A 106,148-nucleotide genomic window follows, 5' to 3' on the forward strand; every position below is an offset into this window, starting at 1 on the left:
CCGGCGTGGTTGCCAAGATCGTCGAGTAATATGTGACGATGATGAAAAAGGCCTCTTCGGGGGCCTTTTTCTATTATTGATCATTTATTGACACCCTATGGACGCATCCGTACAATTGCGCCTCCTTTTACCGGGGGTATTGCGCCTGGTAGGGTGGCTACTTGGAGTCTGAGGTCAAAATGCAAAACCAACAAATCCGTATTCGGTTGAAGGCTTTTGACCATCGCCTGATCGATCAATCAACCCAGGAAATCGTGGAAACCGCGAAACGTACTGGTGCTCAGGTGCGTGGTCCGATTCCGCTGCCAACCCGCAAAGAGCGGTTCACTGTGCTGGTTTCTCCGCACGTCAACAAAGACGCGCGCGATCAGTATGAAATTCGAACCCACAAGCGCGTGCTGGACATTGTTCAGCCGACCGACAAGACCGTCGATGCGCTGATGAAGCTCGATCTTGCGGCTGGTGTGGAAGTGCAGATCAGCCTCGGCTAAAACCTGAGAGTTTTAGTCGTGTAACGCTCTGAAATGGGCGGCCATAGCGGGTGAAAGCCCCGTACACTCAAGAGGTTTCAAAATGACTATTGGTGTAGTCGGTCGTAAATGCGGCATGACCCGCGTTTTCACCGAGGATGGTGTCTCTATTCCGGTTACGGTCATCGAGATCGAGCCGAATCGCGTCACTCAGTTCAAGAATGAAGAGAGCGATGGCTATCGTGCAGTGCAGGTCACTGTCGGTGAGCGTCGCGCGTCCCGCGTCACCAAGGCTCAGGCCGGTCACTTCGCGAAGGCGAGCGTGGCGGCTGGGCGCACTGTTCTGGAATTCCGTCTCGAAGACGGCGAGTACCAGGCGGGTGACGAGATCAAGGCGGAAATTTTCCAGGCAGGTCAACTGGTGGATGTCACCGGTCAGTCCAAGGGTAAAGGCTTTGCCGGTACCATCAAACGCTGGAACTTCCGTGGTCAGGACAATACCCACGGTAACTCCGTATCCCACCGCGTTCCGGGCTCTATTGGTCAGTGCCAGACTCCAGGTCGTGTATTCAAGGGCAAGAAGATGTCCGGGCACATGGGCGCCGAGCGCGTAACCGTGCAGTCCCTGGAAATCGTGCGTGTCGACGCCGAGCGTAATCTGCTGTTGGTCAAGGGTGCAGTGCCCGGTGCCGCCGGCGGTGACGTGGTTGTGCGTCCGGCTGCCAAGGCTCGCGGTTAAGGGGGAGTTCACATGCAATTGAATGTAAATGGCGCACAGGCCATCGAAGTCTCCGATCGCACCTTTGGTGGTGAGTTCAACGAGACGCTGGTGCACCAGGCTGTCGTCGCCTACATGGCTGGCGGTCGTCAGGGTAGCAAGCAGCAGAAGACCCGCTCCGATGTGTCCGGTGGTGGCAAGCGTCCGTGGCGCCAGAAGGGCACCGGTCGCGCGCGCGCCGGTACCACTCGTGGTCCGATCTGGCGTGGCGGTGGTGTGACCTTCGCTGCTCGTCCGCAAAACCACGATCAGAAGCTGAACAAGAAGATGTACCGCGCGGCTCTGCGCTCCATTCTTGCTGAGCTCGTTCGTTCCGACCGTCTGGTCGTTGTCGAGGATTTCGCTGTCGACGCGCCGAAGACCAAAGTGCTTGCCAGCAAGCTCAATGGCATGGGTCTGAATGATGTGCTGATCGTTTCCGAAGCTGTCGATCAGAACCTGTACCTGGCTGCGCGCAACCTGCCGCACGTCGATGTGCGCGATGTTCAGGGTTCGGATCCGGTCAGCCTGATCGCCTATGACAAGGTGCTGATCACCGTGTCGGCCGTGAAGAAATTCGAGGAGCTGCTGGGATGAACCAGGAACGCGTATTCAAAGTCCTGCTTGGTCCGCACGTCTCCGAGAAGGCAACCGTGCTGGCTGACAGCAAGAGCCAATTCGTTTTCAAGGTTGCTACCGATGCAACCAAGCTGGAAATCAAGAAGGCCGTCGAAAGCCTGTTCAACGTGAAGGTCGCTACCGTCAATACCCTGAATGTGCAGGGCAAGACCAAGCGTACCGCTCGCGGTCTGGGCAAGCGCAACGACTGGAAGAAGGCGTACATCGCGCTTCAGCCGGGCCAGGATCTCGATTTCTCCGGCAGTGCTGAGTAAGGAAGGGGTGCATCATGGCAATCGTTAAATGCAAACCGACTTCCGCGGGCCGCCGCTTTGTGGTCAAGGTGGTGGGTCAGGAGCTCCACAAAGGCGCTCCCTATGCTCCGCTGCTCGAGAAGAAGTCGAAGTCCGGTGGCCGTAACAACAACGGCCGCATCACCACTCGCCACATAGGCGGTGGTCACAAGCAGCATTACCGTCTGGTCGATTTTCGTCGCAACAAGGATGGCATTCCTGCCATCGTCGAGCGCGTCGAATACGATCCGAACCGTACTGCGCATATCGCGCTGCTGAAGTACGCAGACGGCGAGCGTCGCTACATCATTGCGCCGAAGGGCGTGAGTGCTGGTGATCAGCTGCTGTCGGGTGTGAATGCGCCGATCAAGGCTGGTAACAGCCTGCCGCTGCGCAACATTCCGCTGGGTTCCACCGTTCACGGTGTTGAGCTGAAGCCGGGCAAGGGTGCCCAGATTGCACGTTCGGCTGGTGCTTCGGCTCAGCTGGTGGCGCGCGAGGGTGCTTATGTGACCCTGCGTCTTCGCTCCGGCGAGATGCGCAAAGTGCTGGCCGAGTGCCGTGCCACCCTGGGCGAGGTCTCGAACTCCGAGCACAGCCTGCGTTCGCTGGGCAAAGCTGGAGCCAAGCGCTGGAAGGGCATCCGTCCGACCGTGCGCGGCGTTGCTATGAACCCGGTCGATCACCCGCACGGTGGTGGTGAGGGTCGTACCTCCGGTGGTCGTCATCCGGTGTCGCCGTGGGGCTTCCCGACCAAGGGCGCGAAGACCCGCTCTAACAAGCGCACCGATAACATGATCGTCCGTCGTCGCAAGTAACTAGAGGGATACGACAGTGCCGCGTTCTCTGAAAAAAGGTCCTTTTATCGATCTTCACCTACTGAAGAAGGTCGAGGCGGCGGTGGAAAAGAACGATCGCAAGCCGGTGAAAACCTGGTCGCGTCGTTCGATGATCCTGCCGCAAATGGTCGGTTTGACCATCGCTGTGCATAACGGTCGCCAGCATGTCCCGGTCCTCGTGAACGAAGACATGGTCGGCCACAAACTGGGCGAATTTGCCGGCACCCGTACCTATCGTGGTCACGTTGCCGACAAAAAAGGCAAGCGTTAAGGGGTTTGGAAATGGAAGTAGCCGCTAAGTTGTCGGGCGCTCGCATCTCCGCCCAGAAAGCTCGCCTGGTCGCCGACCAGATCCGCGGGAAGAAGGTGGGCGAAGCGCTCAACCTGCTGGCTTTCAGCAGCAAGAAAGCCGCCGAGATCATGAAGAAGGTGCTGGAGTCGGCCGTTGCCAACGCCGAGCACAACGAAGGCGCTGACGTAGATGACCTGAAGGTCTCTACCGTCTTCGTCAACGAGGGGCGTTCGCTTAAGCGCATCATGCCGCGTGCCAAGGGCCGCGCTGATCGCATCGTCAAGCGGTCTTGCCATATCACTGTCAAGGTTGCGGACAAGTAACGGAGTCGATCAGATGGGTCAGAAAGTACATCCCACTGGCATTCGCCTGGGAATCGTCAAGGAGCACACCTCCGTCTGGTACGCAGACGGCCGTACGTATGCAGACTATCTGCTTGCAGATCTGAACGTGCGCGAGTACCTCCAGGACAAACTAAAAAGCGCGTCCGTAAGCCGTATCGATATTCATCGTCCGGCACAAACCGCACGCATCACCATCCACACCGCTCGTCCCGGCATCGTGATCGGCAAGAAGGGTGAGGATGTTGAGAAGCTGCGTCAGGACCTGACCAAGCAAATGGGTGTGCCCGTGCACATCAATATCGAAGAGATCCGCAAGCCGGAGCTCGACGCAATGCTGGTTGCACAGAGCGTAGCTCAGCAGCTGGAGCGTCGCGTGATGTTCCGTCGCGCCATGAAGCGCGCTGTACAGAACGCCATGCGCATTGGTGCCAAGGGCATCAAGATCCAGGTCAGTGGTCGTCTGGGTGGGGCTGAAATCGCCCGTACCGAGTGGTATCGCGAAGGTCGTGTGCCGCTGCACACCCTGCGTGCCGATATCGATTACAACACTTACGAAGCGCACACCACCTACGGTGTGATCGGCGTCAAGGTATGGATCTTCAAGGGTGAGGTCATCGGTGGCCGCCATGAAGAGCTCAAGCCGCAAGCGCCCGCGCCTCGTAAAAAAGCTGCTAAGTAAGGGGTACGCCAAATGTTGCAACCCAAGCGTACAAAATTCCGCAAGCAGATGACCGGCCACAACCGTGGTCTGGCTCAGCGCGGTAGCAAGGTCAGCTTCGGCGAGTTCGCACTGAAGTCTGTTTCCCGTGGTCGTCTGACCGCGCGCCAGATCGAAGCAGCGCGCCGCGCGCTGACTCGTCACGTGAAGCGTGGCGGCAAGATCTGGATCCGCGTGTTCCCCGATAAGCCGGTTACCAAGAAACCCCTCGAAGTTCGTATGGGTAAAGGTAAGGGCAGCGTCGAGTACTGGGTAGCCCAGATTCAGCCGGGCAAGGTGCTCTACGAGATCGAGGGTGTTTCCGAAGAGCTGGCGCGTGAGGCTTTCGCCTTGGCTGCTGCAAAGCTGCCTCTCGCCACCTCCTTTGTTAAGCGGACGGTGATGTGATGAAAGCGAATGAACTTCGTGAAAAATCCGCTCAGCAGCTGAACGAGCAACTGCTCGAGCTGCTGCGCGACCAGTTCAATCTGCGCATGCAGAAGGCAACTGGCCAGTTGGGGCAGTCTCACCTGCTCTCGCAAGTCAAGCGCGATATCGCTCGCGTCAAGACTGTGCTCAACCAGCAGGCAGGTAAGTGATCATGGCTGAAGTTGAAAAGACTGTCCGCACGCTGACTGGCCGCGTCGTCAGCGACAAGATGGACAAAACCATCACCGTTCTGATCGAGCGTCGCGTCAAGCACCCGATCTACGGCAAATACGTTAAGCGTTCGACCAAGCTGCACGCTCACGACGAAACTAACCAGTGTCGTATCGGCGACAAGGTCACCATCCGCGAGACTCGTCCGCTGGCCAAGACCAAGACCTGGACATTGGTTGACGTCGTTGAACGCGCCGTCGAAGTCTAAGGGCTAAGGGTCGGAGAAATTATATGATTCAGACTCAATCGATGCTCGATGTGGCGGATAACAGTGGCGCGCGTCGCGTCATGTGTATCAAGGTGCTCGGCGGTTCTCACCGCCGTTACGCCGGCATCGGCGACATTATCAAGGTCACCGTCAAGGAAGCGATTCCGCGTGGCAAGGTCAAGAAAGGCCAGGTGATGACTGCTGTTGTAGTCCGCACCCGTCACGGCGTTCGTCGTCCCGACGGTTCCATTATCCGTTTCGATGGCAATGCTGCTGTTCTGCTGAACAACAAGCAGGAGCCGATCGGCACCCGCATCTTTGGGCCAGTGACCCGTGAACTCCGTTCCGAGAAGTTCATGAAGATCGTCTCGCTTGCCCCAGAAGTGCTGTAAGGAGTAGCCGCATGCAAAAGATTCGTCGCGACGACGAGATCGTCGTCATTGCCGGCAAAGACAAGGGCAAGCGCGGTAAGGTGCTCAAGGTTCTCGCTGACGGCCGTGTGCTCGTTGGTGGGGTCAACCTGGTCAAGCGTCATACCAAGCCAAACCCGATGTCCGGCGTTCAGGGCGGTATCGTCGAGAAAGAGGCGCCTCTGCACGTCTCCAACGTCGCCATCTTCAATGGTGAAACCAACAAGGCAGACCGCGTTGGCTTCAAGATCGAAGACGGCAAAAAAATTCGTGTCTTCAAGTCCACCCAAAAGCCGGTTGGCGCTTGAGAATCATAGGTAAAACACCATGGCACGACTGAAAGAGATTTACCGGAAAGAAATCGCGCCGAAGCTGAAGGAAGAGCTTCAGCTGGCGAACGTGATGGAAGTTCCGCGCATTACCAAAATCACCCTCAACATGGGTATTGGCGAAGCGATCGGTGACAAGAAGATCATCGACAACGCGGTTGCCGATCTGGAGAAGATCACCGGCCAGAAGGTCGTCGTGACTCACGCTCGCAAGTCCATTGCTGGTTTCAAGGTCCGTGAGGGCTGGCCGATCGGCGTCAAGGTGACTCTGCGTCGCGAGCGCATGTACGAATTCCTGGATCGTCTGCTTTCCATCTCCCTGCCGCGCGTGCGTGACTTCCGCGGCCTGAATGCCAAGTCCTTCGACGGCCGCGGCAACTACAGCATGGGCGTGAAGGAACAGATCATCTTCCCGGAAATCGATTACGACAAGATCGATGCTCTGCGTGGCCTGGACATCACCCTGACCACCACTGCCCGGACGGATGATGAAGGTCGCGCACTGCTGCGTGCCTTCAACTTCCCGTTCCGCAACTGATTGGAGTAGGACATGGCTAAACAAAGCATGAAGAACCGCGAGCTGAAGCGTCAGCAGACGGTTGCTAAGTATGCGCAGAAGCGTGCGGCGCTGAAGGCTATCATCGTCAGCCCGAACTCCACTCCGGAGCAGCGTTGGGAAGCCCAGGTCGCCCTGCAGAAGCAGCCGCGTGATGCTAGCGCCTCGCGCCTGCGCAACCGTTGCCGTCTGACCGGTCGTCCGCATGGCGTCTACCGTAAGTTTGGTTTGGCGCGCAACATGCTGCGTCAGGCTGCAATGCGCGGTGATGTGCCGGGTCTGGTCAAGGCCAGCTGGTAAAGAAGCACTCAGGACCTTCGGGTCCTGTTTGTTTTCTGATCAAGCCCCGATTGGGGCTTGATTCGTTTCTGGCAACTCTCTAGAATGCCCGGCTCGCCTGAGCCTCGCATTTTTTGTAGGGCTTCGGCCGTTGGCGACACGAGCCGTTGAAGGCTTATTTTTTTGTATTAGGAGCTAAGAGCCCATGAGTATGCAGGACCCGTTAGCGGACATGCTAACTCGTATCCGTAATGCCCAGATGGCCGAAAAGTCCGTCGTAAGCATGCCGTCTTCCACGCTGAAGGTGGCTGTAGCCAATGTTCTTCAGGGCGAAGGCTATATCGCGGGATACCAGGTCAGCAGCGACGCCAAGCCGCAGCTGTCCATCGAGCTGAAGTACTTCGAAGGCCGTCCGGTCATCGAGGAACTCAAGCGCGTAAGTCGTCCTGGCCTGCGCCAGTACAAGTCCGTCGATCAGTTGCCGAAAGTGCGCGGCGGTCTGGGTGTGTCGATCGTCTCCACCAACAAGGGTGTGATGACTGATCGTGCTGCTCGCGCTGCCGGTGTTGGCGGCGAAGTGCTTTGCACTGTGTTCTAAGGGGGGATAAGCATGTCTCGCGTTGCTAAGAACCCCGTCAAGCTGCCCGCTGGCGTCGAGGTAAAGATGGCCGGTCAGCAGCTTTCGGTGAAGGGCGCTAAGGGCGCTCTCGATCTGAATGTGCACCCGTCCGTGGAAGTAATCCAGGAGGCTGGTGAGTTGCGTTTTGCTGCACGCAATGGCGATCAGCAGAATCGCGCCATGGCCGGTACCACTCGTGCGCTGGTCAACAACATGGTTATCGGCGTCAGCCAAGGCTTCGAGCGCAAGCTCCAGCTGGTCGGCGTTGGTTACAAGGCGCAAGCCAAAGGCCAAGTGCTGTCCCTGGCTCTCGGCTTCTCGCACCCGGTGGAGTATGAGCTGCCGCAAGGCGTCACCGCTGAAACCCCCAGCCAGACCGACATCCTGATCAAGGGCGTTGACAAGCAGCTGGTCGGTCAGGTGGCCGCTGAAATCCGTGATTTCCGTCGTCCTGAGCCTTACAAAGGCAAGGGCGTGCGTTATTCGGATGAAGTGGTCCGTCGCAAAGAAGCTAAGAAGAAGTAGGGCATAGCAAATGAGCGTAAAGAAAGAAACTCGTCTGCGTCGCGCTCGCAAGGCACGCCTGAAGATGCGCGAGCTGGAGGTCGTACGCCTGTGTGTGTACCGCTCTTCCCAGCACATCTACGCCCAGGTCCTTTCGGCCGACGGCGGCAAGGTCTTGGCCAGCGCCTCGACTCTGGACAAAGAACTGCGCGATGGGGCCACCGGCAACGTCGACGCTGCCAAGAAAGTCGGTCAGCTGGTCGCTGAGCGCGCGAAAGCCGCAGGCGTCACTCAGGTGGCGTTCGACCGTTCTGGCTTCAAGTACCACGGTCGTGTGAAGGCACTGGCTGATGCTGCTCGTGAAGGCGGGCTGGAGTTCTAAGTTATGGCAAATAACGAGCAAAAGCGCGACGAAGGCTACATCGAGAAGCTGGTTCAAGTTAACCGCGTCGCAAAAACCGTAAAGGGCGGCCGCATCTTTACCTTCACCGCGCTGACTGTGGTGGGTGACGGCAAGGGTCGTGTAGGCTTCGGTCGTGGCAAGTCCCGTGAAGTGCCGGCAGCCATCCAGAAGGCCATGGAAGCGGCTCGCCGCAACATGATCCAGGTGGATCTGAACGGCACCACGCTGCAGTACCCGACTAAGGCCGCCCACGGCGCTTCCAAGGTTTACATGCAGCCTGCGTCCGAAGGTACCGGTGTGATCGCCGGTGGTGCCATGCGCGCCATCCTGGAAGTCGCTGGCGTGCAAAACGTTCTGGCTAAGTGCTACGGCTCGACCAACCCAGTGAACGTGGTGCATGCCACCTTCAAGGGGCTGAAGGCCATGCAGTCGCCGGAATCGGTTGCTGCCAAGCGGGGCAAGAGCGTCGAGGAGATTCTCTAACCATGGCTAACGCTACTGTCAAAGTCACGCTGGTAAAAAGCGTGAATGGCCGTCTGGCTAATCACAAGGCTTGCGTCAAGGGTCTCGGCCTTCGTCGTATCGGTCACACCGTCGAAGTTCAGGATACTCCTGAGAATCGCGGCATGATCAACAAGGCCTATTACCTTCTCCGTGTGGAGGGTTGATTCATGCAACTGAACGATCTGCGTTCCGCGCCGGGTGCCCGTCGCGAGAAGCTTCGCCCGGGCCGTGGTATCGGCAGCGGTCTCGGCAAGACCGGTGGTCGTGGCCACAAGGGTCAGACTTCCCGCTCCGGCGGTACGATTGCTCCGGGCTTCGAGGGTGGCCAGCAGCCGCTGCATCGTCGCCTGCCGAAGTTCGGCTTCGTTTCCCTGAAGGCCATGGACCGCGCTGAAGTGCGTACGTCCGAGCTGGCCAAGGTGGAAGGGGATGTCGTCTCCGTACAGAGCCTTAAGGATGCCAACATCATCAACCAGAACGTACAGCGGGTGAAAGTCATGCTGTCCGGTGAGGTTGGTCGCGCGGTCACTCTCAAGGGCATCGCAGCCACCAAGGGTGCGCGTGCGGCTATCGAAGCAGCTGGCGGCAAGTTCGAGGAATAAATGGCTAAGCAAGGTGCTCTCTCCGCGCTGAGTAATGGTGGGCTGTCCGAACTCTGGGCTCGTCTGCGCTTTCTGTTCATGGCGATCGTCGTCTACCGGATTGGCGCACACATCCCGGTGCCTGGGATCAATCCCGACCGGCTGGCCGAGCTGTTTCGTCAGAACGAGGGGACCATCCTTAGTCTGTTCAACATGTTTTCCGGCGGCGCGCTGGAGCGTATGAGCATCTTTGCGCTGGGGATCATGCCGTACATTTCGGCGTCGATCATCATGCAGCTCATGACCGCGGTCAGTCCGCAGCTGGAGCAGTTGAAGAAAGAGGGCGAGGCCGGGCGCCGCAAGATCAGCCAGTACACGCGTTACGGTACGCTGGTGTTGGCTGTCGTGCAGGCTGTCGGCATGTCGGTGGGGTTGGCTGGCCAGGGCGTTGCGTTCAGCAGCGACTTCGGCTTTTACTTCGTGGCCGTTACCACCTTCGTGGCAGGTGCGATGTTCATGATGTGGCTTGGCGAGCAGATCACCGAGCGGGGTATTGGTAATGGGATCTCCATGCTGATCTTCGCCGGTATCGTCGCCGGGCTACCTGGTGCTCTCGGTCAATCCTTTGAGTCGGCGCGTCAGGGTGACATCAATATCATCGCGTTGCTGGCTGTCGGCTTGCTGGCTGTTGCAATCATCGGTTTCGTGGTGTTCATCGAGCGTGGTCAGCGGCGTATTGCCGTTCATTACGCCAAGCGTCAGCAGGGCCGCAAGGTGTTTGCTGCGCAGACCAGTCACCTGCCGTTGAAGGTAAACATGGCGGGGGTCATCCCGGCTATCTTTGCCAGCAGCATTCTGCTGTTCCCCGCTTCGCTGGGGCAGTGGTTCGGCCAGTCCGAGAGCATGAGCTGGCTGGCGGATTTGTCCCAGGCTATCGCTCCCGGTCAACCTCTGAATATCCTGCTGTTCAGTGCCGGTATCATCTTTTTCTGCTTCTTCTACACGGCCTTGATGTTCAATCCCAAGGACGTTGCCGAGAATCTGAAGAAGTCCGGTGCGTTTATCCCGGGGATTCGGCCTGGTGAGCAGTCGGCGCGCTATATCGATGGTGTGCTGACTCGTCTGACCATGTTCGGCGCTCTGTACATGACGGCGGTCTGCTTGCTTCCGCAGTTTCTTGTGGTTGCGGCAAATGTTCCGTTCTACCTTGGTGGGACTTCGTTGCTGATCGTGGTGGTGGTTGTCATGGACTTCATGTCCCAGGTGCAGTCCCACCTCATGTCGCACCAGTACGATTCCCTGATGAAGAAAGCCAACCTGAAGAGCTACGGAAGCGGCATGCTTCGCTGAAGTGGTTCGTAAGGTTCGAGGAGTTGGTGATGAAAGTTCGTGCATCGGTGAAAAGGCTGTGCCGCAACTGCAAGATTATCCGTCGCGACGGTGTCGTGCGCGTGATCTGCAGCGCGGAGCCGCGTCACAAGCAGCGCCAAGGCTGATTGTGTAGAAGCGTGATAACCCGGCAGCTAGTGCGCTGCCGGGTTGAATATTTGTTTTTACAGCGTTAATATCTCGCGCCCTTTTCTTGGCTTCCGGGGCGTAGGTAGCTGTCAATTGGAGTTTCACTGAATGGCCCGTATTGCAGGCGTCAACATTCCGGATAACAAGCACACTGTTATCTCGCTGACCTACATCTACGGTGTTGGTCGCACCCGTGCACAGGAAATCTGTGCCGCTACCGGCGTGAATCCGGCAGCAAAGATCAAGGATCTCTCCGACGAGCAGGTCGAACTGCTGCGCGGCGAAGTCGGCAAGTTCATCGTTGAGGGCGACCTGCGTCGCGAAGTCAACATGAAAATCAAGCGCTTGATGGACCTGGGTTGCTACCGCGGCCTGCGTCATCGTCGTGGTCTGCCGGTTCGCGGTCAGCGTACCAAGACCAACGCGCGTACCCGTAAGGGCCCGCGTAAGCCGATCCGCAAGTAATCGCGTAGGAATTTAGTCATGGCAAAACCTGCTGCTCGTCCTCGTAAGAAAGTCAAAAAGACAGTGGTTGATGGCATCGCCCACATCCACGCGTCTTTTAACAACACCATCGTGACCATCACCGACCGCCAGGGCAACGCTTTGTCTTGGGCTACTTCGGGTGGTTCCGGTTTCCGCGGCTCACGCAAGAGCACTCCGTTCGCTGCCCAGATCGCTGCCGAGCGTGCTGGTCAGGCTGCCCTGGAGTACGGTCTGAAGAACCTCGACGTCAACGTCAAGGGCCCAGGTCCGGGTCGCGAGTCCGCCGTGCGTGCTTTGAACGCATGTGGCTATAAAATCGCCAGCATCACCGACGTGACGCCGATCCCGCACAACGGGTGCCGTCCGCCGAAGAAGCGCCGCGTGTAATCAGGAGACAGTGAAGAATGGCTCGTTATATTGGTCCCAAGTGCAAACTGTCTCGTCGTGAAGGCACCGATCTCTTCCTGAAGAGTGGTGCGCGCGCGCTCGAATCCAAGTGCAACATCGAAACTCCGCCTGGCGTTCATGGTCAGCGTCGTGGTCGTCTTTCCGACTACGGTACTCAGCTGCGCGAGAAGCAGAAGGTTCGTCGTATCTACGGTGTGCTGGAGCGTCAGTTCAGCGGTTACTACAAGGAAGCAGCCAGCCGTAAGGGCGCTACCGGCGAGAATCTGCTGCAGCTGCTCGAGTGCCGCCTGGACAACGTCGTGTATCGCATGGGCTTCGGCTCTACTCGTGCCGAATCGCGTCAACTGGTTTCGCACAAGTCGATCAGCGTCAATGGTCAGACCGTGAACATTCCGTCCTATCAAGTGAAGGCCGGTGATGTAGTTGCCGTTCGCGAGAAGTGCCGTAACCAGCTGCGTATCGCCCAAGCCCTCGAACTGTGCGCTCAGCGCGGTCGCGTTGAATGGGTCGAGGTAGATGCCGACAAGAAATCCGGTATTTTCAAGAGTGTTCCGGCTCGCAGCGATCTGTCCGCCGACATCAACGAAAACCTGATTGTCGAGCTCTACTCCAAGTAAGGGCTAGAAAATAGGTGTATCCATGCAGAGTTCGGTAAATGAGTTCCTGACCCCCCGCCACATCGATGTGCAGGTGGTCAGTCCGACCCGTGCCAAGATTACGCTCGAGCCGCTCGAGCGTGGTTTTGGCCACACCCTGGGCAACGCGCTGCGTCGTATCCTGTTGTCCTCTATGCCCGGCTGCGCTGTGGTCGAGGCAGAGATCGACGGTGTGCTCCACGAGTACAGCGCCATCGAGGGCGTGCAGGAAGATGTCATCGAAATCCTGCTCAACCTCAAAGGTATCGCCATCAAGCTGCACGGCCGTGATGAAGTGACCTTGAGCCTGGTGAAGAAGGGCGCGGGCGCTGTGACCGCTGCCGATATCCAGCTGGATCACGATGTCGAAATCGTCAATGGCGATCACCTGATCGCCAATCTGGCGGCCAACGGCTCGATCAACATGAAGCTCAAGGTCGCTCGCGGCCGTGGTTACGAGCCGGCTGATGCGCGTCAGAGCGATGAAGACGAAAGCCGTAGCATCGGTCGTCTGCAGCTCGACGCCACCTTCAGCCCGGTACGTCGCGTGGCTTATGTGGTCGAGAACGCGCGCGTCGAGCAGCGCACCAACCTGGACAAGCTGGTCATTGACCTGGAAACCAACGGTACGCTGGATCCCGAAGAGGCGATCCGTCGTGCAGCGACCATCCTGCAGCAGCAGCTGGCTGCGTTCGTCGACCTGAAGGGCGACAGCGAGCCAGTGGTTGTCGAGCAGGAAGACGAGATCGATCCGATCCTGTTGCGTCCGGTTGATGACCTGGAACTGACTGTACGTTCGGCCAACTGCCTGAAGGCGGAGAACATCTACTACATCGGTGACCTGATTCAGCGCACCGAAGTAGAGCTGTTGAAAACGCCGAATCTGGGCAAGAAGTCCCTGACCGAGATCAAGGACGTTCTGGCTTCGCGTGGTTTGTCCCTCGGTATGCGCCTGGACAACTGGCCGCCGGCAAGTCTCAAGAAGGACGATAAGGCCACTGCCTGATCGTCCCCAGTAACCGAACTGAACGTTTGGTAAGGAATTTCAATCATGCGTCATCGTAAAAGTGGCCGTCACCTGAGCCGCACCAGCGCCCACCGCAAGGCCATGTTCCAGAACATGGCGGTGTCGCTGTTCGAGCACGAACTGATCAAGACCACCCTGCCGAAAGCCAAGGAACTGCGTCGCGTTGCTGAGCCGCTGATCACCCTGGCCAAGGAAGACAGCGTCGCCAACCGTCGCCTTGCTTTCGACCGCACTCGTTCGAAGGCTGCCGTAGGCAAGCTGTTCAACGATCTGGGCAAGCGCTACGCCACCCGTCAGGGCGGCTATCTGCGTATTCTCAAGTGCGGTTTCCGCGCTGGCGACAACGCCCCGATGGCTTACGTCGAACTGGTTGACCGTCCGGTTGCCGGTGAGGTTGAAGCCGCCGAGTAACGCTTCGGCGTTTCAGAAAACCGAGTCCTTGGACTCGGTTTTTTTATGCCTGAAAGATTTGCGCTATCGAGCGCGTTGACCTTCATCATTAGTCGAGGTTTCGCTGGCTCCCTATGATGGATTTCAACCAGCCGGTGCCATACCGCCTCTGGACGTTTGAAATCCGCCAAGGAGATGCAGCCATGACCGATAAACCCAAATTGACGACCGTTGCCGGTGCCCCGGTGTGGGATAACCAGAATTCGCTTACCGCCGGGCGCCGTGGGCCAATGCTCCTGCAGGACGTCTGGTTCCTGGAGAAGCTCGCTCACTTCGATCGCGAAGTGATTCCCGAGCGGCGAATGCACGCCAAGGGCTCGGGTGCCTTCGGCGAGTTCGTGGTCACGCATGACATCACCCGCTACACCAAGGCAGCCCTCTTCTCGGAGATCGGCAAACGCACGCCGCTGTTCGCCCGGTTCTCCACCGTGGCCGGCGAGCGGGGCGCCGCTGATGCCGAGCGGGACATCCGTGGTTACGCGCTGAAGTTCTACACGGAGCAGGGCAACTGGGACATGGTCGGCAACAACACCCCGGTGTTTTTCTTCCGTGATCCGCTGAAATTCCCCGACCTCAACCATGCGGTCAAGCGTGACCCGCGGACCAATATGCGCAGTGCGAACAATAACTGGGACTTCTGGACGGGTCTGCCCGAGGCGCTGCATCAGATCACCTACGTCATGGGTGACCGCGGTATTCCGGCGTCCTACCGGCACATGCACGGCTTCGGTTCGCACACCTACAGTTTCATCAGCGCCGACAATCAGCGCTACTGGGTAAAGTTCCACTTCAAGACCCAGCAGGGTATCAAGAATCTGACCGACGCCGAGGCTGCTGCGATCGTCGCCAAAGATCGCGAAAGCTCGCAGCGTGATTTGTTCGAAGCGATCGAGCGAGGCGAATACCCACGCTGGACCATGTACGTGCAGATCATGCCGGAAGCCGAGGCGGCGTCTTATCGGTTCCATCCGTTCGACCTGACTAAGGTCTGGTCGAAGAAGGACTATCCGTTGATCGAGGTGGGCTACTACGAGCTCAACCGCAATCCGGACAACTATTTCCAGGACGTCGAGCAGGCAGCATTCACGCCGGCCAACGTGGTGCCCGGCATCGGTTTCTCGCCGGATCGCATGCTGCAGGGCCGCCTGTTCTCCTACGGTGATGCGCAGCGTTACCGACTGGGCGTCAACCATCACCAGATCCCGGTCAATGCGCCGCGCTGCGCGGTGCATAGCTATCATCGCGATGGCGCGATGCGAGTGGATGGCAACCACGGTGGCCGGCTGCATTACGAGCCCAACACCTATGGCGAATGGCAGCAGCAACCGGACTTCAGCGAGCCGCCACTTATGCTCGACGGTGCTGCCGATCGCTACGACTACCGGGCGGACGACGCCGATTACTTTACGCAGCCGGGCGATCTGTTCCGGCTGATGAAGGCCGACGAGCAGCAGCGCCTGTTCGAGAACACCGCTCGGGCGATGCAGGGCGTGGAGCGGCACATCAAGCTGCGCCACATCAAGCATTGCTACCTGGCCGATCCGGCTTATGGTGCGGGTATCGCCAAGGCGGTCGACCTGCCGCTGGCGGAGGCGCTGGCCTGAGACGATGGTGAACAAAAAAAGCCCGCAGCGTGCTGCGGGCTTTTTTATGCGCGGAGCGGCGTTATCGGGTGCGTGCCCGATCGCGCTCCAGCAGCGGTTTGAGGAAGTGTCCGGTATGCGACTGCGCCGTCGCCGCGACATCCTCCGGTGTGCCGCTGGCGATGATCTGTCCGCCCTTGGAGCCGCCTTCGGGGCCGAGGTCGACCAGCCAGTCCGCAGTCTTGATCACGTCCAGGTTGTGCTCGATGACGACCACGGTATTGCCATGATCGCGCAGACGGTGCAGCACATCGAGCAGCTGCTGGATGTCGGCGAAATGCAGGCCGGTGGTCGGCTCGTCGAGAATATAGAGGGTCTTACCGGTATCGCGCTTGGACAGCTCGCGTGACAGCTTGACCCGCTGCGCCTCGCCGCCGGACAACGTGGTCGCGCTCTGGCCGAGCTTGATGTACGACAGACCGACATCGATCAGCGTCTGCAGCTTGCGCGCCACCGCTGGCACCGGATCGAAGAATTCCCGCGCCTCCTCGATGGTCATGTCGAGCACCTCGGTGATGCTCTTGCCCTTGTACTTCACTTCCAGAGTTTCGCGGTTGTAGCGCTTGCCCTTGCAGACGTCGCAGGGCACGTAGATGTCCGGCAGGAAGTGCATCTCCACCTTGATCACGCCGTCGCCCTGGCAGGCCTCGCAGCGCCCGCCCTTGACGTTGAACGAGAAACGCCCCGGACCGTAACCGCGCGAGCGGGCTTCCGGCACGCCGGCGAACAGCTCGCGGATCGGTGTGAACAATCCGGTGTAGGTCGCTGGGTTGGAGCGCGGTGTGCGGCCGATCGGGCTCTGGTCGATATCCACGACCTTGTCCAGATGCTGCAGGCCGTCGAAGCTGTCGTGGGGCGCCACTTCCAGCGTGGTGGCACCGTTGAGGGCGGTAGCGGTGATCGGGAACAGCGTGTTGTTGATCAGCGTCGACTTGCCCGAGCCGGATACCCCGGTGATGCAGGTCAGCAGACCGACCGGGATCTCCAGATCGACGTTGCGCAGATTGTTGCCGCGTGCGCCTTTGAGTTTGAGCAGCTTCTGCGGATCGCGCGGGGTGCGTTGCGCCGGGTACTCGATCTGTACGCGACCGGAAAGGTACTTGCCGGTCAGCGAATCGGGATGCGCCATGACCTCGTCCGGCGTGCCTTCGGCGACGATGCGCCCGCCATGCACGCCGGCGCCAGGGCCGATGTCCACCACATAGTCGGCGAGGCGGATGGCATCCTCGTCGTGCTCCACCACAATCACCGTGTTGCCGATATCGCGCAGGTGGCGGAGGGTGCCGAGCAGGCGTTCATTGTCGCGCTGGTGCAGGCCGATCGACGGTTCGTCGAGGATATACATCACCCCGACCAGGCCCGCGCCGATCTGGCTGGCCAGGCGGATACGCTGCGCCTCGCCGCCGGAAAGAGTGTCGGCGCTGCGGTCCAGGGTCAGGTAGTCGAGGCCGACGTTGACCAGGAACTGCAGGCGTTCGCGAATCTCCTTGAGGATCTTGTCGGCGATCTCGCCGCGCCGGCCGGGCAACGACAGGATACCGAAGTAGTCGGCGGCGTCGCCGATCGGCAGCCCGGTGACGGCCGGCAGGGTCTTGTCGCCGACCCACACATGGCGAGCCTCGCGCCGCAGGCGGGTGCCAAGGCACTCGGGGCAGTGCTGGGTGCTCAGGTACTTGGCCAGCTCCTCACGCACGGAGTTGGATTCGGTCTCGCGGTAGCGCCGCTCGAGGTTGGGGATGATGCCCTCGAATGGGTGCGAGCGCGTGACGATGTCGCCGCGGTCGTTGAGGTAGCGGAACTCCACGTTCTGCCTGCCGCTGCCGTACAGGATCACCTTCTGCTGGTCGGCCGGCAGGGCGGCGAAGGGCTCGTCGAGGCTGAAACCGTAGTGGGCGGCCAGCGAACCGAGCATCTGGAAGTAGTAGACGTTGCGGCGGTCCCAGCCGCGGATGGCGCCTTCGGCCAGGGTTAGCTCGCCGTTGACCAGCCGCTTGGCATCGAAGAACTGTTTAACACCCAGGCCGTCGCAGGTCGGGCAGGCGCCGGCCGGATTGTTGAAGGAGAACAGCTTGGGCTCGAGTTCGCTGATCGAGTGACCGCAGATCGGGCAGGCGAAGCGCGCGGAAAAGATCAGATCCTCGGCGCCGTCTTCTTCCATCGAGGCGATCAGCGCGATGCCGTCGGCCAGCTTCAGGGCCGTCTCGAAGGATTCGGCGAGGCGCTGTTGCAGATCGGCGCGTACCTTGAAGCGGTCGACTACCACCTCGATGGTGTGCTTCTTCTGCTTGTCCAGCTTCGGCAACTCATCCAGTTCGTACAGCCGCCCGTTGACCCGAGCGCGCACGAAGCCCTGAGCGCGCAGTTCGTCGAACACTGCCAGGTGCTCGCCCTTGCGCTCGCGGATCACCGGAGCCAGCAGCATCAGCTTGCGCCCTTCGGGCTGTGCCAGCACCTGATCGACCATCTGGCTGACGGTCTGCGCCTCCAGCGGGGTGTCATGATCGGGACACCGCGGCGTACCGACCCGTGCATACAGCAGGCGCAGGTAGTCGTAGATTTCGGTGATGGTGCCGACAGTCGAGCGTGGGTTGTGCGACGTGGACTTCTGCTCGATGGAGATCGCCGGCGACAGGCCTTCGATAGTGTCGACGTCGGGCTTCTCCATCATCGACAGGAACTGCCGGGCATAGGCCGAGAGCGACTCGACGTAGCGGCGCTGGCCTTCGGCATAAAGCGTATCGAAGGCCAATGAGGATTTGCCGGAGCCGGACAGGCCGGTGATCACGATCAGCTTGTCGCGCGGCAATGTGAGGTCGATGTTCTTCAGGTTGTGGGTGCGGGCCCCACGAATCAGAATCTTGTCCAAAGCAGCCTCGCGTGGCGGGCGGAAACACGGAAGTATAAGGCCGGCCGGATTGCGGCAACAGCGCGCGCCCGTGCCCGGCAAGAAGATGGCTGCTAGAATCGCCGCCCGGTTCATTCAAGCGAGACCCTTCATGCAGGATCCCTACAGCGAGCGCATGAGCGCCAGCGAAACCCGTGCTGCAACCGGACTGTCCCTGGTTTTCGCGTTTCGTATGCTCGGCATGTTCATGGTGCTGCCGGTGCTCGCGACCTACGGCATGGACCTGGAAGGCGCGACCCCGGCGCTGATCGGGCTGGCCATCGGTGCCTATGGTTTGACCCAGGCGGTGCTGCAAATTCCCTTCGGCATGCTGTCCGATCGCTTCGGCCGATTGCCGGTGATCTATGTCGGGCTGGTGCTGTTTGCAGCCGGCGCGGCACTGGCGGCGACCGCCGACTCCATCGGCGGCGTGATTGCCGGACGCATATTGCAGGGCGCCGGGGCGATCTCCGCCGCGGTGATGGCGCTGCTGTCGGACCTGACCCGCGAGCAGCACCGCACCAAGGCCATGGCGATGATCGGCATGAGCATCGGCTTGTCGTTCGCCGTGGCGATGGTGGTCGGCCCGCTGCTGACGCGGGCCTTCGGGCTTTCCGGGTTGTTCTGGGTCACCGCCGGCATGGCATTGCTCGGTGCGCTGATCATCGCCACCCTGCCGCGTGCGCAGGGGCATCTGCGGCACCGCGAATCCGGTGTGGCTCGCCAGGCGCTCGGCCTGACGCTGCGTCATGCCGAACTGCTGCGCCTGGACTTCGGCATTCTGGTCCTGCACGCGATCCTCATGGCCAGCTTCGTTGCCTTGCCGTTGGCGCTGGTGGAGCAGGGCGCGCTGCCCAAGGACGAGCACTGGTGGGTCTACCTCACCGCGTTGCTGGTCGGCTTCGTCGGCATGATTCCGTTCATCATCTATGGCGAAAAGAAGCGTCAGATGCGCCGCGTATTGCTCGGCGCGGTGAGCGCGTTGCTGGCCTGCGAGTTGTACTTCTGGCTGTTCGGCAGCGGGCTGTGGCTGCTGGTGATCGGCATGGTGGCGTTCTTCACCGCGTTCAACCTGCTGGAAGCGTCGCTGCCATCGCTGATCAGCAAGGTCGCACCGGCGGGTGGTAAGGGCACCGCGATGGGGGTGTACTCGACCAGTCAGTTCCTCGGTGCCGGCGTCGGCGGGATCGTTGGTGGCTGGCTGTATCAGCACGGCGGCCTGGCGATGGTGTTCATCGGCTGTGCCGTGCTCTGTGCGCTGTGGTTGTGGGTAGCCTTCGGCATGCGCGAGCCGCCTTATGTCACTAGCCTGCGTCTGCCGCTGTCGGCTCGCGCGCTGGCCGATAGCGAACTGGCCGCCCGTCTGCTCGGCGTACCGGGCGTGACCGATGCGCTGATCGTCGCCGACGAGGCTGCCGCGTACGTCAAGGTGGATACGCAGCTTCTGGATCGGGCGGCGCTCGACCGGCTGCTCGCATAGCCAGCCGACAGCCTGTGCGGTAGCCGTGCTTTTTACCGGCGCAGCGGCTCGAGCCGCTCGCGCCGGTTGGCCCCCTAGGGGCGGTAAGGTAAGATTCGCGGTCATTGGCCTGCTCCTCGCGGCAGGAGCGTTTACAGCGCGCCCATCAAATCAACGTTCCAGAAAGGAGTTACCCATGGCCAGAGGGGTGAATAAAGTCATCTTGATCGGCAATGTCGGCGGTGATCCGGAAACCCGCTACCTGCCCAACGGCAATGCGGTAACCAACATTACCCTGGCCACCACCGACAGCTGGAAGGACAAGCAGACCGGTCAGCTGCAGGAGCGTACCGAGTGGCATCGCGTCGTGCTGTTCGGCAAGGTCGCCGAGATTGCCGGCGAGTACCTGCGTAAGGGCTCGCAATGCTACATCGAGGGCCGCCTGCAGACCCGCGAGTGGGAAAAGGATGGCGTCAAGCGCTACACCACCGAGGTTGTGGTCGACATGAACGGCAGCATGCAGCTGCTTGGCGGTCGTGGCGGTAGCTCCGACGACGCGCCGCGTCAGCCGCGCCCGCAGCGTGAGCCGCAGCAGCAGGCGCCACGCGCCCAGGCTCAGCCGCAGCAACGTCCGGCGGCGCAACAGCCGGCACCGGACTACGACAGCTTCGACGACGATATCCCGTTCTAGAGGCTACTGAATGCGAATGCGCCTGATGCTGTTGGGCGGCGGCAATGCCCTGGGTCAGGCGCTCATCCGCCTGGGTGCCGAGGAAGACATCGGCTTCTTCGCACCCTGTCCACCCGCCCAGGGCTGGGACGCTGCCAGCCTCACCCAGTTGCTCGACGACAACCGCCCGGATGTTGTCATCAACCTGGCCTATTACTTCGACTGGTTCCAGAGCAGTCTGGTCGACGAGCAGGTGCTGATCCGTCAGGGCCGCGCCGTGGAGCGACTGGCCGAACTCTGCCAGCACCATGATTTCATCCTTCTGCAGCCTTCGAGCTATCGCGTATTCGATGGTGCGCGAACCACTGCCTACAGCGAAAAGGACGAACTGGCGCCGCTCGATTCGCGCAGCCGGGCGCTCAGCGAGTTCGAGCAAAGCGTGCGAGCGCTGTGCCCGCGCCACGTGCTGCTGCGGTTTGGCTGGTTGCTCGACGAGAGCGCCGACGGGATCCTCGGGCGTTTTCTGCGTCGGCTGGAGGAGGGCGTATCGATAGAGCTCGCCGACGATCGGCGCGGCAATCCCACGCCGGTGGATGACGCGGCGCGGGTGATGCTGGCGGTCATCAAGCAGCTCGACTGCCAGGCGCCGCTGTGGGGCGTCTATCACTACGGTGGCCACGAGGCCTCGACGCCATTGCTGGTCGGTCAGGCGATTCTCGCCGAGGCGGGAAGACACCGGTCGCTCGAAGGTGAAATCCTGGTGCCAACCGCACATGCCGACTGTTCCGATGCCGAGGACGAGCCTCAGCACGGCGTGCTGGCCTGCAAGAAGATATTCAATACCTTCGGAATCAAGCCGCGCGCGTGGCGTGCCGGCTTGGCGCCGCTGCTGGAGCGCTATTACCGTCATGGCTGAACGTCCTGTCCTGATTACCGGCGGGGCCGGTTTCATCGGTTCCAATCTGGTCGATGCCTTGCTCGCGCGCGGTTATGCGGTGCGGGTGCTGGATAATCTGTCGACTGGAAAGCGCAGCAATCTGCCGGATGACTCCCGGTTGGAGCTGATCGTCGGCGACGTGGCAGATGCCGCCTGCGTTCGCCAGGCGCTGCAGGGGTGTCGGGCGGTGGTGCATCTCGCTGCGGTAGCGTCGGTCCAGGCGTCGGTAGACGATCCGCTGGGCACGCACCAGAGCAACCTGATCGGCACGCTGAATGTCTGCGAAGCGATGCGCGCCGAGGGCGTACGCAGGGTGCTGTTCGCGTCCAGCGCAGCGGTATATGGCAACAACGGCGAGGGCGAAGCCATTGACGAGGACACGCCGAAGGCACCGCTGACGCCCTATGCCGCGGACAAGCTGGCCAGTGAGCACTATCTGGACTTCTACCGCCGCCAGCATGGCCTGGAACCGGTGGTTTTCCGCTTCTTCAATATCTTCGGGCCGCGCCAGGATCCGTCTTCGCCGTACTCCGGGGTCATCAGCATTTTTACCGAGCGTGCGCAGAAGGGCTTGCCGATTGTTGTATTCGGCGATGGCGAGCAGACCCGCGATTTCGTCTATGTCGGCGATCTGGTCGAGGTGCTGGTGCAGGCGCTGGAGTCACCCGAGGCAGTGGAAGGCGCGGTGAACGTCGGGCTGAGCCGTGCGACCTCGCTGAACCAATTGCTCGAAGCGATCGGTGAAGTGCTGGGCGGGTTGCCCGCGGTCACCTACCAGGCGTCGCGTCCGGGGGATATTCGCCACTCCCGGGCGAACAATACCCGGCTGCTGCAGCGCTATCGCCTGCCGGAGCCGCCAACGGGGATGCGCGAAGGGCTAGCCCGGTTGCTGGGACTGTAAGTTCAGGAAACGAAAAAGGCGCCGTTCGGCGCCTTTTTCTTGTCTACGATCCGGCGGATGCCGGTTTCCTCAGAACTTGTAGCCGAGGCCGACCATGTAGACGAAGGGGTCTACGTCTACGTCGACTTTTACCTTGCCCAGCGTTGCATGGTTAGACGTCGCTTCGGTATCGATATCGATATAGCGAACCTGAGCGTTAAGCATGACGTTTTCGGTCAGCATGTAGTCCATGCCTACCTGGGCAGCCAAGCCCCAAGAGTCCTTCAGATCCAAGCCATTAAATTGGTTTGCTTCGGCGCTGCTGCTCAGCTTGTCATCGAAGAACCAAGTGTAGTTAACGCCGGCGCCTACATAGGGCTGGAACGCCGAAGTCTTGTTAAGCGGGTAGTAGATGACGCTCAAAGTCGGCGGCAGATGCTTAATGCTGCCGAACTTGCCGTCAAGCGCTCCGAGTCCCTTTACGCCAACGTCATGGCTAAAGGGAGTCGCGGCCAGCAGTTCGATACCGACCTTATCGGTAAGCATGTAAGCGAAGTTCAGGCCGAGCTGAGTATCGCTGTCAAGCGTGGCTTTCCCGCCCAGCGGGCCGGTTACAGCGGTGGAAATAGCGCTGCTATCTTCGTGCGGATCAACCGTAATCGCACCAGCGCGAACGATGATGTCCCCGGCCTCGAAGGCCTGGGCGAAGGGGGCGGCCAGCGCCAGGGCCAGCGCGGAAGCGGTGAACAGGGTCTTGCGCATAGTGGTTGCTCCATCTTGTGTTAGCTGCGATGGGGCCATGGTATTGAGTAGCTTGCTGTCGAATTTGACTCAGCTCAATGAAACGCACGCCCCGGCCTGCGACGTATTGCCCGGGTTGCGCTGCGTCAATGGGAAGATGATAATGTTTCTCTTTTGAGTTAGTCCTCCTGCAAGGATCCCCCATGTCTTCGTTCATCCCCCGCCTGCTGGCGGTTGCCGTGTTGCCGTGCTGTCTGGGCTCGGCGCCGCTGATGGCTGCCTCCCTGGATGCCGCGCTGACCGAGAGCGAGCGGCTGTCAGCCGAGGCTGCGGCTTCGCAGCAACGCATCGAGCAGCTTGATGACGCCACCCGGCAGATGCTCAACGAGTACCGCAGCGCGCTGCAGCAGACCCAGGCACTGAAGGCCTACAACAAGCAGTTGGTCGAGCTCACCGCTGCGCAGCGCAAGGAACTGGAGGGATTCCAGCGCCAGCTGGACGGCATCGAGCGCACCCAGGAAGCGGTGACGCCGCAGATGGGGCGGATGGTCGAAGTGCTGGGCGAGTTCATCGCTGCCGACCTGCCGTTCCTGCCGGAAGAGCGCGCCGATCGTCTGGCCGGGCTGCAGGATCTGTTGCCTCGTGCCGATGTGAGTCTGGCGGAGAAGTACCGGCGCATTCTCGAGGCCTATCAGATCGAGAGCGATTACGGGCGCACGCTGGAAGCCTGGCGCGGCGAGCTGCCGGTCGAGGGCGGCGCGCGCAGCGTCGAGTTCCTGCGTCTGGGGCGGGTCATGCTCTATTACCAGACGCTGGATGCCCACGAGAGCGGCTGGTGGAATCCACAGACGCGCAGTTGGCAAGTGCTCGACGGCGACGCGCGCCGCCCGATCACCCAGGCCATCGCCGTGGCCCGGCAACAGCAGGCACCGGCCTATCTGGAACTGCCCGTCAAGACCCTGGCCGAGGAGGCCGCGCAATGAGCCGTCTGTCGTACCTTCTTGCCCTCGTGCTGCTGCCCGTGCTGTCGCATGCCGCCGAGCCGCTGAATCCCGATCAATTGCTGCAACGCATCCGCAGCGAGCGGGCGGCCGAAGTCAGCGCCATGCAGGCGCGCGAGCAGGCGTTCGTCAGCGATCGCAGCGAGCAGGCGCAGCTGCTGGCGCGCGCCAAGGCCGAGCTTGACCGCGAGAAGGCCGAGGCCGAGCGACTGAAGGCCGAGTTTGATCGTCAGGAAGCCGCGCTGGCCGAGCAGGAGAAATTGCTGGCGCAGCGCGTCGGCCACCTCGGCGAGCTGTTCGGCGTGGTGCGCCAGAGTGCAGGCGACATCGCCGCACAGTGGCAGGACAGCCTGCTCAACGTGCAGTACCCGGAGCGTCTGCAGCGCCTGCACAGCCTGGCCGAGAGCCGTGCGTTGCCATCCGCCGACGATCTCGACGGCTTCTGGATGGCGCTGCTGGAAGATCTCGCCGCCAGCGGTCGGGTCGAGCAACTGACGCTGCCGGTTGTCGCCGCTGATGGTCAGCGCAGCGAGCAGCCGGTGTTGCGCGTCGGCAGCTTCTCCGCGTACGGCCAGAATGCCTTCCTGCGCTACGACGCCGACTCGGGCCAGCTGCTGGCGCCGGCGCGGCAACCGTCCGGCATGGGACTGGTGAACGACTATCTGGACAGTGATGCGGCGCTGGCCGCGTTGCCGGTCGATCCGAGCCGCGGCACGCTGCTGGCGCAGCTGCAGCTCGAGCCGGACTTCTGGACACGTCTGCAGCAGGGCGGCCTGGTGGGCTGGGTGATCGTCGCCCTGGGGCTGTTCGGTCTGTGCCTGGCGGCCTGGCGGATGGTCTATCTCGCCGGCGTTAGTCGCAAGGTGAGCGGCCAGATGCGTGATCTGAACAATCCGCGTGCCGACAATCCGCTGGGTCGCATCATCGGCGTGCTTGGCCCCAAGCCGCAGCTCGCCGATCTGGAAACCCTCGAACTCAAGCTCGACGAAGCCATCCTGCAGGAAACCCCGCCGCTGGAGCGTGGCCAGCCGCTGCTCAAGCTGCTGACCGCCGTGGCACCGCTGCTCGGCCTGCTGGGCACGGTGACCGGGATGATCGTCACCTTCCAGGCCATCACTCAGACTGGCGGCGGCGACTCGCGGCTGATGGCCGACGGCATCTCGCAGGCGCTGGTGACCACTGTGCAGGGCCTGGTGGTGGCGATTCCGCTGCTGTTCCTGCATGCACTGCTGGCCAGCCGCAGCAAGGCGCTGATCCAGATTCTGGAGCAACAGAGCGCCGGGCTGATCGCCCTGCACCTGTCCGGAGCGCCGCGTCGTGACTGACATGCACGGCCTGTGGCTGCGCCTGGTCGACAGCGGGCATCTGCTGCTCGACTTCATGGGGGCCGGCGGCATGGTCATGTGGGCGCTGGCGCTGCTCTGCGTGCTGTACTGGACGCTGGTTTTCGAGCGTGTCTGGTACATGCGCCGGGTGTTTCCGCACTGGGCCGACGACCGCCGCCGGGCCTGGGAGTATCTGGTCGATCAGCCTGGCGTCTGGCAGCGCGCCGTGCGCACTGCCTGGCTGGCGCAGGCGCAGCAGCAGCTGGCCGGACCGCTACGCCTGAGCAAGGCATTGGTCGCGCTGTGCCCGCTGCTCGGCCTGCTCGGCACGGTCAGCGGCATGATTGCAGTATTCGACGTGCTGGCGCTCAACGGTACCGGCAACCCGCGCGGCATGGCCGCGGGCGTCTGGCAGGCGACCCTGCCGACCATGGCCGGCATGGTGCTGGCCATTACTGGATTGTTCAGCCTGGCGCGCCTCGAGCGCATCGCCCGGCTGTCGCTCGACCGGCTGGCCGACCAGCTGCGTCACGATTGAGGATTTCTGGATGCGCATGCGTCGCCATCATTACCAGCAGGACGAAGACACCGGCATTGACCTCACGCCGATGCTCGACGTGGTGTTCATCATGCTGATCTTCTTCATCGTCACCAGCTCTTTCATCAAGGAGTCCGGCGTCGAGGTGCAGCGTCCACAGGCGAGCACCGCCAGTGCGCAGGACAAGGGCAACATCTTCATCGCGGTGACCGCCGACGGTCAGGTCTGGATCGACAAGCAGGCCGTCGATGTACGCAGCGTGCGCGCGCATGTCGAGCGCATGCGCGTCGATCAGCCGGAAGGCGCTGTGGTGGTGCAGGCCGATCAGGATGCGCGCACCGGGCTGGTGGTCCAGGTGATGGACCAGGCGCGCCAGGCGGGCGTGCATGATGTGGCCCTGGCCGCCAGCACGGACGCGCAGTGATGGCAGCGCTGGTGCGCGTGGTGCTGTCCTTCATCGCCGCCTGCGTGGTGGCGCTGTTGCTGTTCGCGTTGATGCTGAGCATGGTCAGCCCGCCGCGCAGCAAGGTGGAGCGGGAGCCGGTGGCGATCGCCAACTTCGTGCGCATGGACGGGCGCGACGAGAGCAGCGCCAGCCGTTCGCGCCAGCAGGCGCCACAGCCGCCGCAGCCGAAAACACCGCAACCGCCCACACCGCCGACGCCGAACATGGCCAGTCCGGATGCCAGTCTGCCGAAGCTCGATCTCGATCTGCCGAATATCGACTCGGGCATCTCGGTGGCGGCCGCTCCGGCGCCGAGCCTGTCCGGGCTCAGCGCCGCGGCGGCCAGCGCAGTCGCGGCGACGGCGGGGCCGGCAGCCTCCAGCGCCGTGGCCGGTGGTCAGTCCGGCGGACCCGAACATGAGGTGATGCCGCTCAATGACGTGCGTCCCGAATATCCCTATCGTGCGCGCCAGCAGGGGATCGAAGGGCACATCAAACTGGCCTTCACCATCAACCCGCAGGGCCGGGTGGAGAACATCCGCGTGCTCGAGGCCTCGCCGCGCAACGTCTTCGACCGCGAGGCGCGTCGCGCGGCGGCGCGCTGGCGCTTCGCCCCGCGCACCGAAAACGGTGTGGCGGTATCGCGTGAAGCCGTGAAAACCCTGCACTTCCGCCTGCAAGGAGAACGCTGAGATGTCTCGCCTGCTGATCCTGCTGACGTTTTTCCTGAGCCTGGCTGCGCATGCCGCGCAGAGCATCGACCCGGCGATCTTCATGGCGCTCGAGCGCGCCCAGACGGCCCAGGCCAAGGGCGATTATGCGGCGGCGCGCAAGGCGTTGAACGGCGCCGAGGCGCAGGCCGGTAGCACCGAGCAGGCGTTACTCTGGCGTAGCCGCGGTTATCTGGCCTGGGCCGAGGGCAACAATCGGCAGGCGCTGGAGTGGCTGGACAAGGCCGTCGCCAGCGGCAAGCTGGACGAGCAGTTGCTGGCCGGCGAACGGCTCAACCTGGCGCGGCTCAACCTGGTCGAAGGGCGTTTCGCCAAGGTCGTCAGCCTGCTGGCGAAGGCCGACCAGGCCGACGAAGACGTACTGCAGATGCTGGTGCAGGCCTATCAGGGGCTCGGTCAGCATGCCAAGGCACTGCCGCTGGCCGAGCGCTACATGCAGGCCAATCCGCGCGCGGACGACATCTGGCTGCAGTTCCTGGTTGCCGGCAACGCCGAGCTCAAGCGCTATGCCGCGGCCGAGCGCTGGCAGCGCCAGTTGTTGCTGCGGCATCCCGAGCAGGTGAAGGTCTGGCGCCAGCTGGCGGGGCTGCAGCAGCTCGCCGGTGCCGAGGATAAGGCGCTGGCGACGCTGCGCACCGCGCACGCCAAGGGCTTGCGCTTCAGTGAGGCCGAGCTGGACAACCTAGTGTTGCTGGCCAGCGCCGCCAACCAGCCGTGGCAAGGCGCCAAGCTGTTGCAAGGCATGCTCGACGCCGGCCTGTTGGCCAGTAACGGCAGCCGTCGCGAGCGGCTGGGCATGCTGTGGTGGCAGGCGCGCGAGCGCGGTGCAGCGGCGAAAATCTATCGCGAGCTGGCCAACCAGTCGGGCGCCGCCAAGTTCTGGATGAATGTCGCCCAGCTCGAGCTGGAGCAGGCGCACTGGCAGGCCGGGCTGGACGCGCTGAAGCAGGCCGAGCGCGCTGGCGCCGAGCGCCGTAAGGTGCGTGCCTGGCGGCAATGGGCCGAGGACGAGCTGAGCTTCGAGCGCGAACGCCAGGTCGCCCGCGCCGGCTGAGCGTCCGTCCGGGCCTTCAGTCCAGTTCGTACAGCTCGATCGTCTGCGCGACCATCCGGTAACCCGCCTCGGCCAGTTCGCTGCTGGTCGGCTCCACCGTCAGCGGCCCCTCGATCCAGTACGGCTGATACAGCTGGTCGACCCTGACGCCCAGCTCGCTGGTGGCGTGCACGATCTGGTTCGACGGCGGTGGCGGCACATGGGTGCAGGCGCCGAAGTAGGGCACCAGCAGGAACTCGATCACCCGACCTTCGCCATCCATCTCCAGCGGCACGATGTAGCCGGGCAGCCGGGCGACGATACCGTCCAGCGCCTCGACCACCGGCGCGGCCGGCGACTGTTGGCGGGCGGCTGGGCCGGTCTCCGCCGCCAGCGCGTCGGCCAGCTGCGATAGATCGTGCAGCGGCGTCGGCGGTGGCGGTGGTGGCGCACCCTCGGGAATCAGTTCCGACCATTGCAGCAGGCGCGCCTCGCCAGCGAAGGCGGCAGGCAGGATCAGCAGCAGGGCGAGCAGCAGACGCGACATGGATGTACTCACACTCTGATCGACAGGCCGTCGGCCAGCGACTGGCGATAGGCGCGCCAGGCGGGTACTGCGCCCATCAGCACGGCTGCCAGCAGAATCGCACCGAGCAGGCGCCATTCATAGCCGCTCGGCCAGCCGAATGGCAGGTACAGGCCATAAAGCTGCTGCAGCGGCGCCTGCGCCACGGCGATGCCGACATACAACAGCGTCAGTCCGAGCGCCGCGCCGGCCAGCGCCAGGGCGAACGCCTCGATCACCAGCAGCCCGGCGATATGCCAGGGACGCGCGCCCACCGAGCGCAGAATCGCCATCTCCCGGCGGCGCTCGTTGAGGCTGGTGAGAATCGCGGTGAGCATGCCGATCAAGCCGGTCAGCACGACGAACAGCGAGACCACGAACAGCGCCTGTTCGGCGGTGCCCATCAGACTCCAGAGCTCTTGCAGTGCTACGCCGGGCAGCACCGCCAGCAGCGGCTCGCCCCGATACTGGTTGATCTCACGCTGCAGGGCGAAGGTGGCGATCCGGCTGTTCAGACCGAGCAACACGGCGGTGATCTGCTGTGGCTGCAGGTCGAGCGCGCGCGCCTGCTCGGCACTCACCCGCCCGGCGCCGCGGGCCGGTACACCGCCGCGCCAGTCGACATGCAGCGCCTCCATGCCGGCGAGGTTGATGTGCAGCGTGCGGTCTACCGGCGTACCGGTGCGGCGCAGAATGCCGACCACGCGGAACGGCTTGTCGTCGTGCTGCACCAGGCTGACCTTGGCCACGCCATGCGCCAGCACGATCCGCTCGTCCAGCCGGTAGCCCAGGCTCTGCGCGACTTCGGCACCGAGCACCACCTCGAACGGATCGTCGGCAAACGCGCGACCCTCGGCCAACTGCAGCGGCTGCTGGCGGCCGAAGCGGTAATGCTGGAAATACGCCGGGCTGGTGCCCAGTACGCGGTAGCCACGGTGCGAGTCGCCCAGCGAGAGCGGAATCGCCCATTTGACTTGCGGGTGGCCGGCCAGCTGCTGATAGCTGTCCCAGCGGATGTTGTTGGTCGCGTTGCCGATGCGGAACACCGAGTACAGCAGCAGATTCACCGAGCCGGAGCGGGCGCCGACGATCAGGTCGGTGCCGCTGATGGTGCTGGCGAAACTGGCGCGCGTCTCGGTGCGGATCCGCTCGACGGCGAGCAGCAGGCACACCGACAGCGCGATGGCGAATACCGTGAGCAGGGCGGTGAAGCGGCGGTTGTTCAGGCTCGCCAGCGCCAGGCGCAACAGGTACATCCTCAGACCTCCGCGCCGCGCGCGGCGCGGTTGAGTTCGGCCAGCGTCAGGCTGCGGTCGAAGCGCGGCGCCAGGCTCTGGTCGTGGCTGACGAACAGCAGGCTGGCCCCGGCGGCGCGGCATTCGCCGAACAGCAGGTCGAGGAAGGTTTCGCGGCTGTCGGCGTCCAGCGCCGAGGTCGGTTCGTCGGCGATCACCAGCTCGGGCTGGCCGATCAGAGCACGCGCGGCGGCGACTCGCTGCTGCTGGCCGATGGACAGCGTATCGGCGCGTCGTGCCAGCAGTGTCGCCGGCAGGCCCAGCTGCTCGAGCAGGGCTGCCGCCGCCTGGGGCAGTCCACCGTGGCGCTGGATCGCCCGGCCCGCACGTAACCGCGAGAAGCGGCAGGGCAAGCAGACGTTCTCGTGCACCGGCAGGAACGGCAGCAGGTTGAACTGCTGGAAGATGTAGCCGGTGTGATCGACACGAAAACGGTCACGCGCACCAGCGGACAGGCGGCCGAGGTCTTCACCGAGCAGGCGCACGCTGCCGCGGCCGGCGCGTTGCACACCGCCGATCAGCCCGAGCAGGGTGGTCTTGCCGCTACCGGACGGCCCCTTGAGAAACAGGCTTTCGCCGCGCGCCAGGCGAAAGCGCGGAATGTCCAACAGTTCGGCCTGACCGGGCCAGGCGAAGCCGAGGTCGTCGAGTTCGAGCAGGTCGGAGGCTGACATCAGAACGTCAGCCGCGCATGGTCCGGCGTCAGCTCGGCGCCCTGCTGGCCGCGCGGGCCGATCAGCTGGACCTGAATCCGCTCGGTAGCCGGAAAGCGCTCGAAGAGCGTGCGCAGATCGAGTGCCTGTATCGCCTCGGGATGGCGGCAGTCGAGCCGGTAGCGCGCTTCGATGTCGCTGTGTCCATCGGCGCGGGCGGCGGGCTCGGGCTCGCTGGGCGCGGCGTCACCATCGCGGCGCTGATAGCCGGCGTGCGCGCCACCCAGCAGGTCGCCCTGCAGTTCCTGTTCGCTGACGTCGCAAGCGGCGGCTGCCGGCAGGCCGAACAGCACCAGCGGCTGCTCCAGCTGCTGGCGGGTGCGCGCCACCTGCGCTTCGTCCGCCGCGCTGGCCGGGGCGTGCTCGAAGCCCAGCAGATTTGCCGCCGGGCTGTGCAGTGCCAGCTCCAGAGCGGTGCCGTCCAGCGCCACATCGAGGTGAGCGGTGCCGTGCTCGTGGGCGCCCAGACTGGCGGCGGCATCGTGTTCGTGGTGGTCGTGGCCGTCCTGTGCTTGGCTGTAATTGAGAGGCAGCAGAACGAATGGCAGAGCGAGCAGCAGCGGGCGCATGGTCGGTTCCGGGAACTGAAAAGGTGGTTACGTTATAACGCCTTTTTGCGTCGACTGGCCAGCCCGTCGCGGTCATGGGAGCATGCGCCGCGCTACCGAAGGAGAGCAGCATGATTCGTATCCGTGGGCATATCGGCGAGTGGCCGGTCGATCTGAATATCGAGCTGGACGAGCAGGACTGGGCGCAGCTGGCGCGCAATCTGCCGCTGGCACCCAGCGAGCGCGTCATCGACGCCGCGCCGTCTGCCGACGACAGCCTGTGGCACACCGCGCGCGAGCGCCTGCGCCGCGCGGGCCGGCTGGACGGCCCCGAACTGTTTGCCGAGCTGGAGGCGCTGACCGGCAGTGCTTCGATGGCCAAGCGCCTACTGGTGCGGCTGCGCCACTGCGATCAGGTGCGGGTCGAGAACGGCACGGATACCGCGAGCTACCACTGGATCGGCGAAGGCTGCCCGGCGTCCTGACGAGTCAGTAGATCGCCTGGTACAGCTTGCGGCGGTACAGCGTGACCAGCGGATGGTCGCCGCCGAGCAGATCGAAGACCTGCAGCAGCGTCTTGTGCGGCAAGCCTTCGGCATAGCCGCGGTTGCGCACGAACAGTTTGAGCAGGCCGTCGAGCGCCGCTTCGTATTGCTGACGGGCGAGCTGCTGGATGGCCAGCTGATAGGCGGCCTCGTCATCTTCGCCGTTCTGCGCCAGGCGGCTTTTCAGCGTGGCGACTTCCGGCAAGTCGTTGGCCTGGCGCAGGAAGGTCAGCTGGGCGCGTGCGCCGGCCAGCGCCTGCTTGTGCTCGTCGCCCTTGACGGCATTGAGCACGGTTTCCGCTTCGCCCAGCTCGCCGCGTTCGGCCAGGCAGCGGGCGTACAGGATCAGCCCCGCGGCGTTCTCGTTGTCCTCGCCGAGCAGTTGCTGCAGCTGCGCTTCGGCCTCGGCGAAACGACCTTCGGCAAACGCCGCCTGCGCACTTTCCAGCAGATTGCCCTGCGGCGTGGCCGGTGCCTGTACATGGGGTTCGAGCATGGTGCGAATGGCCGACTCCGGCTGCGCGCCGGCGAAGCCGTCCACCGGCTGGCCGTCCTTGAACAGCACCACGGTGGGCAGGCTGCGGATACCGAAGCGGGCAACGATGTCCTGCTCGATATCGCAGTTGACCTTGGCCAGCAGCAGCTCGCCCTGGTACTCCTCGGCGATCTTCGCCAGCAGCGGCATCAGCGCCTTGCAGGGCGCGCACCACTCGGCCCAGAAATCCACCAGCACCGGCTTGTGGAAGGAGTTTTCGAGCACCAGCTGTTCAAAGCTGGCGGTGGTGACATCGAAGATATAGGGCGTCTGGCTCATCGGGATTCTCGGGCGGCGAAAGACGTGAAAGCTCGGCATGTTAAGTGGGGACGCCGGGTGCGGGAAGCAAGGGCGGGCGATGCGACGCGACGAAACGCGTAGTGGCCCCTATACTTGCGTCCCCTTTTCTTGGTGCGGCGATTGCAGTCGCGCAAAAGGAGTCATCGATGTCCGTTCTGTCCGACTTCCGGGAGCGCTATCTCGTGCGCTTCTGGTCGCCTTTGCCCGCGCTCGTCGCGCTGGGTGTCGCGTCCGCCTACTATTTCGCCATCACCGGAACCTTCTGGGCCGTCACCGGCGAATTCACCCGCTGGGGTGGCCACGTCCTGTCCTGGTTCGGCTACACACCTGCCGAGTGGAGTTACTTCAAACTAATCGGCCTGGCCGGCACGCCGCTCGATCGCGTCGATGGCGTGATGATCATCGGCATGCTGCTCGGCGCGCTGTGCGCGGCGCTGTGGGCGAACAACGTCAGCCTGCGCTGGCCGACCAGCAAGCGGCGTCTGGCGCAGGGGCTGATCGGCGGCGTCATCGCCGGCTTCGGCGCGCGGCTGGCGATGGGCTGCAACCTGGCGGCGTTCTTCACCGGGATTCCGATGTTCTCGCTGCACGCCTGGGCGTTCATGCTGGCTACGGTCGGCGGCGCCTGGATCGGCGTGAAGATCTGCCTGCTGCCCTGGCTGCGCACGCCGCTGAAAGTGGGTAGTCAGGCCAGTTCGCTGTTCGGCGACGTCGAGGGCACCCGGCGCCGCGCCACGCTGCAGGCGCGTCTCGGCGTGGCCGTTGCCGTGCTCGCCATCGGCTTCGCCGCCTGGCGCTTCGATACTTCGCTGGTGCTCGGTATGGCAGTGCTGTTCGGCCTGCTGTTCGGTGGGCTGATCGAGCGCGCGCAGATCTGCTTCACCAGCGCCGCGCGTGACCTGTGGACCACCGGGCGCACCCGTGCTGCATACGGCATCCTGCTGGGCATGGCCGTGGCCTGCGTCGGCACCTTCGGTGCGATCGCCCTGGGCGCGAGCCCGAAGATTTTCTGGATGGGGCCGAACGCGATCATCGGCGGCCTGCTGTTCGGCATCGGCATCGTCGTTGCGGGCGGCTGCGAGACCGGCTGGATGTACCGCGCAATGGAAGGGCAGGTGCACTTCTGGGTGGTCGGCATCGGCAATGTCATCGGCGGCACCCTGGTGGCGGTGTACTGGGACGAGCTGGGCTCGACGCTGGCGCTGCCGTATCCGAAGGTCAACCTGCTGGAAAGCTTTGGCCCTACCAGCGGCCTGATGCTGACCTTCGCCGGCCTGGCCGTGGCCATGCTGCTGGTGCATCTGAACGCCAAACGTTTCCAAACCAAGAGGAGTCCTGCCCGTGAGCCAGGCCAAACCGAATCTCTCGCTTGATCTGCGCGGCGAGCACTGCCCGTACAACGCCATCGCCACGCTGGAAACCCTGGCGACCATGCAGCCGGGGCAGTTGCTGGAAGTGGTCACCGACTGCTCGCAGTCGGTCAACGGCATCCCGGAAGACACCCGCGCCAAAGGCTACAACTGCCTGAGCGTGGAACAGCACGGCTCGCTGTTCCGCTTCCTGATCGAAATCCCCGCCTGACCTCAGTCCGGGACGGCCGCCGCGGTCGTCCCGGATGCCCGCAGCGGCCAGCTGCCCAGCTCGCGATAGCGCGCGCCCTGCGCGGTAGTTTCCGAAACGAACAGCACGAAGCGATCCACCGTCCAGCCGAATGCCGGGCTGTGGCCGTGCACGCGCTCGTGGCCATGGCGTGTCAGCGTCAGGTGTGGCAGGAACGGCCGACTGTCGAGCACCAGCCCGAGTGCGGCCAGTTGCGCACGCAGTGCCGCGGCGAGGTAGTCCAGCGCCGGCGGTGGTGCGCTTGGCTGCAGGCAGATGAAACCCTTGCCGAGGGTGATCAGGCGATCCAGCGTCAGCTCGAATGCCGGGCAGTCGAGATCGGCCGCCAGCCGCTGCAGGCCGTCGAGGCAATCGGCCGGTTGCACGCCGAGAAACGCCAGGGTCAGGTGCAGGTTCTGCGGCGGCACCGGTCGGCCTTGCAGCGCCTGCTCGTCGCGCCAACGACAGATGGCTGTCGCCTGCTCGGGCGGGCAGGGCAGTGCGAAGAACAGACGCAGAGTTGACTCGCTCACGGCAATCTCCGGCAGCTATCGCGCCGCGTGATAGAGGCTGACCTGGCGGAATTCGGCCGGCTCGGCGAGATCCGGCCAGGTGCAGGCGTCCAGCACATCCAGGCGCCGATACAGCGGATGGGCGAAGTTGCGCACCCGCGAATCGGCCACCAGCGCTTCGCGACCTCGACTGAGGAAGTGATCCAGCAGCGGCAGGTTGGCGCGATCGTAGAGCACATCGGCGACGATGATCAGATCGTAGTGATCCGCCTCGGCGAAGAAGTCCTGCGAATAGCGTAGTTCCACGTCGTTCAGCGCGGCGTTTGCCCGGCAGGCGGCGAGCGCCAGCGGGTCGAGATCGCAGGCCACCACTTCCGCCGCGCCAGCCTTGGCCGCGGCGATGGCGGCGACACCCGAGCCAGCACCGAAATCCAGCACGCGCTTGTCCCGTACCCATTGCGGCCGCTCGGCCAGCCAGCGCGCCAGTACCAGGCCGCTGGCCCAGCAGAAGCACCAGTACGGTGGGTCTTCGAGAATCCGCCGGGTTTCCTCGGGGCTGAAGGCGCGATCCATGTTGGCCGCATCAATCAGCCACAGGCGCAGATCGGTCTCCGGCAGCGGCTCGGCAACCAGCCGGGCGTCGCCGAGCAGTGCGTTCAGTGCCGCCTGCAGTTGTGCCGGTGCCGTCACGGGGCGGGCACCAGCTGCAGCGGGCCGAGCGCCTGGCTGCTGGCATTGCGGATCTGCAGCGCCGGCAGACGCATGATCAGCTGCCCGGCGCGTGTCACCCGCCCGCGCAGCTCGACGCGCTGGCCCACGGGGAAGACATCAGGGTTGAACTGCAGCATGAACGGCAGCTCCGAGCCGCGCCCCTTGAGCTGCACGTTGCTCAGCAGACGATCCGGCTGGTCGCGGCGGTCGACCTCCAGCAGCGCCAGTTCGACCTCGCTGCCGGCCGGCGCGCCGATCAGGCTGCCGCTCAGTTCGTTGTGCAATTTCGAGTGCGGTGCGCTGCTCAGTTCGACCGGTGCGGGCGGCACGGGCGGCTGGCTGCTACAGCCGACCAGCAGGATCAGCAGCAGGGGCACGAAGGCGGTACGCAAGGGCACGGAAAGCTCCAGAACTACGGCGAATCGGGCTTGTATAGCAGCAAAGCCGCTGCCTTGTCTTGCCGGTCGGATGCGCTACCATGGCCGCCCCGACGTTCGACCGAATCCCGCCCATGCATTGTCCGTTCTGCAGTGCCCATGACACCAAGGTCATCGATTCCCGCCTGGTTGCCGAGGGCGATCAGGTACGCCGCCGCCGCGAGTGCCTGGCCTGCGGCGAGCGCTTCACCACCTTCGAAACCGCCGAGCTGGTGATGCCGCGACTGATCAAGTCCGATGGCAGCCGCCAGCCGTTCGACGAGCAGAAGCTGCGTGCCGGCATGCAGCGCGCGCTGGAGAAGCGCCCGGTCAGTGTCGAGCGGCTGGAAGCGGCCATCGCCCACATCAAGCACCAGCTGCGTGCCACCGGCGAACGCGAGATCAAGTCGCGCGTGCTCGGCGAACTGGTGATGGCCGAGCTGCAGAAGCTCGACGAGGTCGCCTATATCCGCTTCGCCTCGGTCTACCGCCGCTTCCAGGACCTCAACGAGTTCCGCGAGGAAATCGAACGGCTGTCCCGCGAGCCGGCGAAGTCCGAATGAGCGCCAGCGATCACGCCTGGATGGCCCGTGCGCTGCAGCTGGCGCGCAAGGGGCTGTATTCGACCCATCCGAACCCGCGCGTCGGCTGCGTCATCGTCGCCGCTGGTGAGCCGGTCGGTGAAGGCTGGCACGTGCGCGCCGGCGAGCCGCATGCCGAGGTTCACGCGCTGCGCCAGGCCGGCGAACAGGCCCGCGGCGCCACCGCCTACGTCACCCTCGAACCCTGCAGCCACCACGGGCGCACGCCGCCTTGCGCGGAAGCGCTGGTCAAGGCCGGCGTCGGCCGCGTGGTAGCGGCGATGCAGGACCCCAATCCGCAGGTCGCCGGGCGCGGGCTGCACTTGCTGCGCAGCGCTGGCATCGAAGTCGCCAGCGGCGTGCTGGAAGCCGAGGCGCGCGAGCTCAACTGCGGCTTCATCAAGCGCATGGAAAGCGGTCTGCCGTTCGTGCGCGCCAAGCTGGCGATGAGCCTGGACGGGCGCACGGCGATGGCCAGCGGCGAAAGTCAGTGGATCACCGGCCCGGCGGCCCGCGCCGAGGTGCAGCGCCTGCGTGCCCGCTCCAGCGTAGTGCTGACCGGCGCCGACACTGTGCTGATGGATGGCGCACGGCTGACCGTCCGTGGCCCCGAGCTGGGGCTGGACGCGGAAACGACCGCGCTGGCACTGCAGCGCCCGCCGTTGCGCGTGCTGGTCGATGGCCGGCGGCGCGTGCCGCTGGACGCGCCGTTCTTTCAGGCCGGTCCGGCGCTGGTGGCGACGGCCATGACCGGTAGTGCGGAGGCTTATCAGGTCGCCGGCCACGAGCTGCTGGTGCTCGGTCAGCAACAGGTCGATCTGACCGCTCTGCTGCGCGAACTGGCCGCCCGTGGTGCCAACGAGGTGCTGGTCGAGGCCGGGCCGCGGCTGGTCGGTGCCTTCGCCCGTCTCGGGCTGATCGACGAGTACCAGATCATCATGGCCGCCAAGTTCCTCGGTTCCTCGGCGCGTCCGTTGCTGGAGTTGCCGCTGGAGCGCATGAGCGAGGCGCGCGAGCTGAAGATCGTCGACATCCGCGCGGTGGGAGACGACTGGAAGATCGTCGCGACTCCCGCCAGCTGAACGCGACATCCGGCTCCTCAATCCACGGCTGCCGATAGCGCCAGGCTTTCGTCGCCATAACCGCTGCGAATGCACAAGCTGGCTGCCGTTAGCGCCTATTTGTGTTAAAAACGCTGCCGGGCCGCGAGTGGCCCAACGTTCTCAGGGCGGGGTGCGATTCCCCACCGGCGGTAATGCGCAGTTACAAGGATGAAAGCGTAGCGAGCGCTGAGCAGGCAAGGCGTGATTCGACGAGAAGGCGGAGTTTACTGCGGTAAATGAGCACTTCGAGAAGGACCACAACGCAGCATGCTCTGCGCGCAGTAGCTTTCAATCGCGTCTAGCCCGCGAGCGCTTGCTTCGGCAAGGTCAGCAGACCCGGTGTGATTCCGGGGCCGACGGTATAGTCCGGATGAGAGAGAGCGGGATATTCCGATGGGCGCCGTTCGCGCGCCCGTCATGCATCCCTATCGATCTGTAGCGCCCTGTTTTTCAAAACAGGAGTTCGTCGTATGCAGCGTTTCACCAGCCTTCCGCGGGAGGCCACATGTTCACCGGAATAATCGAAGCCATCGGCACCATTCGTGCGCTCACGCCCAAGGGCGGCGACGTCCGCGTGCTGGTCGATACCGGCAAGCTGGATCTGGGCGACGTCAAGCTGGGCGACAGCATCGCCGTCAACGGCGTCTGCCTGACCGCGGTCGAGCTGCCGGGCAACGGCTTCTGGGCCGACGTTAGCCGCGAAACCCTGGCGCGCACCGCCTTCATCGATCTCAAGGCCGGCAGCCGAGTCAACCTGGAAAAGGCGCTGACGCCCACCAGCCGGCTCGGCGGGCATCTGGTCAGCGGTCATGTCGACGGCGTCGGCGAGGTCGTGGCGCGCGAGGATAACGCCCGCGCCGTGCAGTTTCGCATCCGTGCGCCGCGCGAGCTGGCCAAGTACATCGCGCTCAAGGGCTCGATCACCGTCGATGGCACCAGCCTGACGGTCAATGCGGTCAACGGCGCCGAATTCGAGCTGACCATCGTGCCGCACACCCTCGGCGAAACCATCATGGCCGACTACCGCCCCGGGCGGCAGGTGAACCTGGAAGTCGATCTGCTGGCGCGTTACCTGGAGCGCCTGATGATGGGCGACAAGGCCGCCGAACCCAAGGCCTCGGGGCTCACCGAAGGTTTTCTCGCCGAGCACGGCTACCTGAAGAATTGAGGAGACGCCCCATGGCGCTCAACACCGCTGAAGAACTGATCGAAGACATCCGCGCCGGCAAGATGGTCATCCTGATGGATGACGAGGACCGCGAGAACGAGGGCGACATCATCATCGCCTCCGAATGCGTCACCGCCGAGCACATCAACTTCATGGCGCGCTTCGCCCGCGGGCTGATCTGCATGCCGATGACGCGCGAGCGCTGCGAGCTGCTCAAGCTGCCGCTGATGGCGCCGCGCAACGGTTCCGGTTTCGGCACCAAGTTCACCGTTTCCATCGAGGCCGCCGAGGGCGTGACCACCGGCATTTCCGCCGCCGACCGCGCGCGCACCGTGCAGGCAGCGGTAGCGAAGAACGCGGTGGCCGAAGACATCGTCAGTCCCGGCCATATCTTCCCGCTGATGGCGCAACCGGGCGGCGTGCTGGCGCGTGCCGGTCACACCGAGGCGGCCTGCGACCTGGCGCGCATGGCGGGCTTGGAGCCTTCCGGGGTGATCTGCGAAATCATGAACGATGACGGCACCATGGCGCGTCGTCCCGAGCTGGAAGTGTTCGCCGAGCAGCATGGGCTGAAGATCGGCACCATCGCCGACCTGATCCACTACCGCATGATCCACGAACGCACCGTCGAGCGGGTGTCCGAGCAACCGCTGGACACCGAGCTGGGCCAGTTCAATCTGGTGACCTACCGCGACGGCGTTGAGGACACCGTGCACATGGCGCTGACCCGCGGCGAAATCTCGCCCGAGGAGCCGACGCTGGTGCGCGTGCACAACATGGAGCCGCTGCGCGACCTGCTGCTGGTCACCGTCCCCGGGCGCTGGAGCCTGCGCGCGGCGATGACCGAAGTGGCCAAGGCCGGCAAGGGCGTGGTGCTGCTGCTCGGCAATCCGCTGACCGGTCCGCAGCTGCTCAGCCAGCTCAATCGTCAGCAACCGCCGATGCCGGCGACCTACAGCACGGTTGGCGCCGGTTCGCAGATCCTGCGTGATCTGGGCGTGCGCAAGATGCGCCTGATGAGCGCACCGATGAAGTTCAACGCGATATCCGGCTTTGATCTGGAAGTTGTAGAATACCTCCCGGCCGAATAATCAGAGGCGCCGCGCAGTCCGCGGCGCCTTCGTTCTTTAAAGAGATGAGAAAGCACCCATGCCCCTGAAGACCATCGAAGGAACCTTCATCGCCCCGCAGGGCAAGTACGCCCTGGTCGTAGGCCGCTTCAACAGCTTCGTCGTCGAGAGCCTGGTCAGCGGCGCGGTCGACGCGCTGGTTCGCCACGGCGTCAGCGAAAACGACATCACCATCATCCGTGCACCGGGTGCCTTCGAGATTCCGCTGGTCGCGCAGAAAGTCGCCCAGCAGGGCGAATACGACGCCATCGTCGCCCTCGGCGCTGTCATTCGTGGCGGCACGCCGCACTTCGAATACGTTGCCGGCGAATGCACCAAGGGGCTGGCTCAGGTCTCCATGGAGTTCGGCGTACCGGTCGCCTTCGGCGTGCTGACCGTCGACTCCATCGAACAGGCTATCGAGCGCTCCGGCACCAAGGCCGGCAACAAGGGCGCCGAAGCCGCACTTTCCGCACTGGAAATGGTGAGCCTGCTGTCGCAGTTGGAGGCGAAGTGAGCCTGAATCACGACGATAGCCAGGACGCTCCGCAGCCCAAGGCCAAGGGCAAGATCGCTACCCGCCGGGTGGCGCGCAGCCTGGCGATGCAGGCGCTGTATCAGTGGCACATGGCCGGTCAGAGCCTCAATGAGATCGAAGCGCAGTTCCGCGTCGACAACGATTTCAGCGGGGTCGACGGTGCCTACTTCCATGAGCTGCTCAATGGCGTGGCCCGCAAGAAGACCGAGGTCGATCAGGCCATCGAGCCGAACCTCGACCGTCCGCTGGACGAGCTGGATCCGGTCGAGCTGGCGATCCTGCGTCTGTCCACCTACGAGCTGATGCAGCGCGTCGACGTGCCGTATCGCGTGGTCATCAACGAAGGTATCGAGCTGGCCAAGGTCTACGGCGCCACCGACGGACACAAGTTCGTCAACGGCGTGCTGGACAAGCTGGCGCCTTCGCTGCGCAGCGCCGAAGTGCGCAACCACAAGCGCTGAGGGCCGCTCGCCTTGTTGGGTGAGTTCGAGCTGATCCGTCACTACTTCGCCGCCGCCGCTTGCGCCAGGGCTGGCGGCGAAGTCGTGCTGGGCATCGGCGACGATTGCGCCCTGCTGGACATTCCGACCGGCGAACAGCTGGCCGTTTCCACCGACACCCTGGTCGCCGGGGTGCATTTCCCCGATCCCTGCGATCCGTTCCTGCTCGGCCAGCGTGCACTGGCGGTTGCTGCCAGCGATCTTGCCGCCATGGGCGCGACGCCGATCGGCTTCACCCTGGCCCTGACGCTGCCGGCTGCCGACGCACTCTGGCTGGCCGAATTCGCGCGCGGCCTGGATGCGATGGCGCTCGACTGCAGCCTGCGTCTGATCGGCGGAGATACCACGCGCGGGCCGTTGTGCCTGACCGTCACCGTGTTCGGCCGGGTTCCGGCGGGGCAGGCACTGGTTCGGCATGGTGCGCAGGTCGGCGATCTGCTCTGCGTCGGCGGCGCGCTCGGAGAAGCCGCCGGCGCCTTGCCGCTGGTGCTGGGGCAGGCTGAGGCCGCTGCGGACGTTGCCGAGCATCTGCTGGCGCGCTACTGGTCGCCACAACCGCAGCTGGCGCTGGGCGAGGCGTTGCGCGGACGGGCCACGGCGGCGCTGGATATCTCCGACGGGCTGCTCGCCGACTGCGGACATATCGCCAAGGCCTCGGGCGTCGCGCTGCGGATCGAGCGCGAGCGGGTACCGCTGGCCGCGCCGCTGCGGCGTTTCGCCGGCGACGCCGAGGCGCTGCGCTGCGCACTCGCCGGTGGCGACGACTACGTGCTGGCCTTCACCCTGCCGCCCGCCGAGCTGGCGGCGCTGCAGGATGCCCAGTGGCCGGTGCATGTCATCGGCTGCGTCGCGGCCGGGCTGGGTGTGCAGCTGGTCGACGCGACGGGCAACGAACTGCCGGTGTCCGCGCGTGGCTACAACCATTTCCATGCATAGGCGTCGCTGCGCCAGCACGATCAGAAAAGGAACGCTGTCTTGACTGACTCCTCGCCGCTCGCGGCCAAGCCGCAAGTCCTGGTCTGGTCCAACCCCTGGCACAACCTGGCGTTCGGCTTCGGTTCCGGCCTGATGCCGAAGGCGCCTGGCACCTGGGGTTCGCTGGTGGCGCTGCCGTTCGTGCCGCTGTGGCAGCTGCTGCCGGGCTGGGGCTACGGCGTGCTGCTGGTGCTGAGCATGCTGTTCGGTATCTGGCTGTGCGGCAAGGTGGCGCGCGAGCTGGGCGTGCACGACCACGAGGGCATCGTCTGGGACGAGTTCGTCGGCATCTGGATGACCTTCTGGCTGGCGCCGCAAGGCTGGCACTGGCTGCTGCTCGGTTTCGTCGTGTTCCGCGTGATGGACATCGCCAAGCCCTGGCCGATCAGCTGGGTCGACCGTCATGTGCACGGCGGCATCGGCATCATGCTCGACGACATCCTCGCCGGTGCCGCTGCCTGGGCGGTGATGCAGGGGCTGGTGGCGCTGCTGGCGTGATCAAGTGTGCGGCGGCTCGCTGAATCCTCCGCTCGGCTGGCGGAAGATTGCCCGGCCCGTCCAACGTCTCCTTTCAAGGACTTCCATGCGTCGCTTTGAACTTCTTCTCGCTGGCCTGCTGCTGTTGCCGTCGCTGACGGTGTCCGCGCCGATGGTGCAGGTGGTCGGGCTGTTTCCCGGTGCCGCAGTGCTGAACGTCGATGGCCAGCGCAAGCTGGTCCGGGTCGGCCAGACCGGGCCCGGCGGCGTCGAAGTGGTGAGTGCCGATTCGCGCGGTGCGGTGCTGCGCGTCGGCGGCGTCGAGCGCAGCTACGGCCTGAGTCGCGAGTACAGCGGCGCCGGCTATGCCGCGCCGGAAAAGACCCAGCTCAGCGTGGCCAAAGGGGTGGGCGGGCATTACTGGATCGCCGGATCGATCAACAGCCAGCCGGTGCAGTTCCTTGTCGATACCGGAGCGACTTCGGTCGCCATCAACGAAAACCAGGCGCGGCGGCTGGGCATCGATTACCGGGCCGCCGGCCAGCCGCTGTTGGTCAACACCGCCAGCGGTACGGCCAAGGCCTGGCGCGTGCGCCTGAACAGCGTCAAGGTCGGTGCCATCGACGTGCTGGGCGTCGAAGCGGTCGTGCTCGAGGGCGAATCGCCCAGCGAAGCCCTGCTGGGCATGAGCTTCCTCGGCCGGGTCAGCTGGCGCGAGGACCAGGGTGTGCTCAGGCTGGAGTCGAAAATCTAGCGCTGGCAATCCTGCTTCGGCGGAGGAGCGCCGTGCCACCCGGCCGGGCGGCATCGGCGCATCGATTCGGATTGCATTTGGCCGATTACGCTCGCCCTTTGCGCCTGCCAGTTAGTGTTACAATATCCGCCTTTTTCCTCTCTGGGATTTCCGCCCGTGTCTGTCGTGTTCGTCGCCGCTTCCAAACTGCCGACGCCGTTCGGTGTGTTCACCATGCATGGTTTTCTCGACCAGGACACCGGCAAGGAACATGTCGCGCTGACCCTCGGCGACGTGGCCGATGGCAAGCCGGTGCTGGGACGGCTGCATTCCGAATGTCTGACCGGCGACGCGCTGTTCAGCCTGCGCTGCGATTGTGGCTTCCAGCTCGAGGCGGCTATGCGTGCTATTTCCGAAGAAGGGCGCGGCGTGCTGCTCTACCTGCGTCAGGAAGGTCGCGGCATCGGCCTGCTGAACAAGATTCGCGCCTATGAACTGCAGGACGGCGGCGCCGACACCGTCGAGGCCAACGAGCGTCTGGGATTCGCGCCGGACATGCGCGACTACGGCATCTGCCTGCCGATGCTCGAGCACCTGGGTATCGCCGAGGTCAAGCTGATGACCAACAACCCGCGCAAGGTCAAGGCGCTGCAGGGCTTCGGCATCCGTGTGGCGGAGCGCAAGCCGCTGCAGATCGCGCACAACCCGCACAACCGCAAATACCTCGCGACCAAGGCCGGCAAGCTCGGCCACATGCTCGGCGAGATTCATCAGGGCGAAGCCGAACAGTCGTGAATCGCGCCGCTGTCCGCCGCCAGCTCGCCCGCGAGGGCTGGCTGCATGCCGCGCTGATGGTGCTGCCGGCGCTGCTGCTCGGCCGCACCGGGCTGCAGCTGGGCAACGGGGGACTGCTGCTGTTCGCCGCGGGCCTCGCCTCGCTGTTCTTCAGTCTGCCGGCGTTCACCCGCTTCAAACATGCGCTGATCGCTACCGAACAAGCGCTCGGCTGCGAGACCGAATTCGATGCCTGGGCTCATCTGCGGCGTGTCCGGCGCCGTGCGCTGCTGATCGCCTCATTGCCGGCCTGGCTGGCCGCGGTCGGTGCGCTGTTCGGCATGGAGCCGGTGGCGCGGCTGCTGCTGGTGCTCGGCAGCCTTACCTTGCTCGTCCTCTATCGCATTCCGCGGCAGCTGCGCTGATGCGATTGTTGTGGGTCGTCGCGCTGCTGCTGGTGTCGCTTTCGGCGAGCGCCGCACAGCGGGTGGTAAGCCTGGCGCCCTCGCTCAGCGAAATCATGCTCGAACTGGATGCCGGCGACCGGCTGGTCGGAATGCTTGACGGCGGCGAGCGACCGCCGGCATTGGCGGGCGTGCAGTCGGTCGGGCGCTATGGTCAGGTGGAGATGGAAACCCTGCTCAGCCTGCGCCCCGATCTGGTGCTGCTCTGGCCGGACAGCATTCCGCGCGGCCAACGGCAGCAGTTGCAGCAGCTCGGCGTTCGGTTGCTGGTGGTCGAGCCGTCGCGTCTCGAACAGCTGGCCGAACAGTTCGCGCTGATCGGCCGCGCCGTCGACCGTGCCGAGCAGGGCGCTCAGCTGGCCGAGCGCTTCCGCCACGGCCTGGCGCAGCTACGCCAGCAGTACGCGCGCAAGCCACCGCTGCGGGTGTTCTATCAGGTCTGGCATCGCCCTCTGTATACGCTCGGCGGCCCGCAGATCATCAGCGAGGCGATCACGGTGTGCGGTGGGGTGAACGTGTTCGCCGACCTTCAGCTGCCGGCGCCACAGGTGAGCGTCGAAGCCGTGCTGGCGCGCGATCCCGAGGTGATCCTTGGCGGCAGCGGTGCCGAACTCGACAGCTGGAAAGCCTGGCCGCAGCTCAGTGCGGTACGCAGCGGTCGCCTGCTGGCCGTGCCGGACAAGGGACTGGAGCGGCCGAGCTTCCAGATGCTGGGGGCGATCGGGAAGCTCTGCGAAGTGATGGCGGCAGCGCCCTGAGCGGGCGCGCCGGTAGACGCGATTACAGTGACGGAGTCCAGGTGACGGCGAACAGTGCGGTGCGGCCTTCAGTGTTATATCCGTAACGGCCGTTGGCGGTGCTGTAGGTGGTTTCCGCATAGTCCTTGTCGAACAGGTTATCCAGCTTCAGGTCGAGCTTGAGCTCCTGATTGGCACGCCAGCTGCCACGTAACCCCACCAGGCCATATCCGCCCATTTCGATGTCGTTGTCGGCGTCGTCATAGCGACCGCTGACGGCTCTCCAGCTAGCGCCTACCGAAAACTCGCCCAGCTGCCGGTCCAGATCCAGGCTCAGCGTGCGCTTGGCGCGACGGGCGAGTGTATGACCGCTATCGCGATCGCGTGGGTCGATGAGGCCGGCAGCGAGGCTGGCCCGCCAACCGAACAGGTCCTGCCGAAGAGTCGCCTCCAGCCCGTTGATCCGCGCGGTCTGGACATTCTGAGGAATCCAGAAGGCGTCCGAGACAATGGCGTCCTCAATGTCAGTGCGGTACAGCGACAATTCCAGCGAGCCGCTTTCACTGTAGCGGTTGCGCCATTGGAGCTCGTAGCTCTTGGATTTTTCGGGCGTAAGGTCCGGGTTTCCGAACCAGGAGTCATAGAGTTCGTTAAATGTTGGGGCGCGGAAGCCCTCGCTGTACGACACGACCACGTCGTTGCGGGTATCCAGCGGTACGGTAAGCGCCGCGTTCCAAGTGTTTTCGCTGCCGTACTGTTCGTTCTTGTCGTGGCGTAGGCCAATCTCGGTAGAGAACGCGTCGCCGTTATAGCGGTGCTGGATGAAGGCTGCCTGGTTCCAGCGTGAATCCTTGGAAAAGTCGCTCGAACTGTGCAGTTGGTCCTCATGCCAATCGGCACCGAGCAACAACTGATGCGCCGGATCGAGCTGAAGCGTATTCACCCAGCTGGCCGAGTCACGGTATGTCGAGTAGCTGTAGAACATATAGGCAGGAGCCAGTGGGGTGTCGTTTCCGGTGTCTCGCTTGTCCTCGCTGTGCCCGACTTCGAGCCGGCTGTCCCAGACATTATTGAGCTCGGCGTCAACGAACCCAGAGATGCTGCTCAGCTGGAAATCCGTGGTTGGTTTGGATGTGCCGCCCAAGTCTTCGAATTCGTTCTCTCCCCGCTGATCAATTGCGCTCACGCCGACTTCAACCGAGTCATTGAAGCGGTGCGCAAGATTCAGGCTGAGCGAGCGATTGCGGTAAGCGTCGTCATCGCCATTGGCGCCGAAGCTATCGCGCGTCGCATCGATACCTTGGGTTTCGTCCAGCGCGGCCCCCAGGTTGAAGCGAGTCTGGCCATTGCCCCCGGAGAGGCCCAGGCTGCGTTCGAAGGTGCCGTTGCTTCCGACGCCGAAGCGGGCCGCAGGCGCAAGCCCCTGGCCGCTGCCTTGGCGGGTGAAGATCTGCACCACCCCACCGATTGCATCCGAGCCATACAGCGCAGACCGCGGGCCGCGCACGACTTCGATCCGTTCGATCTGATCGGGGCTGAGAAATTCGAGGCTGCTGGTGCCGCTGGAGGTCGCTGCGATGCGCTGACCGTCGACCAACACCAGGGTCTGGGTGCTGGAGGTGCCGCGAAGGAACAGGCCGGTTTGGCTGCCTGCTCCGCCTGTGCGGGTGATGCTTACGCCCGGCACACGTTCTAGCAGCTCGACGACGCTGCGAACCTGCAGCCGCTCGATATCGTCGCGGTTGAATACAGTGGTAGCCGCCGGGGTCTGGCTGCGTCGCTGTGGTTCGCGGTTTGCGCTGACCACCGTATCGGAGAGCTTAAGCGCTTCTTCTCGCGACAGATCGGCCGCATATGCATGAGCGCCAGGCAGCAGCGCCACGGCCAGGGCAAGTCGGGACAGTTTCATTCTTGGAATTCCTCAAAAGATCACAGCTTTCGAGGAGGGCAGGAACAAGCGGGGGCGAAAGGGCAGACGGCCGCGCTTGACGGTGCTGCCCTCCGCAACACCCGTCGAATCCACCAGGCCGGTCTCCGGGCTTTCGACGCTCATCGCGCTCGCCTTCCCATGTCGGAACACAGTGGCTGTCGAGCGGACGGCGATCCGGCTGGATCGCGGTCGATTACCGTTGCGGGGGCAGCGCCGGCCTTGCTCTCGCGAGCGCACCGGCTTCCCGTTTAATGCGGACCTTGCGGTCGTGCACACCTGGGCGGATAAGAAATCGCGCGAACCATACGGCCGCATGCGGCTAAACACAAGCTGATCGAAGGAGGTACGCGGCCGCAGATGCGCCACGGAGACAAGGCGCAGCCTGTTAGAATCCGCCCTTTTTCACCCCGCCGAATCGGCGCTGCGAGCCTGCCATGACCTTCGCCTCCCTGGGCCTGATCGATCCGCTGCTGCGAACCCTGGAAACCCTCGACTACCGCAAGCCGACGCCGGTGCAGGCCGAAGCCATTCCCGCCGTGCTCAAGGGCCGCGACCTGATGGCGGCGGCGCAGACCGGCACCGGCAAGACCGCCGGTTTCGCCCTGCCGTTGCTGCAGCGCCTGACCATGGAAGGCGCCAAAGTCGCGAGCAATTCGGTACGCGCGCTGGTGCTGGTGCCGACCCGCGAGCTGGCCGAGCAGGTGCACGAGAGCTTTCGTGTCTACGGGCAGAACCTGCCGCTGCGCACCTACGCGGTGTACGGCGGGGTCAGCATCAACCCGCAGATGATGGCGCTGCGCAAGGGCATCGATGTGCTGGTGGCAACCCCCGGCCGGCTGCTCGATCTGTACCGGCAGAACGCCGTGGGTTTCAGCCAGCTGCAGGCGCTGGTGCTCGACGAGGCCGACCGCATGCTCGACCTCGGTTTCGCCGACGAGCTGGACCAGCTGTTCGCCGCCCTGCCGAGGAAGCGCCAGACCCTGCTGTTCTCCGCGACCTTCTCCGAGGCGATCCGGCAGATGGCCCGCGAGCTGCTGCGCGACCCGCTGTCGGTCGAGGTCAGCCCGCGCAATGCTGCGGCGAAGACGGTCAAACAGTGGCTGGTGCCGGTGGACAAGAAGCGCAAGTCCGAGCTGTTCCTGTATCTGCTGGCGGAACGGCGCTGGGGCCAGGTGCTGGTGTTCGTCAAGACGCGCAAGGGCGTCGACCAGCTGGTGGATGAGCTGCAGGCGCAGGGCATCGCCAGCGATGCGATCCACGGCGACAAGCCGCAGGCCTCGCGGCTGCGCGCGCTGGAGCGCTTCAAGGCCGGCGAAGTACAGGTGCTGGTGGCGACCGATGTCGCCGCGCGCGGGCTGGATATCCACGACCTGCCGCAGGTGGTCAACTTCGACCTGCCGACCGTCGCCGAGGACTACGTGCACCGCATCGGCCGCACCGGCCGCGCCGGCGCCTCGGGCGAGGCGATCTCGCTGGTCAGCGCCGATGAAGTCGATCAGCTGGCGGCCATCGAAACGCTGATCAACCAGGTGCTGCCGCGCCACGACGAGCTGGGCTTCGTGCCGGATCATCGCGTGCCGACCACCACCCTCGGCGGGCAGATCATCAAGAAGCCGAAGAAACCGAAGAAGCCCAAGGACGCCGCCGGCAAGGGCAAGATCCACCTCGGCAACTGGTTCGACGAGAACGAAAAGCCCAACGCCAAACCCATCCGCAAGGTGCCGAGTCTGGGCGGCGGCAAGCCGGCGAAGAAGCGCTGATCGGCCTGGCGCGCGGAAACGGCGCAGCCTTGTCCACGGCACGGATCGCGCGCGGGCCGTGCAAGGGCGATTTGTTGAGCGTGCCTGCGACGGTTTGCGTCATCACGCGGTTGGCGATTGAGGTCTAGGCTTGGTCCGGCCTGCCGACGCAGGCCCGTACGTCCTGTCTCAAGGAGTCAACCGATGACCCAGACCATGAAAGCCGCGGTGGTACATGCCTTCGGCGAGCCGCTGCGCCTCGAGGAAGTCAAGGTGCCGCTGCCCGGCCCCGGCCAGATTCTGGTGAAGATCGCCGCCTCCGGCGTGTGTCACACCGACCTGCATGCGGCCGAAGGCGACTGGCCGGTGAAGCCGGCGCTGCCGTTCATTCCAGGCCACGAAGGCGTCGGCCATGTGGCCGCAGTCGGCGCCGGCGTGACGCGGGTGAAGGAGGGCGACCGGGTCGGCGTGCCCTGGCTGTACACCGCCTGCGGTTGCTGCGAGCACTGCCTGACCGGCTGGGAAACCCTCTGCGAGAGCCAGCAGAACACCGGCTACTCGGTCAACGGCGGCTATGCCGAATACGTGCTGGCGGACCCGAATTACGTGGGCATCCTGCCGAAGAACGTCGAGTTCGACGAGATCGCGCCGATCCTCTGCGCCGGCGTCACCGTCTACAAGGGCTTGAAGGTCACCGGCGCGCGGCCCGGGCAGTGGGTGGCGATTTCCGGTATCGGCGGCCTCGGCCATGTCGCGGTGCAGTATGCCAAGGCCATGGGCCTGCACGTGGTGGCGGTGGATGTCGACGACGCCAAGCTGGAACTGGCCAAGCGCCTGGGGGCCAACCTGACCATCAATGCACGCACGGAAAATCCGGTGGAAGTGGTGCAGCGCGACATCGGCGGGGCCCATGGCGTGCTGGTCACGGCGGTGTCCAACAGCGCCTTCGGTCAGGCCATCGGCATGGCGCGCCGGCGCGGCACCGTGGCGCTGGTCGGCCTGCCGCCGGGAGATTTCCCGACGCCGATCTTCGACGTCGTGCTCAAGGCGATCAGCATCACCGGGTCCATCGTCGGCACCCGCGCCGATCTGCAGGAGGCGCTGGACTTCGCCGGCGAAGGGCTGGTCAAGGCGACCATCCATACCGACAGCCTCGACAACATCAACCAGATCCTCGACGACATGCGCGCCGGTCGTATCGAAGGCCGCATCGTGATGAAGATGTAGGCACCGGACGGCGGCCTTCGGGCCGCCGCTGCGCCTCAGCCGCGCATGAACGACAGGTGGATGTCGCTGCCGTAGCGACGGATGATCTCGCCCTTGGCCGCATGGAACGCGGCGACGTCATCCGCCTGGCCCGACTTGCCGAGCTTCCAGCGCGCCAGCTCCTCGGCGATCACGTCCATGAACAGTTCGGCCAGCAGCAGGCGCGCGGAATCGCGGAAGTTGCCGTGGCCGTCAACGTACAGCTGCACGGTGGGCGCGGCGGTGTTGATCAGAATCTTGCGCTCCGCCGCGCTGTACACCGCCCGGTCCATATCCTCGCCCAGATAGCGGAACTCGTAGCCGGTGAACATGGCTTCGCCATGATCGCGCGCGGGGCGGTGTTTGCCGGTCGGCGGATGCGGCGCTTTGGGGTGATGAGCATGCGCCGCTGCCTGTTCGGCGATGACGATTTCGCACCAGGCCAGATAGCTGCCGGCACGCACGACGATCTCGCCACGCTCGGCGGTGGACTGACCGCTGACCGTCCATTGCAGATACGGCTCTTCGCCGAGGCTCCGCAGTTCGACCGCGGCGGGTAGCGGATCGATACGCAGGCCTTCGCTGAACGATGCGTCGACCTGCAGGATGGTGTCGTCGGGCAATTGCTGCCGATCGAACAGCAGGCGGACGTGGAACGGGTGCTCCGGCGGACGGTAGTAGAACGGCGTGCTGAAGCGCAGCGCCGCGACAGGCTCGCCAGCGCCGGCCGAAGCGGTCACCGCAGCAATTGCCGGCGGAACGACGCCGAAGTCATGGATCGCCGCCTGGTTCATGCGCTGCAGCAGGTGGTCGATCATGTGCGCGGTGCGCCCCGAGGTGGTGGCGCGTTCCAGATGGCGGAGCTTTTCCTGCTCGGCCATCACGAAGGGCGCGATCAGCTGGCTGACCGCCCGCGAGAAGGCCGCCACCAGCGGCGTCTTCGCGTTGAGGCCGGCGCGTTCGTCGCTGATCACCGCCACGCCCTGGCCGAGTTGCTCGATCAATGCCGGGCAGCGCACCGTGCCGAACAGGTATTCGGTGCCGACCTGGTTCTCATAGTCGAACAGCTGGCAGTCCAGCACCGCCGTACCCGACAGCACCAGCAGGCCGCTGGTGCGCTCGTCGCCGCGCGGCACCAGATGCGCGTCCAGCGCGCGCTTTAGCGTCAGGCTGAAGGCGAAGGTCTGCTCGTCGCACTGGAACTCGCCCGGCTGGTCGGGGCCGAGCAGCAGCAGCGCCGGCGGCTCGTCGAAACGGATCCGCCCGCTGCGCTCGATCTCCACGCCATCGCGCAGTTGTGCAAGCTCCACGTGCCGACGGTTCAGCACATCGCGCAGGTAGATGTTGTTGGCCAGCGAATCGACCAGGGCGTTGTACTGGGAAATGCTCACCTGGCTGCTTTCGATGACGATGGCTACGCGGGTGCCATTGCCGGCGATGCCGAGGCGTTCGCGGTCGCGCTCGGTCACGGCGCGGTCCTGGCCGCCGTCGTCGTAGAGGTAGCCGCCGTTTTCGGCGCGGAACAGCTCGATGCGCGACAGCCGCCCTTCATGGATGGTTTCCAGCCAACCGTAGCCGAGGCCGAAGATCGCCTGCTTCAGGCCGCGGCCGAAGTAGCCGCGACCGCCGCCGATGCCCTGGGCCAGCGGGCTGTGGGCGCCGCCGTAGCTGAGAATGAAACAGGCGGTGGCGAACGGCATGCCCTGTGCCTGGTCGGTGACCGCCAGCAGGGCGCCGCGGCGGTGGCGTTCGTACTGGATGAGCAACTGCCCGGACACCGCAACGCCGGCCGCCTCCAGCCGGGCATAGCTGTCGTCGCTGTTGGTGAGCAGCTCGACCAGCGCCTTCTCGATCGAGGCGAAGCGCCGGGAGTCGATGTCGATGACGCGTTGATCCACCGGAATTGCATTGACGGCCATCGGCTTGCCTCGCTTTGCATGGGGGCGGCGCGCCGGGACGGATGCAGTGGCGCGCTCGATGCCACTGAAGCTAGCAGCGCAACGCCGGCAAGGCGAGGTGGCTAGTGGTCGCGCAGCCAGCGCAGCATGCCTGCCGCCGCGGCCCGCCCGCTGGCGAAACAGGCGGTCAGCAGATAGCCGCCGGTGGGCGCTTCCCAGTCGAGCATTTCACCGGCGCAGAACACGCCGGGCAGCCGCTTGAGCATCAGCTGCGCATCCAGTTCCTCGAATGGCACGCCGCCGGCGCTGCTAATCGCCTCGTCCAGCGGCCGTGCGCGGACGAGACGGAGCGGCAGCGCCTTGATGGCGGCGGCCAGCGCCGCGGTGTCCTGAAAGGTCGCGGTGTCGGTCAGCTCGCGCAACAGCGCCGCTTTGACACCGTCGAGCTTGAGCTGGCGATGCAGGTGCTTGGCCATCGACTGCGAGCCACGCGGTTTGGCCAGCGCGCTGGCGATCTGCGTCTGGCTGCGATCCGGCAATAGGTCGAGCAGCACGGTGGCGTCTCCCTGCCGATTGATCCGTTCGCGAATTTCCGCGGAGAGCGCGTAGACCAGACTGCCCTCGATACCCGTTGCGGTGAGCACGAACTCGCCTTTGCGTGGGGCTTCGCCGGGCAGCGCGAGGCTGACGGTCTTCAGCGGCGCGCCGGCGAACTTCTGCTGCAGGTGATCGCTCCAGACGTGCACCTCGAAGCCGCAGTTGGCCGGCCGCAGCGGCGCAACGCTGACGCCGCGTGCCTGCAGCAGCGGCACCCAGGCGCCGTCGGAGCCCAGCCGCGCCCAGCTGCCGCCGCCGAGGGCGAGCAGGGTGGCGTCGGCGTCGAGCAGATGCTCGCCGTCCGGCCCGGCGATGCGCAGCTGCCCGCGCTCGTTCCAGCCCAGCCAGCGATGGCGCGTATGGATGTGCACGCCGCCGTCGCGCAGGCGTCTGAGCCAGGCGCGCAGCAGCGGCGCGGCCTTCATGTCGGTGGGGAATACCCGGCCGGAGCTGCCGACGAAGGTGTCGATGCCCAGACCGTGAATCCACTGGCGCAGCGCATCCGGACCGAAGGCTTCCAGCAGCGGGCGCAGTACATCGGCACGTTCGCGGTAGCGGCCGACGAACGTGGCGAAGTCCTCGGCGTGGGTGATGTTCATTCCGCCGACGCCGGCCAGCAGGAACTTGCGGCCGACCGAAGGCATCGCATCGTAAAGCTCGACCGCGACGCCGGCCTGGCTCAGCACCTCGGCCGCCATCAGACCGGCGGGGCCGCCGCCGATGATGGCGACGCGGGACGAGCGGGCGGAACGGGTCATGGCGCAAGCCTGGCGAAAAATGAAGGGCGGGCATTGTAGCGAGTCGTCGTGGCGCTGGCAGCGCGGCTGCGCCGGCAAACTTGACCGCAGCCGGTTCTGCGTCGATGCTTGCGCGCGTGATGCATATCCCGTCGGAGAGAACCCATGAAAGGCCAGGCACCGGTAGTCGAATATCTGAAGGAGCTGCTGCGCGGCGAGCTGGCGGCACGCGATCAGTACTTCCTGCATTCGCGCATGTATGCCGATTGGGGCTTCAGCCGGCTTTACGAGCGCATCGACCACGAGATGCAGGAAGAAACCGAGCACGCCGATGCGCTGCTCAAGCGCATCCTGTTCCTCGAAGGCACCCCGGACATGACGCCCGAAGCGATCAATCCCGGCCACACGGTGCCGGACATGCTGCGCAGCGATCTGGCGCTGGAGTACAAGGTCCGCGCCGCGCTGGCCAAGGGCATCGCCCTGGCCGAGCAGCACGGCGACTACGCGACCCGCGACATCCTGGCCGCGCAGCTGCAGGACACCGAGGAAGACCACGCCTACTGGCTCGAGCAGCAGCTCGGCCTGATCGACCGTATCGGTCTGCAGAACTACCTGCAATCGCAGGCCAGCTAAGCTGCGTTCATCGCGAGACTGCGCCCGGCGCGTCTCGCGGTCTTCCCGTAGTCCTCAGAGCCGGAAACGGCTCACCATCGTCTGCAACTGACCGCCCAACCGCGCCAGCTCGATACTCGAGGCGGCGGTTTCCTGGCTGGCCGCGGCGGTCTGCTCCGATACATCGCGCACATTCACCACGCTGCGGCTGATCTCTTCGGCCACCGCGCTCTGCTCCTCGGCGGCCGCGGCGATCTGCTGGTTCATCGCTTGGATGTTCGACACCGTGCGGGTGATGCTGCCCAGCGATGCACCGGCACGGCGCGCCAGCTCGACGCCGCTGTCGGTGAGGTCGCGGCTGGTGTGCATGATCGTCGCGACCTCTTGCGTGCCGTTCTGCAGCGCGGCCACCAGCCCTTCGATTTCCTCGGTGGATTTCTGCGTGCGTTGCGCCAGCCCGCGCACCTCGTCGGCGACCACGGCGAAGCCACGCCCGGCCTCGCCGGCGCGTGCCGCCTCGATGGCAGCGTTGAGTGCCAGCAGGTTGGTCTGCTCGGCAACCGCGCGGATCACCGTCATCACGCTGCCGATCTTGTCGCTCTCTTGCTGCAGTGCGGTCATTGCCTGGGTCGAACGCTCCACCGCCTCGGCCATGCGCTCGATTTGCGAGACCACCTCGGTCACCACGCGATCGCCCTCGCGGGCTTCGCTGTCCGCGTCGGTGGCGGCTTGGGCCGCCTGTTCGGCGTTGCGTGCGACTTCCTGCACGGTGGCCGACATCTCGTGCATGGCGGTGGCGACCTGATCGGTTTCTTCCTTCTGGCTGTTCACCCCGGCGCTGGTCTGCCGGGTGACGGCGGACAGCTCTTCGGCGGCGGCGCTGATCTGGCTGACGCCATCGCGAATGCCGCCGATCAGCTCGCGCAGGGTCGCGCCCATCTGCTGGATGCCGCGCTGCAGCACGCCGAGTTCGTCGCGCCGCTGAACCGGCGCGGTGGCGCTGAGGTCGCCGGAGGCGATGCGCTCGACGTCGGCCAGGGTGGCGCGCAGCGGCAGGATGATCTGCCGGGTGATCAACCACGCCGCGAGCACGCCGAGCAGCAGCGCGAGCAGGGTGCTGACCAGCAGCTGGCTGCGCGCCGCGGCGCTTTCGCTGTCGAGCTGATCGAGCTGGTACTGGTAGAGCGTGTCGCTGATGCGCACGATTTCCTTCTGCTGGTCGGTCATCTCCTGGCGCGACTTGGCGATGGCCTGGATGGCCGCTTCCAGCGACTCGATGGTGGTGCGGTATTGGTCGAGTGCCGCTGCGACGCCCTGGATCGCCTGGCGGTGCGCATCGAGCGCCAGGCTCTGCTCGGCAATGCTGGCCTGCGCCGCGTCGAGCTGCGTGTAGACCGCTTGGGCGGCGGCGTTGCCGGGTGCCGCCATGTAGACGCGCAGCAGGTACTGCGCGCGCTGTACGTCTTCTTTGATGCGGGTGATGGCGAGCAGCTGGGCGAAGCGTTGCGCGTCATCCTCCGGCAGCTGCAGCACGCCTTCGGTGACGCCGGCGGTCAGCTCGTGCAGGTGGTTGGCGGCGGCTTCGATCGAGGCTCGTGCGTCGTTCGCCTGCGCGTAGGCGCGGCGCATGTCGTTCAGCGAATTCTGGTACTGCGCGTTGTAACCGGCCTGCTCCTTGAGCAGTGCGGCGTCGGCGGGATGCTTGAAGCTATTGAGCAGTTCGGTCTGCTGCGCGATGTACACGGCGAGGTTGTTGTCCAGCCGCGCGGTCGATTCGCTGTCGCCGTTGGCCAGCATGAATTGCAGACGGGCGATGCGCAGGTCGGTCAGCGTCTTGTTGAGCAGCGAGATGTCGGTCATCCAGCCGCTGCGCTGGATGACGCCGCCCAGGCTGCCCCAGCCGCTCCACGCGAGGATGAGGGTGAGGGTGAGTACGGCGCCGAAGCCCAGCGCGAGCTTCCTGCTGACGCCCATGTTTGCAAACCAGTTGTGCATGACAGTTCAACCATGATGAGGAGTTCGTTCCGAACGAGCGGCCTTGTGAGCGGCCCGCCGGTGTCTTCGCTCCCGCTGTCGGCGGTCGACATGCAAACTTGAATGTAAGGCAAGAAATAGCCGGTGCCCGCGTGGCCGCGGGCTGGCCGGCGGCTTCGGATCAGCGCTCGGCAGGTGGCGCCGGTTCCGCGCCGGTACTGGCTGTACAACAGCCCGTCTCGATGCCGCGCAGGATCGGGCAGTCCGGACGGTCGTCGCCGGCGCAGTGGTCGACCAGCTCCTGCAACGTGTCGCGCAGGCCGACCAGTTCGGCGATTTTGCGGTTCAGTTCGACGATATGCCCGGCGGCCAGCGCCTTGACGTCGGCACTGGCGCGCTGGCGATCCTGCCAGAGCGTGAGCAGCCGGCCGACTTCCTCGAGCGAGAAGCCCAGGTCGCGGGCGCGCTTGATGAAGCCCAGGCGGTGCAGGTCGTCGCTACCGTAGCGACGGTAGCCGTTGGCGCCGCGCCCGGCCGGAGTGATCAGGCCGATGGATTCGTAGTAGCGGATCATCTTCGCCGACAGGCCGCTGCGCGCGGCTGCTTGACCGATATTCATGCTGCCTCCGTGTGCTCGTCGTTTCAGGGTTTCCAGCGCTTAAGCAGCAGCGCGTTGCTTACCACGCTGACGCTCGACAGCGCCATCGCCGCGCCGGCCACCACCGGGCTGAGAAAGCCCAGCGCCGCCAGCGGAATGCCCACCAGGTTGTAGATGAAGGCCCAGAACAGATTCTGCTGGATCTTGCGGTAGGTGCGTCGGCTGATTTCTAGCGCCGCCGGCACCAGCCGCGGATCGCCGCGCATCAGGGTGATGCCGGCGGCGTGCATGGCCACATCGGTACCGCCACCCATGGCGATGCCGACGTCCGCCGCGGCCAGGGCCGGGGCGTCGTTGATGCCGTCGCCGACCATCGCCACCACGGCGCCGCCTTTCTTCAGCTCCGCCACGGTAGCGGCCTTGTCCGCTGGCAGCACCTCGGCATGCACGTCATCGATGTGCAGCGCTTCGGCCACCACCCGCGCGCTGCCGCGGTTGTCGCCGGTGATCAGGTGGCTGCGGATATGCCGTGCCGCGAGCCCGGCAATCGCCGCGGCGGCACCGTCCTTGAGGCTGTCACCGAAAGCGAACAGGCCGAGGATGCGCGGCTCGGGCGTATGCTCCACCAGCCAGGAGAGGGTGCGGCCCTCGGCTTCCCAGCGCTGGGCGGTGTCCAGCAGCTCACCCGGCTGCAGGCCGTACTCCTCGAGCATGCGCCGGTTGCCCAGCGCCAGCTGCTGGCCGTCCAGCGATCCGGCGATGCCACGACCGCTCAGGGCCTGGCTCTTCTGCACATCCGGCACGGCGATGCCGTCGGCTTCGCAGCGTTCCAGCACGGCGCGCGCCAGCGGGTGTTCGCTGCCTCGCTGCAGGGCGCCGGCCAGGCGCAGTATTCGCGCTTCGTCGCCGTCCACGGCATGCAGGTGGATGATCTGCGGCTTGCCCGAGGTGAGCGTGCCCGTCTTGTCGAAGGCCACCGCCGTGACCGCATGGGCGACTTCCAGCGCCTCGGCGTCCTTGATCAGGATGCCGTGACGCGCCGCCACCCCGGTGCCGGCCATGATCGCCGCGGGGGTCGCCAGGCCGAGGGCGCAGGGGCAGGCGATGACCAGCACGGCGACGGCATTGATCAGCGCGGTTTCCAGCGCTGCGCCGGCGAGCAGCCAGCCGAGCAGGGTGAATACGGCGATCACCAGCACCGCCGGGACGAACACCTGGCTGACCTTGTCCACCAGCTTCTGGATCGGCGCCTTGGCTGCCTGGGCGTCCTCCACCAGGCGGATGATCCGCGCCAGCACGGTCTCGCCGCCGAGCGCGGTGGTGCGCACCAGCAGGCGGCCTTCGCCATTGATCGCGCCGCCGGTGATGCGGTCGCCGGGACGCTTGTCGACCGGCAGGCTCTCGCCGCTGATCAGTGCCTCGTCGGCCTGGCTTTCGCCTTCGAGCACCTCACCATCCACCGGGAAACGCTCGCCCGGCTTGACCAGCACCCGATCACCCAGGCGCAGCGCGGCGATTGCCACGTCTTCCTCGCGACCGTCGACGACGCGCGTGGCGCGTTCCGGGCGCAGCGCCTCCAGCGCGCGGATCGCCGCGCTGGTCTGGCGCTTGGCGCGGCTTTCCAGGTACTTGCCGAGCAGTACCAGGGCGATCACCACCGCCGAGGCCTCGAAGTACAGGTGTGGCATCTGTCCGGCCGGCGTCGCCCACCACTGGTACAGGCTCAGGCCGTAGCCGGCGCTGGTGCCGAGCGCGACCAGCAGGTCCATATTGCCGGCGCCGGCGCGTAGCGCCTTCCAGCCGGCGACATAGAAACGCGCACCGAGAATGAACTGCACCGGCGTGGCGAGCAGAAACTGCATCCACGCCGGCAGCATCCAGTGCAGCCCGAACAGGTCGCCGAACATGGGGATGACCAGCGGTGCGGCCAGCAGCAGGGCAATCAGTACGGCCAGGCGTTCGCGGCGCAGCCGCCGTTCGGCATTGTCGGCGCCGCGCGGTTGCGCCTGCTCGATCACCTGTGCGTGGTAACCGGCGCCTTCCACCGCCTGGATTAGGGCGTTTGACTCCAGCGTGCCGAGCAGCTCCACCCGCGCGCGTTCGCTGGCCAGGTTCACCGCCGCGCTGCGCACACCGGGGACCTTGAGCAGCGCGCGCTCGACGCGGCCGACGCAGCTGGCGCAGGTCATGCCTTCGATGGCCAGTTCCACCACCTGGGTCGGCACGCTGTAGCCAGCGCTTTCCACCGTCTGGATCAGCGTCGCGAGTTCGCTGCCGTCGGCGTCGACGCGCACCTGTTCGCTGGCCAGGTTGACCGCCGCCGCGGTGACACCCGGCACCTTGCGCAGCGCGCGCTCGACGCGGCCGGCACAGCTGGCGCAGGTCATGCCGCTGACGGGGAGGGTGAAGGTGGTCGTGGACATGGCGAGACTCCTCGATGACTACCGGCAGGATCAACCTTGACCCTGCTGGAAGGTCAAGCCCGAAGCGACGCGATGTGCGCCTCGCGGCTCAGGCTTGCTCCGGCCAGTCGCCGATCAGGCCGCGGAACAGCGGATCGATCAGCGCGGCTGCTTCGGTGGGCGGGTCGAACAGCTGGTTGTCGCGCGTGTAGTCGCTGAACAGGCCGACCACCAGCGCGTGCAGCGAGAGCGCCGCCAGCCGTGGGGTGACGCCGGGGCGCAGGCAGGTCGCGGCGCTGGTGAAGAGTTTCTCGCACAGTTCGATGAACTGGTTGATGAACGCCTGGTGGCGTTCCTCGGCGTCGCGCAATTCGTCGGTGAATTCGCAGCGGTGCAGCAGGATGGTGAAGATGCGCCGCTTTTGTTCGTGCCGGGCGAGCGCCGCCAGTGCCTCGACAGTGAGATCGCGCAGGATTTGCAGCGAGTCCAGCGGCGAGCGTGCATCGCAGCTGTACAGACGTTCGGTGATCTGCTCGGGCGGCAGACGCACCTGGTTGAGCATCTCGTGGAACAGGTGAGCCTTGTTCTGAAAGTGCCAGTACACCGCGCCACGCGTCACGCCGGCATCGCGGGCGATCTGGTCGAGGCTGGTGTGGGCCACGCCCTTGTCCAGAAACAGATGTTCGGCGGAGGCCAGAATGGCGATACGGGTCTTCTCCGCGTCTTCTTTGGTGCGGCGCATGGCTCGGGTTCCGGGCGGCCCGGGGCCGCGTCAGCGATCGATCGATGAAAGCAAGGCGCGGAGCGACGCTCCGAAGGCTTGCCGATGAATGTTTACAATCGAGCGTGTATGTAACAGCATCCGGCATTCCTGTAAACGTTCGCGGTCCTACGCCAGGCGACCCGTCGTCGCGCCCCCGCCTTTCCTGTGAGCCTGTATGCCTCTGCGGTTTCTCCTGATATTGGGTGCGCTCAGCGCCTTCGGTCCTCTGGCCATCGACATGTATCTGCCGGCCTTCCCGGCATTGGCGCGGGCCTTCGCCACCGATGTCGAGCAGGTCCAGCTGTCGCTGGCGGCCTATTTCGTCGGCTTGTCGATCGGGCAGCTGGTCTACGGTTCGCTGGCCGATCGCTACGGTCGGCGCAAGCCGCTACTGGCCGGCGTGACGCTGTTTACCCTGGCGTCGCTGGCGTGCTCCTTCGCGCCGTCGATGGAGTGGCTGATCGGGGCGCGCTTCGTCCAGGCGTTGGGCGGTTGCGCCGGCATGGTGATTTCGCGCGCGGTGGTGCGCGACCTGTGCGATCCGATGACCAGCGCCAAGGTGTTTTCGCAACTGATGCTGGTAATGGGGCTGGCGCCGATCCTCGCGCCGGCGGCCGGCGGCGCGCTGTTGCTGGCCTACGGCTGGTCGGCGATCTTCGTCGCGCTGATGCTGTTCGGCGCCGGCTGCCTGCTGGCTGTGGCGCTGTGGTTGCCGGAAACGCTGCCGGCCGGTCACGCCCCGGCGCCGATGCGCGGTGCGCTGGGCCAGTACCGGCGACTGTTCGGCGACCGCTTCTTCCTCGGCCACACGCTCACCGGCGCGCTGTGCATGGGCGGCATGTTCGCCTACATCGCCGGTTCGCCGTTCGTCTTCATCGAGCTGTACGGGGTGCCGAGCGAGCACTACGCCTGGTTGTTCGGCAGCAATGCGGCAGGGTTCATCCTGATGGCGCAGGTGAATGTGCGGCTGATGCGCTGGCGCGGCCCGGAGTACTGGGTGCGGCGTTGGGTCTGGTTCTATTTCGCCAGCGCACTGGTGTTGCTAGCAGTCGCGGCGGTGCAGCCCGATGCGCTCTGGCCGCTGATGCTGCCGCTGTTCTGCTCGGTGGCGTGCCTGGGCTGCCTGCTGCCCAACGCCACCGCATGCGCGATGGCCGATCAGCGTGCCAACGCCGGTAGCGCCTCGGCGCTGCTCGGCAGCCTGCAGTTCGCCATCGCCGCGGCGGCGGCCGCCGCCGTGGGGGCGCTGCATGACGGCTCGGCGGTGCCGATGGCCGCGGTCATCAGCCTGTGCGGGCTGCTGGCCGCCGTCACCGCTTGGGTGACGGCGCGGGCGCGAACCAACTAACTAAACGCTGGCGCGGACCGGCAAGCTGTGTGGCGCGGTTAGCCGGCGCTGCAGCGTGTTGACGAAGGCGCGAGCTTCGGCCTCGTTGCGGAAGGTGACCGGATGACGATCCAGCCGGACCTGCCAGGCACCATCGCGGCGAGGCGTGAGCGGGCGGACGAGAATGTTCATGGCGAACCCTCGAGGATTGGTGAGCGGGAAAGCCCACTCTAGACCTGCGAGCGCAGCGGCGCGCCGGGCGTGTTGTCGCACGGCGACGGCCACCTTGCAGGGCGCCGGTCGTCAGTAGGCCAGGCGTGCGTCCAGGCTGTTCTGCGCCAGGCGCCGGGCCTGTTCCTCGGTCATGCCCAGGCTCTCGTGCAGCGCCATGAAATTCTCGGTCACGTAGCCACCGAAGTAGGCCGGGTCGTCCGAGTTCACCGTGACCTTCACGCCCTGTTCCAGCAGGTCGAGGATGTTGTGCTGGCGCATGTCGCCGAACACCTTGAGCTTGGTGTTGGACAGTGGGCAGACCGTCAGCGGGATCTGTTCCTCGATCAGCCGGGCGATCAGCTTCGGGTCTTCTGCGGCGCGTACGCCATGGTCGATACGGCTGACCTTGAGCAGATCCAGCGCCTGCCAGATGTATTCCGGCGGGCCTTCCTCGCCGGCGTGCGCGACGGTAAGCAAACCTTCGGCCCGCGCCTTGTCGAACACGCGCTGAAACTTGCTCGGCGGATGGCCGACTTCCGAGCTGTCCAGGCCGACGGCGAAGAACGCATCGCGATAGGGCAGCGCCTGCTCCAGCGTTCTGAACGCCGCTTCTTCCGGCAGATGGCGCAGGAAGCTCAAGATCAGCCCGCTGCTGATGCCCAGCAGCTCACGACCGTCGGCCAGCGCCGCGCTGATGCCGTTGAGCACGGCCTCGAAAGGCACACCGCGATCGGTGTGGGTCTGCGGGTCGAAGAACGGTTCGGTGTGCACCACGTCCTGCTCCTCGCATTTCTGCAGGTAGGCCCAGGTCAGGTCGTAGAAGTCCTGCTCGGTGCGCAGCACATCGGCACCGCGGTAATAGAGATCGAGAAACTCCTGCAGGTTGTTGAAGGCGTAGGCCTGGCGCAGGGTCTCCACGTCCTTCCACGGCAGGGAAATCTTGTTGCGTTCGGCGAGGCGGAACAGCAGTTCGGGTTCCAGCGAGCCTTCCAGATGCAGATGCAGTTCTGCCTTGGGCAGGTTGTTGAGCCATTCGTACATAGCGCGGTTCTCGTCGTCCGGGTGTCGGGGCATTCTATCGGTGGCATGGCGCAACCGATATGCCCTAGCAGCAGCGTATGACAGTCATGCGACTGCTCCGGCTGACCTGGTGATTATTTGACCAGTGGTCTGAAGCCCAGCGCTGGCGGGCGCCGGCGCGTTTGTTCCCAATGTTATCAACAGAGTTCTCCACCTCATCCGGGCATAACTTGCAGGGTCGGAGTGCCAGTAGATGGCAAAACGTCATCTCTCGACTCATCAGTCAAAAAATGCGGCTATTCAAGGAGTTGGCGCGGTGTGCAGGGGCTATCGGAGGCTGTTGCTCAAAATCTGAGCAGTTTTGGCGAGGCCGCGTGGCAGCGGCCTCGCGGGTCATCATGCAAAGGTTATCCACAGCGGCGTCCACAGTAATTGTGGGCAACCGCGAGGCTCAGTCGTCGAGCGTTTGCAGCTGGCTGCGGCCGCGGCTGATATCGGCGAGCAGGCGTGCCAGCGGTTGCAGGCTGGCTGCCGGCAGGGCGATATCGAGGGTGGCGCCTTCGGCGTCGAAGCGTTCGTCCTCCAGCAGCGCCTCGAAATCCGCCAGGCGGGATTTGACCAGCGCCAGTTCGGCGAAGCGGCAATGACAGCGGCAGCGCGAGCGCGACACCAGTTCGCTGCGCTCGCCGGCCTGCAGGCACTTGGCCGTGGTGCCGCCGTAGGCGCGGGCCAGCCCGCCGGTGCCGAGCTTGATGCCGCCGAACCAGCGGATCACCACCACCACCACCCGGTCGAAGTCCTGTCCCTCGATGGCCGTCAGCATCGGTCGCCCGGCGGTACCACCGGGCTCGCCGTCGTCGCTGAAGCGGTACTGGTTGCCGATCTTCCAGGCCCAGCAGTTGTGCGTCGCGGTCGGATCGCTGACGGCCTGGATGAAGGCCTGCGCCTCATCGGCGGTCGAGATCGGTGCGGCCTTGGCGAGGAAGCGGCTCTTGCTGATGACTTCCAGCAATTCACAGGGCGCGCTGAGGGTGAAGGGCATGGCGGATACGGCGCTGGGCGGCGAATGACGGGCGGCCATTGTAACGGCAGCGGCACGGCTGTGCTGCGCGGGCCGGGGAGACCGCCGGGCGCGCGGGCTGAACTTCAAGCGGCCCGCGGGCGCCCTAGCAGATAGGTGCCGCCGCCGAGTTTGCGGCCGCGCCTTTCGCCGATGACCGAACGGAGGACATTGTCATGCTCAATCCCCAGTACCAGTCATGCATCCAGGCCTGTTCCAGCTGTGCCCTGACGTGCGAAACCTGCGCGGCGTCGTGCCTGCGCGAAGACGACGTGAAGATGATGGCGCGCTGCATCCAGCTCGACCGCGATTGCGCCGACCTCTGCGCCGTCGCCGCGCTGCTGATGACCCGCGACAGCCCCTATGCGCAGCTCGCCTGTCGGCTGTGTGCGCAAGCCTGCCGCGACTGCGCGGAGGAATGCGCCAAGCACGCCCACGCGCATTGCCAGGAGTGTGCGCAGGCCTGCCGGCGCTGCGCCGAAGAGTGCGAACGCATGGCCGCCTGACGGCCGCTCGTCAGGCCTCGGCGTCGCTGAGGGCGACGTCGTTGCGGCCGCTCTGCTTGACGCGGTACATCGCCTGGTCCGCCGCGCTCAGCAGGGCCTCGAACGTTTTGCCATGGGCGGGATACAGGGCGATGCCGATGCTGCAGGCGATCGTCTGCTCGCCCGCATCGGTGGCGATGGGCGCGCGGATCGCCTGCAGAAGCGACTGTCCGGCGCTCAGGGCGTGCTCCGGCTGCGTCACGTCGCGCAGCAGGACGACGAACTCGTCGCCGCCGTAGCGCGCCACCGTGTCGTAGGGACGGCTTGTGTGGAGCATGCGCTGGGCGACCGCCTGCAGCACCTGATCGCCGATCTCGTGACCAAGCTGGTCGTTGATCTCCTTGAAGTGGTCCAGGTCGATCACCATCAGCGCGAACGGCGTGCCGTGCCGCTGCTGGTAGGCACAGGCTTCGCTGAAGCGGGCGGCCAGCAGGTGGCGGTTGGGCAGGGCGGTAAGCGCGTCGTGGGTGGCGAGATAGGTAGAGCGCTCATGCTCGCGTGCACTGTGCTCGATACGCCGGAAATGGCTGACCAGCACCGTCGGCGTCAGCACCAGGGCGCCGGCGAGAATGGCCAGCAACGTCAGGGTTTCTCCGGTCAGCAGGTCGTCCAGATGCAGCTGGCGCTCGAATTGCAGCGTGGTGGGCTGCGACCTGCTGTCTAGCACGACCTGCTCGCGCAGGCGCGGCAGCAGGGCGTCAAGCGCCCCGTGGTGCACCGGACCGCTGGCGAACAGCTGGCTGATGCCGCCCGCAGCGGCGTTCAGCGAAGCCTCGATGCGCAAACGTCGATCGGTGCTGGCGACGCGCGCGATGTCGCGCAGCGACTCAGTCTTGATCAGCAGCATGGCCACCATGCTGTTGCCGAACAGGTTGGCACGGGTACTCGACGGGCTATCTACCGGCCGCTCGACCCGGCGCAGCAGGATGTAGGCGTCGCCGCCTTCGAACATCGAAAACACCGGCGAGGCGACCGAGCGCGGACGTTTGCGCGCCACCTGCAGCGCGTACGCCAGATGCCCCACGGTTTCCAGCCGGACGCCGTAGATGGATTGAGCCTGAGGGTGTGGCGGGTACATGAAGAGCACCGGCCAGGTCTCGTCCAGCGGCACGCGAACCGGTAGCGCATGCGCGGCCTGCAGGGGAAAGTCCTGCAACTGAAAGTCCTCGCGCCAGGTGCGGCGCAGCAGGTCGACGACGGCGTCCTGCTCGTCCAGCGCGACCCGGCTCGCCACTTCGAGCATGTAGATCTGCGGGTAGGCGGCGACCACGGCCGAGGCATAGCGGGCGGCGGCCTCGCTGTCGTTCTGTTCGACGGCCTGGAGGAAGGCGGAGAAGCCGGCGAGCACCGCCTCGTTGGTGTCCAGGTGGTTGTGCACGCTGCTGGCGACGTTGTTCACCTGCTGGGCGAAGCGGATTTCCAAGCGCTGAAGCTCGCTCTTGAGCAGCAGGTGGGCCGAGAAGCCGAGCAACACGAACGACAGCAGGATGAAACCGGTAAAGGACCGCCGGCGCTTGGTCAGCATAGGCTCTTCCACATACAAGGCGGGCGTCCCGTTACCGACTGCAGGCATGCGCAGTGACATGGCTTGCCCCGCGCCGGCGCGGCGATTACTCGACGGGATATTGTCTGGATGTCAAAAAGCTAGCAAAGCGCCAGCAAAACGTCTACCGGGACGAGCGAGCGCCGCCACTGGGCTGGCGCGGCGGGGAGCCGCGGGGTGCGTGGCCGCAGCGCAGCGGCCGCTACACAGGAGCTGTCTATTGCTGCGCCGGCGTATCGCTGCTTCGGCAGGTGATTTCGGCGTAGGGCTGATCGGGCGAGTACTCGCCCGGCACGCGCTCGGTGCGCTGGGTGTTGGGAGCGACATTGAACACGGGCGAGGCCGAGGTGCTCGAGCGCGCTTCGGCGGGCACATGGAATTCGCAGGTGATCTGCCCCTCGGTGCGATTCATTACCTTCACCGCGCGCACGCCGAGCAATTCGCCCTCGATACCCTCGGAGCGGGCCGGCACGCCCATCGGGTTGATCTCAACATCCAGACCGTTGAGATGGGCGACGATCTCCGGCTGGGGTGTCTGCGCGCTGGCCCAGGGCGCGAAGGCCTGCGCGGCGCAGGCCAGGGCGACGAGAAGTTGCTTGCTCATGGAAACCTCCTTTGTGCACCTCTAAAAACTGCCTGCGTTGCCATCGCCGCGTTGAAAACAGAGGTGCCTCTACGTTCGGGTCCCCTTTAGAAGGGCCTGAGCGCCGTCGGTTCGATGAGCGGTGATCGCGAGCAGGCGAGCACCCTGGTTCAGTGCTTGCCGTGCTTGCGCAGACGCACGTAGAGGTCCTTGCCGCCGGTGGCGCTGCTGCCGCGCGACTCCAGCTCGAAACGCGACGGCTGGCCGGCGACCAGGTCGCTGAGTTTGCGGCAGCCGTACAGGCGCGGATCGAATGCCGGACGCAGCTTGCTGATGTTCTGCCCGAGCGTGCCGAGCTGAATCCAGTCGTCCTCCTCGGAAAGGTCGTCGAGCACCTTGGCGATGAAGTCCACCGGCACCTGCTGGCACTTGAGTGCCTCGGTCTTGCTGGCGCCGCGTGGCGTGCGGCTTTGCGCCTGCTCGACCTGCGCTGCAGCGGCGGCCAGCCGTTCCGGTGCGGCGACCTCGGTGGCGGCCTTCGGCGCATCGTCGCGCAGCAGTTCGGTGTAGATGAACTTGTCGCAGGCGGAGACGAACGGCGAGGGCGTCTTCTGTTCGCCGAAGCCGTAGACGGTCAGACCCTCTTCGCGAATCCGCGCGGCCAGGCGGGTGAAGTCGCTGTCGCTGGAAACCAGGCAGAAGCCGTCGAAGCGTCGAGTGTAGAGCAGGTCCATTGCGTCGATGATCAGTGCGCTGTCGGTGGCGTTCTTGCCGGAGGTGTAGGCGAACTGCTGGATCGGCTGGATGGAGTGGTCGAGCAGCACCTTCTTCCAGCGGCCCAGGTTGGGTTTGGTCCAGTCGCCGTAGATGCGCCGGACGCTGGCGAGGCCGTATTTGGCGATCTCCTCGAACAGCGCCTCGACGATGGAAGCGGGCGCGTTGTCGGCATCGATCAGTACGGCCAGGTGTTTCTGCTTGTTCGAATTGCTGGGCTTGGCGGCCATGTTGCGTCCCTGTCAGGAGAATGCTCCGACCATAACGCCGGCGTGCGGCCGCTGGCCATAGCGCCGTTGCCGCGTCGGCTCGGTTAGCATGCGCGCTTTCGTCTGCACGGGAAGCTCGCATGGAACGCCGCGGTACGCTGAAAAGCTGGAATGATCTCAAGGGCTTCGGCTTCATTCGCCCGGAGCAGGGCGGCGAAGATGTGTTCGCGCACATCAGCGTGGTGCATGGCGAGCGCCGCCCGCTGGTGGGCGATCGGGTCCTCTATGTGCCGGGACGCGACACGCAGGGGCGGCTGCGTGCCGAGCATCTGCGACTGGATGCGCCGCTGGCGCTGGACCAGCCGAAGATCCGCCAGCGCCCAGCTGGTGATTCGCGCCCGGCCAGGCCGCGCGCGCCGGCTCGCACGCCGCGCCAGGCTGGCTCCGGCGCCATCCGGCATCTGCCGGCCAAGCTGCTGCTGTTCGCGCTGCTGTGCCTGCTGCCGCTGGTTGGCAGCCTGTACCGGCTCGGTTCGCCACTGCCCTTGCTGATCTATTTGTGCGCCAGCCTGCTGACCTTCCTGCTCTACTGGCGTGACAAGCACAGTGCGCTGAAGCAGCGCTGGCGCACGCCGGAAACCACCCTGCACCTGTTCGAACTGGCCGGCGGCTGGCCGGGCGCGCTGCTCGCGCAGCAGGCGTTTCGCCACAAGACCCGCAAACCGAGCTATCAGGCGGCGTTCTGGCTGATCGTGGTGTTGCATCAGGCGCTGTGGATCGACCTGCTGTTCGTTGGCAGCGGCTTCACCCGCGAACGGCTGGACTGGCTGCTGCGTCTGCTCTGAAACGCAAAAGCCCGGCGGGTGCCGGGCTTGGTTGTGGCGCGCGAGGGGGTCAGACCTTGCGGACGAACTCGGACTTGAGCTTCATCGCACCGATGCCGTCGATCTTGCAGTCGATGTCGTGATCGCCGTCGCACAGGCGGATGTTCTTCACCTTGGTACCGACCTTGACCACCAGCGACGAGCCCTTGACCTTGAGGTCCTTGATCACGGTGACGGTGTCGCCGTCCTGCAGGGTGTTGCCGACCGAATCCTTGATCACCTTGTCGCCGTCGCCGCTATCGGCTGCGCTGTCGGTGACGCTCCACTCGTGGGCGCACTCGGGGCAGACCAGCATCTGGCCGTCCTCGTAGGTGTATTCGGAGTTGCATTTGGGGCAGGGCGGCAGAGTGCTCACGGCAGATCCTCACGGGCTGATGGCAGAAAGCCGCGCATTGTATAAGGTTTTGCCGGAGCGTGCGGCGAGCGGGCCAGCGGCCCGCTGCGGGGCGACGGTTTACTGCACCGCGGCGAGGCGCTCGTTGCCGGTGCGCAGGTCCTGATAGCGCTGCTCCAGTTCGCGGCGAATCTCGCGGCGCTGGTAGGCCTGGGCGAAGCGGCGGCGCTGCTCGGGCGTCTTCGGGTTCAGCGGCGGCACCGGCACCGGCTTGCCGTCCTCGCCGAGGGCGACCATCGTGAAGAAGCAGCTGTTGGTGTGCCGCACGGCCTTGCCGCGAATGTCTTCGGTGACGACCTTGATGCCGATTTCCATCGACGTGGTGCCGGTGTAGTTCACCGAGGCGAGGAAGGTCACCAATTCGCCGACATGCACCGGCTGGCGAAACACCACCTGGTCCACCGACAGGGTCACCACGTACTGCCCGGCGTAGCGGCTGGCGCAGGCATAGGCCACTTCGTCGAGGTACTTGAGCAGCGTGCCGCCATGGACGTTGCCAGAGAAGTTGGCCTTATCCGGTGTCATCAGAACGGTCATGGTCAGTTCTGCATGTGCGTCTGGCATGGGCTTGCGGCTCCTGGTGTTCTAGGGGGCTGCTACTTTAGTCGAACGCCGCCGTTCTGTGTGTGGCATTTTTGTATCGGTTTCATCTTTTTTTTCGATCGTCAATGCGGCGCAGGCGCGCAGCGTTGGAATCTGGCGAATCCGAGGGGGTAAGCGGCGCCTTTGCCGTGCCTGCACCGGCAATTTGTGAGCGCCGTCGCAAAAGTCCGGCGGCCGCGCTGCCAGCGAAGCGCTTTTGTTGATTTGTGCCGGGGTTGCGCGTGGGGCGCGCTTCTATAGTCGGACACCCCGCAACGCCCTTCGGCCCTCTCGGTAACGGATGCCCCATGCGCCTTCTTGCACTCGTTCTGCTCAGCTGCCTTGCCACGTCCGCCCACGCCAGTGACGAGGCGATGAAACGCTTCAGCTACCTGATGGCTGACGATACGCGGCGAGAGCAGGCCTACACCGCGGGCCAGGAACGTGCGCTGTTCTGCAGCTACTGCCACGGCGAGACGGGCAACAGCAAGCGCGCGCACATTCCCAACCTGGCGGCGCAGAATCCGCTGTACCTGTTCCAGGCGTTCGAGAAGTTCGCCAGCGGCCAGCGCACCGACTTCGTCATGTCCAAGCTGGCGGAGAACCTGACGCTGGAAGATCGCGTCAACGTTGCGGTGTACTTCAGCCAGCAGAAGGTCAACCCGCCGACTGCCGCCGCCAACGAACCGCTGCGCGCACGCGGCGAGGCGCTGTTCAAGACCACCTGCACTGGCTGCCACGGCGTGCATGCCGAGGGCATGGAAACCATGCCGCGGCTGGCCGGCCAGCCTGACGAGTATCTGCGCAAGGCGCTGACGCGCTTTCGCGACAACGATCCCAGCCGCGCCGGTTCGGTGATGATGCCGATCGCCGGCAAGTTGTCACCGGCCGATATCGGCGCGCTCGCCGCCTACCTGTCGCAGCTGCAGCTCAAGCCGGCCGAGGAGCTGGCCGCGGCCGCGCGCCTGCGCGAGATCGCCGCTCACTGACGCTCGATGCGCGCCGGATGGCGGCGCATCAGCACCTTGCCGTTACGCACCGAAACCAGCGCCTGGCCCTGGCTGCGCAGCAGCTCGTAGTCGTCCGGCGCGGAGAGAATCAGCAGGTTCGCCGGCCGTCCCGCTTCCAGCCCGTAGCGCTCGCCGAGGTTCAGTGTGCGCGCGCTGTTGTCCGTGACCAGGTCCAGGCAGCGTTGCAGGTCGGCGTAGCCGAGCATGTGGCAGATGTGCAGCCCGGCATCGAGGATGCGCAGGATGTTGCCGTTGCCCAGCGGGTACCACGGATCGACGATCGAATCCTGACCGAAGCAGACATTCAGCCCGGCGCGATCCAACTCGGCGACGCGGGTCAGGCCGCGGCGTTTGGGGAACGTATCGAAGCGGCCCTGCAGGTGGATGCTCTCGGTCGGGCAGGAGACGAAGTTGATGCCGCTCTGCTTGAGCAGGCGGAACAGCTTGGAACAGTAGGCGTTGTCGTAGGAGCCCATCGCCGTGGTGTGGCTGGCGGTGACGCGCGCGCCCATGCCGCGCACGCGTGCCTGCTCGGCGAGCACCTCGAGAAAGCGCGAGTGCGGATCGTCGGTCTCGTCGCAGTGCACGTCCACCAGGCAGCCGGTGCGCTCGGCCAGCTCCATCAGGAAGTGGATCGAGCTGACGCCCTGTTCGCGGGTGTTCTCGAAGTGCGGGATGCCGCCGACCACGTCGGCGCCCAGCGCCACCGCCTCGGCCATCAGCTCGCGGCCGCCGTTGAACGACTCGATGCCCTCCTGCGGGAACGCGACGATCTGCAGGTCGATCAGGTGGCGGGTTTCCTCGCGCACCTCGAGCATGGATTTCAGCGCCGACAGCGTCGGGTCGGTGACATCGACGTGGGTGCGCACGTGCTGGATGCCGTGCTCGACCAGCATATCGATGGTCTTCCTGGCGCGCGTCTTGGTGTCTTCGTGGGTCACCTGCGCCTTGCGCTCGCTCCAGCGCTCGATGCCCTCGAACAGCGTGCCGCTCATGTTCCAGGCCGGCTCGCCGGCGGTGAGCGTGGCGTCCAGATGAATATGCGGCTCGACGAACGGCGGCACCACCAGGTTACTGGCGGCGTCGAGGTCGCCCGGGCCGGCCTCGGCCGGCGCCTGCTGCACTGTGATGGCGGCGATGCGCGAGCCGTCCAGTTCGATGCGCTGCAGGCCTTCGCGGCCACGCAGGCGGGCATTGACGATGTTCATCGCGACTCCTTCGTTGCGGTGGTTTCGGGCGCGGCGCGCCACTGCGCAGGACTATATCGCCTGCGCGGCATTCGCGTGGCGTCGGCGGTGAGCGTCAGGTCGCGTTCGGCGCGCTCAATCGTATTCGGCAGGCTCGTGCTCGCCCAGCAGGCGCCGCTGACGCAGCGTGGCGGCGGCCAGCACGGCGGGGTCGAAGGTGAACTGCAGGTACGGCGAGAACTTCTGCGCGACCATCCGCCGGCCATAGTGGATCTGCAGCAGGTAACGGCTGCGATCCGGTGTGCGGTTGCGGCTGCCCGCATGCCAGAGGTCGCTACGGAAGAACAGCACGTCGCCGGCCCGGCACAGCACCGGCTCGGCCGCGCGTCCCTGCCAGGTGGTTTCGCCGGGGCATGGCTTGCGCCCGGCGCGGTGGCTGCCGGCGATCACCAGCGTCGGGCAGAGGTCGGCGTCGATGTCGTCCAGGTACAGATGCGCGGTACAGATCTGCATCGGCAGCTCGAACGCCGGATCGGCCAGCAGCTGCGGTGGCAGCTCCATCGGCAGATAGTCGATGTGCAGCTCGCCGCCGATGAAGCCCGGACGGCTGCGCCAGGCAGTCTGGCCGATGATGTGGCAGTCCGCGCCGAGTGCCGCTTCGGCCAGCTCGATGACGCCCGGCAGGTCGAGAAACCGCAGCCAGAACGGCGCGCGGTTGAACACGCAGGTGTAGTGATCGTCCACCAGCCCCTGATAATCCAGGCCGATGGGCGTCAGCCGGTCGATGGCCTCGCGCAGCGCGGCGATGCCGGCCGCGTCGAGCACGCCCGGCAGCAGCACGAAGCCTTCGCGGTGCATGGCCGCGAGTCGCTCGGCAGTGAGGGTGGTCGCGGTCATGCGCGTGCGCCTCGCAACGGTCGGTTTGCCATCTGGCGCCTAGCGGCCGCGCGGGAAGCGTACCCGCACGCACAGACCGCCCAGCGATGAATCCAGCAGTTCCACCGTCGCGCCATGCAGTTCGGCAATGCGCGCGACGATCGACAGGCCCAGCCCGGCGCCTTCACCGTCGCCGAGGCGCACGAAGCGCTCGAACAGCTGCTCGCGCAGTTCGGCGGCGACTCCCGGGCCGCTGTCGGCGACATCCAGATTCAGCGCATCGGCGCTGGCGTGCAGGCGCACCTCGATGCGTCCCCGGCGCGGGGTGTACTGCAGCGCATTGCCCAGCAGGTTCTGCAGCAGCGTGACCAGGCTCGCAGCGTCGCCGTGCAGCTGCAGATCGGCGTGCTCGTCCACCTCCAGCGCCAGCTCCTGCTCGCGCGCCAGGGCCAGCGGTGTCAGCTCGGCAAGGGTTTCGCGCGCCAGCACGCCGAGGTCGAGCGGCACCAGCCGCAGCTGCTGCGCGCTGGGCTCCAGGCGGGCGAGGGTCAGCAGCTGGGCGACCACGCGGGTGGTACGGTCGACGCCGGCGAGCAGCTGTTCCAGCGCTTCCTCGCGGTCGCGTGGGCTGCTGGCCTGCTGCGCGTTCTGCGCGTGAATGCGCAGCACCGCCAGCGGCGTGCGCAGCTCGTGGGCGGCGTCGGCGATGAAGCGCTTTTCCCGCTCCAGCAGCTGGTTGACCTGTTGCAGCAGGCGGTTGAGCGAGGCGGCCACCGGCTCCAGTTCCTGCGGCAGCGGCGCCAGCAGCAGCGGGGCGAGGTTGTCCGGCGCGCGATCCTTCAGCAGCCGCGCCATGTGCGCCAGCGGCCGCAGGCCCCAGCCCACCGCCAGCCAGATCAGCAGCGCCAGCAACGGCAGGCCGACCAGATCGGGCAGCAGGCTGCGCCGGGCGATCTTGCCGACCAGTTCGCCGCGCACGTCCTCGCGCTCGCTGACCAGGATCCACAGCGCGTCCTGCGGGTCTTCCAGCAGGAACAGCCGCCAGTCGCGGCCATCGAGCATCACATCGTGATAGCCACCGGACAGGCCGGCGAACGGTGCCGGCGAGCTGCCCGTCGCACCGAGCAGCTGCTGCAGGGCGCCTTCCGGGGCGCCGGCCGATTGCAGCACGGTACTGCCGTCGGCGGCGTAGACCTGCAAACCCAGCTTGGTCTCGTAGTCATGCCCCGGCACGCCCTGATCGCGCCGGGCATTCACCGCGGCGTCCAGTGCCTGCTGCAGGGCGCGGCGGGTCTGCTGGTCCATGTCGCGCGCCATCAGCCCCTGCACCAACCGCGCGCTCTGCGCCAGCTGGGCGTCGAACAGCTCCTCGGTTTCGTGGCGGGCGTCGCGGTAGCTCTGCCAGGAGATCAGGCTCAGCGAAACCAGCAGGGTGCCGAGCAGCAGCGCCAGGGTGCGTTGGCGGATCGAGCGCTTCAGCATTTGTCCACCAGATAGCCGACGCCGCGCACGGTGCGGATCAGCTCGGGGAAGAACTTCTTGCGCAGGTGGTGGATGTGCACCTCCAGCGCGTTGCTTTCGATGTCCTCATCCCAGCCGTAGAGCGCCTGTTGCAGTCGGTCGCGGGTCAGCACGCGGCCGGGCTGGGCGAGCAGTTCGTGCAGCAGGACGAATTCCTTGCGCGGCAGGCTGACCGGCGCGCCCTGGTAGCTGACCTGCTGGTTGACCGGATCGAGCTGAATGCCGCGGTATTCCAGGGTCGGTTCCGGGCGGTTGAAGCTGCGCCTGAGCAGTGCGCGCAGGCGGGCCTTGAGTTCGGCGACGTCGAATGGCTTGACCAGGTAGTCGTCGGCGCCGGCGTCCAGCCCGGCGATGCGATCGCCGGTGGCGTCGCGCGCGGTGAGCACCAGCACTGGCACCGGATTGCCCGCGGCGCGCAGGCGCTTGAGCACTTCCAGGCCGTCGAGCCGCGGCAGGCCGAGGTCGAGGATGGCCAGCTCGAAGCTCTCGTGGCTCAGCGCATGCAGCGCGCTGGCGCCGTCCTGCAGCCAGTCGACGGTGTAGCCCTCGGGCTTGAGCGCGGTGCGGATGCCCTCGCCGAGGGCGCGATCGTCTTCCACCAGCAGAATGCGCATGTCGTTCCTGTCGTCTTGAAGGGGCGCGGCGTTGCTGTGCATTCAACGCCGCCGCACCCGGTTATTCCAGCTTTTCCTTGACCTGCGCAAGCAGCGCGCGGGCTTCGTCGCGGCGGCCGGCGTCGGCAACCTCACGACCGGGGCGGGCGGGCGCGGCGAGTGCCTTCTCCAGTGCGGCACGCGCTTCGCCATAGCGCTTCTGGCGCAGCAGGAAATCGCCGTGGAAGTAGTTCGGGTCGATACCGTTCGGGTTCAGCGCCAGCGCCTGCTGGAACAGCGCCTCGGCCTTGTCCTCGTCACCGAAGCCGATCGGCCAGCCGGGCACCTGATAGTAGAGGCTGGCCAGGCTGGTATAGGCCGAACCGTCGAGCGCCTGTGCGTCGAGCTCGATGGCTTTTTCCAGTTCCGCCTTGGCCTGCTTGACCAGGCCCAGCGCGCCGAGCCCGCCCTTGGCGCCGGCCCAGGTGCTGAGCACGATGCCGTGCCAGATATGCAGTTCGGCGGCCTGCGGTTCGCCGGCTACCGCGCGTTCGGCTTCCGCGGCGAGCTTGGCGAAGGCCGCTTCGCGCTGCGCCGCGGGCAGCTGGTAGTTGATCTCCGCCCAGCGCGTCTGGACCTGCTGCAGCGACGATTCGCCGGCCGCGCTGAGGGCGAAGGAGGGTTGGCTGGCCAGCGCCAGCAGGACGCTGCAAAGACCGAGCAGACGTTTCATGGCTTTTCTCCGCTTGAGGTGGGGGGATTGGGGGCGGTCGAGGGCGCGCCGTGGGCGAAGCGCTTGATCACCGGCAACTGCTTGCGCAGCGCCTGGTCGACCATGCGCGGCAGCAGGCTGTTGAGGCGCACGAAGAGCTTTTCCGGCCAGCCGAGGTACAGTTCCTCGCGCTCGGCGACGATGGCGCGGACGATCTGCCGCGCCACGGCCTGCGGGTCGTCCATGCCGACCTTCAGCGCATCGTTCATCGCCACCACGTCGGCGCTGTTCATTGCCGTGCGGGTGGCGCGTGGGGCGATGTAGAGCACCTTGACGTGGCTGTCGGCCAGCTCGCGGCGCAGCGCCTCGGAGAAACCGCGCAGGGCGAACTTGCTGGCGCAGTAGGCGGCGAAGCCCGGGTAGCCGATGGAGCCGAAGGTCGAGCCGAGATTGACCAGCAGCGCCTGCGGTTGCTGGCGCAGCAGCGGCAGCAGCAGGTGGGTCAGTTGCAGCGTGGCGGTGACGTTGACGCCGATCAGCCGGGCGATGGCGTCCTCGTCCTGCTGTTCGAGCAGGCTGAACTGGTTGATCCCGGCGGCGTTGATCACGCAGTTGAGGCCGCCGAAACGCCGCGCCGCATCCAGCACCAGATGCCGGCCGCTGCGCTGAGCGAGGTCCGCACAGACCAGGCTGACCTGCCCCGGGTAGCGCTGGGCCAGCGTCTCCAGCGCCAGGCTGTCGCGACCGACCAGCAGCACCTGCGCGCCGCCAGCGCAGAGCCGCTCGACCAGCACCTGGCCGATGCCGCCACTGGCGCCGGTGAGCAGGATGCGCGCGTCACGCAGTTGCATGGCCGGGCTCCGTGGTGGTCAGGCTGCGGAAGATGTCGCCGTAGAGGCGATAGACCACGCGCGCGGTATGCACCACCGCGGCCTTGTCATCCTCGTCGTCGAGACGGTTCATCAGCCGCTTGAAGAACTCGATGTGCTCCAGGTCCAGGCTGCCATGGGAGGTCAGGTAGCTGAAGGCCTTGGCCGGCAGCCCGAGCTTGGCCTGCAGCACGCCGGCGGCCTGGGTTGCCAGCGCGATGCTGGTGCCTTCGAGCACGTTGACCATGCCGAAGAAGCTCGCCGGGTTGTGCCGGGCGATGCGGTCGTAGACGTAAGCGACCATCAGCTCGGTAGGCAGTGCCGGCTGGCCGTGGCGCACCGCCTCGGCATCGCCGCCGCAGGCGCGGATGTCGTTGAGAATCCATTCCTGGTGGCCGATCTCCTCCTCGATGTACTCGGCGATTGCCTCGCGCAGCCACTCCAGGCGTTCCGGCAGGCGCGCGCCGCAGTCCATCAACAGCGGCACGGTGTGCTTGACGTGGTGGTAGGCCTGGGTGAGGAAGGCGATGTACTGCTCGCGGGTCGCCGTGCCAGCGAGCGCGGCATGGATGATCGGCGCGCCGAGCAGGTATTCGCGTTCGGCACTGGTCTGGTGTTGCAGGTGGTCGAAGAAGTCCATGGGCGTACCTCGCGATCGGAAGAGGAAGTCAGGAAAGAACGGCGGCAACGGCCGCCTGGTAATGATTGAACAGGGCATCGCGGCGCAGCCGGCCGTTGGCGGTGGCCAGGCCGTTGCCGGCGCTGAAGGGTTCGGCGGCGCGCAGCCAGCAGTGCACGCGGGCGTAGTCGGGCAGGCCGGCGTTGACCCGCTCGACCGCCGCCTGCAGCTCGGCGTCGCTCAGCTCGGCGCGTCGTGGCACCAGCACGGCGACGTTCTGCGCCAGTGCCTCGCCATGCAGCCAGGCCTGGGCGATGGGCGCCTGCTGCACCAGCTCGGCCTCGACCCACTCCGGGTTGACGTTGCGCCCGTAGGCGGTGACGAACTGATGCTTCTTGCGCCCGTGCAGGATCAGGAAACCGTCCTCGAAGTGGCCGAGATCGCCCGTGGCCAGCCAGTCGCCGGTGAGCGGCGGCTCGCCGAGGTAACCGAGCATGTGCGGGCCGCGCACCAGCACCTCGCTGTCGTCGGCCAGGCGCAGCTCGACGTGCGGCAACGGCCGGCCGACGGTGCCGATGCGCCGCGCTTCGGGCGTGTTCAGACAGACCACCGAGGCGCATTCGGACAGGCCATAGCCCTCGAATACCGGCAGGCCGAGGCGCTCGGCGCGTTCCAGCAGCTGCGGCGCCACCCGGCCGCCACCGACCGCGATGAAGCGCAGCGATGCGGGCAGCGGCACGCCTTGCTCGGCGGCGCTGACCAGCGCCAGCAGCAGCTGCGGCAGCAGGATCAGGCTGTGCGGCTGGCTGGCCTGCAGCGTGGCGAGCAGGCGCGGCAGCTCGAAGCCTGCCGCGCCGCTGAAACCGATCTCCGCCAGCGGCCGCAGCTCGACCCGCGCACCGGCCAGCAGCGGCGCATACAGCCCGGCGATGTTTTCCAGCAGGGTCGCCAGCGGCAGTACGCACAGGTGCTGGCGCACCTCACAGGACAGGCTGGCCTGCCACAGGCTCTCGGCCACTGCCAGCTGCGCGTGGGCATCCAGGCACACGCCCTTGGGCTGGCCGGTGGTGCCGGAGGTGTAGGTGAGCTTCAGCGTGCCGGCCGGCACCGGCGTGACCGCCTGCGGCTCGCGCTGCAGCAGGCCGGCGGCGGTCGGGCGGAAGCCGCAGCGCTCGCTGAGCGGGCTGGCGGCGCCGATCAGGCAGTCGATGCCGGCATGGTTCAGCACATGCTCCTGCTGCGCCGGCGAGAAGAACCCCGGCAGCGGCACGCAGACCAGACCGGCACGCAGCAGCGCCAGGTCCCACAGCGCCCACTCCAGGCCGTTGTCCAGCGCCAGGGCGACGCGCTGCACGCCGAGCTGTTCCAGCTGGCCGGCGCGCGCGCCGACCTCGTGGCGCAGTTCGGCATAGCTCAACTGGCGCGGGCCCTCGCTGAGGGCGATGCCGCTGTGCTGATCGAGCGCCCGGAAGAAGCGTTCAGCTGCAGGCTGCATGCGGCACCTCGCTGGCATCGAACAGCGGCTGGTAGCCGAGCCGTGCGTACACGCCCAGCTGCGTCAGGCGCTGGTGGCCGGGCAGAATCTCGCCGGCCATCAGCTGCGGTCGGCAGGCGTAGTAGCTGCCCCAGTCGGCCAGCTCTTCGCCCATGCGCGCCGGATCGGCCAGGCCGAGCGCCAGCGGATCGAGCGCCAGGCGCTGGAAGCTGTTGAGCAGCGCCGGCGTGCCGGTGAACACCACCCAGCGAAAGCCCTGAGCGACCAAGAGATCGGTCAGCGCGACGATCAGCAGGCGCGCCGAGGCATTGCCAAAGGCGGCCAGGTTGCCGACCTCGACGATCTCCTCACGCGGCACCGCACGCCCGCAGCGCTGGCTCACCGCCTGCTCGATGGGCTCGTCCAGATAGCGTTCGAGAAACAGCGGCCGGCGCCGCGCGCTGCGCAGGCCGACCGCGCCCTGCACCTCGCCGTGCTCGCCATGCAGGCCGAGCAGGCAGGGCATGAAGTGCTGCACGCGTGCGCCGTAGTGCTCGGCGAAACGCTGACGGATGAAACTTTCCAGCGCGGCGCGCCGCTCGCCGGCATCGGCCTGCGCCAGTTGCAGGCTCAGCGCCGGCTCGCGGCCGATACGTGCCAGTACATCGGTGTGATCAACCCAGGGCAGTTCCATCGGGGAACCTCGGTTAGGAATCTGGGCTGGATTGTTGGACGGCAAACTTAAGCCAGTCTTAAGCCGGTGCGGCTGCAATGACCTGGCGCAAGAACGACGTTTTTTTCACATTCCCCCGGCTATGTTCGGCGCACCGTTCAGCGCGCCGGGCGACCGCCGCTGCATGCGCCGAACCGATCTGCCAGGCCGGCCAAGGAGCCCCGCGATGAAGCAAACCCGTGCGATGCCGTCGATTGCGCCGAATGGCCTGCCGCGCCTGAACGCACTGCCCAAGCGGGTCTATCGCTGGCTCGGCCTGGGGCTGCTGCTGGCGATCGGGCTGGCGGTCGGGGTGGCGTTGCACTGGGACGAGCGGCTGTATTTCAACCTGACGCATGCGGCGCCGGTCGCCGGGGCGGAAACCACGGATCGCTGGTTGCCGGACTATCGCGTGCTGATCGAGGCCAAGCCGGTGGCCGGTATCACCCGCAACCTGTCGGCGATCACCTACGACCGCGACCTTGACCGCCTGCTCGGCGTGATCAACGGCGGACCGACGCAGATCGTGGTGCTGAGCAAGACCGGCGAACTGCTCGAACGCTTCCCGCTGCGCGGCTTCGGCGACATCGAAGGGCTGGCCTACCTGGGCGGCGGCCGCGTCGCGGTGTCCGACGAGCGCAACCAGCAGCTGAGCATCTTCCAGCTGCCGACGCGGCCGCGTGCCATCGATATCGCCGAGGCGCAGTTCTTCTCGCTGGGCATCAACCTCAACGGCAACAAGGGTTTCGAGGGGGTGACCTACGATGTCGCCGGCGATCGCCTGTTCGTTGCCAAGGAGCGCGATCCACGCCAGCTCTACGAAATCGGCGGGCTGGCGGCGAGCCTGGACGGGCGTATGCAGCTGAGCATTCGCGACCGCAGCGACTGGATCGCCGATCAGGTGTTCGCCACCGATCTGTCGGACCTGCAGTTCGACGCCGAAACCGGCCACCTGATCCTGCTCAGCGACGAGTCTCGTCTGCTGATGGAACTCGATGGCGACGGCCGCATGCGCAGCTATCGCGGCCTCGGCCTGTTTAGCGATCTGCAGCGTTCGGCGCCGCAGCCCGAGGGCGTGACCATCGACAACGACGGCACGCTCTATGTGGTCAGCGAGCCCAACCTGTTCTACAGCTTCCGCCGCCAGGGCAGTTAGCGCCTGCCCTCGGTCAGGCAACGCCAAGGCCTTCACGCGGCCTTCACATCGATTTGACGAAACCCTGACGGGTCCCCGCGCAGACTGCTTTCACTGCCGGGGGTTGCACTGCGCCGCCGGCTTCCTGCCTGCCACGCCGGGGTGCCCCGATGACCGCTCGTCTGCTTCGTTCCACTCGCCATAACCGCCCGACCCTGTTGGTGCTGCTGCTCGCCGGGTTATCCCTGGCCGGCTGCCAGAGTGCGACCCCTCAGCTGTCGGACGACTATCCGCCGGAGTATGCCGCCGGTTTCGGCGATGGTTGCGCCAGTGGCCGCCAGGCCGGCGGCGCGCTGACGCAGTTCCGCAAGGACGTGCCGCGCTACCTGGGTCAGCCGCTGTATGCCGAGGGCTGGAACGACGGCTATCGCCAGTGCCAGGCGTTGCTGCAAGCGCGCAGCGGGCTCGACGAGCGGCGCGGCAATGCGCTGGAGCGCCAGCGCGACCGCGAGTGGCGCCACCATGTCGATCAGGCCAAGGCGCAGGCGCTGCATCGCTGACCGGCTGCGCCAGGCCGCCGCCTAGGTCGTGGCGGTCGCAACGATGCCTGGTGCCGGCGTCGCTGCGCGGCGGTAGAGCAGCAGCCGGTAGCAGGCCAGGCAGATCGTCCAGTCGAACAGCAGCGTCCACAGGTTGTGCGAAGCGAAGTGCGCGCCCTGCATCACCCGGCCCGCCGACATCAGCGTGCCCAGTGCCAGCGCCACGCCCAGCGCGATGTGCGCCAGGCGCGGACGGCGGTCGCGCAGGACGAAGTACAGCGCCAGCAGCGAGAAACCGGCCGACGCGTGGCCGCCGGGCCAGCAGCGTCCCGGCTTCAGCGTCGGCGCGCGTTCGGCCAGCAGCGGCGTGAACGTCTCCGTGCCGCCGAATTCGCTCAGGCTCCACGGGCAATGCACGCCGGTGAGCGTCTTCAGCGGCGAGACGATGCTGGTCGACAGCCCCAGCGCCAGCACCAGGTAGCCCAGCGGCCGGCGCCAGCGCGCCAGGCGTGTGGGCATCAGGCTGAGCAGGAAGCCGGCGATGGCCAGCACGCCGATCAAGATCACCAACTGCTTGACGCGGTCATGCAGGAAATCCTCGAGCAGCCAGCTGTGCCGGCCGACGAAGCCTGCACCGGGCTCGTAGAACAGCCGCGACAGGGCGAAATCCAGCTGGCTCGGTTCGCCGATCAGCAGCGCCGCCATCAACAGCGCGGGCAGGCCGAAGCCGAGGAGGAAGTTGAACGGCCGGCTGCCGTCGACGGTTGGCGCGAGAACGGACATGGGGGCTCCAGAGGCGCCGCGGGCGGCGCCGGCGAGGGGTTAGCGTTGGCTGAGCCGGTCGGCCGGCGCCTGCGTGGGCTGCCAGCTGAGCAGCGCGTGCTGGTAGTCGTAGCTGGCGCCCTGGTAGTAGGCGATGTCGCGGCGAACCAGCGGATCGTCCGCCGCGGCGCTGGACTCACGGCTCGCGCCGCGCGCGTCGTCGTGGCGGCGCACGCCCTGGCGCGGGCTGAGGATCGCCAGGTCCTGGCCGTCGAACAGCCCCAGGTGCTGATAGTTGCCGATCAGCGCGCGGCCCGGCGCGGCGTCCGCGCGTAGCAGGTTGCGGCCGAAGAAGGTCGAGACGTAGTCCATGTTCAACAGGCCGAGCAGGGTCGGCGCCAGATCGATCTGGCTGGCCACGCCGGTGAATTCGCGCGGCTCGATCAGCCCCGGCGCGTAGATGAACAGCGGAATGTGGTAGTTGGCCACCGGCAGGTCCTGCGAGCCGGCGCTGCCGGCGGTGTGGTCGGCGACGAAGACGAACAGCGTGTTGGCGAACCATGGCTTGCCGCGCGCCTGGGCGAGGAATTCGCCGATGGCGTAGTCGGTGTACTTCACCGCGCCTTCGCGGCCTTCGCCGGAGGGGATGTCGATGCGTCCGTCCGGGTAGCTGTAGGGGCGGTGGTTGGAGGTGGTCATCAGCTGCAGCAGGAACGGCTTGCCGGCGGCGTGATCGGCGTCGGCTTCGTGCAGCGCCAGCCGGTAAAGGTCTTCGTCGGCCATGCCCCAGGCGTTCTTGAAGTGGATGTCCGCCTCGTCCGCACTGCTCTGGTCGACCACGCGGTAGCCGTTGCCGCTGAAGAACGCGCTCATGTTGTCGAAATAGCCGCGCCCGCCGTAGAGGAACACGCTGTCGTAGCCCTTGCTGGCGAGCTGCTGGCCGAGGCTGGCGAAGCCGCTCTCGCGGCCGATGCGCTTGACAATCGAACGCCCTGGCGTCGGCGGCACCGACAAGGTGATGGCCTCCAGGCCTCGGTCGGTGCGCGTGCCGGTGGCGTAGAAATCGGTGAAGAACAGGCTCTGCCGGCGCAGTGCGTCGAGGTTGGGCGTCAGCCCGCGGGTGTCGCCGAAGCTGCCGAGGTATTTGGCGCTGAGGCTCTCCACCGTGACCAGCACGATGTTTAGTGGCCGCGCTGCGCCGGGGTTGTCGATCACTCGGCGGATGTCCAGTGGATCACTGCCGATGAATCGCGCATTCGGCTCGCCGACTTCGGCGCGCAGGTCGTTGCCGACCGCCTGCTCGGGCAGGGTGGCGTAGAACTGCGGGTAGTCCAGCTCGTTGTTGCGGAACGCGGCGAAGAACTGGAACGGGCCGTTGCTCGCCAGTTCGCGCTGGTAGGCGTTGCCGCCGCTGCCGCGCGGGAAGTCCTGGCCGACCAGCAGCCCGGCACCGAGCGCCGCCGCCAGCAGGCTGGCCAGGGCCGTTGCACGCCCGCGTCGGCCCAGGCTCGGTTCAGCCAGCGCGCGGCGCAGCAGCGGCTGCAGCGCGGTCATGGCGAGCAGCGTGAGCAGGGCCAGCAGCGTCAGCAGGACAAAGACCGGGTAGGACTCGCGGATATTGGCGAGCACCTCGTCGGAGTACACCAGATAGTCCACGGCGATGAAGTTGAAGCGCACGCCGAACTCGTCCCAGAACAGCCATTCGGCGAGCGCGGTGAACAGCATCGCATACAGGCTCAGACCCAGCAGCAGTTGCAGCGCGAGCCGATGCCAGCGGCGGTGCCAGATGCGCGTCGGGCATGCCAGCAGGTAGAGCGCCAGCGGCAGCGCGGCGAAGGCCAGGTAGGCCAGGTCATAGACCAGCCCCACGGCATAGATCTGCAGCAGGCTGCCCGCACCTCCGGCCGCGTCCGTCCAGTGGGCGGCGAGCAGCACGCTGCGGGTGAGCAGGAACACGCCCAGCCAGAGGCCGAGCAGCAGGGACAGGTAACGAAGCTGAGCATGGCGCAGAAGAGGCATCGTATGATTCCACGGCGAGGTTGAACGCGCCGGAGTCTGCGCGCGCCCTTGTGAGGCCTTCGTAAAGAAGCCGTGAAAATTTCGTCATCCGCGTGAGGCGACATGCGCATCCTGGTCATCGAAGACAACCGCGACATCCTGGCCAACGTGCTGGACTATCTGGAACTCAAGGGCTACGTGGTCGACTGCGCGCAGGACGGCCTCGGCGGCCTGCACTTGGCCGCGACCCAGGACTACGACCTGATCGTGCTGGACGTGATGCTGCCGGGCATCGACGGCTATCAGGTGTGCAAGCGCCTGCGCGAGGACGCCGGACGCGATACACCGATCATCATGCTCACCGCCCGCGACGCGCTGGCCGACCGCCTGCAAGGGCTGGGCGTGGGCGCCGATGATTACCTGGTCAAGCCGTTCGCGCTGTCCGAGCTGGTGGCGCGCATCGAGGCGATCTTGCGGCGCAGCCAGGGCGCGCGCAAACGCCAGCTGCAGGTCGGCGACCTGCATTACGACCTCGACACGCTGCAGGCCAGCCGTGCCGGCCAGCCGCTGCGGCTCAACCCCATCGGCCACAAGCTGCTGGCGCTGCTGATGCAGAAGAGCCCGGCGGTGGTGCGCCGCGAACAGCTGGAAGAGGCGCTGTGGGGCGACGACATTCCCGACAGCGACAGCCTGCGCAGCCACATCCACCAGCTGCGCCAGGTACTCGACAAACCCTTCGACCGACCGCTGCTGCACACCGTGCATGGCGTCGGTTTCCGGCTGGCGGAGGACGGCGATGCTCGCTAAACAACCCTTCGCCCGGCGCATCGTCATCGCCTTCACGCTGATGACGCTGCTGGTCAGTGGCGTGTTTTCCATCGGCATCGTGGCGGTGGTGTACTTCATCGAGGCGCAGCTGGTCACCGAGGAAATGAGCCGCGAGATGGATACCGTACTCGACGTTGACCTGGCCCACGGCCAGGCGCCGCGCCTGGATGCCAGCACGCGCTTCTTCGCCTCCGGCTTGCCGCAGTACGGCCTGCCGGAAGAACTCGCCGCGCTCGCGCCGGGGTTCACTGAACTGGTGCGCGACGACGAGGCCTTCTACGTGTTCGTCCGCGACCTGGCGGGCGAGCGCTACGTGCTAATGGAAGATCAGAACGAGTTCGAGGCCCGCGAGAATGCGCTGTTCAACGTGGTGCTCGCCGGCTTCGTGCTCAGCGTGCTCGGCGCCTGGGGGCTGGGGCGGCTGATGGCGAACCGGGTGATGGCGCCGGTCAGCCGGCTGGCCAATCAGGTGCGCCATCGCGACCAGCTGCATCCGCTGGCGCCGCCGCTGGCGTTGCAGTATCCGGACGACGAGGTGGGGCACCTGGCCGCCGCCTTCGACAGCACGCTTGGCCAGCTGCGCCGCACCCTGGAACGCGAGCGGTTGTTCACCTCCGACGTCAGCCATGAGCTGCGCACACCGCTGATGGTGGTACTCGGCGCCTGCGAACTGCTCGAACAGGCCGCGCTGCCGCCACGGGCGCAGCAGCAGGCGGCGCGCATCCAGCGTGCCGCGCAGGAAATGCACGAGCTGGTGGAAACCTTCCTGCTGCTGGCGCGCGCGCGGCCGGAGCAGGCCTCGTTCGGTGGCGACGCGACGCTGGCCAGCGTCGCCACCGAACAGAGCGAGCGCTGGGGGCCGCTGCTGGCGGAGAAGGGCCTGGACTTCGTGCTGAAGATCGAAGGTGAAGACCACGGCGCCTACAACCGCACGCTGCTCGGCACGGTGATGTCCAACCTGCTGCGCAACGCGTTGCACTACACCGACAACGGCAGCGTGACGCTGGTGCTTGCCGACGGCGGTTTTCGGGTCGAGGACAGCGGCGTGGGTATCCCACCGGACCAGCAGGAGCGCATGTTCCAGCCGTTCGTGCGCGGCGCCGAAGGGCGTGGCGAGGGGCTGGGTTTGGGGCTGTCGCTGGTCAAGCGAATCTGCGCGCACCAGGGCTGGGACGTCGGTATAACGTCGCGCGAGCCGCAGGGCAGCTGTTTCCGGGTGCGTTTGTCGGATCGCGTCATTTGACGTTTTTTTCACATTCTTTTGACAGCGCGTTGATCCCGGCCTCGCTAGTGTGGCGTCACCATCCCAACCGGAACGCCCGCCATGACGAGATCGAGCCCCATCGAACTGGAGTTCTCGCGCAAGTACGATCGCGAGCACGCCCATCAGTACCTGGAAAAGCACCAGGACGGCCTGGCGCGGCGCCTGTCGCACTGGCGTGACGAGCAGCTGGCGCGGCGAGCGCTGAAGGTCGCCGGCGATCCCGATCTGGTGCTCGACCTGCCCTGTGGCGCCGGGCGCTTCTGGCCGCTGCTGGCCGAGCATCCGAGCCGGATGATCTTCGCCGCAGACAACTCCGCCGACATGCTGGCCATCGCCCAAGGCGCGCAGCCGCTGGAAGTGGTCAAGCGCGTGGAAACCTTCCAGACCTCGGCGTTCGCCATCGACATGGGCGACAACGCGGTGGACTGCATCTTCTGCATGCGCCTGCTGCACCACATCGCCGACCCGCAGCACCGCCTGGCGATGCTGCGCGAGTTCCACCGCGTCACCCGCGACACGCTGATCGTCTCGCTGTGGGTGGACGGCAACTACAAGGCCTGGAAGCGCAAGCGTCTGGAGTGTCGGCGGCCGGCCAAGGACAACCAGAACCGCTTCGTCGTCGCCCGTTCGACCATCGAGGCAGAGTTCGCCCAGGCCGGTTTCGACATCCTCGAGCACCGCGACTTCCTGCCCGGCTACGCCATGTGGCGGGTCTACGTGCTGCGCAAGCGGGGGTGAGCATGAATCGACCGCTCGTACTGCCAGCCGGCGAATCCCCGACTAGCACCTTTCAGCGCTGGTGGGACACTCACGGCGAATGGGTCGAGGCGCCCAACCAGCGCCGCGACGGCGAAAGCGGCGTACAGCGCCTACGCCTGCGCGATGCTTCGCAGCCGCTGCTGTACAGCAAACGTCAGATTGGCCATCTGTATCGCACGTTCGCCCATCCGTTCGGCCGGCCCACCGCGCTGCGCGAACTGCGCGCCTTGCAGGCCTTCGCCGACGCCGGGGTGCGCGTGCCGCAGGTGATCTACTGCGGTACGCGCCAGCAGGCCGGGCAGTGGCAGGCGCTGCTGATCACCGCCGAGCTGGACGGCTTCGTCAGCCTGGAGAACTGGTACCGCGACGGTCACGCCGCACGCCACGGCACGCTCGTCCACCAGCGCATGCTGGCGGCGGTCGGCGTCGCCCTGAGCCGCATTCACCGGGCGCGCTGGCAGCACGGCTGCTGCTATCCCAAGCACATCTTCCTGCGCGTGCATGGCGTAGGCGATGCAGCCTGGGTCGAGGTTGCGCTGCTCGATCTGGAGAAGAGTCGCCGCCGCCTGCGCCGCAGCGCTGCGGCGCGCCACGACCTGCGCCAGCTCAATCGGCACCGCCAGGACATGCCCGTCGAGGACTGGTTGCGGCTGCTCGCCGCGCACACGACGGCCAGCGAGGCGGATATCCATGTCATCTGAACCGAACCCGCTGGGCGCCGCCGCGGCACTCAAGGGGCGCGGTGGGCTGGCGCGCATCTGCAACGCGGCCGGCTATTCGCTGGCCGGCCTGAAGGCCGCGTATGCCGGCGAAGCGGCGTTCCGTCAGCTGGTGTGGTTGAACCTGCTGCTGATCCCCGTGGCCCTGCTGCTCGACGTCAGCCGCGTCGAGCGCGCGGTGCTGATCGGTGTGGTGGTGCTCGGGCTGATCGTCGAGCTGCTTAACTCGGCCATCGAGGCCACCGTCGACCGCATTTCCCTCGATCTGCATCCGCTCTCCGGGCGGGCCAAGGACATGGGCAGCGCCGCGCAACTGCTGGCGCTGTGCCTGGTCGGCCTGATCTGGGGCGTGATCCTGCTCTGAACCGCATCTTCTGAAAGGACATCGCATGCGTTCCTTCCCGCGCGGCTCCGGTCTCGCTGCACATCTGCGCTTCATCCTCGCCAGCGCCGTTGCGCTGCTGGCGCTGTTCGCCCTGCTGCGCCTGGGGCTGCTGCTGTTCAACCGCGAGCTGATCGGCAGTACACCGCTGGCCAGTTTCGTCGAGGCGTTCGGCAACGGCCTGCGTTTCGACCTGCGGGTGACGGTGTACATCCTCGTGCCGCTGCTGCTCGCGGTACTCAGTAGCCGGGCAATGGCCGCCCGCCGGCTGCAGCAGCTATGGCTGGGTGTTTGCGCCAGCGTGGCGATCCTGCTCGGGCTGATCGAGCTGAACTTCTATCGCGAGTTTCACCAGCGCCTCAACAGCCTGGTGTTCCAGTACCTGCAGGAAGACCCGGCGACGGTGCTGAGCATGCTCTGGCACGGCTTTCCGGTGCTGCGGCTGCTGGCCGCCTGGCTCGCGGCGAGCGCCGCGCTGTTCGCGCTGTTCGGCTGGCTGGAGCGCCGCACCCGTGCCGCTCCGGTCAGCCTGGCGAGCGCGCCGGCCCGCCGCGGCGCGAGCTGGCCGGCGCGCTTCGCGGTGTTCGGCGTGTTGCTGGTGGTCAGTGTGGTGGCCGCGCGCGGCACGCTGCGTCAGGGCCCGCCGCTGCGCTGGGGCGATGCCTTCACCACCGCCTCGACCTTCGCCAACCACCTTGGTCAGAACGCCACGCTGTCGCTCTACGATGCGGCGCGCAACCGCTTCTCCAGCCATCGCGACAACAGCTGGAAGGCGACACTGCCGGTGGCGGATGCGCAGGCGATCACCCGCGAGCTGCTGCTGACCGCCAACGACCGGCTGGTGGATGCCGAGCTGGCGCCGGTGCGCCGTGACTTCCAGCCGCCGGCGGACGGCCAGCTGGCGGTGCGCAACGTGGTGGTGATCCTCATGGAGAGCTTCGCCGGTCGCTATGTCGGCGCGCTCGGCAGTGCCGACGGCATCACGCCGAACTTCGACCGCCTGGCCGGCGAGGGGCTGCTGTTCGAGCGCTTCTTCGCCAACGGCACCCACACCCACCAGGGCATGTTCGCCAGCATGGCCTGCTTTCCCAACCTGCCGGGCTTTGAGTATCTGATGCAGACGCCCGAAGGCGGCCATCGCTTCTCCGGCCTGCCGCAGCTGCTCGGTGCGCGGGCGTTCGACGACGTTTACGTCTACAACGGCGATTTCGCCTGGGACAACCAGGCGGGGTTCTTCGGCAACCAGGGCATGAAGCGCTTCGTCGGCCGCAACGACTACGTGAATCCGGTAGTTTCCGACCCGACCTGGGGCGTTTCCGACCAGGACATGTTCACCCGCGCCGCCGAGGAGCTGGGCAAGCTGGATAACGGCGCGCCGTTCTATGCGCTGCTGCAGACGCTGTCCAACCACACGCCGTATGCGCTGCCCGAGCAGTTGCCGGTCGCTGCTGTCGAGGGGCATGGCGCGCTGGATCAGCATCTGACGGCGATGCGTTATTCGGACTGGGCGCTGGGGCAGTTCTTCGACAAGGTGCGTAACCAGCCCTGGTTCAAGCAGACCTTGTTCGTCGTGGTCGGTGACCATGGTTTCGGCGCGACGGAGGAAGTCACCGAGATGGACCTGCTGCGCTTCCACGTGCCGCTGCTGCTGATCGCCCCGGGCGTCACCGAGCGTTTCGGCAGCCGTCGCGAAGTGGTCGGTACGCAGGTTGACGTGGTGCCGACCATCATGGGCCGCCTCGGTGGCGAGGTGCGTCATCAATGCTGGGGCCGCGACCTGCTCAGCCTGCCGGCGGACGATCCGGGATTCGGCATCGTCAAGCCGTCGGGCAGCGACCAGACGGTGGCGCTGATCCGCGGTGATCGGGTGCTGGTACAGCCCAAGGAGCAGCCGGCGCGGCTGTATCGCTATCGCCTGGGCGGTGAACCGGCTGGCGAGCGGATCGCCGCGGCCGAGGATCAGCCGCAGCTGCTGCGCCAGCTGCACGCCTACCTGCAGACCGCCACCGCCAGCCTGCTGGCCAACACCAGCGGAGATCGCAGCGGCGCGGGCGAGCAGGAAGCGGTGGCCGCCGACGTGCCGCTCGCGGTGAAAGCGGCCCCGCCGGCACGGCCCGACAAGGGTTGAACGCGGCGCTCGATCAGTGTTCCAGCGGCTTGAAGCTGTCGTCGGCGAAGTAGGTGGCGTAGTCGCCCAGCGCGCCGACCACCGTCACCGCGCCGTCGCGCTGACCGGCCGGGGCGCCGCTCATGGCGTCGGCGCCGGCGAGCAGCTGGGCGATGATCAGGTGCAGCTGCGCGTCGGCCTCGGCGCTCAGCTTGCAGTTCTCCACCATGTAGGCGACCTGGCCGCGCACCGTCTCGGCCAGTTCGCCGTAGCGGGCGGCGGGCAGACGGTCCTCGTGGATCGCCGGCAGCGCCTGGCGCATATCGTCGTTGATGGTGCCCATTGCCTGGCGCAGCGGCGCATCGGTGGCCCAGCGCTTGCCGGCATCGAGTTGCAGCGACGGCGCGCCTTCGCCGTGGCCGTGGTCATGGCTGGTGGCCGCGAGACTGGTGCCGGCGTGGCCGAGGGTGCCGGCGAGGATGATGGCGAGGGCGAGAGCGTGGGGTTTGCGGATCATCGATAGAACTCCATTGAGCGAGCCGGCGAAGTGCGGCTCCTGATGTTCTAACGCAGGCGCGACGGTTTTGTTCCATCGCGCCGTGCAATCCGTCATTTGCGGTGCAATTGCTCGATGTTGTCGGCGCCGAACGACTGCTGCGTGAGCACCTGGGCGAGCCGCGCGCGCTGCTGCGGTTCGAGGATCTCGCGCTCCTGCAGCAGCTGGTCGATGAGCAGGCGCTGCTGTTCGTTCTGCAGTTCGGCGATCTTCGCCTGCTCGGCGTCGATCACCGTGCGGTCCACCTGTTCGGCGAAGATCGCCTCGATCAGCCGGTTGCGGTGTTCGCCGAGGCTGGCGTTGGAGGCGCGCAGGTAGGCCAGGAACGGCGCCTCGGCATCGTGCCAGCGCTGCAGCTGGCTGGCGCTCAGTTGCAGCTCGCGCGACAGCTCGGTCGGTGCGCCAGAGGGCATCGGCAGGCCATCGCGACTGAGTTTCTGCCAGCCGAGGCCGGCGAGCACGCCGACGTTGACCAGCACCGACAGGACCAGGGCATTGCGCAGGGTGGTGTTGCTCATTTCAGGTTTACCTTCAGGTAGCAGAATTCGGGGCGCGCGCAGAGCGCGCCGGGTGGGGTGCTGCCGAGGACGGCGAGCAGGTCGTGGCTGGGTGAGCTGCCCGGCGGCTGGCCGGGCAGGGCATAGCCGAGCAGCAGGCCGAGCAGGACCGACGCCGCGGCGCCGATACCCTGCGCCCAGTGCCGGGCCCACCCGCTGCGCACGGGCGGCGGCGCGAAGGGCCGCTGCAGACGCGCCTGCAACTCGGCCGGCAGCTCCGGGCAGGCCAGCGCACGCAAGCCCTGGCCGAGTCCGTCGAGTTCGGCCAGGGTGGCGCGACACTGTGGGCAACCCGCCAGGTGGGCGTCGGCGTGGCGCTGTACGGCAGCGTCGAGTTCGTTGTCGAGGTAGGCGGACAGGATTGCCATGTCCAGATGCTCAGTCATCGAGGGTGCCTCCGTTGGCCTGGCGATAGCCGTGCAGCAGCGCCTCGCGGGCGCGAGCCAGGCGCGACTTGACGGTGCCGGCGGCGAGCTGCAGCGTGGCGGCCAGTTCGTCGTAGGCCAGCCCCTCCACCTCGCGCAGCAGCAGGATCTCGCGCTGTTCGTGGGGCAGGCGGGCCAGCAAGCGTTCCAGCAATGCCAGATCGCGCCCGGTCTGCAGTCGGCTCAGCGGTGATGGCGCCGGATCGACCGGCTCGGCCAGTTCCTCCGGCGCCACGTCGACGTAGCGTTGCCGCTGGCGCAGCGTATCCAGCGCGGCATTGCGTGCGATCTGCAGCAACCAGGTCTGCAAGCGTGCTTCCGGGCGCCATCTGGGCAGCGCCTGGAAGGCGCGGATGAACGTTTCCTGAGTCAGGTCCGCGGCCTCGTCGGCGCTGCCGAGCAGGCGACGGAGGAAGTGGAAGACCCGCGCCTGATGGACGCGCACCAGCGTGCCGAACGCCTGGCGATCACCACGCGCGGCCTGCTGGATGAGGTGCTGTTCGCTGTCGTTCATTAAGCGCTCGTCTGGGCTGGCCGCGCAGGGCACCGCTAAAAATCCGCCTGCGTTACCAACGCCTCGGTTTTTTGCAGTGCCCATGCGCTGCCGGCCGGGTTGCCGCAGGGATATAACGCAACGGTTGGCGAAATGTTCCGGCTATTTTTGTCTCAGCGCGGAATCTTCACCCGGTCCTCGTCGAAGTCGCCTTTTTCCGCGTCGCGATGGCAGGCCACGCAGTTGAAGCGGCCGCCGACCGACTCGCGGGCGAACTTGGCTTTGCTGACCTCGTCGTGCTTGTGCTCGAACCAGCGCGTCTGGCTGATGCGTGGCGGCTCGCCGGCGGTCGGTGACGGCTCCACCGGCAGGCGGTTGGCGGCCGAGGCGCGGACCAGGAAGTCGAGGATTTCCTTTTCCTGCACCGGGTCCAGCGACGCGTTGCTGCCGTAGTGATCGCCCAGGGTGCGCATCTGCTCGCGCCAGGCATCGGCAGGCAGCAGGCCGGGAGAATAGAGCATGTGGCAGGCCGCGCATTCTTCCTTCCACACCAGCGGTGCGTCGCTGGGTACCGACAGGCGCTTGGGCCGCTTGTAGCCCTTGCGTTCGCGATGGTCGTCGTCATCGGCGAAGCTGAGACCGGCCAGTACCAGGGTCAGGCCCAGCCCGGCGACGGCAGCGAGGGGTGCAATCTTCATGGCGGGCTCCTTACTTGATGCTGTCGATCCAGCTGATGAAGTCGCCTTTTTCCTGCGCGGTGCATTCACGGGCGTAGACGTCGTCGCAGTTGCGGCGGAACCATTTCTCGACCTTCTTCAGGTCGGTGAAGCGCTCGGGGTTGGCTGCCGGCGCCAGCGGATCGACCTTGCGATGCGCCGGCGTCTTGCCGGGCTGACGCGGGTCGGCGGTGTGGCAGGTGGTGCAGCTCATGGTCTTGCCATTGCGCTGCTCCTCGGCGAAGTACAGCGCCTTGCCGCGCTCGGCGGAGAAACCGGCGAAGTTCGGATTCTCCTGACGCGCCTGGGCGGCGTAGCCGGGCAGCAGCGGGTGTTCGGTTTCGGCCAGGGCCGGCAGGCTCAGGCAGCAGGACAGGAGGATGATCCAGCGGGCTTTCATGGTGCGCTCTCCGGTTGGGAATGAGCGCAGCCTAGGCGCGCTGCCTTACGCCAAGCTGAACCGCAGCGGCCGGCGGCGTTCAGTTTCGTTTCAGCTCGCAGGAATACAAAGGCGGCATCCATTCAAAGAGGATCGCCGTCGTGGCTGCTTTCAATCGTTTCCGTCTGTTCCATTGGCTGCTGGCCGGTTTCTTTCTTGGCGCCTACCTCAGCGGTGACGACGCCGAGACGCTGCATATCTGGCTGGGCTACGGCCTGGTAGCGCTGTTGGTGTGGCGCCTGCTGATCGTGCCGCTGCGCCTGCGCGGCTTCCCGCAGCTGCTGCCGCCGAAGGGCCAGCGGAGCAAGCCGGGCCTGTCGAGCGTCGGCAAGTGGCTGACGGTCGGCGCGCTGGGCAGTTTCGCCATTGCCAGCGTGGTCGGCCTGGGTATGGTCGACAACGGCGATGTGCTGGCCGCCCTGCCGGGCGTTGGGCCGGATGTCTTCGGCGCCGCCAGCGACATCGATTTCATCGGCTGGATGGGCGATGCCGAAGAGGTGCACGAGTTCTTCGCCAATCTGGGGCTGTGGCTGATCGGCCTGCATGTCGGCTATGTGCTGCTGTTCCGCCGCAAGTCGGTGTGGCCGATGCTGCGTGGCGTGCCCAAGTCGGGGCCGGCTTCTACTGCACCTTCGGCTTCGGCTTCGGCTTCGGCTTCGGCTTCGGCCGCGGCGCCGGCAGCGACTGCGGTGGCGACCTCACTCGCATCGTCGCCGACGCCGGTTGCCGGTGAATTCACCCGCCTGCGCATCGCCTCACGCCAGGCCGAAACCGCCGACAGCTGCTCGTTCACCCTGCAAGTGCCGGCCGCCCAGCGCGCCCGCTTTACCGCGCAGCCGGGGCAGTTCCTCACGCTGAAGGTGCCCGGCGCCGAACCGGCGCTGCTGCGCTGCTACTCGCTGTCGCAGCGGCCGCAGGCGGATGGCGCGCTGCGCATCACCATCAAGCGGGTGCCCGGCGGCCGCGCGTCGAACTGGCTGCTGGACAACCTGCAGGCGGGCGATTGCATCGAGGCGCTGCCGCCGGCCGGTGTGTTCGTGCCGCGCAATCTGGATGACGATCTGCTGCTGCTCGGCGCCGGCAGCGGTATCACGCCGCTGATGGCGATCCTGCAGGCGGCGCTGGTCGAGGGCAGCGGGCAGGTACGGCTGTTCTATGCCAGCCGCGATGCCGCCTCGCTGATCTTCGCCGAGGAGCTGGCCGAGTGGTCTGCCCGTTACCCCGAGCGCCTGCAGCTGCGCATCTGGCTCGATGCCGAGCAGGGTGTGCCGAGCGGCCCGGCGATTGCCGCGAAGATCGCCGACTGGTCAGCCGCCGACGCCTTCATCTGCGGGCCGCAACCGTTCATGGATGCCGCCAGTGCCGCGCTGGGCGAGCTGGGTGTGGATGCCGCGCGCATCCATCTGGAACGCTTTGCCGCCGCAGCGCCGACGGCCGCACCGGGCGGGCGCCGCAGCCGCCTGCGGGTCGCGCTCGATGGTCGCCGTCACGAGCTGGACGTGCCGCGCGGCGAGGTGCTGCTGGAGGCCATGGAACAGGCCGGCCTGCAACCGCCGAGCGCGTGCCGCTCGGGTGTCTGCGCCGCCTGCAAGTGCCGGGTGGTGGAGGGCAGCGTGAGCATGCGCAGCAACCAGGTGCTGAGCGAAAGCGAAGTGCGCCAGGGCTGGGCGCTGGCCTGCCAGGCCGAACCGCGCAGCGCCGAACTACAGGTCGAATATTGACGCGTGGAAAAGGCCGTTGGCCGTTTTCCACCCTACGGATCGCATGAGTTCGCAGGCGTAGGGTGGATAACGGCGCAGCCTTATCCGCCGTGTCGCGGCGCTGGGTGTGGCTCAGCGGCGGACCAGCAGCACCCCGGCTTCCATGTGGTGGGTGTAGGGGAACTGGTCGAACAGCGCGCAGCGTTCGATGCGGTGGGTGTCGGCCAGCTGGGCGATGTTGGCGGCCAGGGTTTCCGGATTGCAGGAGATGTAGAGGATGCGCTCGAAGCGGCGGGTCAGCTCGCACGTATCGGGGTCCATGCCGGCGCGCGGCGGGTCGACGAAGACGCTGCCGAACTGATAGCTCTTGAGGTCGATGTCGGCGAGGCGGCGGAACGGCCGCACCTCGTTGAGCGCCTGGGTCAGCTCCTCGGCGGAGAGGCGCACCAGCTCGATGTTGTCGATACCGTTGTCGGCGATATTGGCCAGCGCGGCGTTCACCGAGGTCTTGCTGATCTCGGTGGCCAGCACGCGGCGCACGCGGGTGGCCAGCGGCAGGGTGAAGTTGCCGTTGCCGCAGTAGAGTTCCAGCAGGTCGTCGTCGCGCTGGCCAAGCGCCTCGTAGGCCCAGCCCAGCATCTTCTGGCAGACCGCACCGTTGGGCTGGGTGAAGGCGCCTTCCGGCTGGCGGTAGCGGAAGCTGCGTCCGGCGACCACCAGCTCTTCTTCCACGAAATCGCGCCCGATGACGATGCGCTTGCCCTTGGAACGGCCGACCAGGCTGACACCCAGTTGGGCCGCGAGCTGTTCGGCTGCGGCCTGCCAGGCGCCGTCCAGCGGGCGGTGGTAGGCGAGGGTGATCAGCGCATCACCGGCCAGGGTGGTGAGAAATTCCACCTGGAACAGCTTGAAGCTGAGCACCTCGGAGGCCTGCCAGGCGGCTTTCAGCTGGGGCATCAGTTCATTGATGCGGCGGCTGGCGATGGGGAAGTCATCGATCAGGATCGCCTTGTGCTTGTCGCCCGGCTCGAACATCGCGTAATGGCGCTGGCCGTCTTCGCGCCACAGGCGGAATTCGGCGCGCAGGCGGTAGTGCTCGCGAGGCGAGTCGAAGACCTCTGCGGCGGGGGCGGCGAAGGGCGCGAGCAGTGCCTGCAGGCGCGCGGCCTTGTCGGCGAGTTGGCTGTCGTAGCAGGCGGGATCGAAGCGAAGCTGGGTCATGGCGGCGGTCGTTGCGTGATGGAGCCGGCGGCGGGCGGCTGGGCGAGCGCCAGCGATGGGGCGACGATTGTACGGGCGGCGGGGAGGGTTGTCAGGCCGGGCGCGCGTAGCGCCCGACCTGAGCGGAGGTCGCGATCAGCCGGGGAACGCCAGCTTGACCACGAACAGCGCCGACAGCACCCACATCGCCACGCTCAGCTCGCGCGCGCGGCCGGCGAGGAACTTGGCGGCGACCCAGGCGATGAAGCCGAAGGCGATGCCGGTGGCGATGGAGTAGGTCAGCGGCATCGCCAGGGCAGTGATCAGCACCGGCGCGGCGACGGTGAGGTCATGCCAGTCGATCTCGGCCAGGCCGGAGGCCATCAGCACGGCGACGAACAGCAGCGCCGGCGCGGTGGCGAACGCCGGCACGCTGCCGGCCAGCGGCGCGAAGAACAGCGCCAGCAGGAACAGCACGGCAACCACGATGGCGGTCAGCCCGGTGCGCCCGCCGGCGCTGACGCCTGCGGCCGATTCGATGTAGCTGGTGGTGGTCGAGGTTCCCAGCAGCGAGCCACCGAGCGCCGCGGTGCTGTCGGCGATCAGCGCGCGGCCCATCTTCGGCAGGTAGCCGTCCTTGCGCATCAGCCCGGCCTTCTTCGCCACCGCGATGAGGGTGCCGGAGTTGTCGAACAGGTCTACGAAGAGGAAGGCGAAGATCACGCTGACCAGCCCCACATCCAGCGCGCCCATGATGTCGAGTTGCAGGAAGGTCGGCGCCAGCGACGGCGGCATCGACACCACGCCGGCGAACTCGGATACGCCGAGCAGGATGCTGATGACCGTCACCACGAGGATGCTGATCAGCACCGCGCCGGTGACGCCGCGGGCTTCCAGACCGATAATCAGAAAGAAGCCGAGGATCGCCAGCAGCGCCTGCGGCTTGCCCAGGTCGCCCATGCCGACCAGCGTCGCCGGGTTGTCGACGACGATGCCGGCGCTCTGCAGGGCGATCAGCGCGAGGAACAGGCCGATGCCCGCGGCGATGGCCGAACGTAGCTCCAGCGGGATGCTGTTGATGATCCACTCGCGGATTCTGAAGATCGACAGCAGGAAGAACAGGCACGCGGAGACGAATACTGCGCCGAGTGCGACCTGCCAGGTGTGGCCCATGCCCAGCACCACGGTGTAGGTGAAGAAGGCGTTGAGGCCCATGCCCGGCGCCAGGGCGATCGGGTAGTTGGCGATCAGGCCCATCACCGCCGAACCGATGGCCGCCGCCAGGCAGGTGGCGACGAAGATCGCGCCCTTGTCCATGCCGGTTTCGCTGAGGATGCTCGGGTTGACGAAGAGGATGTAGGCCATGGTCAGGAAGGTGGTGACACCGGCCAGGATCTCGGTACGCACGTTGGTACCGTGCGCCTTGAGTTGGAACAGCTTTTCCAGCATGGTCGATTCTCTCGTGCCGGTCGTGGGGGAGGTGGGCCTGCTACAGCAAAGCCCATCCGTAGGGCGCTCGCAAAGGCGGCGCATGTTACACCGCCCGAACGTGCGTTTGAATTTCCATCGAGCAGGAGAAGCCCCATGAGCAAACGTGTCCTGATTCCGATCGCCGACGGTTCCGAGGATCTCGAAGCCGTCACCCTGATCGACGTGCTGCGCCGCGCCGACCTCGACGTCACCGTCGCCAGCGCCGAGGAACGGCGCATGCTGACCTGCGCGCGCGGCACGCGGATCACCGCCGATGCCATGCTGCTCGACGTGCTGGCGCAGGATTTCGACCTGATCGTGCTACCCGGCGGCATGCCCGGCGCGCAGACGCTCGGCGAGCTGGAGCCGCTGGCCGAGCGCGTGCGTCAGCAGGCGGCCGGCGGTCGCGAGTTCGCCGCGATCTGCGCCGCGCCGGCGGTGGCGCTGCATGCCTACGGCGTGCTCAAGGGGCGCCGCGTCACCTGCTATCCGGGCATGAGCGACAGGCTGAGCGGCAGCGTGTTCGTCGATCAGCCGGTGGTGGTCGATGGCAACTGCATTACTAGCCAGGGCCCGGCGACCGCGCTGGAGTTCGCTCTGACGCTGGTCGAGCGCCTGGTCGGCAAGACCCGGCGCCGCGAAGTGGCGGCAGACATGCTGGTAGCCGGCTAACCCTTGATCGCGCGCAGGATGACGAACTTGGGCGTCGCCGCGACCTGCTCGACCCGCCCGTAGAGGCGCTTGAGCTTGAGGTGATAGCCCAGGTGGCGGTTGCCGACGATCCACAGCTCGCCGCCCTGGCGCAGCGCGGCCTTGGCCTGGGTGAACATGCGCCAGGCGAGGAAATCGCCGACCACCTGCTGCTGGTGGAACGGCGGATTGCACAGCACCAGGTCCAGCGAGGCCGGCGGCTGCTCGGCGAGGCCATCGCCGGCACGAATCTCCACCGGGCGCTCGCCGTGAATGGCCTGCCAGTTTTCCCGCGCCGACTGCACGGCCATGTAGCTCTCGTCCACCAGCGTCAGTTCGGCCTGTGGGTTGTTCAGCGCATAAATGATGCCGAGTACGCCGTTGCCGCAACCGAGATCGGCCACGCGCAGCGCGCCCAGCGCCTTGGGCAGATGCGGCAGGAAGGCGCGGGTGCCGATATCCAGGCCTTCGCGGCAGAACAGGTTGGCGTGGTTGAGCAATTCGAGTTTCGGCTGATCGAGCCGGTAACGAGTCGGGTAGGGCGAGATGGGCACCGGCCGTTGCGCGGGCGTGGCGGTGAGCAGGCGCGCCTTCTTCACCGCCAGCGAGGCCTGCACCGGGCCGATGTACTGCTCCAGCAGATCGCCGGCGGCGCGCGGCAGGTGCTTGATCATTGCTGCGGCGATCACCTCGGCGTCTGGCGCCAGTTGGCCGTGCAGGCGGATCAGCTGTTCTTCCAGCAGGGCCAGGGTCTTCGGCACGCGAATCAGCACCAGATCGAACGGACCCTGGGCCACTTCGTTGGCCGGGACGAAGCGCACGCGCTCGGCCGGCATCCCGTTGCGCGCCAGGTTCTTCTGCAGCGCCAGATGGGCCAGATGCGAGTCGCCGCTGCTGGTCACGTCGACATGCGCCGCCAGGGCGCAGGCCAGCGCGCCGAAGCTGTCGTTGAGGATCAGCACCCGCGTGGTCGCCGGCAGGGCGCGCGGATGCAGCTCGGCGAGCAGGTATTCGTCGGCGGCATCGAAGGCCTGCAGCGGCTCGTTCGGTTGCTCCGGCTGGCGGATCAGATCGAGGCGGGCGTAGGGCGTGTCGAGAATAGGCATGAGAACTGGCGGTGTTTGTCGGCGTCGGAAAGGAGTATCAAGGCGTTACGGACGCTGCGTGCGGCAGGTCCGACAGAGGCTCGGAGGGAGCGAAGTATGACCGCCAGCGAAGAGAAGTTCACCCGCCAGCGCCTGCTCGAGGTGCAGACGCTGACGCCCAGCCTGTTCACCCTGCGCACCAGCCGCGATCCGGGATTTCGTTTCAGCGCCGGCCAGTTCGCCCGCCTCGGCGTGCGTAAGCCCAGCGGCTGCATTGTCTGGCGCGCCTATTCAATGGTCTCGGCGCCGCACGACGAGTTTCTCGACTTCTTCTCCATCGTCGTGCCGGACGGCGAGTTCACCAGCGAATTGAGCCGACTCAAGGTCGGCGACGAGCTGCTGATCGACAAACAGGCCTTCGGCTTCCTGACCCTGGACCGCTTCCCCGATGGCCGCGACCTTTGGTTGTTGGCCACCGGCACCGGCATCGCGCCGTTCCTGTCGATCCTGCAGGATTTTCAGGCCTGGCAGCGCTTCGAGCGCATCATCCTCGTCTACAGCGTGCGCGAAGCGCGCGAGCTGGCCTATCAGCAGCTGATCGCCGAACTGCCACAGCGCGAGTATCTGGAGGGGCTGGGGTCGAAGCTGCTGTACTTGCCGGTGGTCACCCGCGAACAGGTGCCTGGCGCCCTGCACGCGCGCATCACCACGCTGATCGAGAGTGGCGAGCTGGAGCGCGCCGCCGATCTGCAGCTGACCCCCGAGCATTCGCGCATCATGCTCTGCGGCAATCCGCAGATGATCGAGGACACCCGCGCCGTGCTCAAGTCACGCGACCTCAACCTGGCGCTGACGCGCAAGCCAGGGCAGGTGGCGGTGGAGAACTACTGGTAAGCGGAGCGCCGCCCGGCCGCAGGGGTGGAAAAGACCTGTGACCTGCTCATGCGTAGGGTGGATGGCCGAAGCCATCCACGCGCAACACCCTTCCCGCGCATGTGCCGCGTGGAAAATCGCTGCGCGAGTTTTCCACCCTACGGACAAGTCCGGCCCCCAAACGAAAAGCCCCCGCCGGACAACCCGGCGGGGGCTTTTCTTGTTGCGTGCAGCCTGGGGCTTGCGGTAGCGGTTACACCACGCCCTGGGCCAGCATGGCGTCGGCAACCTTGACGAAGCCGGCGATGTTAGCGCCCTTGACGTAGTTGATCCGGCCGTCCGCTTCCTCGCCGTAGGCGACGCAGGCGTGGTGGATCGACTGCATGATGCTGTGCAGCTTGGTGTCCACCTCGCCGGCGCTCCAGTGCAGGCGCATGGCGTTCTGGCTCATTTCCAGACCCGAGCAGGCCACGCCGCCGGCGTTGGAGGCCTTGCCCGGTGCGTAGAGGATGCCGGCCTCGAGGAACAGGTCCACGGCTTCCAGCGTCGACGGCATGTTGGCGCCTTCGGCCACGCAGATGCAGCCGTTCTTCAGCAGCGTGCGGGCGTCGTCGCCGTCCAGTTCGTTCTGCGTGGCGCACGGCAGCGCGATGTCGCACGGCAGGCTCCACGGACGCTGGTCGGCCAGGTAGGTGACGCCGAAGTGCGCGCCCATTTCTTCCAGGCGGCCGCGACGGACGTTCTTCAGGTCCATCAGGTAGTCCCACTGCTCGCAGGTCATGCCATCCGGGAAGTGCAGGGTGCCGCCCGAATCGGACAGCGAAACCACGTGGCCGCCCAGCTCCATGACCTTCTGCGCGGCGTATTGCGCGACGTTACCGGAGCCGGAGATGGAGACACGCTTGCCCTCGAAGCCGCTCTGGATGTTCTTGAGCATTTCCTGGGCGAAGTACACGCAGCCGTAGCCAGTGGCTTCCGGGCGGATCAGGCTGCCGCCGTAGGCGAGGCCCTTGCCGGTCAGCACCGAGGTGAACTGATTGGACAGACGCTTGTACTGGCCGAAGAGGAAGCCGATCTCGCGGCCGCCGACGCCGATGTCACCGGCCGGTACGTCGAGATCCGCACCGATGTGGCGGTACAGCTCGCTCATGAACGACTGGCAGAAGCGCATCACTTCGTTGTCGCTCTTGCCCTTCGGGTTGAAGTCCGAGCCGCCCTTGCCGCCGCCCATTGGCAGCGAGGTCAGGGAGTTCTTGAATACCTGCTCGAAGGCGAGGAATTTCAGCACGCCGATGTTGACCGACGGGTGGAAGCGCAGGCCGCCCTTGTACGGGCCGATGGCGCTGCTCATCTGGATACGGAAACCGCGGTTGACCTGCACGCGGCCCTGATCGTCGATCCACGGTACGCGGAACATGATGGCGCGTTCCGGCTCGACCATGCGTTCGAGGATGCCGGCCTGCATGTAGCGCGGATTGGCTTCGAGGAAAGACCAGAGGCTACGGACGACCTCTTCTACGGCCTGATGGAATTCTGGCTGATGGGGGTCGCGCTGCTTGAGCCGGGCGAGAAAGGCATCAACGGTTTCGATCATTTTTGGGCCCTCGGCGACCGTGTGCGGCCGTCATTAAAAATTTTTTGGCGGGCGACTTTAGCAAACCTGATTCGTTCCATGAAAGTGCGACGTACATCGCGATGCGCCGAAGCGGTGCAAAACGCATCCTGTTCGCCGATTTTGAGTGCACTATATTGGTGCATTCGCGGCGGAGTGCCCGATGGGAATTGGCCTGGAGCGGGGTTCGTCGTCGTTCGCTGTGCGCGAAAATGTCGCAGGCAAAAAGGCGGAGAGGCTGCTAGCGAGCGCCATTTTGGCGCACCCGAAGTTCGCCGGACAAAAAAACGGAGCCTTGCGGCTCCGTCGTGCACCATTATTGTGCGAGCTTCTTGTACTTGACCCGGTGCGGCTGCGAAGCGGCGTCGCCGAGGCGCTTCTTGCGGTCGGCTTCGTAGTCGCTGTAGTTGCCTTCGAAGAACACCACGCCGCCGTCGTCCTCGTAGGAGAGGATGTGGGTGGCCACGCGGTCGAGGAACCAGCGGTCGTGGGAAATGACGATGGCCGAGCCGGGGAAGTCCAGCAGCGCCTCTTCCAGCGAACGCAGGGTTTCCACGTCGAGGTCGTTGGACGGTTCGTCGAGCAGCAGCACGTTGGCGCCCTGCTTGAGCGTCAGCGCCAGGTGCAGGCGGCCGCGCTCACCGCCCGAGAGGTCCTTGACGAACTTCTGCTGGTCGGCGCCCTTGAAGTTGAAGCGACCGACGTAGCTGCGCGACGGTACCTCGTAGTTGCCGATGCGGATCTGGTCCAGGCCGTCGGAAACCGCTTCCCAGACCGTCTTGTTGCCGTCCAGGTCATCGCGGCTCTGGTCGACGCAGGCCAGCTGCACGGTTTCGCCGATCTCGATGCTGCCCGAATCCGGAGTTTCCTTGCCCATCAGCATGCGGAACAGCGTGGACTTGCCCGCGCCGTTGCCGCCGATCACGCCGACGATGGCGCCTTTCGGCACGCTGAAGGAGAGGTCGTCGATCAGCACGCGATCGCCGTAGCCCTTGCGCACGTTCTTCAGCTCGATGACCTTGTCGCCCAGGCGCGGGCCGGCCGGGATGTAGATCTCGTTGGTCTCGCTGCGCTTCTGGAATTCCTGCGACTGCATTTCCTCGAAGCGCGCCAGACGGGCCTTGGACTTCGACTGGCGGGCCTTGGCGCCCTGGCGCACCCACTCCAGTTCCGCCTTCATGGCCTTCTTGTGCGCCGACTCCTGCTTGGCTTCCTGCTCCAGGCGCGCGGCCTTGGCTTCCAGCCACTGCGAGTAGTTGCCCTCGAACGGGATGCCCTGGCCACGGTCGAGTTCGAGAATCCAGCCGGCGACGTTGTCGAGGAAGTAGCGGTCGTGGGTGATCGCCACCACGGTGCCGGGGAAGTCGTGAAGGAAATGTTCCAGCCAGGCCACCGAGTCGGCGTCCAGGTGGTTGGTCGGTTCGTCCAGCAGCAGCATGTCCGGCGCCGACAGCAGCAGGCGGCACAGCGCCACGCGGCGCTTTTCGCCACCGGACAGGTGGCCGACCTTGGCGTCCCAGGCCGGCAGGCGCAGGGCATCGGCGGCAACTTCCAGCTGGCGCTCCAGGTTATGGCCATCGGAGGCCTGCAGGATCGCTTCGAGTTTGGCCTGCTCGGCGGCCAGCGCATCGAAGTCGGCATCCGGCTCGGCGTAGGCGGCGTAGACGGCGTCCAGGCGCGCCTGGGCGTCCTTGATCACGCTGACCGCTTCCTCGACGATCTCGCGCACGGTCTTCTCGGGATCGAGCTGCGGCTCCTGCGGCAGGTAGCCGACATTGATGCCCGGCATGGCGCGAGCTTCGCCGTCGAACTCGGTGTCGACGCCGGCCATGATGCGCAGCAGGGTGGACTTACCGGCGCCGTTCAGGCCGAGCACGCCGATCTTGGCGCCCGGGAAGAACGACAGGGAAATGTTCTTGAGGATCTCACGCTTCGGCGGAACGACCTTGCTCAGCCGGTGCATGGTGTAGACGTATTGAGCCATGAAAACGATGCCCGTGACGGTGATGAAGAGACTCGAACCGGCTGCGCGAAGCCGCGTAGCCGGGGCGCGCTTAAAGGGCGCAACGCTACCCGAATGCACCGGGCAGGGCAAACCGCGGCGCCCGGCCGGGGCGGCGCCTGACGGCAGCCGCGCTCATCTTGTGCATGACCGGCGCTCATACCCGTCGTGCGGCGGATTGGGGTAGAATCCGCCGCTCTATTTTTACCGCCAGCTGACTTCAGAGGACTGCCATGTTCAGCCGTGACTTGACCATCGAACGCTTCGACGCCGAACTCTTCGCTGCCATGCAGCAGGAAGCCCAGCGTCAGGAAGACCACATCGAGCTGATCGCCTCGGAGAACTACACCAGCCCGGCGGTGATGGAAGCCCAGGGTTCGGTGCTGACCAACAAGTACGCCGAAGGCTACCCGGGCAAGCGCTACTACGGCGGTTGCGAGCACGTCGACGTGGTCGAGCAGCTGGCCATCGACCGCGCCAAGCAGCTGTTCGGCGCCGACTACGCCAACGTCCAGCCGCACGCCGGTTCCCAGGCCAACGCTGCTGTCTACCTGGCGCTGCTCAGCGCGGGCGACACCATCCTCGGCATGAGCCTGGCCCACGGCGGCCACCTGACCCACGGCGCGTCCGTGTCGTCCTCCGGCAAGCTGTACAACGCCGTGCAGTACGGCATCAACGACCAGGGCCTGATCGACTATGACGAAGTCGAGCGTCTGGCCGTTGAGCACAAGCCGAAGATGATCGTCGCCGGCTTCTCCGCCTACTCGCAGAAACTCGACTTCCCGCGTTTCCGCGAAATCGCCGACAAGGTCGGTGCCTACCTGTTCGTCGACATGGCCCACGTGGCCGGTCTGGTCGCCGCTGGCGTCTACCCAAACCCGGTGCCGTTCGCTGACGTGGTCACCACCACCACCCACAAGACCCTGCGCGGCCCGCGCGGCGGCCTGATCCTGGCGAAGAAGAACGAGGAGATCGAGAAGAAGCTCAACTCCGCAGTCTTCCCGGGTGCCCAGGGTGGCCCGCTGGAGCACGTCATCGCCGCCAAGGCGGTGTGCTTCAAGGAAGCCCTGCAGCCCGAGTTCAAGGCATACCAGCAGCAAGTGGTGAATAACGCCCAGGCCATGGCCGAAGTGTTCATCCAGCGCGGTTTCGACGTGGTGTCCGGTGGCACCCAGAACCACCTGTTCCTGCTCTCGCTGATCAAGCAGGACATCACCGGCAAGGACGCGGATGCCGCTCTGGGCCGCGCCTTCATCACCGTGAACAAGAACAGCGTGCCGAACGACCCGCGTTCGCCGTTCGTCACTTCCGGTCTGCGCATCGGCACCCCGGCGGTCACCACCCGTGGCTTCAAGGAAGCCGAGTGCCGTGAACTGGCTGGCTGGATCTGCGACATCCTCGACAACATGGGCGACGAGTCCGTGGTCGACGCGGTGCGCGCCAAGGTCCAGGCCGTCTGCGCCAAGCTGCCGGTATACGGCAAGTAAGATTCGCGCGCTGCAATGAAGAAACCCGGCCTCGGCCGGGTTTCTTTTTGTCTGCAGGAAATGCCTCGGAATCAGATCGGCGGTGCGCAGGGCGGGCTAGCTGCGTGCGGCTTGGCCCGGTTCGCGCCACCCGCCGGCCAGCCATCCGTAGCGCAGAACGGTGGACAAGGCTGCGCCGTTGTCCACCCTACGCCTGTACTGCGGCGAAGCCGGCGCGGATCTCGGCTTCCGGCAGGTTGTCGCCGATGAACACCAGCACGCTGCGCCGCGCCTCGTCTTCGGCCCATTCGGCGTCCCAGTCGAAGCCGTACAGCCTGAGCACGCCCTGAAACACCAGTCGGCGCGGCTCGCCAGCCACCTCCAGCACACCCTTGTAGCGCAGCAGCGCATTGCCGTGGCGCTCCAGCAGGTCTTCCATGAAGGCGCTCAGGCGCTGCATGTCCAGCGGGCGCTCGCTGTGCAGTACCAGTGTGGCGATGCGGTCCTTGCTGGTCGCCGGCAGCAGCGGCCGCAGCGCCGGCGCCGGGGCGATGTCGGCGTTGAGGTTGAAGCCGCGGATATCGAGCAGTTCGGCCAGTTCGATGCGCCCGTGCTCGACGATATGGATCGGCGCGCGGCGGTTGATCCGCTGCAGGCGCTGGCTCAGCGCCTCGACGGCCGGGGCTTCGACCAGGTCGGTCTTGCTCAGCAGGATACGGTCGGCAAAACCGACCTGCGCCTGGGCGATGGATTCCTGCAGATGGCGCTCGGCATTGGCCGCGTCGACCAGGGTGATGATGCCGTCGAGCACGTAGCGCTCGCACAGCTCATCGCCGGCGAAGAAGGTCTGCGCCACCGGCGCCGGATCGGCCAGGCCGGTACATTCGATGACCAGGCGCTCGAAGGCCAGCTCGCCGCTGTCCAGCTTGTCCAGCAGCAGATACAGCGCCTTCTCCAGCTCGACATGGATCGAACAGCAGACGCAGCCGTTGGCCAGGGTCAGCAGCTCGACGGGCTCACTGCCGAGCAGCTGGCCGTCGATAGGCGTCTCGCTGAACTCGTTCTCGATCACCGCCAGCTTCAGGCCATGCTCGGCCTGCAGCATGTGCCTGAGCAGGGTGGTCTTGCCGGCGCCGAGAAAGCCGGTCAGCACGGTGACCGGGATGGGGGCTTGCGACATGAAGGCACTCCTCGCAACGAAACGCGCCACGGCAAGGCGTGGCGCGGGGAATCAATGGCGGGACGGGCATCTGCCGTAGGGTGGACAACGCCGCCGGCTTGTCCACCGCTACTCTGTGGCCAATGGTGGACAACGCTACGCGGTCGTCCACCCTACCCCAGGTCAACAGCAGCGGATCGGCCGCCCCTTGCCACCGCCATAACGAGCATCCTGGCGCTCGCGGAAGAACGCCTCGTAGCTCATCACCGGCTGGTCCGGGTGGGTGCTGCGCATGTGCTCGAGGTAGGTGTCGTAGTCGGGCATGCCGACCAGCATGCGCGCGGCCTGGCCGAGGTACTTGCCCATGCGGCTGAGGTCGTTGAACACGGCGGTGCTCCTCTTGCAATGATGGCCGGGCGCCTCGCGGCACCCGGCACGGCTGGGGTCAGGCGCTGGGCATGCCCTCGAAGGGCATTTCCTTGTCCGTGCGCTCGCTGCGAATCCAGGCGGCGCGGCCAACCTTCAACGCGTAGAACAGGATACTGAACACCACCACCAGGAACAGCACGGTCAGACCGGCGTTGGTGTAGGCGTTCATGATCACGTTCTGCATCTGCCCGAGGTCCTTGGCCGGCGCCAGTACCTGACCGGCGTCGAGCGCGGTGCGGTACTTGTCGGCCAGGGCGAGGAAGCCCACCGCCGGGTTGGCGTCGAACAGCTTGATCAGGCTGGCGACGGTGGTGCAGATCAGCAGCCACAAGGCCGGCAGCAGGGTGACCCAGACATACTGCTGGCGCTTCATCTTGATCAGCACCACGGTGCAGAGCATCAGCGCGATGCCGGCGAGCATCTGGTTGGAAATGCCGAACAGCGGCCACAGGGTGTTGATGCCGCCCAGCGGGTCGATCACGCCCTGGTACAGCAGGTAGCCCCACAAC

Annotated in this window: 124 protein-coding genes and 1 riboswitch (1 of these 125 running past the window's edge); of the genes, 73 read left to right on the forward strand and 51 right to left on the reverse strand. The window is 65.9% G+C overall.

Annotated elements, in window-relative coordinates; all coding sequences use genetic code 11:
- The first annotated feature begins 179 nt into the window (after window positions 1–179).
- The 29 genes from rpsJ (at window position 180) to NAV27_RS05155 (ending at window position 15,491) form a co-directional block, all read left to right on the forward strand.
- Window positions 180–491 (forward strand): 30S ribosomal protein S10, encoded by a 312-nt coding sequence (gene rpsJ, locus NAV27_RS05015; protein ID WP_003186070.1) that lies wholly within the window; start codon window positions 180–182, stop codon window positions 489–491.
- Window positions 492–573: 82 nt separating this feature from the next.
- Entirely contained in the window at window positions 574–1,209 is a 636-nt protein-coding gene (rplC, locus tag NAV27_RS05020; RefSeq protein WP_102827727.1) for a 50S ribosomal protein L3, read from the forward strand.
- Between the two features lie 12 nt (window positions 1,210–1,221).
- Window positions 1,222–1,824, forward strand: a complete 603-nt coding sequence (gene rplD / locus NAV27_RS05025) for a 50S ribosomal protein L4 (RefSeq protein WP_003289213.1) — start codon at window positions 1,222–1,224, stop codon at window positions 1,822–1,824.
- Window positions 1,821–2,120, forward strand: a complete 300-nt coding sequence (gene rplW, locus NAV27_RS05030) for a 50S ribosomal protein L23 (protein WP_003289212.1) — start codon at window positions 1,821–1,823, stop codon at window positions 2,118–2,120. The genes rplD and rplW overlap by 4 nt, the downstream gene beginning before the upstream one ends.
- A 14-nt stretch (window positions 2,121–2,134) precedes the next feature.
- A complete protein-coding gene (gene rplB / locus NAV27_RS05035) occupies window positions 2,135–2,956 on the forward strand; it encodes a 50S ribosomal protein L2 (protein WP_003289211.1) in 822 nt (273 codons plus the stop codon).
- Window positions 2,957–2,972: 16 nt separating this feature from the next.
- The gene (gene rpsS, locus NAV27_RS05040) at window positions 2,973–3,248 is read left to right on the forward strand and encodes a 30S ribosomal protein S19 (RefSeq protein ID WP_003243896.1); all 276 of its coding nucleotides are present in this window, start codon (window positions 2,973–2,975) and stop codon (window positions 3,246–3,248) included.
- Window positions 3,249–3,259: 11 nt separating this feature from the next.
- Window positions 3,260–3,592 (forward strand): 50S ribosomal protein L22, encoded by a 333-nt coding sequence (gene rplV, locus NAV27_RS05045; protein WP_003103908.1) that lies wholly within the window; start codon window positions 3,260–3,262, stop codon window positions 3,590–3,592.
- 13 nt (window positions 3,593–3,605) lie between these two features.
- Window positions 3,606–4,292 carry a 30S ribosomal protein S3 gene (gene rpsC, locus NAV27_RS05050; protein WP_003289210.1) on the forward strand — a complete coding sequence of 229 codons (687 nt, stop codon included), beginning with the start codon at window positions 3,606–3,608 and terminating at the stop codon, window positions 4,290–4,292.
- 12 nt (window positions 4,293–4,304) lie between these two features.
- Entirely contained in the window at window positions 4,305–4,718 is a 414-nt protein-coding gene (rplP, locus tag NAV27_RS05055) for a 50S ribosomal protein L16 (protein ID WP_003281836.1), read from the forward strand.
- Complete coding sequence (gene rpmC, locus NAV27_RS05060; RefSeq protein ID WP_003289209.1) at window positions 4,718–4,909, forward strand: 50S ribosomal protein L29; 192 nt, start codon at window positions 4,718–4,720, stop codon at window positions 4,907–4,909. The genes rplP and rpmC overlap by 1 nt, the downstream gene beginning before the upstream one ends.
- Before the next feature lie 2 nt (window positions 4,910–4,911).
- Entirely contained in the window at window positions 4,912–5,178 is a 267-nt protein-coding gene (rpsQ, locus tag NAV27_RS05065; protein WP_008570602.1) for a 30S ribosomal protein S17, read from the forward strand.
- Between the two features lie 23 nt (window positions 5,179–5,201).
- Window positions 5,202–5,570, forward strand: coding sequence for a 50S ribosomal protein L14 (rplN, locus tag NAV27_RS05070; protein ID WP_003289207.1), 369 nt, complete (start codon window positions 5,202–5,204; stop codon window positions 5,568–5,570).
- 11 nt (window positions 5,571–5,581) lie between these two features.
- A complete protein-coding gene (rplX, locus tag NAV27_RS05075) occupies window positions 5,582–5,896 on the forward strand; it encodes a 50S ribosomal protein L24 (RefSeq protein ID WP_003289206.1) in 315 nt (104 codons plus the stop codon).
- A 19-nt stretch (window positions 5,897–5,915) separates the two neighbouring features.
- Window positions 5,916–6,455 (forward strand): 50S ribosomal protein L5, encoded by a 540-nt coding sequence (gene rplE, locus NAV27_RS05080; protein WP_003289205.1) that lies wholly within the window; start codon window positions 5,916–5,918, stop codon window positions 6,453–6,455.
- Window positions 6,456–6,467: 12 nt separating this feature from the next.
- The gene (rpsN, locus tag NAV27_RS05085) at window positions 6,468–6,773 is read left to right on the forward strand and encodes a 30S ribosomal protein S14 (RefSeq protein WP_043298100.1); all 306 of its coding nucleotides are present in this window, start codon (window positions 6,468–6,470) and stop codon (window positions 6,771–6,773) included.
- A gap of 184 nt (window positions 6,774–6,957) precedes the next feature.
- Window positions 6,958–7,350, forward strand: coding sequence for a 30S ribosomal protein S8 (gene rpsH / locus NAV27_RS05090; RefSeq protein WP_003289202.1), 393 nt, complete (start codon window positions 6,958–6,960; stop codon window positions 7,348–7,350).
- Window positions 7,351–7,362: 12 nt separating this feature from the next.
- Window positions 7,363–7,896: a 50S ribosomal protein L6 gene (gene rplF / locus NAV27_RS05095; RefSeq protein WP_003289201.1), complete on the forward strand. Its 534-nt coding sequence runs from the start codon at window positions 7,363–7,365 to the stop codon at window positions 7,894–7,896.
- 10 nt (window positions 7,897–7,906) lie between these two features.
- Window positions 7,907–8,257, forward strand: a complete 351-nt coding sequence (gene rplR, locus NAV27_RS05100; protein ID WP_003289198.1) for a 50S ribosomal protein L18 — start codon at window positions 7,907–7,909, stop codon at window positions 8,255–8,257.
- A gap of 3 nt (window positions 8,258–8,260) precedes the next feature.
- Window positions 8,261–8,761 (forward strand): 30S ribosomal protein S5, encoded by a 501-nt coding sequence (gene rpsE, locus NAV27_RS05105; protein ID WP_003289196.1) that lies wholly within the window; start codon window positions 8,261–8,263, stop codon window positions 8,759–8,761.
- 2 nt (window positions 8,762–8,763) lie between these two features.
- On the forward strand, window positions 8,764–8,946 hold the full coding sequence (gene rpmD, locus NAV27_RS05110) for a 50S ribosomal protein L30 (RefSeq protein WP_003289195.1): 183 nt from the start codon (window positions 8,764–8,766) through the stop codon (window positions 8,944–8,946).
- 3 nt (window positions 8,947–8,949) lie between these two features.
- A complete protein-coding gene (rplO, locus tag NAV27_RS05115) occupies window positions 8,950–9,384 on the forward strand; it encodes a 50S ribosomal protein L15 (protein ID WP_008570598.1) in 435 nt (144 codons plus the stop codon).
- A complete protein-coding gene (secY, locus tag NAV27_RS05120) occupies window positions 9,385–10,713 on the forward strand; it encodes a preprotein translocase subunit SecY (RefSeq protein ID WP_077682532.1) in 1,329 nt (442 codons plus the stop codon).
- Between the two features lie 29 nt (window positions 10,714–10,742).
- On the forward strand, window positions 10,743–10,859 hold the full coding sequence (rpmJ, locus tag NAV27_RS05125) for a 50S ribosomal protein L36 (protein ID WP_008570596.1): 117 nt from the start codon (window positions 10,743–10,745) through the stop codon (window positions 10,857–10,859).
- Between the two features lie 130 nt (window positions 10,860–10,989).
- Complete coding sequence (gene rpsM / locus NAV27_RS05130; protein ID WP_003289190.1) at window positions 10,990–11,346, forward strand: 30S ribosomal protein S13; 357 nt, start codon at window positions 10,990–10,992, stop codon at window positions 11,344–11,346.
- Between the two features lie 18 nt (window positions 11,347–11,364).
- Entirely contained in the window at window positions 11,365–11,754 is a 390-nt protein-coding gene (rpsK, locus tag NAV27_RS05135; protein WP_003281811.1) for a 30S ribosomal protein S11, read from the forward strand.
- A 17-nt stretch (window positions 11,755–11,771) separates the two neighbouring features.
- On the forward strand, window positions 11,772–12,392 hold the full coding sequence (gene rpsD, locus NAV27_RS05140; RefSeq protein ID WP_003289188.1) for a 30S ribosomal protein S4: 621 nt from the start codon (window positions 11,772–11,774) through the stop codon (window positions 12,390–12,392).
- A gap of 22 nt (window positions 12,393–12,414) precedes the next feature.
- Window positions 12,415–13,416 carry a DNA-directed RNA polymerase subunit alpha gene (locus NAV27_RS05145; protein WP_003289187.1) on the forward strand — a complete coding sequence of 334 codons (1,002 nt, stop codon included), beginning with the start codon at window positions 12,415–12,417 and terminating at the stop codon, window positions 13,414–13,416.
- 45 nt (window positions 13,417–13,461) lie between these two features.
- Entirely contained in the window at window positions 13,462–13,848 is a 387-nt protein-coding gene (gene rplQ / locus NAV27_RS05150; RefSeq protein ID WP_003289185.1) for a 50S ribosomal protein L17, read from the forward strand.
- Between the two features lie 182 nt (window positions 13,849–14,030).
- A complete protein-coding gene (locus NAV27_RS05155; protein ID WP_102827726.1) occupies window positions 14,031–15,491 on the forward strand; it encodes a catalase in 1,461 nt (486 codons plus the stop codon).
- Between the two features lie 61 nt (window positions 15,492–15,552).
- Here the strand turns inward: NAV27_RS05155 and uvrA are convergent, their stop codons facing one another.
- Complete coding sequence (gene uvrA / locus NAV27_RS05160) at window positions 15,553–18,396, reverse strand: excinuclease ABC subunit UvrA (RefSeq protein WP_102827725.1); 2,844 nt, start codon at window positions 18,394–18,396, stop codon at window positions 15,553–15,555.
- A gap of 130 nt (window positions 18,397–18,526) precedes the next feature.
- Between uvrA and NAV27_RS05165 the strand changes: the two genes are divergently transcribed.
- The 4 genes from NAV27_RS05165 to NAV27_RS05180 all read left to right on the forward strand — a co-directional run bounded on the left by NAV27_RS05165 (window position 18,527) and on the right by NAV27_RS05180 (window position 22,381).
- On the forward strand, window positions 18,527–19,894 hold the full coding sequence (locus NAV27_RS05165; protein WP_102827724.1) for an MFS transporter: 1,368 nt from the start codon (window positions 18,527–18,529) through the stop codon (window positions 19,892–19,894).
- A gap of 175 nt (window positions 19,895–20,069) precedes the next feature.
- Window positions 20,070–20,564, forward strand: coding sequence for a single-stranded DNA-binding protein (locus tag NAV27_RS05170; RefSeq protein WP_008570591.1), 495 nt, complete (start codon window positions 20,070–20,072; stop codon window positions 20,562–20,564).
- A gap of 10 nt (window positions 20,565–20,574) precedes the next feature.
- Complete coding sequence (locus NAV27_RS05175) at window positions 20,575–21,459, forward strand: sugar nucleotide-binding protein (protein WP_008570590.1); 885 nt, start codon at window positions 20,575–20,577, stop codon at window positions 21,457–21,459.
- Entirely contained in the window at window positions 21,452–22,381 is a 930-nt protein-coding gene (locus tag NAV27_RS05180) for an NAD-dependent epimerase/dehydratase family protein (RefSeq protein ID WP_102827723.1), read from the forward strand. Before NAV27_RS05175 ends, NAV27_RS05180 begins: the two co-directional genes overlap by 8 nt.
- Before the next feature lie 69 nt (window positions 22,382–22,450).
- On the opposite strand, the gene NAV27_RS05185 is transcribed toward NAV27_RS05180, so the two are convergent.
- The gene (locus tag NAV27_RS05185) at window positions 22,451–23,122 is read right to left on the reverse strand and encodes an OmpW/AlkL family protein (RefSeq protein ID WP_102827722.1); all 672 of its coding nucleotides are present in this window, start codon (window positions 23,120–23,122) and stop codon (window positions 22,451–22,453) included.
- A 182-nt stretch (window positions 23,123–23,304) separates the two neighbouring features.
- Here NAV27_RS05185 and NAV27_RS05190 point away from each other — a divergent pair, with 182 nt between their 5' ends.
- The 6 genes from NAV27_RS05190 to NAV27_RS05215 are packed head-to-tail and all read left to right on the forward strand — an operon-like array spanning window position 23,305 to window position 28,195.
- Window positions 23,305–24,084 (forward strand): DUF3450 domain-containing protein, encoded by a 780-nt coding sequence (locus tag NAV27_RS05190; protein WP_102827721.1) that lies wholly within the window; start codon window positions 23,305–23,307, stop codon window positions 24,082–24,084.
- A complete protein-coding gene (locus tag NAV27_RS05195) occupies window positions 24,081–25,427 on the forward strand; it encodes a MotA/TolQ/ExbB proton channel family protein (RefSeq protein WP_102827720.1) in 1,347 nt (448 codons plus the stop codon). The genes NAV27_RS05190 and NAV27_RS05195 overlap by 4 nt, the downstream gene beginning before the upstream one ends.
- A gap of 1 nt (window position 25,428) precedes the next feature.
- A complete protein-coding gene (locus tag NAV27_RS05200) occupies window positions 25,429–25,965 on the forward strand; it encodes a MotA/TolQ/ExbB proton channel family protein (protein WP_178099714.1) in 537 nt (178 codons plus the stop codon).
- 10 nt (window positions 25,966–25,975) lie between these two features.
- Window positions 25,976–26,389, forward strand: coding sequence for an ExbD/TolR family protein (locus tag NAV27_RS05205; RefSeq protein WP_102827719.1), 414 nt, complete (start codon window positions 25,976–25,978; stop codon window positions 26,387–26,389).
- Complete coding sequence (locus NAV27_RS05210) at window positions 26,386–27,102, forward strand: energy transducer TonB (RefSeq protein ID WP_102827718.1); 717 nt, start codon at window positions 26,386–26,388, stop codon at window positions 27,100–27,102. The genes NAV27_RS05205 and NAV27_RS05210 overlap by 4 nt, the downstream gene beginning before the upstream one ends.
- Window position 27,103: 1 nt before the next feature.
- Entirely contained in the window at window positions 27,104–28,195 is a 1,092-nt protein-coding gene (locus NAV27_RS05215) for a tetratricopeptide repeat protein (RefSeq protein ID WP_102827717.1), read from the forward strand.
- A gap of 16 nt (window positions 28,196–28,211) precedes the next feature.
- Here NAV27_RS05215 and NAV27_RS05220 read toward each other — a convergent pair whose 3' ends face one another.
- From NAV27_RS05220 to NAV27_RS05235, 4 genes are read right to left on the reverse strand one after another with little or no spacing between them, the layout of a single operon-like run.
- Window positions 28,212–28,721, reverse strand: a complete 510-nt coding sequence (locus tag NAV27_RS05220) for a DUF3299 domain-containing protein (RefSeq protein ID WP_102827716.1) — start codon at window positions 28,719–28,721, stop codon at window positions 28,212–28,214.
- An 8-nt stretch (window positions 28,722–28,729) separates the two neighbouring features.
- Window positions 28,730–29,995, reverse strand: a complete 1,266-nt coding sequence (locus NAV27_RS05225; protein ID WP_102827715.1) for an ABC transporter permease — start codon at window positions 29,993–29,995, stop codon at window positions 28,730–28,732.
- Between the two features lie 2 nt (window positions 29,996–29,997).
- On the reverse strand, window positions 29,998–30,708 hold the full coding sequence (locus tag NAV27_RS05230; RefSeq protein ID WP_102827714.1) for an ABC transporter ATP-binding protein: 711 nt from the start codon (window positions 30,706–30,708) through the stop codon (window positions 29,998–30,000).
- Window positions 30,708–31,316: a DUF2796 domain-containing protein gene (locus tag NAV27_RS05235; RefSeq protein ID WP_102827713.1), complete on the reverse strand. Its 609-nt coding sequence runs from the start codon at window positions 31,314–31,316 to the stop codon at window positions 30,708–30,710. The genes NAV27_RS05230 and NAV27_RS05235 overlap by 1 nt, the downstream gene beginning before the upstream one ends.
- 110 nt (window positions 31,317–31,426) lie before the next feature.
- On the opposite strand from NAV27_RS05235, the gene NAV27_RS05240 reads away from it, so the two are divergent.
- Window positions 31,427–31,780: a hypothetical protein gene (locus tag NAV27_RS05240; RefSeq protein WP_102827712.1), complete on the forward strand. Its 354-nt coding sequence runs from the start codon at window positions 31,427–31,429 to the stop codon at window positions 31,778–31,780.
- 4 nt (window positions 31,781–31,784) lie between these two features.
- On the opposite strand, the gene trxA is transcribed toward NAV27_RS05240, so the two are convergent.
- Window positions 31,785–32,654 carry a thioredoxin gene (trxA, locus tag NAV27_RS05245; protein ID WP_008570575.1) on the reverse strand — a complete coding sequence of 290 codons (870 nt, stop codon included), beginning with the start codon at window positions 32,652–32,654 and terminating at the stop codon, window positions 31,785–31,787.
- A 167-nt stretch (window positions 32,655–32,821) separates the two neighbouring features.
- On the opposite strand from trxA, the gene yedE reads away from it, so the two are divergent.
- Window positions 32,822–34,048, forward strand: coding sequence for a selenium metabolism membrane protein YedE/FdhT (gene yedE, locus NAV27_RS05250; protein WP_102827711.1), 1,227 nt, complete (start codon window positions 32,822–32,824; stop codon window positions 34,046–34,048).
- Complete coding sequence (gene yedF, locus NAV27_RS05255; RefSeq protein WP_003289152.1) at window positions 34,017–34,256, forward strand: sulfurtransferase-like selenium metabolism protein YedF; 240 nt, start codon at window positions 34,017–34,019, stop codon at window positions 34,254–34,256. The genes yedE and yedF overlap by 32 nt, the downstream gene beginning before the upstream one ends.
- Window positions 34,257–34,258: 2 nt before the next feature.
- Here yedF and thpR read toward each other — a convergent pair whose 3' ends face one another.
- The 3 genes from thpR to NAV27_RS05270 are packed head-to-tail and all read right to left on the reverse strand — an operon-like array spanning window position 34,259 to window position 35,889.
- Window positions 34,259–34,807 (reverse strand): RNA 2',3'-cyclic phosphodiesterase, encoded by a 549-nt coding sequence (thpR, locus tag NAV27_RS05260; RefSeq protein ID WP_102827710.1) that lies wholly within the window; start codon window positions 34,805–34,807, stop codon window positions 34,259–34,261.
- A 15-nt stretch (window positions 34,808–34,822) separates the two neighbouring features.
- A complete protein-coding gene (locus NAV27_RS05265; protein WP_102827709.1) occupies window positions 34,823–35,476 on the reverse strand; it encodes a class I SAM-dependent methyltransferase in 654 nt (217 codons plus the stop codon).
- Window positions 35,473–35,889 carry a YbaY family lipoprotein gene (locus NAV27_RS05270; RefSeq protein WP_102827708.1) on the reverse strand — a complete coding sequence of 139 codons (417 nt, stop codon included), beginning with the start codon at window positions 35,887–35,889 and terminating at the stop codon, window positions 35,473–35,475. Before NAV27_RS05270 ends, NAV27_RS05265 begins: the two co-directional genes overlap by 4 nt.
- Window positions 35,890–36,008: 119 nt before the next feature.
- Between NAV27_RS05270 and nrdR the strand changes: the two genes are divergently transcribed.
- From nrdR to NAV27_RS05330, 12 genes are all read left to right on the forward strand, one after another.
- Complete coding sequence (gene nrdR / locus NAV27_RS05275; protein ID WP_003289148.1) at window positions 36,009–36,476, forward strand: transcriptional regulator NrdR; 468 nt, start codon at window positions 36,009–36,011, stop codon at window positions 36,474–36,476.
- Window positions 36,473–37,576, forward strand: a complete 1,104-nt coding sequence (ribD, locus tag NAV27_RS05280; protein ID WP_102827707.1) for a bifunctional diaminohydroxyphosphoribosylaminopyrimidine deaminase/5-amino-6-(5-phosphoribosylamino)uracil reductase RibD — start codon at window positions 36,473–36,475, stop codon at window positions 37,574–37,576. Before nrdR ends, ribD begins: the two co-directional genes overlap by 4 nt.
- A gap of 526 nt (window positions 37,577–38,102) precedes the next feature.
- Window positions 38,103–38,765, forward strand: a complete 663-nt coding sequence (locus NAV27_RS05285; RefSeq protein ID WP_102827706.1) for a riboflavin synthase — start codon at window positions 38,103–38,105, stop codon at window positions 38,763–38,765.
- A gap of 11 nt (window positions 38,766–38,776) precedes the next feature.
- On the forward strand, window positions 38,777–39,856 hold the full coding sequence (ribBA, locus tag NAV27_RS05290; RefSeq protein ID WP_008570567.1) for a bifunctional 3,4-dihydroxy-2-butanone-4-phosphate synthase/GTP cyclohydrolase II: 1,080 nt from the start codon (window positions 38,777–38,779) through the stop codon (window positions 39,854–39,856).
- A 58-nt stretch (window positions 39,857–39,914) separates the two neighbouring features.
- Entirely contained in the window at window positions 39,915–40,391 is a 477-nt protein-coding gene (gene ribH, locus NAV27_RS05295; protein ID WP_003289143.1) for a 6,7-dimethyl-8-ribityllumazine synthase, read from the forward strand.
- Window positions 40,388–40,873 carry a transcription antitermination factor NusB gene (gene nusB, locus NAV27_RS05300; RefSeq protein ID WP_102827705.1) on the forward strand — a complete coding sequence of 162 codons (486 nt, stop codon included), beginning with the start codon at window positions 40,388–40,390 and terminating at the stop codon, window positions 40,871–40,873. The genes ribH and nusB overlap by 4 nt, the downstream gene beginning before the upstream one ends.
- A 12-nt stretch (window positions 40,874–40,885) precedes the next feature.
- The gene (gene thiL / locus NAV27_RS05305) at window positions 40,886–41,848 is read left to right on the forward strand and encodes a thiamine-phosphate kinase (protein WP_102827704.1); all 963 of its coding nucleotides are present in this window, start codon (window positions 40,886–40,888) and stop codon (window positions 41,846–41,848) included.
- Window positions 41,849–41,887: 39 nt separating this feature from the next.
- Window positions 41,888–42,385 carry a phosphatidylglycerophosphatase A family protein gene (locus NAV27_RS05310; RefSeq protein ID WP_008570563.1) on the forward strand — a complete coding sequence of 166 codons (498 nt, stop codon included), beginning with the start codon at window positions 41,888–41,890 and terminating at the stop codon, window positions 42,383–42,385.
- Window positions 42,386–42,470: 85 nt separating this feature from the next.
- Complete coding sequence (locus NAV27_RS05315) at window positions 42,471–43,118, forward strand: retropepsin-like aspartic protease family protein (RefSeq protein ID WP_102827703.1); 648 nt, start codon at window positions 42,471–42,473, stop codon at window positions 43,116–43,118.
- 156 nt (window positions 43,119–43,274) lie between these two features.
- Window positions 43,275–43,892: a GTP cyclohydrolase II gene (gene ribA / locus NAV27_RS05320; RefSeq protein WP_008570561.1), complete on the forward strand. Its 618-nt coding sequence runs from the start codon at window positions 43,275–43,277 to the stop codon at window positions 43,890–43,892.
- Entirely contained in the window at window positions 43,889–44,296 is a 408-nt protein-coding gene (locus NAV27_RS05325) for a hypothetical protein (RefSeq protein ID WP_102827702.1), read from the forward strand. The genes ribA and NAV27_RS05325 overlap by 4 nt, the downstream gene beginning before the upstream one ends.
- The gene (locus tag NAV27_RS05330) at window positions 44,296–45,093 is read left to right on the forward strand and encodes a cobalamin-binding protein (RefSeq protein WP_102827701.1); all 798 of its coding nucleotides are present in this window, start codon (window positions 44,296–44,298) and stop codon (window positions 45,091–45,093) included. The genes NAV27_RS05325 and NAV27_RS05330 overlap by 1 nt, the downstream gene beginning before the upstream one ends.
- Window positions 45,094–45,115: 22 nt before the next feature.
- Here NAV27_RS05330 and NAV27_RS05335 read toward each other — a convergent pair whose 3' ends face one another.
- Window positions 45,116–46,981 carry a TonB-dependent receptor domain-containing protein gene (locus NAV27_RS05335; RefSeq protein ID WP_102827700.1) on the reverse strand — a complete coding sequence of 622 codons (1,866 nt, stop codon included), beginning with the start codon at window positions 46,979–46,981 and terminating at the stop codon, window positions 45,116–45,118.
- A 12-nt stretch (window positions 46,982–46,993) separates the two neighbouring features.
- Window positions 46,994–47,125: a hypothetical protein gene (locus NAV27_RS19220; RefSeq protein ID WP_423836204.1), complete on the reverse strand. Its 132-nt coding sequence runs from the start codon at window positions 47,123–47,125 to the stop codon at window positions 46,994–46,996.
- Window positions 47,081–47,297, reverse strand: a riboswitch (cobalamin riboswitch). (Overlaps the previous gene by 45 nt.)
- 139 nt (window positions 47,298–47,436) lie before the next feature.
- Here NAV27_RS19220 and rhlE1 point away from each other — a divergent pair.
- Entirely contained in the window at window positions 47,437–48,762 is a 1,326-nt protein-coding gene (rhlE1, locus tag NAV27_RS05340; protein WP_102827699.1) for an RNA helicase RhlE1, read from the forward strand.
- 183 nt (window positions 48,763–48,945) lie between these two features.
- On the forward strand, window positions 48,946–49,968 hold the full coding sequence (gene adhP, locus NAV27_RS05345; protein WP_102827698.1) for an alcohol dehydrogenase AdhP: 1,023 nt from the start codon (window positions 48,946–48,948) through the stop codon (window positions 49,966–49,968).
- Between the two features lie 35 nt (window positions 49,969–50,003).
- Here adhP and NAV27_RS05350 read toward each other — a convergent pair whose 3' ends face one another.
- A complete protein-coding gene (locus NAV27_RS05350) occupies window positions 50,004–51,905 on the reverse strand; it encodes an ATP-binding protein (protein ID WP_102827697.1) in 1,902 nt (633 codons plus the stop codon).
- A gap of 101 nt (window positions 51,906–52,006) precedes the next feature.
- Entirely contained in the window at window positions 52,007–53,239 is a 1,233-nt protein-coding gene (locus NAV27_RS05355; RefSeq protein ID WP_102827696.1) for a TIGR03862 family flavoprotein, read from the reverse strand.
- 144 nt (window positions 53,240–53,383) lie between these two features.
- Here NAV27_RS05355 and bfr point away from each other — a divergent pair, with 144 nt between their 5' ends.
- The gene (gene bfr, locus NAV27_RS05360) at window positions 53,384–53,851 is read left to right on the forward strand and encodes a bacterioferritin (protein ID WP_008570553.1); all 468 of its coding nucleotides are present in this window, start codon (window positions 53,384–53,386) and stop codon (window positions 53,849–53,851) included.
- 54 nt (window positions 53,852–53,905) lie between these two features.
- On the opposite strand, the gene NAV27_RS05365 is transcribed toward bfr, so the two are convergent.
- The 4 genes from NAV27_RS05365 to NAV27_RS05380 form a co-directional block, all read right to left on the reverse strand.
- Entirely contained in the window at window positions 53,906–55,825 is a 1,920-nt protein-coding gene (locus NAV27_RS05365; RefSeq protein ID WP_102827695.1) for a methyl-accepting chemotaxis protein, read from the reverse strand.
- 160 nt (window positions 55,826–55,985) lie between these two features.
- Window positions 55,986–56,423 (reverse strand): Cu(I)-responsive transcriptional regulator, encoded by a 438-nt coding sequence (cueR, locus tag NAV27_RS05370; RefSeq protein WP_054093444.1) that lies wholly within the window; start codon window positions 56,421–56,423, stop codon window positions 55,986–55,988.
- Between the two features lie 23 nt (window positions 56,424–56,446).
- Window positions 56,447–58,825 (reverse strand): heavy metal translocating P-type ATPase, encoded by a 2,379-nt coding sequence (locus NAV27_RS05375; RefSeq protein WP_102827694.1) that lies wholly within the window; start codon window positions 58,823–58,825, stop codon window positions 56,447–56,449.
- 88 nt (window positions 58,826–58,913) lie between these two features.
- Entirely contained in the window at window positions 58,914–59,546 is a 633-nt protein-coding gene (locus NAV27_RS05380) for a TetR family transcriptional regulator (RefSeq protein ID WP_102827693.1), read from the reverse strand.
- 196 nt (window positions 59,547–59,742) lie between these two features.
- Between NAV27_RS05380 and NAV27_RS05385 the strand changes: the two genes are divergently transcribed.
- Window positions 59,743–60,915, forward strand: a complete 1,173-nt coding sequence (locus NAV27_RS05385; RefSeq protein WP_043298058.1) for a multidrug effflux MFS transporter — start codon at window positions 59,743–59,745, stop codon at window positions 60,913–60,915.
- Here NAV27_RS05385 and NAV27_RS05390 read toward each other — a convergent pair whose 3' ends face one another.
- From NAV27_RS05390 to NAV27_RS05400, 3 genes are all read right to left on the reverse strand, one after another.
- Window positions 60,916–61,086, reverse strand: coding sequence for a hypothetical protein (locus NAV27_RS05390; RefSeq protein WP_175415072.1), 171 nt, complete (start codon window positions 61,084–61,086; stop codon window positions 60,916–60,918). It lies immediately after the preceding gene.
- A gap of 111 nt (window positions 61,087–61,197) precedes the next feature.
- On the reverse strand, window positions 61,198–62,148 hold the full coding sequence (locus tag NAV27_RS05395; RefSeq protein ID WP_102827692.1) for an adenosine deaminase: 951 nt from the start codon (window positions 62,146–62,148) through the stop codon (window positions 61,198–61,200).
- Window positions 62,149–62,578: 430 nt separating this feature from the next.
- Window positions 62,579–63,169, reverse strand: coding sequence for an IMPACT family protein (locus tag NAV27_RS05400; RefSeq protein WP_008570546.1), 591 nt, complete (start codon window positions 63,167–63,169; stop codon window positions 62,579–62,581).
- A gap of 194 nt (window positions 63,170–63,363) precedes the next feature.
- On the opposite strand from NAV27_RS05400, the gene NAV27_RS05405 reads away from it, so the two are divergent.
- Window positions 63,364–63,693 carry a four-helix bundle copper-binding protein gene (locus tag NAV27_RS05405; RefSeq protein WP_102827691.1) on the forward strand — a complete coding sequence of 110 codons (330 nt, stop codon included), beginning with the start codon at window positions 63,364–63,366 and terminating at the stop codon, window positions 63,691–63,693.
- Between the two features lie 10 nt (window positions 63,694–63,703).
- On the opposite strand, the gene NAV27_RS05410 is transcribed toward NAV27_RS05405, so the two are convergent.
- The 3 genes from NAV27_RS05410 to NAV27_RS05420 form a co-directional block, all read right to left on the reverse strand.
- Window positions 63,704–65,257: a GGDEF domain-containing protein gene (locus tag NAV27_RS05410; RefSeq protein ID WP_102827690.1), complete on the reverse strand. Its 1,554-nt coding sequence runs from the start codon at window positions 65,255–65,257 to the stop codon at window positions 63,704–63,706.
- A gap of 235 nt (window positions 65,258–65,492) precedes the next feature.
- A complete protein-coding gene (locus NAV27_RS05415; RefSeq protein ID WP_102827689.1) occupies window positions 65,493–65,879 on the reverse strand; it encodes a hypothetical protein in 387 nt (128 codons plus the stop codon).
- 149 nt (window positions 65,880–66,028) lie between these two features.
- On the reverse strand, window positions 66,029–66,862 hold the full coding sequence (locus NAV27_RS05420; RefSeq protein WP_102827688.1) for an NYN domain-containing protein: 834 nt from the start codon (window positions 66,860–66,862) through the stop codon (window positions 66,029–66,031).
- Window positions 66,863–66,981: 119 nt separating this feature from the next.
- Between NAV27_RS05420 and NAV27_RS05425 the strand changes: the two genes are divergently transcribed.
- Complete coding sequence (locus tag NAV27_RS05425) at window positions 66,982–67,686, forward strand: DUF1294 domain-containing protein (RefSeq protein WP_102827687.1); 705 nt, start codon at window positions 66,982–66,984, stop codon at window positions 67,684–67,686.
- A gap of 49 nt (window positions 67,687–67,735) precedes the next feature.
- On the opposite strand, the gene NAV27_RS05430 is transcribed toward NAV27_RS05425, so the two are convergent.
- Together NAV27_RS05430 and NAV27_RS05435 are read right to left on the reverse strand one after the other, a co-directional pair.
- Window positions 67,736–68,080 carry a zinc ribbon domain-containing protein YjdM gene (locus tag NAV27_RS05430; RefSeq protein ID WP_043298050.1) on the reverse strand — a complete coding sequence of 115 codons (345 nt, stop codon included), beginning with the start codon at window positions 68,078–68,080 and terminating at the stop codon, window positions 67,736–67,738.
- A gap of 99 nt (window positions 68,081–68,179) precedes the next feature.
- Complete coding sequence (locus tag NAV27_RS05435) at window positions 68,180–68,683, reverse strand: acyl-CoA thioesterase (RefSeq protein WP_008570537.1); 504 nt, start codon at window positions 68,681–68,683, stop codon at window positions 68,180–68,182.
- Window positions 68,684–69,009: 326 nt separating this feature from the next.
- On the opposite strand from NAV27_RS05435, the gene NAV27_RS05440 reads away from it, so the two are divergent.
- Window positions 69,010–69,690 (forward strand): c-type cytochrome, encoded by a 681-nt coding sequence (locus NAV27_RS05440; protein WP_102827686.1) that lies wholly within the window; start codon window positions 69,010–69,012, stop codon window positions 69,688–69,690.
- Here the strand turns inward: NAV27_RS05440 and codA are convergent.
- From codA to NAV27_RS05485, 9 genes are all read right to left on the reverse strand, one after another.
- Entirely contained in the window at window positions 69,684–70,919 is a 1,236-nt protein-coding gene (gene codA, locus NAV27_RS05445) for a cytosine deaminase (protein WP_102827685.1), read from the reverse strand. The genes NAV27_RS05440 and codA overlap by 7 nt on opposite strands.
- Before the next feature lie 114 nt (window positions 70,920–71,033).
- A complete protein-coding gene (locus NAV27_RS05450; protein WP_102827684.1) occupies window positions 71,034–71,795 on the reverse strand; it encodes a phytanoyl-CoA dioxygenase family protein in 762 nt (253 codons plus the stop codon).
- A 39-nt stretch (window positions 71,796–71,834) separates the two neighbouring features.
- On the reverse strand, window positions 71,835–73,256 hold the full coding sequence (locus NAV27_RS05455; protein ID WP_102827683.1) for an ATP-binding protein: 1,422 nt from the start codon (window positions 73,254–73,256) through the stop codon (window positions 71,835–71,837).
- Window positions 73,250–73,909, reverse strand: coding sequence for a response regulator (locus NAV27_RS05460; protein WP_008570532.1), 660 nt, complete (start codon window positions 73,907–73,909; stop codon window positions 73,250–73,252). The genes NAV27_RS05455 and NAV27_RS05460 overlap by 7 nt, the downstream gene beginning before the upstream one ends.
- 61 nt (window positions 73,910–73,970) lie before the next feature.
- A complete protein-coding gene (locus NAV27_RS05465; protein ID WP_102827682.1) occupies window positions 73,971–74,621 on the reverse strand; it encodes a tetratricopeptide repeat protein in 651 nt (216 codons plus the stop codon).
- The gene (locus NAV27_RS05470) at window positions 74,618–75,451 is read right to left on the reverse strand and encodes an SDR family oxidoreductase (protein WP_102827681.1); all 834 of its coding nucleotides are present in this window, start codon (window positions 75,449–75,451) and stop codon (window positions 74,618–74,620) included. The genes NAV27_RS05465 and NAV27_RS05470 overlap by 4 nt, the downstream gene beginning before the upstream one ends.
- Window positions 75,438–76,109, reverse strand: a complete 672-nt coding sequence (locus NAV27_RS05475) for an iron-containing redox enzyme family protein (protein ID WP_102827680.1) — start codon at window positions 76,107–76,109, stop codon at window positions 75,438–75,440. The genes NAV27_RS05470 and NAV27_RS05475 overlap by 14 nt, the downstream gene beginning before the upstream one ends.
- A gap of 28 nt (window positions 76,110–76,137) precedes the next feature.
- A complete protein-coding gene (locus NAV27_RS05480) occupies window positions 76,138–77,583 on the reverse strand; it encodes an AMP-binding protein (RefSeq protein ID WP_102827679.1) in 1,446 nt (481 codons plus the stop codon).
- Window positions 77,567–78,256 (reverse strand): thermostable hemolysin, encoded by a 690-nt coding sequence (locus NAV27_RS05485; RefSeq protein WP_102827678.1) that lies wholly within the window; start codon window positions 78,254–78,256, stop codon window positions 77,567–77,569. Before NAV27_RS05485 ends, NAV27_RS05480 begins: the two co-directional genes overlap by 17 nt.
- 223 nt (window positions 78,257–78,479) lie before the next feature.
- Between NAV27_RS05485 and NAV27_RS05490 the strand changes: the two genes are divergently transcribed.
- A complete protein-coding gene (locus tag NAV27_RS05490) occupies window positions 78,480–79,430 on the forward strand; it encodes an SdiA-regulated domain-containing protein (protein ID WP_102827747.1) in 951 nt (316 codons plus the stop codon).
- Window positions 79,431–79,579: 149 nt separating this feature from the next.
- On the forward strand, window positions 79,580–79,969 hold the full coding sequence (locus tag NAV27_RS05495; RefSeq protein ID WP_008570525.1) for a hypothetical protein: 390 nt from the start codon (window positions 79,580–79,582) through the stop codon (window positions 79,967–79,969).
- 21 nt (window positions 79,970–79,990) lie between these two features.
- Here the strand turns inward: NAV27_RS05495 and NAV27_RS05500 are convergent, their stop codons facing one another.
- On the reverse strand, window positions 79,991–80,731 hold the full coding sequence (locus NAV27_RS05500) for a phosphatase PAP2 family protein (protein ID WP_102827677.1): 741 nt from the start codon (window positions 80,729–80,731) through the stop codon (window positions 79,991–79,993).
- A 39-nt stretch (window positions 80,732–80,770) separates the two neighbouring features.
- On the reverse strand, window positions 80,771–82,729 hold the full coding sequence (locus tag NAV27_RS05505; RefSeq protein WP_102827676.1) for an LTA synthase family protein: 1,959 nt from the start codon (window positions 82,727–82,729) through the stop codon (window positions 80,771–80,773).
- Window positions 82,730–82,831: 102 nt separating this feature from the next.
- Between NAV27_RS05505 and NAV27_RS05510 the strand changes: the two genes are divergently transcribed.
- From NAV27_RS05510 to NAV27_RS05535, 6 genes are all read left to right on the forward strand, one after another.
- Window positions 82,832–83,515 (forward strand): response regulator transcription factor, encoded by a 684-nt coding sequence (locus tag NAV27_RS05510; protein WP_008570520.1) that lies wholly within the window; start codon window positions 82,832–82,834, stop codon window positions 83,513–83,515.
- Complete coding sequence (locus NAV27_RS05515; protein ID WP_008570519.1) at window positions 83,505–84,779, forward strand: sensor histidine kinase; 1,275 nt, start codon at window positions 83,505–83,507, stop codon at window positions 84,777–84,779. The genes NAV27_RS05510 and NAV27_RS05515 overlap by 11 nt, the downstream gene beginning before the upstream one ends.
- A gap of 81 nt (window positions 84,780–84,860) precedes the next feature.
- Entirely contained in the window at window positions 84,861–85,538 is a 678-nt protein-coding gene (locus NAV27_RS05520; RefSeq protein WP_102827675.1) for a class I SAM-dependent methyltransferase, read from the forward strand.
- Window positions 85,539–85,540: 2 nt separating this feature from the next.
- A complete protein-coding gene (locus NAV27_RS05525; RefSeq protein WP_102827674.1) occupies window positions 85,541–86,260 on the forward strand; it encodes a lipopolysaccharide kinase InaA family protein in 720 nt (239 codons plus the stop codon).
- On the forward strand, window positions 86,250–86,642 hold the full coding sequence (locus NAV27_RS05530; RefSeq protein WP_043298035.1) for a diacylglycerol kinase: 393 nt from the start codon (window positions 86,250–86,252) through the stop codon (window positions 86,640–86,642). Before NAV27_RS05525 ends, NAV27_RS05530 begins: the two co-directional genes overlap by 11 nt.
- 25 nt (window positions 86,643–86,667) lie before the next feature.
- Entirely contained in the window at window positions 86,668–88,788 is a 2,121-nt protein-coding gene (locus tag NAV27_RS05535; RefSeq protein ID WP_102827673.1) for an LTA synthase family protein, read from the forward strand.
- 13 nt (window positions 88,789–88,801) lie between these two features.
- Here the strand turns inward: NAV27_RS05535 and NAV27_RS05540 are convergent, their stop codons facing one another.
- The 6 genes from NAV27_RS05540 to NAV27_RS05565 all read right to left on the reverse strand — a co-directional run bounded on the left by NAV27_RS05540 (window position 88,802) and on the right by NAV27_RS05565 (window position 91,914).
- A complete protein-coding gene (locus tag NAV27_RS05540) occupies window positions 88,802–89,284 on the reverse strand; it encodes a hypothetical protein (RefSeq protein ID WP_008569863.1) in 483 nt (160 codons plus the stop codon).
- Window positions 89,285–89,376: 92 nt separating this feature from the next.
- Window positions 89,377–89,841 (reverse strand): periplasmic heavy metal sensor, encoded by a 465-nt coding sequence (locus tag NAV27_RS05545; protein ID WP_008569862.1) that lies wholly within the window; start codon window positions 89,839–89,841, stop codon window positions 89,377–89,379.
- Entirely contained in the window at window positions 89,838–90,266 is a 429-nt protein-coding gene (locus NAV27_RS05550; RefSeq protein ID WP_102827672.1) for an anti-sigma factor family protein, read from the reverse strand. The genes NAV27_RS05545 and NAV27_RS05550 overlap by 4 nt, the downstream gene beginning before the upstream one ends.
- Window positions 90,259–90,819 (reverse strand): RNA polymerase sigma factor, encoded by a 561-nt coding sequence (locus NAV27_RS05555; RefSeq protein ID WP_008569860.1) that lies wholly within the window; start codon window positions 90,817–90,819, stop codon window positions 90,259–90,261. The genes NAV27_RS05550 and NAV27_RS05555 overlap by 8 nt, the downstream gene beginning before the upstream one ends.
- 152 nt (window positions 90,820–90,971) lie before the next feature.
- Complete coding sequence (locus NAV27_RS05560; RefSeq protein ID WP_008569858.1) at window positions 90,972–91,496, reverse strand: diheme cytochrome c; 525 nt, start codon at window positions 91,494–91,496, stop codon at window positions 90,972–90,974.
- A 10-nt stretch (window positions 91,497–91,506) separates the two neighbouring features.
- The gene (locus tag NAV27_RS05565) at window positions 91,507–91,914 is read right to left on the reverse strand and encodes a DUF1924 domain-containing protein (RefSeq protein WP_003302072.1); all 408 of its coding nucleotides are present in this window, start codon (window positions 91,912–91,914) and stop codon (window positions 91,507–91,509) included.
- Between the two features lie 140 nt (window positions 91,915–92,054).
- On the opposite strand from NAV27_RS05565, the gene NAV27_RS05570 reads away from it, so the two are divergent.
- Window positions 92,055–93,674 (forward strand): 2Fe-2S iron-sulfur cluster-binding protein, encoded by a 1,620-nt coding sequence (locus NAV27_RS05570; protein WP_102827671.1) that lies wholly within the window; start codon window positions 92,055–92,057, stop codon window positions 93,672–93,674.
- A 111-nt stretch (window positions 93,675–93,785) separates the two neighbouring features.
- On the opposite strand, the gene trmA is transcribed toward NAV27_RS05570, so the two are convergent.
- Window positions 93,786–94,874: a tRNA (uridine(54)-C5)-methyltransferase TrmA gene (gene trmA, locus NAV27_RS05575; RefSeq protein ID WP_102827670.1), complete on the reverse strand. Its 1,089-nt coding sequence runs from the start codon at window positions 94,872–94,874 to the stop codon at window positions 93,786–93,788.
- Between the two features lie 135 nt (window positions 94,875–95,009).
- Window positions 95,010–96,302 carry an NCS2 family permease gene (locus tag NAV27_RS05580; RefSeq protein WP_008569854.1) on the reverse strand — a complete coding sequence of 431 codons (1,293 nt, stop codon included), beginning with the start codon at window positions 96,300–96,302 and terminating at the stop codon, window positions 95,010–95,012.
- A gap of 135 nt (window positions 96,303–96,437) precedes the next feature.
- Between NAV27_RS05580 and NAV27_RS05585 the strand changes: the two genes are divergently transcribed.
- Window positions 96,438–96,995, forward strand: a complete 558-nt coding sequence (locus tag NAV27_RS05585; protein ID WP_102827669.1) for a DJ-1 family glyoxalase III — start codon at window positions 96,438–96,440, stop codon at window positions 96,993–96,995.
- Here the strand turns inward: NAV27_RS05585 and NAV27_RS05590 are convergent.
- Window positions 96,992–98,119: a methyltransferase gene (locus tag NAV27_RS05590; protein WP_102827668.1), complete on the reverse strand. Its 1,128-nt coding sequence runs from the start codon at window positions 98,117–98,119 to the stop codon at window positions 96,992–96,994. The two genes, NAV27_RS05585 and NAV27_RS05590, sit on opposite strands and share 4 nt — an antisense overlap.
- Before the next feature lie 96 nt (window positions 98,120–98,215).
- Between NAV27_RS05590 and NAV27_RS05595 the strand changes: the two genes are divergently transcribed.
- Entirely contained in the window at window positions 98,216–98,992 is a 777-nt protein-coding gene (locus NAV27_RS05595) for a ferredoxin--NADP reductase (protein WP_008569851.1), read from the forward strand.
- A gap of 232 nt (window positions 98,993–99,224) precedes the next feature.
- On the opposite strand, the gene gdhA is transcribed toward NAV27_RS05595, so the two are convergent.
- Window positions 99,225–100,565: an NADP-specific glutamate dehydrogenase gene (gene gdhA, locus NAV27_RS05600; RefSeq protein ID WP_043298022.1), complete on the reverse strand. Its 1,341-nt coding sequence runs from the start codon at window positions 100,563–100,565 to the stop codon at window positions 99,225–99,227.
- A gap of 334 nt (window positions 100,566–100,899) precedes the next feature.
- Window positions 100,900–102,567 carry an energy-dependent translational throttle protein EttA gene (gene ettA, locus NAV27_RS05605; RefSeq protein ID WP_054093481.1) on the reverse strand — a complete coding sequence of 556 codons (1,668 nt, stop codon included), beginning with the start codon at window positions 102,565–102,567 and terminating at the stop codon, window positions 100,900–100,902.
- A gap of 251 nt (window positions 102,568–102,818) precedes the next feature.
- On the opposite strand from ettA, the gene glyA reads away from it, so the two are divergent.
- A complete protein-coding gene (gene glyA, locus NAV27_RS05610; protein ID WP_008567462.1) occupies window positions 102,819–104,072 on the forward strand; it encodes a serine hydroxymethyltransferase in 1,254 nt (417 codons plus the stop codon).
- Window positions 104,073–104,259: 187 nt separating this feature from the next.
- Here glyA and yjiA read toward each other — a convergent pair whose 3' ends face one another.
- The 3 genes from yjiA to NAV27_RS05625 all read right to left on the reverse strand — a co-directional run.
- Window positions 104,260–105,231: a GTPase gene (yjiA, locus tag NAV27_RS05615; protein WP_102827667.1), complete on the reverse strand. Its 972-nt coding sequence runs from the start codon at window positions 105,229–105,231 to the stop codon at window positions 104,260–104,262.
- A gap of 162 nt (window positions 105,232–105,393) precedes the next feature.
- Window positions 105,394–105,597: a YbdD/YjiX family protein gene (locus NAV27_RS05620; RefSeq protein ID WP_003288055.1), complete on the reverse strand. Its 204-nt coding sequence runs from the start codon at window positions 105,595–105,597 to the stop codon at window positions 105,394–105,396.
- A gap of 58 nt (window positions 105,598–105,655) precedes the next feature.
- Window positions 105,656–106,148, reverse strand: the end of a protein-coding gene (locus tag NAV27_RS05625; protein WP_102827666.1) for a carbon starvation CstA family protein. The gene runs 1,565 nt beyond the window's last position; only the last 493 of its 2,058 coding nucleotides appear in the window; its start codon lies off the right edge, out of view — the gene reads right to left on this strand; it ends in the stop codon at window positions 105,656–105,658.

This window comes from Stutzerimonas degradans (assembly GCF_024448505.1).
Taxonomy (GTDB): Bacteria; Pseudomonadota; Gammaproteobacteria; order Pseudomonadales; family Pseudomonadaceae; genus Stutzerimonas; species Stutzerimonas degradans.

Excerpts from the sequence above, each read along its gene's own strand:
- rpsJ (WP_003186070.1), top strand. The coding sequence starts at position 180 with ATGCAAAACCAACAAATCCGTATTCGGTTGAAGGCTTTTGACCATCGC.
- rplC (WP_102827727.1), top strand. The coding sequence starts at position 574 with ATGACTATTGGTGTAGTCGGTCGTAAATGCGGCATGACCCGCGTTTTC.
- rplD (WP_003289213.1), top strand. The coding sequence starts at position 1,222 with ATGCAATTGAATGTAAATGGCGCACAGGCCATCGAAGTCTCCGATCGC.
- rplW (WP_003289212.1), top strand. The coding sequence starts at position 1,821 with ATGAACCAGGAACGCGTATTCAAAGTCCTGCTTGGTCCGCACGTCTCC.
- rplB (WP_003289211.1), top strand. The coding sequence starts at position 2,135 with ATGGCAATCGTTAAATGCAAACCGACTTCCGCGGGCCGCCGCTTTGTG.
- rplV (WP_003103908.1), top strand. The coding sequence starts at position 3,260 with ATGGAAGTAGCCGCTAAGTTGTCGGGCGCTCGCATCTCCGCCCAGAAA.
- rpsC (WP_003289210.1), top strand. The coding sequence starts at position 3,606 with ATGGGTCAGAAAGTACATCCCACTGGCATTCGCCTGGGAATCGTCAAG.
- rplP (WP_003281836.1), top strand. The coding sequence starts at position 4,305 with ATGTTGCAACCCAAGCGTACAAAATTCCGCAAGCAGATGACCGGCCAC.
- rpmC (WP_003289209.1), top strand. The coding sequence starts at position 4,718 with ATGAAAGCGAATGAACTTCGTGAAAAATCCGCTCAGCAGCTGAACGAG.
- rpsQ (WP_008570602.1), top strand. The coding sequence starts at position 4,912 with ATGGCTGAAGTTGAAAAGACTGTCCGCACGCTGACTGGCCGCGTCGTC.
- rplN (WP_003289207.1), top strand. The coding sequence starts at position 5,202 with ATGATTCAGACTCAATCGATGCTCGATGTGGCGGATAACAGTGGCGCG.
- rplX (WP_003289206.1), top strand. The coding sequence starts at position 5,582 with ATGCAAAAGATTCGTCGCGACGACGAGATCGTCGTCATTGCCGGCAAA.
- rplE (WP_003289205.1), top strand. The coding sequence starts at position 5,916 with ATGGCACGACTGAAAGAGATTTACCGGAAAGAAATCGCGCCGAAGCTG.
- rpsN (WP_043298100.1), top strand. The coding sequence starts at position 6,468 with ATGGCTAAACAAAGCATGAAGAACCGCGAGCTGAAGCGTCAGCAGACG.
- rpsH (WP_003289202.1), top strand. The coding sequence starts at position 6,958 with ATGAGTATGCAGGACCCGTTAGCGGACATGCTAACTCGTATCCGTAAT.
- rplF (WP_003289201.1), top strand. The coding sequence starts at position 7,363 with ATGTCTCGCGTTGCTAAGAACCCCGTCAAGCTGCCCGCTGGCGTCGAG.
- rplR (WP_003289198.1), top strand. The coding sequence starts at position 7,907 with ATGAGCGTAAAGAAAGAAACTCGTCTGCGTCGCGCTCGCAAGGCACGC.
- rpsE (WP_003289196.1), top strand. The coding sequence starts at position 8,261 with ATGGCAAATAACGAGCAAAAGCGCGACGAAGGCTACATCGAGAAGCTG.
- rpmD (WP_003289195.1), top strand. The coding sequence starts at position 8,764 with ATGGCTAACGCTACTGTCAAAGTCACGCTGGTAAAAAGCGTGAATGGC.
- rplO (WP_008570598.1), top strand. The coding sequence starts at position 8,950 with ATGCAACTGAACGATCTGCGTTCCGCGCCGGGTGCCCGTCGCGAGAAG.
- secY (WP_077682532.1), top strand. The coding sequence starts at position 9,385 with ATGGCTAAGCAAGGTGCTCTCTCCGCGCTGAGTAATGGTGGGCTGTCC.
- rpmJ (WP_008570596.1), top strand. The coding sequence starts at position 10,743 with ATGAAAGTTCGTGCATCGGTGAAAAGGCTGTGCCGCAACTGCAAGATT.
- rpsM (WP_003289190.1), top strand. The coding sequence starts at position 10,990 with ATGGCCCGTATTGCAGGCGTCAACATTCCGGATAACAAGCACACTGTT.
- rpsK (WP_003281811.1), top strand. The coding sequence starts at position 11,365 with ATGGCAAAACCTGCTGCTCGTCCTCGTAAGAAAGTCAAAAAGACAGTG.
- rpsD (WP_003289188.1), top strand. The coding sequence starts at position 11,772 with ATGGCTCGTTATATTGGTCCCAAGTGCAAACTGTCTCGTCGTGAAGGC.
- NAV27_RS05145 (WP_003289187.1), top strand. The coding sequence starts at position 12,415 with ATGCAGAGTTCGGTAAATGAGTTCCTGACCCCCCGCCACATCGATGTG.
- rplQ (WP_003289185.1), top strand. The coding sequence starts at position 13,462 with ATGCGTCATCGTAAAAGTGGCCGTCACCTGAGCCGCACCAGCGCCCAC.
- NAV27_RS05155 (WP_102827726.1), top strand. The coding sequence starts at position 14,031 with ATGACCGATAAACCCAAATTGACGACCGTTGCCGGTGCCCCGGTGTGG.
- NAV27_RS05165 (WP_102827724.1), top strand. The coding sequence starts at position 18,527 with ATGCAGGATCCCTACAGCGAGCGCATGAGCGCCAGCGAAACCCGTGCT.
- NAV27_RS05170 (WP_008570591.1), top strand. The coding sequence starts at position 20,070 with ATGGCCAGAGGGGTGAATAAAGTCATCTTGATCGGCAATGTCGGCGGT.
- NAV27_RS05175 (WP_008570590.1), top strand. The coding sequence starts at position 20,575 with ATGCGAATGCGCCTGATGCTGTTGGGCGGCGGCAATGCCCTGGGTCAG.
- NAV27_RS05180 (WP_102827723.1), top strand. The coding sequence starts at position 21,452 with ATGGCTGAACGTCCTGTCCTGATTACCGGCGGGGCCGGTTTCATCGGT.
- NAV27_RS05185 (WP_102827722.1), bottom strand. The coding sequence starts at position 23,122 with ATGCGCAAGACCCTGTTCACCGCTTCCGCGCTGGCCCTGGCGCTGGCC.
- NAV27_RS05190 (WP_102827721.1), top strand. The coding sequence starts at position 23,305 with ATGTCTTCGTTCATCCCCCGCCTGCTGGCGGTTGCCGTGTTGCCGTGC.
- NAV27_RS05195 (WP_102827720.1), top strand. The coding sequence starts at position 24,081 with ATGAGCCGTCTGTCGTACCTTCTTGCCCTCGTGCTGCTGCCCGTGCTG.
- NAV27_RS05200 (WP_178099714.1), top strand. The coding sequence starts at position 25,429 with ATGCACGGCCTGTGGCTGCGCCTGGTCGACAGCGGGCATCTGCTGCTC.
- NAV27_RS05205 (WP_102827719.1), top strand. The coding sequence starts at position 25,976 with ATGCGCATGCGTCGCCATCATTACCAGCAGGACGAAGACACCGGCATT.
- NAV27_RS05215 (WP_102827717.1), top strand. The coding sequence starts at position 27,104 with ATGTCTCGCCTGCTGATCCTGCTGACGTTTTTCCTGAGCCTGGCTGCG.
- NAV27_RS05220 (WP_102827716.1), bottom strand. The coding sequence starts at position 28,721 with ATGTCGCGTCTGCTGCTCGCCCTGCTGCTGATCCTGCCTGCCGCCTTC.
- NAV27_RS05225 (WP_102827715.1), bottom strand. The coding sequence starts at position 29,995 with ATGTACCTGTTGCGCCTGGCGCTGGCGAGCCTGAACAACCGCCGCTTC.
- NAV27_RS05230 (WP_102827714.1), bottom strand. The coding sequence starts at position 30,708 with ATGTCAGCCTCCGACCTGCTCGAACTCGACGACCTCGGCTTCGCCTGG.
- NAV27_RS05235 (WP_102827713.1), bottom strand. The coding sequence starts at position 31,316 with ATGCGCCCGCTGCTGCTCGCTCTGCCATTCGTTCTGCTGCCTCTCAAT.
- NAV27_RS05240 (WP_102827712.1), top strand. The coding sequence starts at position 31,427 with ATGATTCGTATCCGTGGGCATATCGGCGAGTGGCCGGTCGATCTGAAT.
- trxA (WP_008570575.1), bottom strand. The coding sequence starts at position 32,654 with ATGAGCCAGACGCCCTATATCTTCGATGTCACCACCGCCAGCTTTGAA.
- yedE (WP_102827711.1), top strand. The coding sequence starts at position 32,822 with ATGTCCGTTCTGTCCGACTTCCGGGAGCGCTATCTCGTGCGCTTCTGG.
- nrdR (WP_003289148.1), top strand. The coding sequence starts at position 36,009 with ATGCATTGTCCGTTCTGCAGTGCCCATGACACCAAGGTCATCGATTCC.
- ribD (WP_102827707.1), top strand. The coding sequence starts at position 36,473 with ATGAGCGCCAGCGATCACGCCTGGATGGCCCGTGCGCTGCAGCTGGCG.
- NAV27_RS05285 (WP_102827706.1), top strand. The coding sequence starts at position 38,103 with ATGTTCACCGGAATAATCGAAGCCATCGGCACCATTCGTGCGCTCACG.
- ribBA (WP_008570567.1), top strand. The coding sequence starts at position 38,777 with ATGGCGCTCAACACCGCTGAAGAACTGATCGAAGACATCCGCGCCGGC.
- ribH (WP_003289143.1), top strand. The coding sequence starts at position 39,915 with ATGCCCCTGAAGACCATCGAAGGAACCTTCATCGCCCCGCAGGGCAAG.
- NAV27_RS05315 (WP_102827703.1), top strand. The coding sequence starts at position 42,471 with ATGCGTCGCTTTGAACTTCTTCTCGCTGGCCTGCTGCTGTTGCCGTCG.
- NAV27_RS05330 (WP_102827701.1), top strand. The coding sequence starts at position 44,296 with ATGCGATTGTTGTGGGTCGTCGCGCTGCTGCTGGTGTCGCTTTCGGCG.
- NAV27_RS05335 (WP_102827700.1), bottom strand. The coding sequence starts at position 46,981 with ATGAAACTGTCCCGACTTGCCCTGGCCGTGGCGCTGCTGCCTGGCGCT.
- NAV27_RS19220 (WP_423836204.1), bottom strand. The coding sequence starts at position 47,125 with ATGAGCGTCGAAAGCCCGGAGACCGGCCTGGTGGATTCGACGGGTGTT.
- rhlE1 (WP_102827699.1), top strand. The coding sequence starts at position 47,437 with ATGACCTTCGCCTCCCTGGGCCTGATCGATCCGCTGCTGCGAACCCTG.
- adhP (WP_102827698.1), top strand. The coding sequence starts at position 48,946 with ATGACCCAGACCATGAAAGCCGCGGTGGTACATGCCTTCGGCGAGCCG.
- NAV27_RS05350 (WP_102827697.1), bottom strand. The coding sequence starts at position 51,905 with ATGGCCGTCAATGCAATTCCGGTGGATCAACGCGTCATCGACATCGAC.
- NAV27_RS05355 (WP_102827696.1), bottom strand. The coding sequence starts at position 53,239 with ATGACCCGTTCCGCCCGCTCGTCCCGCGTCGCCATCATCGGCGGCGGC.
- bfr (WP_008570553.1), top strand. The coding sequence starts at position 53,384 with ATGAAAGGCCAGGCACCGGTAGTCGAATATCTGAAGGAGCTGCTGCGC.
- NAV27_RS05365 (WP_102827695.1), bottom strand. The coding sequence starts at position 55,825 with ATGCACAACTGGTTTGCAAACATGGGCGTCAGCAGGAAGCTCGCGCTG.
- cueR (WP_054093444.1), bottom strand. The coding sequence starts at position 56,423 with ATGAATATCGGTCAAGCAGCCGCGCGCAGCGGCCTGTCGGCGAAGATG.
- NAV27_RS05375 (WP_102827694.1), bottom strand. The coding sequence starts at position 58,825 with ATGTCCACGACCACCTTCACCCTCCCCGTCAGCGGCATGACCTGCGCC.
- NAV27_RS05380 (WP_102827693.1), bottom strand. The coding sequence starts at position 59,546 with ATGCGCCGCACCAAAGAAGACGCGGAGAAGACCCGTATCGCCATTCTG.
- NAV27_RS05385 (WP_043298058.1), top strand. The coding sequence starts at position 59,743 with ATGCCTCTGCGGTTTCTCCTGATATTGGGTGCGCTCAGCGCCTTCGGT.
- NAV27_RS05390 (WP_175415072.1), bottom strand. The coding sequence starts at position 61,086 with ATGAACATTCTCGTCCGCCCGCTCACGCCTCGCCGCGATGGTGCCTGG.
- NAV27_RS05395 (WP_102827692.1), bottom strand. The coding sequence starts at position 62,148 with ATGTACGAATGGCTCAACAACCTGCCCAAGGCAGAACTGCATCTGCAT.
- NAV27_RS05400 (WP_008570546.1), bottom strand. The coding sequence starts at position 63,169 with ATGCCCTTCACCCTCAGCGCGCCCTGTGAATTGCTGGAAGTCATCAGC.
- NAV27_RS05405 (WP_102827691.1), top strand. The coding sequence starts at position 63,364 with ATGCTCAATCCCCAGTACCAGTCATGCATCCAGGCCTGTTCCAGCTGT.
- NAV27_RS05410 (WP_102827690.1), bottom strand. The coding sequence starts at position 65,257 with ATGCTGACCAAGCGCCGGCGGTCCTTTACCGGTTTCATCCTGCTGTCG.
- NAV27_RS05415 (WP_102827689.1), bottom strand. The coding sequence starts at position 65,879 with ATGAGCAAGCAACTTCTCGTCGCCCTGGCCTGCGCCGCGCAGGCCTTC.
- NAV27_RS05420 (WP_102827688.1), bottom strand. The coding sequence starts at position 66,862 with ATGGCCGCCAAGCCCAGCAATTCGAACAAGCAGAAACACCTGGCCGTA.
- NAV27_RS05425 (WP_102827687.1), top strand. The coding sequence starts at position 66,982 with ATGGAACGCCGCGGTACGCTGAAAAGCTGGAATGATCTCAAGGGCTTC.
- NAV27_RS05435 (WP_008570537.1), bottom strand. The coding sequence starts at position 68,683 with ATGCCAGACGCACATGCAGAACTGACCATGACCGTTCTGATGACACCG.
- NAV27_RS05440 (WP_102827686.1), top strand. The coding sequence starts at position 69,010 with ATGCGCCTTCTTGCACTCGTTCTGCTCAGCTGCCTTGCCACGTCCGCC.
- codA (WP_102827685.1), bottom strand. The coding sequence starts at position 70,919 with ATGAACATCGTCAATGCCCGCCTGCGTGGCCGCGAAGGCCTGCAGCGC.
- NAV27_RS05450 (WP_102827684.1), bottom strand. The coding sequence starts at position 71,795 with ATGACCGCGACCACCCTCACTGCCGAGCGACTCGCGGCCATGCACCGC.
- NAV27_RS05455 (WP_102827683.1), bottom strand. The coding sequence starts at position 73,256 with ATGCTGAAGCGCTCGATCCGCCAACGCACCCTGGCGCTGCTGCTCGGC.
- NAV27_RS05460 (WP_008570532.1), bottom strand. The coding sequence starts at position 73,909 with ATGCGCATTCTGCTGGTGGAAGACGATCGCGCCCTCGGCGAGGGCATC.
- NAV27_RS05465 (WP_102827682.1), bottom strand. The coding sequence starts at position 74,621 with ATGAAACGTCTGCTCGGTCTTTGCAGCGTCCTGCTGGCGCTGGCCAGC.
- NAV27_RS05470 (WP_102827681.1), bottom strand. The coding sequence starts at position 75,451 with ATGCAACTGCGTGACGCGCGCATCCTGCTCACCGGCGCCAGTGGCGGC.
- NAV27_RS05475 (WP_102827680.1), bottom strand. The coding sequence starts at position 76,109 with ATGGACTTCTTCGACCACCTGCAACACCAGACCAGTGCCGAACGCGAA.
- NAV27_RS05480 (WP_102827679.1), bottom strand. The coding sequence starts at position 77,583 with ATGCAGCCTGCAGCTGAACGCTTCTTCCGGGCGCTCGATCAGCACAGC.
- NAV27_RS05485 (WP_102827678.1), bottom strand. The coding sequence starts at position 78,256 with ATGGAACTGCCCTGGGTTGATCACACCGATGTACTGGCACGTATCGGC.
- NAV27_RS05490 (WP_102827747.1), top strand. The coding sequence starts at position 78,480 with ATGCCGTCGATTGCGCCGAATGGCCTGCCGCGCCTGAACGCACTGCCC.
- NAV27_RS05495 (WP_008570525.1), top strand. The coding sequence starts at position 79,580 with ATGACCGCTCGTCTGCTTCGTTCCACTCGCCATAACCGCCCGACCCTG.
- NAV27_RS05500 (WP_102827677.1), bottom strand. The coding sequence starts at position 80,731 with ATGTCCGTTCTCGCGCCAACCGTCGACGGCAGCCGGCCGTTCAACTTC.
- NAV27_RS05505 (WP_102827676.1), bottom strand. The coding sequence starts at position 82,729 with ATGCCTCTTCTGCGCCATGCTCAGCTTCGTTACCTGTCCCTGCTGCTC.
- NAV27_RS05510 (WP_008570520.1), top strand. The coding sequence starts at position 82,832 with ATGCGCATCCTGGTCATCGAAGACAACCGCGACATCCTGGCCAACGTG.
- NAV27_RS05515 (WP_008570519.1), top strand. The coding sequence starts at position 83,505 with ATGCTCGCTAAACAACCCTTCGCCCGGCGCATCGTCATCGCCTTCACG.
- NAV27_RS05520 (WP_102827675.1), top strand. The coding sequence starts at position 84,861 with ATGACGAGATCGAGCCCCATCGAACTGGAGTTCTCGCGCAAGTACGAT.
- NAV27_RS05525 (WP_102827674.1), top strand. The coding sequence starts at position 85,541 with ATGAATCGACCGCTCGTACTGCCAGCCGGCGAATCCCCGACTAGCACC.
- NAV27_RS05530 (WP_043298035.1), top strand. The coding sequence starts at position 86,250 with ATGTCATCTGAACCGAACCCGCTGGGCGCCGCCGCGGCACTCAAGGGG.
- NAV27_RS05535 (WP_102827673.1), top strand. The coding sequence starts at position 86,668 with ATGCGTTCCTTCCCGCGCGGCTCCGGTCTCGCTGCACATCTGCGCTTC.
- NAV27_RS05540 (WP_008569863.1), bottom strand. The coding sequence starts at position 89,284 with ATGATCCGCAAACCCCACGCTCTCGCCCTCGCCATCATCCTCGCCGGC.
- NAV27_RS05545 (WP_008569862.1), bottom strand. The coding sequence starts at position 89,841 with ATGAGCAACACCACCCTGCGCAATGCCCTGGTCCTGTCGGTGCTGGTC.
- NAV27_RS05550 (WP_102827672.1), bottom strand. The coding sequence starts at position 90,266 with ATGACTGAGCATCTGGACATGGCAATCCTGTCCGCCTACCTCGACAAC.
- NAV27_RS05555 (WP_008569860.1), bottom strand. The coding sequence starts at position 90,819 with ATGAACGACAGCGAACAGCACCTCATCCAGCAGGCCGCGCGTGGTGAT.
- NAV27_RS05560 (WP_008569858.1), bottom strand. The coding sequence starts at position 91,496 with ATGAAGATTGCACCCCTCGCTGCCGTCGCCGGGCTGGGCCTGACCCTG.
- NAV27_RS05565 (WP_003302072.1), bottom strand. The coding sequence starts at position 91,914 with ATGAAAGCCCGCTGGATCATCCTCCTGTCCTGCTGCCTGAGCCTGCCG.
- trmA (WP_102827670.1), bottom strand. The coding sequence starts at position 94,874 with ATGACCCAGCTTCGCTTCGATCCCGCCTGCTACGACAGCCAACTCGCC.
- NAV27_RS05580 (WP_008569854.1), bottom strand. The coding sequence starts at position 96,302 with ATGCTGGAAAAGCTGTTCCAACTCAAGGCGCACGGTACCAACGTGCGT.
- NAV27_RS05585 (WP_102827669.1), top strand. The coding sequence starts at position 96,438 with ATGAGCAAACGTGTCCTGATTCCGATCGCCGACGGTTCCGAGGATCTC.
- NAV27_RS05590 (WP_102827668.1), bottom strand. The coding sequence starts at position 98,119 with ATGCCTATTCTCGACACGCCCTACGCCCGCCTCGATCTGATCCGCCAG.
- NAV27_RS05595 (WP_008569851.1), top strand. The coding sequence starts at position 98,216 with ATGACCGCCAGCGAAGAGAAGTTCACCCGCCAGCGCCTGCTCGAGGTG.
- gdhA (WP_043298022.1), bottom strand. The coding sequence starts at position 100,565 with ATGATCGAAACCGTTGATGCCTTTCTCGCCCGGCTCAAGCAGCGCGAC.
- ettA (WP_054093481.1), bottom strand. The coding sequence starts at position 102,567 with ATGGCTCAATACGTCTACACCATGCACCGGCTGAGCAAGGTCGTTCCG.
- glyA (WP_008567462.1), top strand. The coding sequence starts at position 102,819 with ATGTTCAGCCGTGACTTGACCATCGAACGCTTCGACGCCGAACTCTTC.
- yjiA (WP_102827667.1), bottom strand. The coding sequence starts at position 105,231 with ATGTCGCAAGCCCCCATCCCGGTCACCGTGCTGACCGGCTTTCTCGGC.